The sequence below is a fragment of the Kitasatospora sp. NPDC032150 genome, assembly GCF_055579945.1.
On record NZ_JBVIMH010000007.1, the window covers coordinates 1 to 113596 of the forward strand.

At 71.6% G+C, this 113596-nt stretch carries 100 protein-coding genes, 4 tRNA genes and 5 pseudogenes (1 of these 109 cut by a window edge); 51 read left to right on the top strand and 58 right to left on the bottom strand.

Features of this window, described 5'->3' with window-relative positions:
- Window positions 1–203: 203 nt before the first annotated feature.
- The 4 genes from ACZ5ON_RS10565 to ACZ5ON_RS10580 form a co-directional block, all read right to left on the bottom strand.
- A tRNA-Pro gene (locus ACZ5ON_RS10565) sits at window positions 204–277 on the bottom strand.
- A 138-nt stretch (window positions 278–415) separates the two neighbouring features.
- A tRNA-Ile gene (locus ACZ5ON_RS10570) sits at window positions 416–489 on the bottom strand.
- A 2-nt stretch (window positions 490–491) separates the two neighbouring features.
- Window positions 492–563, bottom strand: a tRNA-Asn gene (locus tag ACZ5ON_RS10575).
- Between the two features lie 11 nt (window positions 564–574).
- The gene (locus ACZ5ON_RS10580) at window positions 575–898 is read right to left on the bottom strand and encodes an HNH endonuclease (protein ID WP_465588714.1); all 324 of its coding nucleotides are present in this window, start codon (window positions 896–898) and stop codon (window positions 575–577) included.
- A 392-nt stretch (window positions 899–1290) separates the two neighbouring features.
- Between ACZ5ON_RS10580 and ACZ5ON_RS10585 the strand changes: the two genes are divergently transcribed.
- The 18 genes from ACZ5ON_RS10585 to ACZ5ON_RS10670 all read left to right on the top strand — a co-directional run bounded on the left by ACZ5ON_RS10585 (window position 1291) and on the right by ACZ5ON_RS10670 (window position 12309).
- On the top strand, window positions 1291–1797 hold the full coding sequence (locus ACZ5ON_RS10585) for a hypothetical protein (RefSeq protein WP_465588717.1): 507 nt from the start codon (window positions 1291–1293) through the stop codon (window positions 1795–1797).
- Between the two features lie 304 nt (window positions 1798–2101).
- The gene (locus ACZ5ON_RS10590; protein ID WP_465588720.1) at window positions 2102–2461 is read left to right on the top strand and encodes a hypothetical protein; all 360 of its coding nucleotides are present in this window, start codon (window positions 2102–2104) and stop codon (window positions 2459–2461) included.
- 14 nt (window positions 2462–2475) lie between these two features.
- A complete protein-coding gene (locus ACZ5ON_RS10595) occupies window positions 2476–3246 on the top strand; it encodes a RecB family exonuclease (RefSeq protein ID WP_465588723.1) in 771 nt (256 codons plus the stop codon).
- Between the two features lie 121 nt (window positions 3247–3367).
- Window positions 3368–4183: an AAA family ATPase gene (locus ACZ5ON_RS10600; RefSeq protein ID WP_465588726.1), complete on the top strand. Its 816-nt coding sequence runs from the start codon at window positions 3368–3370 to the stop codon at window positions 4181–4183.
- 78 nt (window positions 4184–4261) lie between these two features.
- Window positions 4262–4612: a hypothetical protein gene (locus ACZ5ON_RS10605; RefSeq protein WP_465588730.1), complete on the top strand. Its 351-nt coding sequence runs from the start codon at window positions 4262–4264 to the stop codon at window positions 4610–4612.
- On the top strand, window positions 4605–5027 hold the full coding sequence (locus ACZ5ON_RS10610) for an endonuclease VII domain-containing protein (protein ID WP_465588733.1): 423 nt from the start codon (window positions 4605–4607) through the stop codon (window positions 5025–5027). Before ACZ5ON_RS10605 ends, ACZ5ON_RS10610 begins: the two co-directional genes overlap by 8 nt.
- Before the next feature lie 113 nt (window positions 5028–5140).
- On the top strand, window positions 5141–5530 hold the full coding sequence (locus tag ACZ5ON_RS10615; protein ID WP_465588736.1) for a CHC2 zinc finger domain-containing protein: 390 nt from the start codon (window positions 5141–5143) through the stop codon (window positions 5528–5530).
- Window positions 5454–6047, top strand: a complete 594-nt coding sequence (locus ACZ5ON_RS10620; RefSeq protein ID WP_465588738.1) for a toprim domain-containing protein — start codon at window positions 5454–5456, stop codon at window positions 6045–6047. Before ACZ5ON_RS10615 ends, ACZ5ON_RS10620 begins: the two co-directional genes overlap by 77 nt.
- Window positions 6048–6109: 62 nt before the next feature.
- Window positions 6110–6238, top strand: coding sequence for a hypothetical protein (locus tag ACZ5ON_RS10625; protein ID WP_465588740.1), 129 nt, complete (start codon window positions 6110–6112; stop codon window positions 6236–6238).
- Complete coding sequence (locus tag ACZ5ON_RS10630) at window positions 6235–6696, top strand: DUF3310 domain-containing protein (protein ID WP_465588743.1); 462 nt, start codon at window positions 6235–6237, stop codon at window positions 6694–6696. The genes ACZ5ON_RS10625 and ACZ5ON_RS10630 overlap by 4 nt, the downstream gene beginning before the upstream one ends.
- Entirely contained in the window at window positions 6693–7502 is an 810-nt protein-coding gene (locus ACZ5ON_RS10635) for a metallophosphoesterase (protein ID WP_465588746.1), read from the top strand. Before ACZ5ON_RS10630 ends, ACZ5ON_RS10635 begins: the two co-directional genes overlap by 4 nt.
- On the top strand, window positions 7503–8054 hold the full coding sequence (locus tag ACZ5ON_RS10640) for a hypothetical protein (RefSeq protein ID WP_465588749.1): 552 nt from the start codon (window positions 7503–7505) through the stop codon (window positions 8052–8054).
- Between the two features lies 1 nt (window position 8055).
- Window positions 8056–8265 (top strand): hypothetical protein, encoded by a 210-nt coding sequence (locus tag ACZ5ON_RS10645; RefSeq protein WP_465588751.1) that lies wholly within the window; start codon window positions 8056–8058, stop codon window positions 8263–8265.
- Window positions 8266–8340: 75 nt separating this feature from the next.
- On the top strand, window positions 8341–8874 hold the full coding sequence (locus ACZ5ON_RS10650) for a hypothetical protein (protein ID WP_465588754.1): 534 nt from the start codon (window positions 8341–8343) through the stop codon (window positions 8872–8874).
- Between the two features lie 73 nt (window positions 8875–8947).
- Complete coding sequence (thyX, locus tag ACZ5ON_RS10655; RefSeq protein WP_465588757.1) at window positions 8948–9652, top strand: FAD-dependent thymidylate synthase; 705 nt, start codon at window positions 8948–8950, stop codon at window positions 9650–9652.
- A 180-nt stretch (window positions 9653–9832) separates the two neighbouring features.
- Complete coding sequence (locus tag ACZ5ON_RS10660; RefSeq protein WP_465588761.1) at window positions 9833–10015, top strand: hypothetical protein; 183 nt, start codon at window positions 9833–9835, stop codon at window positions 10013–10015.
- Window positions 10016–10113: 98 nt separating this feature from the next.
- Window positions 10114–11928, top strand: coding sequence for a DNA polymerase (locus ACZ5ON_RS10665; RefSeq protein ID WP_465588764.1), 1815 nt, complete (start codon window positions 10114–10116; stop codon window positions 11926–11928).
- 126 nt (window positions 11929–12054) lie between these two features.
- Window positions 12055–12309 carry a hypothetical protein gene (locus ACZ5ON_RS10670; RefSeq protein ID WP_465588767.1) on the top strand — a complete coding sequence of 85 codons (255 nt, stop codon included), beginning with the start codon at window positions 12055–12057 and terminating at the stop codon, window positions 12307–12309.
- A gap of 169 nt (window positions 12310–12478) precedes the next feature.
- Here ACZ5ON_RS10670 and ACZ5ON_RS10675 read toward each other — a convergent pair whose 3' ends face one another.
- Window positions 12479–14047 carry a recombinase family protein gene (locus tag ACZ5ON_RS10675; protein WP_465588770.1) on the bottom strand — a complete coding sequence of 523 codons (1569 nt, stop codon included), beginning with the start codon at window positions 14045–14047 and terminating at the stop codon, window positions 12479–12481.
- 94 nt (window positions 14048–14141) lie between these two features.
- Here ACZ5ON_RS10675 and ACZ5ON_RS10680 point away from each other — a divergent pair.
- The 3 genes and pseudogenes from ACZ5ON_RS10680 to ACZ5ON_RS10690 form a co-directional block, all read left to right on the top strand.
- Window positions 14142–14471: pseudogene (locus tag ACZ5ON_RS10680) on the top strand (MBL fold metallo-hydrolase); the annotation flags it as partial.
- A 335-nt stretch (window positions 14472–14806) separates the two neighbouring features.
- A complete protein-coding gene (locus ACZ5ON_RS10685) occupies window positions 14807–15721 on the top strand; it encodes an acyl-CoA thioesterase (protein WP_465588773.1) in 915 nt (304 codons plus the stop codon).
- A gap of 86 nt (window positions 15722–15807) precedes the next feature.
- Window positions 15808–16425, top strand: a complete 618-nt coding sequence (locus ACZ5ON_RS10690; RefSeq protein ID WP_344635928.1) for a TetR/AcrR family transcriptional regulator — start codon at window positions 15808–15810, stop codon at window positions 16423–16425.
- A gap of 174 nt (window positions 16426–16599) precedes the next feature.
- On the opposite strand, the gene ACZ5ON_RS10695 is transcribed toward ACZ5ON_RS10690, so the two are convergent.
- Together ACZ5ON_RS10695 and ACZ5ON_RS10700 are read right to left on the bottom strand one after the other, a co-directional pair.
- Window positions 16600–20640: a Pls/PosA family non-ribosomal peptide synthetase gene (locus ACZ5ON_RS10695; RefSeq protein ID WP_465588778.1), complete on the bottom strand. Its 4041-nt coding sequence runs from the start codon at window positions 20638–20640 to the stop codon at window positions 16600–16602.
- Between the two features lie 223 nt (window positions 20641–20863).
- Window positions 20864–22036 carry a sulfite oxidase gene (locus ACZ5ON_RS10700; RefSeq protein ID WP_465588781.1) on the bottom strand — a complete coding sequence of 391 codons (1173 nt, stop codon included), beginning with the start codon at window positions 22034–22036 and terminating at the stop codon, window positions 20864–20866.
- Between the two features lie 630 nt (window positions 22037–22666).
- On the opposite strand from ACZ5ON_RS10700, the pseudogene ACZ5ON_RS10705 reads away from it, so the two are divergent.
- The 4 genes and pseudogenes from ACZ5ON_RS10705 to ACZ5ON_RS10720 form a co-directional block, all read left to right on the top strand.
- Window positions 22667–22732 (top strand): annotated as a pseudogene (locus ACZ5ON_RS10705) (hypothetical protein); the annotation flags it as partial.
- Between the two features lie 62 nt (window positions 22733–22794).
- Window positions 22795–22965, top strand: coding sequence for a hypothetical protein (locus tag ACZ5ON_RS10710; protein ID WP_465588784.1), 171 nt, complete (start codon window positions 22795–22797; stop codon window positions 22963–22965).
- 346 nt (window positions 22966–23311) lie between these two features.
- Window positions 23312–24634 carry a hypothetical protein gene (locus ACZ5ON_RS10715; protein WP_465588787.1) on the top strand — a complete coding sequence of 441 codons (1323 nt, stop codon included), beginning with the start codon at window positions 23312–23314 and terminating at the stop codon, window positions 24632–24634.
- Between the two features lie 35 nt (window positions 24635–24669).
- Window positions 24670–24858, top strand: coding sequence for a hypothetical protein (locus tag ACZ5ON_RS10720; RefSeq protein ID WP_465588790.1), 189 nt, complete (start codon window positions 24670–24672; stop codon window positions 24856–24858).
- A 242-nt stretch (window positions 24859–25100) separates the two neighbouring features.
- On the opposite strand, the gene ACZ5ON_RS10725 is transcribed toward ACZ5ON_RS10720, so the two are convergent.
- Window positions 25101–26585 carry a DUF2398 family protein gene (locus tag ACZ5ON_RS10725; RefSeq protein WP_465588793.1) on the bottom strand — a complete coding sequence of 495 codons (1485 nt, stop codon included), beginning with the start codon at window positions 26583–26585 and terminating at the stop codon, window positions 25101–25103.
- A gap of 655 nt (window positions 26586–27240) precedes the next feature.
- On the opposite strand from ACZ5ON_RS10725, the gene ACZ5ON_RS10730 reads away from it, so the two are divergent.
- Window positions 27241–27987: a lysoplasmalogenase gene (locus tag ACZ5ON_RS10730; protein ID WP_465588796.1), complete on the top strand. Its 747-nt coding sequence runs from the start codon at window positions 27241–27243 to the stop codon at window positions 27985–27987.
- Between the two features lie 88 nt (window positions 27988–28075).
- Here the strand turns inward: ACZ5ON_RS10730 and ACZ5ON_RS10735 are convergent, their stop codons facing one another.
- Window positions 28076–29032, bottom strand: coding sequence for a hypothetical protein (locus tag ACZ5ON_RS10735; RefSeq protein WP_465588799.1), 957 nt, complete (start codon window positions 29030–29032; stop codon window positions 28076–28078).
- 165 nt (window positions 29033–29197) lie between these two features.
- Window positions 29198–30001: an exodeoxyribonuclease III gene (locus tag ACZ5ON_RS10740; RefSeq protein WP_465588802.1), complete on the bottom strand. Its 804-nt coding sequence runs from the start codon at window positions 29999–30001 to the stop codon at window positions 29198–29200.
- Between the two features lie 367 nt (window positions 30002–30368).
- Between ACZ5ON_RS10740 and ACZ5ON_RS10745 the strand changes: the two genes are divergently transcribed.
- Window positions 30369–31100 (top strand): hypothetical protein, encoded by a 732-nt coding sequence (locus ACZ5ON_RS10745; protein WP_465588805.1) that lies wholly within the window; start codon window positions 30369–30371, stop codon window positions 31098–31100.
- Window positions 31101–31184: 84 nt separating this feature from the next.
- Here ACZ5ON_RS10745 and ACZ5ON_RS10750 read toward each other — a convergent pair whose 3' ends face one another.
- From ACZ5ON_RS10750 to ACZ5ON_RS10765, 4 genes are read right to left on the bottom strand one after another with little or no spacing between them, the layout of a single operon-like run.
- Window positions 31185–32291 (bottom strand): ROK family glucokinase, encoded by a 1107-nt coding sequence (locus ACZ5ON_RS10750; RefSeq protein WP_465589400.1) that lies wholly within the window; start codon window positions 32289–32291, stop codon window positions 31185–31187.
- A gap of 5 nt (window positions 32292–32296) precedes the next feature.
- The gene (locus ACZ5ON_RS10755; RefSeq protein ID WP_465589403.1) at window positions 32297–33112 is read right to left on the bottom strand and encodes an ATP-binding cassette domain-containing protein; all 816 of its coding nucleotides are present in this window, start codon (window positions 33110–33112) and stop codon (window positions 32297–32299) included.
- The gene (locus ACZ5ON_RS10760; protein WP_465588808.1) at window positions 33073–34107 is read right to left on the bottom strand and encodes an ABC transporter permease; all 1035 of its coding nucleotides are present in this window, start codon (window positions 34105–34107) and stop codon (window positions 33073–33075) included. The genes ACZ5ON_RS10755 and ACZ5ON_RS10760 overlap by 40 nt, the downstream gene beginning before the upstream one ends.
- The gene (locus tag ACZ5ON_RS10765) at window positions 34104–35093 is read right to left on the bottom strand and encodes a sugar ABC transporter substrate-binding protein (protein ID WP_465588813.1); all 990 of its coding nucleotides are present in this window, start codon (window positions 35091–35093) and stop codon (window positions 34104–34106) included. Before ACZ5ON_RS10765 ends, ACZ5ON_RS10760 begins: the two co-directional genes overlap by 4 nt.
- A 350-nt stretch (window positions 35094–35443) precedes the next feature.
- Between ACZ5ON_RS10765 and ACZ5ON_RS10770 the strand changes: the two genes are divergently transcribed.
- Window positions 35444–36523, top strand: a complete 1080-nt coding sequence (locus ACZ5ON_RS10770; protein WP_465588816.1) for an alpha/beta hydrolase — start codon at window positions 35444–35446, stop codon at window positions 36521–36523.
- 110 nt (window positions 36524–36633) lie between these two features.
- On the opposite strand, the gene ACZ5ON_RS10775 is transcribed toward ACZ5ON_RS10770, so the two are convergent.
- From ACZ5ON_RS10775 to ACZ5ON_RS10785, 3 genes are all read right to left on the bottom strand, one after another.
- Window positions 36634–37902: an acyltransferase family protein gene (locus ACZ5ON_RS10775; RefSeq protein ID WP_465588819.1), complete on the bottom strand. Its 1269-nt coding sequence runs from the start codon at window positions 37900–37902 to the stop codon at window positions 36634–36636.
- Window positions 37903–37904: 2 nt separating this feature from the next.
- Window positions 37905–40061, bottom strand: coding sequence for a bifunctional polysaccharide deacetylase/glycosyltransferase family 2 protein (locus tag ACZ5ON_RS10780; protein WP_465588822.1), 2157 nt, complete (start codon window positions 40059–40061; stop codon window positions 37905–37907).
- A gap of 100 nt (window positions 40062–40161) precedes the next feature.
- The gene (locus ACZ5ON_RS10785) at window positions 40162–40677 is read right to left on the bottom strand and encodes a hypothetical protein (RefSeq protein WP_465588825.1); all 516 of its coding nucleotides are present in this window, start codon (window positions 40675–40677) and stop codon (window positions 40162–40164) included.
- A 243-nt stretch (window positions 40678–40920) separates the two neighbouring features.
- On the opposite strand from ACZ5ON_RS10785, the gene ACZ5ON_RS10790 reads away from it, so the two are divergent.
- Window positions 40921–41967, top strand: coding sequence for a glycoside hydrolase family 26 protein (locus tag ACZ5ON_RS10790; protein ID WP_465588828.1), 1047 nt, complete (start codon window positions 40921–40923; stop codon window positions 41965–41967).
- Between the two features lie 52 nt (window positions 41968–42019).
- On the opposite strand, the gene ACZ5ON_RS10795 is transcribed toward ACZ5ON_RS10790, so the two are convergent.
- Complete coding sequence (locus ACZ5ON_RS10795; protein ID WP_465588832.1) at window positions 42020–43612, bottom strand: PucR family transcriptional regulator; 1593 nt, start codon at window positions 43610–43612, stop codon at window positions 42020–42022.
- A 398-nt stretch (window positions 43613–44010) separates the two neighbouring features.
- Between ACZ5ON_RS10795 and ACZ5ON_RS10800 the strand changes: the two genes are divergently transcribed.
- From ACZ5ON_RS10800 to ACZ5ON_RS10815, 4 genes are all read left to right on the top strand, one after another.
- Entirely contained in the window at window positions 44011–44898 is an 888-nt protein-coding gene (locus tag ACZ5ON_RS10800; protein ID WP_465588835.1) for an FAD binding domain-containing protein, read from the top strand.
- Window positions 44895–45380 carry a (2Fe-2S)-binding protein gene (locus ACZ5ON_RS10805; RefSeq protein ID WP_344635951.1) on the top strand — a complete coding sequence of 162 codons (486 nt, stop codon included), beginning with the start codon at window positions 44895–44897 and terminating at the stop codon, window positions 45378–45380. Before ACZ5ON_RS10800 ends, ACZ5ON_RS10805 begins: the two co-directional genes overlap by 4 nt.
- Window positions 45377–47815, top strand: coding sequence for a xanthine dehydrogenase subunit D (pucD, locus tag ACZ5ON_RS10810; RefSeq protein WP_465588839.1), 2439 nt, complete (start codon window positions 45377–45379; stop codon window positions 47813–47815). The genes ACZ5ON_RS10805 and pucD overlap by 4 nt, the downstream gene beginning before the upstream one ends.
- 428 nt (window positions 47816–48243) lie before the next feature.
- Window positions 48244–49428, top strand: coding sequence for an XdhC family protein (locus ACZ5ON_RS10815; protein WP_465588842.1), 1185 nt, complete (start codon window positions 48244–48246; stop codon window positions 49426–49428).
- A gap of 56 nt (window positions 49429–49484) precedes the next feature.
- On the opposite strand, the gene ACZ5ON_RS10820 is transcribed toward ACZ5ON_RS10815, so the two are convergent.
- The 5 genes from ACZ5ON_RS10820 to ACZ5ON_RS10840 all read right to left on the bottom strand — a co-directional run bounded on the left by ACZ5ON_RS10820 (window position 49485) and on the right by ACZ5ON_RS10840 (window position 54808).
- Window positions 49485–50108, bottom strand: a complete 624-nt coding sequence (locus tag ACZ5ON_RS10820; RefSeq protein WP_465588845.1) for a LysE family translocator — start codon at window positions 50106–50108, stop codon at window positions 49485–49487.
- Between the two features lie 39 nt (window positions 50109–50147).
- The gene (locus ACZ5ON_RS10825) at window positions 50148–51863 is read right to left on the bottom strand and encodes an SDR family oxidoreductase (protein WP_465588848.1); all 1716 of its coding nucleotides are present in this window, start codon (window positions 51861–51863) and stop codon (window positions 50148–50150) included.
- The gene (locus ACZ5ON_RS10830; RefSeq protein WP_465588851.1) at window positions 51860–52693 is read right to left on the bottom strand and encodes a M24 family metallopeptidase; all 834 of its coding nucleotides are present in this window, start codon (window positions 52691–52693) and stop codon (window positions 51860–51862) included. The genes ACZ5ON_RS10825 and ACZ5ON_RS10830 overlap by 4 nt, the downstream gene beginning before the upstream one ends.
- A gap of 12 nt (window positions 52694–52705) precedes the next feature.
- The gene (locus tag ACZ5ON_RS10835; RefSeq protein ID WP_465588854.1) at window positions 52706–53791 is read right to left on the bottom strand and encodes a PDR/VanB family oxidoreductase; all 1086 of its coding nucleotides are present in this window, start codon (window positions 53789–53791) and stop codon (window positions 52706–52708) included.
- Between the two features lie 111 nt (window positions 53792–53902).
- A complete protein-coding gene (locus tag ACZ5ON_RS10840; protein WP_465588858.1) occupies window positions 53903–54808 on the bottom strand; it encodes a metal-dependent hydrolase in 906 nt (301 codons plus the stop codon).
- Between the two features lie 1020 nt (window positions 54809–55828).
- Here ACZ5ON_RS10840 and rox point away from each other — a divergent pair.
- Window positions 55829–57256, top strand: coding sequence for a rifampin monooxygenase (rox, locus tag ACZ5ON_RS10845; protein ID WP_465588861.1), 1428 nt, complete (start codon window positions 55829–55831; stop codon window positions 57254–57256).
- 224 nt (window positions 57257–57480) lie between these two features.
- Here rox and ACZ5ON_RS10850 read toward each other — a convergent pair whose 3' ends face one another.
- The 7 genes and pseudogenes from ACZ5ON_RS10850 to ACZ5ON_RS10880 form a co-directional block, all read right to left on the bottom strand.
- Window positions 57481–58260, bottom strand: a complete 780-nt coding sequence (locus tag ACZ5ON_RS10850; protein WP_465588864.1) for an IclR family transcriptional regulator — start codon at window positions 58258–58260, stop codon at window positions 57481–57483.
- A 276-nt stretch (window positions 58261–58536) separates the two neighbouring features.
- Complete coding sequence (alc, locus tag ACZ5ON_RS10855) at window positions 58537–59802, bottom strand: allantoicase (protein ID WP_465588867.1); 1266 nt, start codon at window positions 59800–59802, stop codon at window positions 58537–58539.
- Window positions 59803–59811: 9 nt separating this feature from the next.
- Complete coding sequence (gene allB, locus ACZ5ON_RS10860) at window positions 59812–61167, bottom strand: allantoinase AllB (protein WP_465588870.1); 1356 nt, start codon at window positions 61165–61167, stop codon at window positions 59812–59814.
- 167 nt (window positions 61168–61334) lie between these two features.
- Window positions 61335–62477 (bottom strand): glycerate kinase, encoded by a 1143-nt coding sequence (locus ACZ5ON_RS10865; protein WP_465588873.1) that lies wholly within the window; start codon window positions 62475–62477, stop codon window positions 61335–61337.
- Between the two features lie 159 nt (window positions 62478–62636).
- A pseudogene (locus tag ACZ5ON_RS10870) lies at window positions 62637–62975 on the bottom strand (NAD-binding protein); the annotation flags it as partial.
- 14 nt (window positions 62976–62989) lie between these two features.
- Window positions 62990–63067 (bottom strand): annotated as a pseudogene (locus ACZ5ON_RS10875) (NAD(P)-binding domain-containing protein); the annotation flags it as partial.
- Window positions 63068–63147: 80 nt separating this feature from the next.
- Window positions 63148–63540, bottom strand: a pseudogene (locus ACZ5ON_RS10880) (TIM barrel protein); the annotation flags it as partial.
- 94 nt (window positions 63541–63634) lie between these two features.
- On the opposite strand from ACZ5ON_RS10880, the gene ACZ5ON_RS10885 reads away from it, so the two are divergent.
- The 6 genes from ACZ5ON_RS10885 (at window position 63635) to ACZ5ON_RS10910 (ending at window position 67934) form a co-directional block, all read left to right on the top strand.
- Window positions 63635–63910 carry a thiamine-binding protein gene (locus ACZ5ON_RS10885; protein ID WP_465588875.1) on the top strand — a complete coding sequence of 92 codons (276 nt, stop codon included), beginning with the start codon at window positions 63635–63637 and terminating at the stop codon, window positions 63908–63910.
- A complete protein-coding gene (locus tag ACZ5ON_RS10890; protein ID WP_465588878.1) occupies window positions 63907–64290 on the top strand; it encodes a helix-turn-helix domain-containing protein in 384 nt (127 codons plus the stop codon). Before ACZ5ON_RS10885 ends, ACZ5ON_RS10890 begins: the two co-directional genes overlap by 4 nt.
- 196 nt (window positions 64291–64486) lie before the next feature.
- Window positions 64487–65023, top strand: a complete 537-nt coding sequence (gene uraD, locus ACZ5ON_RS10895) for a 2-oxo-4-hydroxy-4-carboxy-5-ureidoimidazoline decarboxylase (RefSeq protein WP_465588880.1) — start codon at window positions 64487–64489, stop codon at window positions 65021–65023.
- Between the two features lie 39 nt (window positions 65024–65062).
- Window positions 65063–65398 carry a hydroxyisourate hydrolase gene (uraH, locus tag ACZ5ON_RS10900; RefSeq protein WP_465588882.1) on the top strand — a complete coding sequence of 112 codons (336 nt, stop codon included), beginning with the start codon at window positions 65063–65065 and terminating at the stop codon, window positions 65396–65398.
- Window positions 65399–65423: 25 nt separating this feature from the next.
- The gene (gene pucL / locus ACZ5ON_RS10905) at window positions 65424–66338 is read left to right on the top strand and encodes a factor-independent urate hydroxylase (protein WP_465588884.1); all 915 of its coding nucleotides are present in this window, start codon (window positions 65424–65426) and stop codon (window positions 66336–66338) included.
- A 213-nt stretch (window positions 66339–66551) separates the two neighbouring features.
- Complete coding sequence (locus ACZ5ON_RS10910) at window positions 66552–67934, top strand: 8-oxoguanine deaminase (protein ID WP_465588886.1); 1383 nt, start codon at window positions 66552–66554, stop codon at window positions 67932–67934.
- Window positions 67935–68031: 97 nt separating this feature from the next.
- Here ACZ5ON_RS10910 and aceB read toward each other — a convergent pair whose 3' ends face one another.
- Window positions 68032–69636 carry a malate synthase A gene (aceB, locus tag ACZ5ON_RS10915; RefSeq protein WP_465589406.1) on the bottom strand — a complete coding sequence of 535 codons (1605 nt, stop codon included), beginning with the start codon at window positions 69634–69636 and terminating at the stop codon, window positions 68032–68034.
- A 317-nt stretch (window positions 69637–69953) separates the two neighbouring features.
- On the opposite strand from aceB, the gene ACZ5ON_RS10920 reads away from it, so the two are divergent.
- On the top strand, window positions 69954–70748 hold the full coding sequence (locus tag ACZ5ON_RS10920; protein WP_465588889.1) for an IclR family transcriptional regulator: 795 nt from the start codon (window positions 69954–69956) through the stop codon (window positions 70746–70748).
- Between the two features lie 88 nt (window positions 70749–70836).
- Here ACZ5ON_RS10920 and ACZ5ON_RS10925 read toward each other — a convergent pair whose 3' ends face one another.
- Window positions 70837–72093, bottom strand: a complete 1257-nt coding sequence (locus ACZ5ON_RS10925; protein WP_465588892.1) for a neprosin family prolyl endopeptidase — start codon at window positions 72091–72093, stop codon at window positions 70837–70839.
- A gap of 429 nt (window positions 72094–72522) precedes the next feature.
- The gene (locus ACZ5ON_RS10930; RefSeq protein WP_465588895.1) at window positions 72523–72834 is read right to left on the bottom strand and encodes a hypothetical protein; all 312 of its coding nucleotides are present in this window, start codon (window positions 72832–72834) and stop codon (window positions 72523–72525) included.
- 1000 nt (window positions 72835–73834) lie between these two features.
- On the opposite strand from ACZ5ON_RS10930, the gene ACZ5ON_RS10935 reads away from it, so the two are divergent.
- Both ACZ5ON_RS10935 and ACZ5ON_RS10940 read left to right on the top strand, forming a co-directional pair.
- A complete protein-coding gene (locus ACZ5ON_RS10935; protein ID WP_465588898.1) occupies window positions 73835–74230 on the top strand; it encodes a ribonuclease in 396 nt (131 codons plus the stop codon).
- A 185-nt stretch (window positions 74231–74415) separates the two neighbouring features.
- Window positions 74416–74745 (top strand): phenolic acid decarboxylase, encoded by a 330-nt coding sequence (locus ACZ5ON_RS10940; protein ID WP_344636968.1) that lies wholly within the window; start codon window positions 74416–74418, stop codon window positions 74743–74745.
- A 3-nt stretch (window positions 74746–74748) separates the two neighbouring features.
- Here ACZ5ON_RS10940 and ACZ5ON_RS10945 read toward each other — a convergent pair whose 3' ends face one another.
- From ACZ5ON_RS10945 to ACZ5ON_RS10970, 6 genes are all read right to left on the bottom strand, one after another.
- Window positions 74749–75903 (bottom strand): alpha/beta hydrolase, encoded by a 1155-nt coding sequence (locus ACZ5ON_RS10945; protein ID WP_465588901.1) that lies wholly within the window; start codon window positions 75901–75903, stop codon window positions 74749–74751.
- Window positions 75904–76363: 460 nt separating this feature from the next.
- Window positions 76364–77224: a universal stress protein gene (locus tag ACZ5ON_RS10950; RefSeq protein ID WP_465588904.1), complete on the bottom strand. Its 861-nt coding sequence runs from the start codon at window positions 77222–77224 to the stop codon at window positions 76364–76366.
- A gap of 229 nt (window positions 77225–77453) precedes the next feature.
- Window positions 77454–78401 (bottom strand): phosphotriesterase family protein, encoded by a 948-nt coding sequence (locus tag ACZ5ON_RS10955; RefSeq protein WP_465588907.1) that lies wholly within the window; start codon window positions 78399–78401, stop codon window positions 77454–77456.
- Window positions 78398–78853, bottom strand: a complete 456-nt coding sequence (locus tag ACZ5ON_RS10960; RefSeq protein WP_465588910.1) for a carboxymuconolactone decarboxylase family protein — start codon at window positions 78851–78853, stop codon at window positions 78398–78400. The genes ACZ5ON_RS10955 and ACZ5ON_RS10960 overlap by 4 nt, the downstream gene beginning before the upstream one ends.
- A 4-nt stretch (window positions 78854–78857) precedes the next feature.
- A complete protein-coding gene (locus ACZ5ON_RS10965; protein WP_465589409.1) occupies window positions 78858–79439 on the bottom strand; it encodes a DUF4865 family protein in 582 nt (193 codons plus the stop codon).
- 59 nt (window positions 79440–79498) lie between these two features.
- Complete coding sequence (locus ACZ5ON_RS10970; RefSeq protein ID WP_465588913.1) at window positions 79499–80056, bottom strand: TetR/AcrR family transcriptional regulator; 558 nt, start codon at window positions 80054–80056, stop codon at window positions 79499–79501.
- Window positions 80057–80237: 181 nt separating this feature from the next.
- Here ACZ5ON_RS10970 and ACZ5ON_RS10975 point away from each other — a divergent pair, with 181 nt between their 5' ends.
- Window positions 80238–81230, top strand: coding sequence for an aldo/keto reductase (locus tag ACZ5ON_RS10975; protein WP_465588917.1), 993 nt, complete (start codon window positions 80238–80240; stop codon window positions 81228–81230).
- A 136-nt stretch (window positions 81231–81366) separates the two neighbouring features.
- Here ACZ5ON_RS10975 and ACZ5ON_RS10980 read toward each other — a convergent pair whose 3' ends face one another.
- The 5 genes from ACZ5ON_RS10980 to ACZ5ON_RS11000 all read right to left on the bottom strand — a co-directional run bounded on the left by ACZ5ON_RS10980 (window position 81367) and on the right by ACZ5ON_RS11000 (window position 87926).
- Window positions 81367–82167, bottom strand: coding sequence for a winged helix-turn-helix domain-containing protein (locus ACZ5ON_RS10980; protein WP_465588923.1), 801 nt, complete (start codon window positions 82165–82167; stop codon window positions 81367–81369).
- Between the two features lie 957 nt (window positions 82168–83124).
- Complete coding sequence (locus ACZ5ON_RS10985; protein ID WP_465588926.1) at window positions 83125–83712, bottom strand: GTP-binding protein; 588 nt, start codon at window positions 83710–83712, stop codon at window positions 83125–83127.
- Entirely contained in the window at window positions 83693–84145 is a 453-nt protein-coding gene (locus tag ACZ5ON_RS10990; RefSeq protein ID WP_465588931.1) for a DUF742 domain-containing protein, read from the bottom strand. The genes ACZ5ON_RS10985 and ACZ5ON_RS10990 overlap by 20 nt, the downstream gene beginning before the upstream one ends.
- Window positions 84146–84153: 8 nt before the next feature.
- Window positions 84154–84573 (bottom strand): roadblock/LC7 domain-containing protein, encoded by a 420-nt coding sequence (locus ACZ5ON_RS10995; protein WP_465588934.1) that lies wholly within the window; start codon window positions 84571–84573, stop codon window positions 84154–84156.
- On the bottom strand, window positions 84570–87926 hold the full coding sequence (locus ACZ5ON_RS11000; RefSeq protein WP_465588937.1) for a sensor histidine kinase: 3357 nt from the start codon (window positions 87924–87926) through the stop codon (window positions 84570–84572). The genes ACZ5ON_RS10995 and ACZ5ON_RS11000 overlap by 4 nt, the downstream gene beginning before the upstream one ends.
- Before the next feature lie 465 nt (window positions 87927–88391).
- On the opposite strand from ACZ5ON_RS11000, the gene ACZ5ON_RS11005 reads away from it, so the two are divergent.
- Window positions 88392–90233: an AMP-dependent synthetase/ligase gene (locus ACZ5ON_RS11005; RefSeq protein ID WP_465588940.1), complete on the top strand. Its 1842-nt coding sequence runs from the start codon at window positions 88392–88394 to the stop codon at window positions 90231–90233.
- Between the two features lie 193 nt (window positions 90234–90426).
- Here ACZ5ON_RS11005 and ACZ5ON_RS11010 read toward each other — a convergent pair whose 3' ends face one another.
- From ACZ5ON_RS11010 to ACZ5ON_RS11030, 5 genes are all read right to left on the bottom strand, one after another.
- Complete coding sequence (locus ACZ5ON_RS11010) at window positions 90427–91224, bottom strand: SGNH/GDSL hydrolase family protein (protein ID WP_465588943.1); 798 nt, start codon at window positions 91222–91224, stop codon at window positions 90427–90429.
- Window positions 91225–91375: 151 nt separating this feature from the next.
- On the bottom strand, window positions 91376–91717 hold the full coding sequence (locus tag ACZ5ON_RS11015; RefSeq protein ID WP_465588946.1) for a VOC family protein: 342 nt from the start codon (window positions 91715–91717) through the stop codon (window positions 91376–91378).
- A gap of 44 nt (window positions 91718–91761) precedes the next feature.
- Window positions 91762–92361 carry a hypothetical protein gene (locus tag ACZ5ON_RS11020; protein WP_465588949.1) on the bottom strand — a complete coding sequence of 200 codons (600 nt, stop codon included), beginning with the start codon at window positions 92359–92361 and terminating at the stop codon, window positions 91762–91764.
- A 254-nt stretch (window positions 92362–92615) separates the two neighbouring features.
- Window positions 92616–93629: a hypothetical protein gene (locus ACZ5ON_RS11025; RefSeq protein ID WP_465588952.1), complete on the bottom strand. Its 1014-nt coding sequence runs from the start codon at window positions 93627–93629 to the stop codon at window positions 92616–92618.
- 476 nt (window positions 93630–94105) lie between these two features.
- A tRNA-Ile gene (locus ACZ5ON_RS11030) sits at window positions 94106–94179 on the bottom strand.
- A gap of 404 nt (window positions 94180–94583) precedes the next feature.
- On the opposite strand from ACZ5ON_RS11030, the gene ACZ5ON_RS11035 reads away from it, so the two are divergent.
- Both ACZ5ON_RS11035 and ACZ5ON_RS11040 read left to right on the top strand, forming a co-directional pair.
- Entirely contained in the window at window positions 94584–95750 is a 1167-nt protein-coding gene (locus ACZ5ON_RS11035) for an exonuclease SbcCD subunit D (protein ID WP_465588955.1), read from the top strand.
- The gene (locus ACZ5ON_RS11040; RefSeq protein WP_465588958.1) at window positions 95747–98902 is read left to right on the top strand and encodes an AAA family ATPase; all 3156 of its coding nucleotides are present in this window, start codon (window positions 95747–95749) and stop codon (window positions 98900–98902) included. The genes ACZ5ON_RS11035 and ACZ5ON_RS11040 overlap by 4 nt, the downstream gene beginning before the upstream one ends.
- A 132-nt stretch (window positions 98903–99034) precedes the next feature.
- Here the strand turns inward: ACZ5ON_RS11040 and ACZ5ON_RS11045 are convergent, their stop codons facing one another.
- The 4 genes from ACZ5ON_RS11045 to ACZ5ON_RS11060 all read right to left on the bottom strand — a co-directional run bounded on the left by ACZ5ON_RS11045 (window position 99035) and on the right by ACZ5ON_RS11060 (window position 101684).
- Window positions 99035–99238, bottom strand: coding sequence for a hypothetical protein (locus ACZ5ON_RS11045; protein WP_344636986.1), 204 nt, complete (start codon window positions 99236–99238; stop codon window positions 99035–99037).
- Between the two features lie 312 nt (window positions 99239–99550).
- Window positions 99551–99973 carry a YjbQ family protein gene (locus tag ACZ5ON_RS11050; protein WP_465588961.1) on the bottom strand — a complete coding sequence of 141 codons (423 nt, stop codon included), beginning with the start codon at window positions 99971–99973 and terminating at the stop codon, window positions 99551–99553.
- Between the two features lie 271 nt (window positions 99974–100244).
- Window positions 100245–100511 (bottom strand): hypothetical protein, encoded by a 267-nt coding sequence (locus tag ACZ5ON_RS11055; protein ID WP_465588964.1) that lies wholly within the window; start codon window positions 100509–100511, stop codon window positions 100245–100247.
- A 243-nt stretch (window positions 100512–100754) separates the two neighbouring features.
- Window positions 100755–101684, bottom strand: a complete 930-nt coding sequence (locus ACZ5ON_RS11060) for a hypothetical protein (RefSeq protein WP_465588967.1) — start codon at window positions 101682–101684, stop codon at window positions 100755–100757.
- Between the two features lie 652 nt (window positions 101685–102336).
- Here ACZ5ON_RS11060 and ACZ5ON_RS11065 point away from each other — a divergent pair.
- Both ACZ5ON_RS11065 and ACZ5ON_RS11070 read left to right on the top strand, forming a co-directional pair.
- Window positions 102337–104631, top strand: coding sequence for a bifunctional glycosyltransferase/CDP-glycerol:glycerophosphate glycerophosphotransferase (locus ACZ5ON_RS11065; RefSeq protein WP_465588970.1), 2295 nt, complete (start codon window positions 102337–102339; stop codon window positions 104629–104631).
- A gap of 500 nt (window positions 104632–105131) precedes the next feature.
- Entirely contained in the window at window positions 105132–105803 is a 672-nt protein-coding gene (locus tag ACZ5ON_RS11070) for a lysophospholipid acyltransferase family protein (RefSeq protein WP_465588973.1), read from the top strand.
- Here the strand turns inward: ACZ5ON_RS11070 and ACZ5ON_RS11075 are convergent.
- The 5 genes from ACZ5ON_RS11075 to ACZ5ON_RS11095 form a co-directional block, all read right to left on the bottom strand.
- On the bottom strand, window positions 105776–107755 hold the full coding sequence (locus ACZ5ON_RS11075) for an ABC transporter ATP-binding protein (protein WP_465588976.1): 1980 nt from the start codon (window positions 107753–107755) through the stop codon (window positions 105776–105778). The genes ACZ5ON_RS11070 and ACZ5ON_RS11075 overlap by 28 nt on opposite strands.
- Before the next feature lie 184 nt (window positions 107756–107939).
- Window positions 107940–108713, bottom strand: a complete 774-nt coding sequence (locus ACZ5ON_RS11080; RefSeq protein ID WP_465588979.1) for an SDR family NAD(P)-dependent oxidoreductase — start codon at window positions 108711–108713, stop codon at window positions 107940–107942.
- Between the two features lie 98 nt (window positions 108714–108811).
- The gene (locus ACZ5ON_RS11085; RefSeq protein ID WP_465588982.1) at window positions 108812–109732 is read right to left on the bottom strand and encodes an SDR family oxidoreductase; all 921 of its coding nucleotides are present in this window, start codon (window positions 109730–109732) and stop codon (window positions 108812–108814) included.
- Window positions 109729–110667 carry an alpha/beta fold hydrolase gene (locus tag ACZ5ON_RS11090; RefSeq protein ID WP_465588985.1) on the bottom strand — a complete coding sequence of 313 codons (939 nt, stop codon included), beginning with the start codon at window positions 110665–110667 and terminating at the stop codon, window positions 109729–109731. The genes ACZ5ON_RS11085 and ACZ5ON_RS11090 overlap by 4 nt, the downstream gene beginning before the upstream one ends.
- Window positions 110664–112208, bottom strand: coding sequence for a flavin-containing monooxygenase (locus ACZ5ON_RS11095; protein WP_465588988.1), 1545 nt, complete (start codon window positions 112206–112208; stop codon window positions 110664–110666). The genes ACZ5ON_RS11090 and ACZ5ON_RS11095 overlap by 4 nt, the downstream gene beginning before the upstream one ends.
- Window positions 112209–112435: 227 nt before the next feature.
- Here ACZ5ON_RS11095 and ACZ5ON_RS11100 point away from each other — a divergent pair, with 227 nt between their 5' ends.
- On the top strand, window positions 112436–113212 hold the full coding sequence (locus ACZ5ON_RS11100) for a MerR family transcriptional regulator (protein ID WP_465588991.1): 777 nt from the start codon (window positions 112436–112438) through the stop codon (window positions 113210–113212).
- A 151-nt stretch (window positions 113213–113363) separates the two neighbouring features.
- A protein-coding gene (locus ACZ5ON_RS11105) for an inositol monophosphatase family protein (protein ID WP_465589412.1) crosses the window boundary here: on the top strand, window positions 113364–113596 show its 5' portion. It continues 565 nt past the right edge of the window; 233 of the gene's 798 nt are visible here — the first part of the coding sequence; it begins with the start codon at window positions 113364–113366; its stop codon lies off the right edge, out of view.

A 113596-nucleotide genomic window follows, 5' to 3' on the forward strand; every position in this document is an offset into this window, starting at 1 on the left:
CACCTGCTAACGATCACGCCCCCGACCGGCACGAGCACCCCAGCCCCGCCCCACGCCAGCCCCGTGACCTGCAACTTCAGGATGAAAACTTCTCACTGAGCTACACCCATGAGTGACCAGCGCCGCGACTGCCTAGGACGGCGACGCTGGTCGGGGTTGTGACCGGCCTCGGTCGGGTCGAGGTCCCATGCACGGTCACGCTGTCTGGTTGGCAGGATTCGAACCCGCGGCATCCCGGCCCCAAACCGGGCACTCTGGCCACCTGAGCTACAACCAGGCGCGGGGGCCAGGAATCGAACCTGGTCAGCCGGAGTTTTCGGGCCGATGGCTAATTCGGCCGTACTAGTCCAGGATGCTCCGTACATCACACCCCTTGTCGCTATCGTTGCGCGGCCAGCGCCATTTTCGCGACCAGTTCGCCTGACCGGATTTGAACCGGCAGCCTTCGCTTTATCAGAGCGACGCTCCAACCAACTGAGCTACAGGCAAAGCTCCCCAACCTGGATTCGAACCAGGAACCCGCGGATTAACAATCCGATGCTCTGCCGTTGAGCTATCAGGGATGGTGGACCGCTCAGGTGCGGTCCTGGCCGTACGTCTTGGCTCGGTGGCAGCGCCGGCAGAGGACCCACAGGTTCTCAAGCTCCCAGGAGCCTCCTCGGCTTACGGGGACCAGGTGGTCAACCTCTAGCTCCGTCCGCGTTCCGCAGCGTTGGCACTGGAAACGGTCCCGAGCAAGGACCTTGGCCCGCCTGGAGGACCAGTCGCTCGGGCGGCTCGCATTGCGGGCCGATGTTCGCTCCCAGCTCCGGCGGATCTGGTGCTCAGCACATCGACCGTCCTGAACGGTCCGGGAGGTGCAGCCAGCCCGCAGGCAAATGCTTGCAGCTCTGGGCATGGTCCCCCTTCTACTGGTGGCGTGCGGGGCCCCGGCTGGATGCTGATCTGGCAGCCGGGGCCGTTCTCCCGGGCTTTCACCCGGAGACACAAGGTCTCAACAGGGAGTCAACAGGGAGAAAGATCAAGTTCGAGCCACTTAGTTGAAGATGAAAACTTGTACTTGAATCTATTGATTGACTAGAGGCTAGCGCTCGCTTTCACTCACTCTCTCACTAATGATGTATGTGTCTGCGAGGGGCGGTTTCGACTCTCATGGCAAGAAGTGAGATGCGGGTCACACATGCAAGTTGTCCGACTCCTTTAACTTGCTGTGAGGGGTCTAAGCCTGTAGGATCCCAGAGTGACAAGCCCCATATCGCATGGTTTGCCCCCAGTCAAGGGATTATAGTTATGTCAAAGCTTCCCAGTGACGCCGAGCTGTCCAAGCTCTACGTTCTCGGCTGGACCGATGTGGCGGTGGCCGAGAAGTATGAGGTCACGCCACAGGCCGTCAGCTGGCGTTGGAGTCGGATGGGCATCCAGCGCCGGCCGATCATCGCCCAGGTCTCGGAGCTCATTTCGTCGGCATGGGATGTCAAGTCGCATAGCGGAGCAGGGAGCCATCACGCGGCAAGCCCGATGCAGTCCCTCCGAGTCTACTTGCGACTTCGACTTGGGGATGGGGATCTCAGCGAAAGGCAGAAGGCTATGGCCCAAGCCTTCGAGCGGCGCCTTCACCGAAAGAACGAGGTTCTCGCCTACGACCGTGACGAAGGCTTCAGCTTCCTTCCACGAGTGAGTCAAGACGAGGACTTCATCATCCGTTGGCCAGTCAACAAGCCTCGCCCCGAAGGGGAAAGTGCCTTGTTCTGGCGCCTCCCTGGCGGCCTCTCGGGAGAGTCTGCCCGGAGTAAGTGAGCGTGTCGGCCCCGGGGGCGCCGGCGGGCGACAGGCTAAGTACTTTGCACGTCGTAGCAGGTTCTCACGTCAGGGGGTGGGGCCTGTTTTGTTATGTCCATGGAGACTATTTGCAATGTCCATGGAAATTTCATCGCCATCTAACGAACAGTCAGTATAGGACGCCGCGCCAGGTATGACAGTTGCCGACAGGATTGTGATCATGGTCACACTTGTTGTGAGGGGAATGTCAGTGCTCTGTGCGATAAGTTGATCACTGCCACAAACCCACCGTGAACGTGTGGCCAATGTAAGGAGGCGGTACGTGACCCCTGCTCTTCGCCCACCTCACGTGGTAGATCTGCCGCGACGAGAGCGCGTGGCGGCGGAGATTGAGGCGAGCGAAACGGTCTCTACACGGGTAGTTCGCTCTGAGTCGCTTCTGATAATTCACCACATTGCACGCCCTGTTGGGGAGTACTGGGACATTTGCTACGGCTCTGACCTCACAGAGGCGGAGATCCTGGAGTTCGAAGACCTCGAAGCCGAGGTTCTGGAGCGCATCGGTAGGCGCCTCCAGGAGATCCAGGTAGATCATCAGGAGATTGACCGGCCGCACCCGTTCTTCCCAACTAGCCAGCACCATACGTTTGTCCGACTTTGCCCCAAGGTGGTGGTCGCTTGATCAACATAGAGTCCATGCCACGTAGCGTCAGCCAAACTGAGCAGTACGAGAAGTGCGGCTGGCGCTTCTGGCTTCAGCGCGTCAAACGAGTGGCCCCGCTGCCGGCGGCCTGGAGCCACCACGGCACGGCCTTCCATGGCGCCGCCGAGGCGGTGGAACGGTCCGGCCGCACCATGGCCACCGAGGAGGCCGTGCAGCTCTTCAGTGACCAGTACAGCGCTCTCGTGAACAAGGCCCTGGACCAGGAGCCAGACACCGACCGATGGTTGTCTGCCTCCGGATCGGGAGGAGACGACATCGAGCGCCGGTATGTGCTAGGCCAGGAGCAGACGGCCCGGTACGTTGAGTGGGCCCAGGAGTACAAGCCGGTCATCTGGAAGACCGCCGAGGACGGGGCGGGCCTGGAACTGTACTTCAGAGTGGAGCTGGGCGGGGTCCAGGTGCGCGGCTACATAGACCAGCTCCTCGCTGAGCCGGACGGCTCGGTGAGGGTCCGGGACCTGAAGACCGGCACCACGAAGTCGAAGTTCCAGTTGGAGACCTACAAGGTTGCCGTCGAGCTGGCGCACGGCGTGACCGTAAACAAGGGTGACTGGTACCTGGCGAAGAACGGCGGCCTGTCCAAGCCGCTCGACCTCACCAAGGTCACCGCGGAGCAGGTGGGCGAGCGGTATGCGGCGATGGACGCCGGGGTCAAGGCCGGCAACTTCCCGGCCAGCCCTGGATTCCAGTGCCGGTTCTGCGACATGAAGCACGCGTGCTCTTTTTCATCCTCAAAAACTTGATGTGAGGGGATAGGGTGCGTAGAGTCGAAGTAGGAAGCCCTCTCGGGAGAGGGCTTGTTTTTCCCCGTAAAACTTGCTGTGAGGGGGCTCGTCTGGGCCCCCTCCTCACCAAGGGAGGCTGATGTACTCACTTCCACAGTCGGTAACGGTGAAGGGTGCGGCTGGCGAACCGCTTCCGAACCCCTTTCGGGGCCTGACTCGCCATGAGGTCGAGTTTCGTCGTGGGGAGTTCAGTCTGACGGTGGCTGGCCCAGGAACCGGCAAGAGCCTCTTCGCGGCGAACCTGGCGATGTACGGCAACCTGCCGTGCTTGTACTTCTCGGCCGACTCGAATGCGGCGACCCAGCTGTCCAGGGCTACCGCCATCATCACGGGCGACGACGTGAAGATGATCAAGCGCAAGCTGGTGGATGATGACTTCGAGGAGTACATGCCGGCCCTCGGGAAGCGGTGGTGGGTCCGGTTCAACTACTCTGCTCGGCCGGCCCTCTACGACCTCGAACTCGACCTGGCGTGCTACTTCGAGATCTTCGGTTGCTTCCCGCACCTGATCGTGGTGGACAACATCACCAACGTGGATGCCGGCGCCGTAGGTGATGCCGAGTCCTTCACGTTCAGTCTCGAAGGTCTCTGCGAGTACCTAAGCGAGATGGCCCGGGAGACTCGGGCTCACGTCCTTGGCCTGCACCACGTCACTGGCGAGTACAGCGACGGCCTCAAGCCCATCCCACTGTCCGGCGTAAAGGGCAAGATCGGGCGCGTCCCCTCGCTGATCCTGACCATCTTCAAAGAGATCGACGGAATGGACGGGCGAGTCCTGCACGTCTCGCCCGTGAAGAACCGCGAGGGCTTCGAGGACTCGTCAGGTGAGACCTATTCGTCATACGACTTCAACCGAGTCAACATGCGCCTGACGGACGTGCTCGCCGAGTTCTGACCTGCCCTCCTTTTGCCGAAATAAATATTTGTTGTGAGGGGATGTCTCACGTATGATCGAAAGCGGAGGGAGCGAGGGATGAAGTTCTTCGGCAACGGCTACATCATCGAGAAGGAAATCGTTGACGTTCTGCTCCACAAGAATGCTGCGATCTCTGAGAGCGAGGTCGAAGCGAGTGGCGGGGGGCTGATTGCGGTCGTTCTGCATGTAAAGAGCAAGCAGCGTCTGAATCTCCTCCGGCTGGCCAAAGACCTTGTTCGATTCTCGGGCACTGGGATTCGGGTCGTTGCTGTCTCGCTGCCGGCGGCGGCCGACGGTGAGCGTATCTGGCGAGTAGTCTCACTGGACTACCTCCGGGAGCTGGCCCAGGGTCTCTACGACATCAAGATGCAGATTCGCCTTGAGCGGGCCCTGAGGGGTTGTGGCTGAGCCGAGGGCCGGCTACCGAAAGTGCTCCAAGTGTGGGAAGAACCGGGCAGAGAAGTTCTACAGCCCGCGCGGGCGTGTCTGCTCCAACTGCCGCACAGCGAGCCGTAGATCGGCCTCGCGGAACGCGCGCCTACAGGCGACGTACGGCCTAACGAACGAGGACTATCAGGCCCTCTTCGAGGCCCAGGGCGGGAAGTGCGCCATCTGCCGGGAGAGCCGGCGAACCAACCTGGCAGTCGATCACTGCCACAAGACGGAGGCCATCCGCGGCCTTCTCTGCCAACGCTGCAACGGCCAGCTCCTAGCGCGAGGTGCTCGGGATCGTCCCGAAGTGCTTCGTCGAGCCGCCGATTACCTGGAGGACTATCCGGCCTGGAAGGTCCTCGGACCAAGGTACACATTCGACAAGGACTGACGAATGTCTGACTCCACCAAGCTGGACACGCGTGAATGGCGCGGAAGCCACAAGAGCTATGTGGACTCCTACCGCAAGTACAACTTTCCCCGTGACCACCCGGAGGGTCGGAAATGACCAGCAGGCCGAAACCTCCGATAAGTGAAGTGCTCAAGCACTTCTACGGGCTGGAGATCCAGGAACGGAGCGAATGGCAGAAGGTTCTCTGTCCGCTCCACCCTGAAAGCAACCCAAGCGCATCCGTCAACACGGAAAAGCAGCGCTGGTCATGTTTCGTCTGTGACGTGACAGAGGACAGCTACGACGTAATTCAGAGGGAGAAGGGCTGTGGCTTCCGAGAAGCCCAAGAATTTGCACATGAGCGGTTCGGTGGAAGCTGCGAAGGCGTACTTCCACCAGTACAGCGGGAGCCCCGCCGAGGCGTACATGAACGCCCGCGGTTTGGGGTCAGCAGCAGCGAAGTTCGGGGTGGGCTACGTAGGTTCGGCTCTCACTGGTCATGAGCGGTACGCCGGGATGCTCGCCATCCCGTACACACGGCCGGCCGGTGGCGAACACGGGGTTGCGACCGTGCGGTTCCGATGCATCGCCGACGAGTGTGTCAAGGACGAGGCTGGCACCTACCTGGCCCCGACTCAGAAGGAGCGCCACGAAGGACACGGCAAGTACCGGTCCCTTCCCGGCGACCATCCCCGGCTCTACAACACCCCAGCTCTGATTAAGCCAAGCCCGTACATCGCACTCAGCGAGGGCGAGTTCGACACCCAGGCGTCCGAGGAAGCGGGCGTGCCCTGTGTCGGCACCCAAGGTGTCTCGGCCTGGCGGAGCCACTTCAACCCCGCATTCGTCGGCTACCAGGTGGTGTTCATCATCGCCGACCCTGACGAGCCCGGAATCGAGGCGGCCGACAAGCGGGCCGCCGAGATGCCAAACGGCAAGGTCATCGTCCTCGGGCAAGACATCAATTCTTTTATCCACACCAACGGTGCGGCGGAGTACCGAAAGAGGCTGGGCCTGTGAGGAGCAAGTGGAAGCCGGGTGCCCGCGTCCGAGTCAAGGCGGACTTGTTCGCCTTCGGGGGCATGACTGGCACCATCAAGGCCGTCAACTACGCCGATGTCAGCGAGGAGACCTCTGTGCTCCTGGACGACGATGCAGACGAGATCGGGGCCTGCTTTCGGGATGGCGAGCTGGAGGAGCTGGAGGTATGAACCTTCGATTCAAGGCGGGGGATCGGGTCGTCGTCGCGAGCCCGACCGAACTCAGCCCGGCCGTCCGGCTGTACGCCGGCTGCCTTGGCACCATCCAGGAGGTGAGCGGGATCCACTACCCCTACAAGGTCCGGTTCGCAGATGGCGGTGAACTCGGCTTTGACTCTTGCGAGTTGACTCATGAGAGCGAGGCCCTGTTGGACTCGGCCGACCTTTCTTCTGACCAAAAACTTGATGTGAGGGGCGATGTGGTCAACCGCCCCGACCACTACACGTGGCTTCCCGATGGGCTCGAAGTCATCGACATCACCCAGCACTTTTCCTTTGTTCGAGGAAACGCCCTGAAGTACCTGATGCGGGCCGATCACAAGGGGCGGACCGTTGAGGACCTGAAGAAGGCCCGCTGGTACATCGACTACGAGATCAAGCAGCTTGAGAAGGAAGGAGGTGGCCAGTGAAGCGAATAGTCGTCATCAGCGATACTCAGATCCCCTACGAGGACAAGCGGGCCCTGAAGAATGTCATTTCGTTCATCGGCGAGTACCAGCCGAACGAAGTGATCCAGATCGGCGATCTCGTGGACTACCCGACGCCCTCCCGTTGGTCGGCCGGCACCAGGGCCGAGTACGAGGGCAACGTCATCCGGGACAGCGAGTACGCCAAGCGGATGTTCCTGGCGCCACTGCGGGACGTCTACCAGGGCCCAGTGAAGGTGCTGGAAGGCAACCACGATGAGAGGCCGCGGAAGTACCTGGAGAGCCGGGCGCCGGCCCTCGCAGCGGAGGACACGTTCTACCGCTTCGAGAACCTGTTGGACTTCCGGGCCTTCGAGGTTGAGAAGGCCGCGCCGTACTACCCGTTCGCTCCCGGCTGGGTGGCCATCCACGGGCACGAGTCCCCGGGCCTCAACCAGGTGCCAGGCGCGACGGCTCGCATGAAGGCCGTGAAGGCAGGCATCAGCGTGGTCATGGGCCATACGCACCGGCTCGCCATCTCGCCTCACACCACCGGCCACAACGGCAAGCTGCGGACCATCTACGGGTTCGAGGTCGGACACCTGATGGACGTCCGCCAGGCCGGCTACCTCAAGAACGGGCCGGCCAACTGGCAGAAGGGCTTTGGCCTCTTCTACGTCGGCAGGTACAACGCCACGCCGCACGCGATCCCAGTCGAAGACGACGGCTCTTTCGTGGTCGAGGGCAAGCGGTTCGGTGAAATCAAGCGCGTGGGCGGGAAGTTCGCGCCGAAGAAGGGGTCTTCCTAAGTGGCAGAACTGGACTGGGATCGAGTCAACGCGATCGCTCTGAAGGTCGCAAAGGAACTCGCTCTGAGGTGGCCCGTGGTCGAGGCTGACGACGTGCACCAGGAGATCATGGTTCACATGGTTGAGCAGGCTTCCTACATTGCCACGAAGGCCGACGATGAGGAGTTCCTTCGGCGAGTTTCCCGGCGAGCGGCCAACCAGTATGCATCGCGAGAGCAGAACCACCGCGATCTGATGGATGATCAGTACTACTACACGGCAGAGGAAGCGCGGATCACGCTGAAGTCTCTCGTCTACACGGACGAGGAGATTTCCGGCCTGATCGGCAAGAAAGATGACCTCACGCGCTGCCGGATCTCCGACAACATCATGTCCGCCCGCCTCGACGCCACGGCCGGCCTGAAGAAGCTCACTGAGCGGTACCGGGAACTACTCGTTCGGGTTCTCGTCTGCGGCATGCCTGTGAAGGATGAAGTCGAGCGTCGGACCGTGAACCGGGCCGTGGATGCTCTCGCCATCGCCATGAACTCTCATATCCGGACTGGACGGTGACGTGATCGAGACCCGGAAGACCTACAGGCGGCGTCTAAGCGAAGATCGAGCCGTCGATGTCGAAGTCATCTACGACGACACTGCCAGCAGCAAGACGTACGTCAGCATCAGCGATGGCGCGGGGAAGGTCGAATTCGTGCTTGCCCTCCCCGACCTCCGCGCGCTGGGCGACATGCTGACCCACGCCCAGGCCGACTTCCCGCCCTTCTGACAGAGAGATACTGCAAAAATAACTTGATGTGAGGGGATTTTCCCGTCACAATGAAACCAGGAGAAGGGAAGCCAGATGTCCTACCCGGACCCCTTTGACAACACCTCGCCGTGGGATGAGCCGCAGCCGGCCCCTGCCATCGAGACTCAAACCCCCGACGCCACGGAGGCGCCTGTGACCACTGCCACCACTACTGCCCCTGCCCCCTTCGTCATCGGCTTCACACTGAAGGCTGCGAATGGCTTCGATGCCGAGTGGCTCACCCCCAAGGTCTACGGCCATACCGCCGAGGAGACCGCCCAGCGAGGCGCCGAGTTGCTGAATGCGATGAAGAACGCCGGCCTCATCGAACTGGCCAGCAAGGCGGCCCAGTTCACCCGCGAGCAGTACAAGGGCGGAGCCGGTGGGGCTGCCGCCGCGGCGCCAAAGAAGTTCGAGAACGGTCGCGTCACCCCGCGATCACCCGCAGGCCCCGATGACGACTGCCCGCATGGGCGGAAGCTCACCGACAAGGGCAGCTGGGCCGCGATGTTCTGCCAGGCCCGAAACAAGTCTGACCAGTGTGAGCCCCTGTGGCGCCAGAAGGACGGCACCTTCAAGGCTGGCTAAGGCGTTTTTGTTGCTCTAAAACTTGTTGTGAGGGGCCGGGTTTCGTGCCCGGCCCCCCAGCCCCAGGAGAGTCATGAAACTGCGCTCCAAGATGCATGTCAGCCTGATAAAGCACGCGGCCGAAGATGCCGACGTGACGGCCGCCGCTCGCGTCTCCACTCTTGGCGGAGAGGCCCGATACGCGGAGGCGACCGACAGAAATGCAGGGTTGATCAACTACCTGATGCGGGACCGGCACGGCAGCCCCTTCGAGCACACCAGCCTCACCTTCTACATCGAGGCGCCCATCTTCGTCGCCCGCGAGTTCATGAGGCACCGGGCGGGCTGGTCCTACAACGAGGAGTCCGGTCGATACCGTGAGCTTCGTCCGGTGTGCTACGTGCCGGCCCGCGAGCGGGACCTCATCCAAGAGGGAAAGCCCGGGGCCTACACCTTCCACCAGGGAAGCGATGCGCACTTTGCGCGGATGGCCTCCGGAATGATGGCCGCGTACAGCGAGGCGTTCGCGTACTACGAGGACATGCTCAAGGCCGGCATCGCCCGCGAAGTTGCCCGCGCCGTACTGCCGGTGGGCCTTTACACAAGCTTCTACGCGACCTGCAACGCGCGCTCGCTGATGCACTTCCTCAGTCTTCGCACGAAGCACCAGGCGGCCAAGGTGCCCTCCTTCCCTCAATGCGAGATCGAGATGGTTGCCGAGCAGATGGAGGCCCACTTCCGGGCCCTCATGCCGGTCACCGCAGAGGCGTTCGACAAGCATGGGCGGGTGGCGCCGTGAGCCGTCTCCGGCACTTCTTTGTAGAGGGCTGGGAGAACGGCGGTCTGGAGCTGATCCACGGCCCCTGCGGAGAACCGGTGGCCTCCGGCGGATGTACCTGCTGTGAAGGCCAGGCGGTCACCCTCTTTGAGCTGATCCAAGCATCCCGAGACCACTTGTGTAACCCAGTAGAGGTGAGCAGTGCCTGAAAAGATCCGAGTCACCGTCGTCTACGAGTACACGCCGGACATGCGGCATTACGGAGAATGCAGCGACATCCACGAAGCTGCCCGGCTGGACGAGCGAGAGAACGACATCCGCCTTTACCCGGACGCCTACGAGGACGACATCGTTTCCGTCGTCTATGAGGGAATCCCCGGCTGATGCTCGAATTGCTCACTGGCGTGGTGGCAATCATGGTCGCCGTCGTCTTCCTCGTAGTCTACATCACTCTCGAACTCCGAAAATAAGGGCAGGTTCCATTGCGGGTCATCACCTACAAGATTCGACGCCAGGAAGTTCGGATCAACGTCGTTGAGACCGTGATGGACCTTTGGGGCTTCATCGACTTCGTGGAATCCAATCCGGTGATGGGGTTCGACACGGAAACCACCGGACTCGACTGGTGGAACGCCGACCGCGGCTTCCGAATCCGGCTCGCACAGTTCGGAAATGCTAATGAGAGCTGGGTCCTGCCGGCGGAGCTGAGCCTGGAGTTTCGCGAGGCTGCCGCATGGGCCCTTCGAAAGGCTCGCCGGCTCATCGCCCACAATGGAACTTACGATCAGCATGTGGCCGAGCACTGCCTAGGCGTCACACTCGAAGAACTCGCTCGCAAGAGCCTCTGCACAAAGATCACGGCCCATCTCGTTGACCCGAGGCAGGTCAAGGAAAGCGGACCTGGGCTCAAGCTCGAAGAGCTGACGAAGTTCTACATCTCCCCAGAGCTGGCCGAGGAAGTCAAGGGCTCCATGACCCGAATAGCCCAGCGCTACAAGGTCAAGAAAGAGGACATCTGGCCCGCCGTGCGGCTTTTCGATGAGGAATTCTTGCTTTACGCAGGAATGGACCCCATTCTTGCGTATCGCCTGTTTCACATCCTCTACCCACTCATTCCGGCCCGTTCCAAGCGGAAGGGCCTGTTTAGCTGGGAGCACCGCCTAGCGCACGTCACGGCCAAGATGGAGCGTCCCGGCTACCTGCTCGATGTGCCGTACGCGGAAGCGCGAATAGCGGAGTTGAAAGCCGAACAGGAACAATGGGAAGCCGTAGCCCGTCAGTACGGGGTGGAGAACGTTAACTCGAATGCCCAGCTGATCGAGGCGTTCACCGGATTCGGCATCGCGCTCACCAAGCGGACCAAGCCGAGCAAGAACCACCCCAAGGGTCAGCCGGCCATGGACGACGAGGTTCTGTCGTCCATCCAGCACCCTCTAGCCGATGCGGTGATGAAGGCCAAGAAGGCCGGAAAGTGGCGGAAGACGTGGTTTGAGAGAGCCCTCAATGGCATGGACTCCCGGAATCGGGTGCACCCCAGTATAAATTCAATCCAAGCCGTCACGGCACGGATGTCGATTACGGGCTCTGTGCCGGCCCAGACGTTCCCCGCCGGCAGCGGGTACGTTCGCTCAATGTTCCTGGCTGATGAAGGCCATGTGAGCTGTTCTATCGACTTCGGCAACATGGAACTTCGGTTCCTCGCCGCCGAGTCGAGAGATCCGGTCATGGTAGATGCATTCCTTCATGACAAGGACCTGCATCAGATCACCGCGGATGCCGCAGAAGTGCCCCGTAAGACGGGCAAAATGGCCAACTTCCTGACCGTATTCGGCGGAGGCCCAAAAGCTCTCGCCGAGCAGGCTGGTGTGCCTTACTCCGTGGCTAAACGGACGATCGACGCCTTCAGTAGCACGTACAAGATGGTCGATGAGCTGGCTAAGCGACTCATGGCTGAGGCCAAGATGACCGGTTACATCTTCACCGTCACGGGTCGACGCATTCCAGTGGAGTACGGCCGGGCGTACGCCGCCTTGAATTATTACATCCAAAGTGGCAGCCGCGACATCACTGCAAGGGCGCTGATCAACCTCGACGCGGCAGGCTACACGCCCTACATGCGGCTGGTGATTCACGATGAGATCGTTTTCAGCTTCCCAAAGGAGCAGGCGGCAGAGCTGGCCGAGAAGGCTGCCCGAATCATGGAGTTCACCGTAAAGGGCGTCTTGGTCCCGGCGGATGCCGAGATCGGTGAACAGTCGTGGGGCTCCATTCTCGACCTGGAAGAGAGCAAGCACTGACCGATGAATGCGACCTCTGCGCAAACTGCGAAAATGCAGACGCAGACGGGCTTTACCTGCTGGACGGCGTAGACCTTGGCCTCTGCCTCGACTGCGCCGACGACACCGAAGCTGAGGAGTACCCGTATGTTTGAGAACCCCCAGAACGACCCCTTCGCCGAACTGGTAGCCGACATCGAGGACCAGTTCGGAGCTGCGCTCTTCGAGAAGCGAGCTCTTGCGGCCCTGCTCGCCGCGAAGGCCACCGGCCTGGTCTACGTGCAGGCCGTTTCCAATGGCGTCCCTCACGATCTGGCACAGGCCATGGCGGCCGAGTTCTGGGACAGCGAGACCAACCGATCCACTGAGGACGAGACGAGCCCTTTCGAGGTTGGCGAGTGAGTTGCCCCCACAGAGGCGGGAGATCAAGGAAGTGCTGCTGTGAAGGTATCTGTGAAGGTGTACGTGTACAAGGTCAGCAAGTCTGGTGAGCGCAAGCTGATCACTGTGGAAGACCGTTAGAAAGCAAAACCCCCGCCGTGCCCGAAGGCACGGCGGGGGTTCCTTGTCGTTACAGCTTCTTCCGGAAGTAGTCTTCCTTCACGACAAGGCGTTGCTTCACGTCGTCTGGGATAAGAAGTTCAGCCCGGTCCTCGTGCACTACGAAGGTAATCCCGGCCCGCACCAGGTCTTCTTCCATCTGGCCCATGCCTAGCTTCTGCCAGTGCTCGCGATAGGTGACCCCCTTGGAGGCGTACGTCCACCTGTCCTGCATCGTCTCGGGGTCGATGGTGGCCAGCTCGGTGCCGAGCTGCTGAAGCGTTTCTTCAGCCTGCTTCTGGATGAAGCCACCGACGCAGAACATCCCGCCGGGCGCGAGGCCCTTCATGTAGTGCTGAATGGACGCCTGTAGCTCCGTCACCCGAGCAAGGTTCTCAGCGCCGCGTGCATACTCCCGGTGTACCACCTCATAGTCACCGATCTGGCTAAGCACGGTGTCTGAGAGCGCCGCATAGTAGTCGTCGGCCGGCTGAAACACCGGGCCGCCGCACGGGTCCTTCGTGTAGGAGGCGCAACGGAGATAGAAGTACTCGCGTGTTTCCCCGGACTGGAGTGTCTTTGTGCGGCGGGTCTTATACATGTTCTCGCTGCAGTGCCCACACTTGATGACGTTGAGGAAGCGAGACAGCTTCCCCTTGGCTCCCTTGGTGCCATGCTTGCCGTTGCGGGCGAGTATGGCTTGGATCTCGTCAAACTCTTCATTGCTGAAGATGGGCGGAGCTACCATCATCGGCTTGCCGTCGGTGCCGTAGACGATCCGGGATATCTCTGCGCGCTTGGCCTTGGGCGGCCTGATGGTCCGGACTCCCTTGAGGGCGGGGTTCGTGAGGATCGACACCAGGTTTCGTGCGTACCACTTCCCGCCGTTGGCTGAGGGGACTCCGGCCCGGTTGAGTATCTGGGTGATTCGGTACAGGGACCGGCCACGCTTGAGCATGGCGAAGATCCACCGGAGCACGCGGACCTTGAAGGGGTCCTTGACGAGCTTTCGGCCGCCTTCGGCCTCTTCGCTGGTGTAGCCGTAGACGGGCCTACCGATGACCCATCGCTCTGTGGTGCGTGCGTACTTCCACAGGGACTCCAACCGGATGCCGGTGTTGGCTGCCTCGATGCGAGCCATGCCGGCGATCATCGTGACCATCATTTCGCCATAGGCGCTGTCGAGGTCGATCGGGTCCTTATCGGCCGCAAGGATCTTGTTGTACTCCTTGCACCACTCGATCATGAGGTGCAGGTCGGAGATGCGCCGGACAAACCGGTCGAGCTTCCAGAAGAGGATCTGGTCAAACTCGGGGGCGCGGTTGTTGATCCAGTCGCCCAGCTCAGGGCGCTTCCACGGCGGAACCTTGGTGGCGCTGACGTTGAGGTCTCGGGCGACTCCGACGACGCGGCAGCCACGGTTGATGGCGAACCGCCGCAGGTCCAACTCCTGACGGACTGGTGAGGTGGTTTCCTCCGTCAGTACGGACAGGCGGATGGAGAGCAGAGCCCTCGGCGCGTCCGGGGGGAGGAGTGCTTCCCGCTGGCGCAGTTCTTCCAGTTCCCGCAGCTCAGCAGCGGACCACTCTATGTCTGGCACCGACGAATCCTATCTTTCACTCACGTTAGGGACGGGTTGGAGCACATCCACAGCACACGGCCAGCCTGGTGGTTGGTACTTGGAGTGCATGTGCCCCGAGGTGCACATGACGCCCGAGGAGGGCGTCCGGGCCCACCTCGACCTGGGCGGACGACTGATGCTCCCGATCCACTGGTGCACCTTCAACCTCGCCCCGCACCCCTGGGAGGAGCCCGCCGAACGCACGGTCGCCGCGGCCCACGCCCTCGGCGCACGGCTCGCCGTCCCCGTCCCCGGCCTCCCCTTCGAACCCGCAGAGGCCCCGCCGCTGCGGCTGTGGTGGCGGGCGGTCGCGGCGATGCCCAGGGGTGCCGAACCGCTGCTCCCCGAACCCGGCACCCCGGTCAGCGGCCGGCCCACCGAGGGCGACGAAGTCGCCGTCTGACCCCCGCTCCCCGCTACACCGCCCGGCGACCGCCGCTCCTCGCCCGCTCGCCTCCGGGCGCTCCCGATCCGGTGTCGACACTCGCCCCCAGCCCTGGCGGCTGGGAGGTGCCCCCGGCTCCGGCGCTCTCCCCCAGCCTCCGGGCCTGGGGGATGGGCACCCCCTGCGCCCGCTCGTCGCTCGTCCCTGCGGCGGAGCCGCTGATGGGCACTGTCGGCACCGGCGCGCCCTTCGGCGATCAGGCAGCATTTCTGCAACTCGTTCCACCTGATGTGGCGAGCTCCCGGTAACCCAGGTCACACCGCCGACCGGCCCCGGTCTGCCAATATGTGCGGGTGACCGACGCCATCTCACAGGACTCCCCGGACCCGAGCACGCCGGGTTCGTTCATCGAGCTGCTCCGGATCGAGCAGCTGGACAAGAACCTGTTCCGGGGCAGCTGCCACGCCGGGGCGCCCACCCGCACCTTCGGCGGCCAGGTGGCGGCGCAGGCGCTCACCGCCGCCGGGCGGACGGTGAACCCGGCTCGGACGGTGCACTCCCTGCACGGGTACTTCCTGCGGCCCGGCGACCCGCAGCGCCCGATCGAGTACGAGGTGGACCGGGTCCGCGACGGCTTCTCGTACGCCACCCGGCGGGTGACGGCGATCCAGCAGGGCGAGGCGATCTTCACGCTCTCCGCCTCCTTCAAGCTCCCCGAGGAGGCGGGCACCCGGCAGCGCACCATGCCTCCGGTGCCGGGCCCCGAGGAACTGCCGGACCCCTTCCCGCTCTGGGCCGAACAGGCCCCCGAGGACTACGCCCGCAGCGGGTTCCGCTCGCTCGACCTGCGCTTCGTCCCGGCCGACTCCCCCGGCGTGCCGCCCGAACTCCCGGGTGTGCCGCAGCAGTTCGTCTGGCTCCGGGCGGGCACCCCGCTCCCGGCCGACGATCCGCTGGTCCAGGTCTGCGCGCTCACCTACCTGTCCGACCTGACGCTCGCCCCGACCGCGGCACTGCACGTCCAGCCGCACCGGCTGCAGCGCTCCGGCCCGCCCCGGGTCATGCTCGCCTCGCTCGACCACGCGATGTGGTTCCACCGGCCGTTCCGCGCGGACGACTGGCTGCTGTTCGCGCAGCGCAGCCCGTCCGCCTCGGACGGACGCGGGCTCAGCCTCGGCGAGTTCTACAACCGGGACGGCGAACTGGTCGCCTCCGCGGTGCAGGAGGCCCTGCTCCGCGAACTGCAGCCGCAGCCCCCGCAGCCGTAGCGGCCGCCCGGGCGCACCTCCCGGACCGGTAGTGCGCTGATCAGGCGTCGTTCGCTCCCGGGTGGCCGCCCCGTATCATGGTGCGGGTGACCAAGGTTGACCTGTCACCACGGCCGATCGAAGCGATGTCGCCCCGTCAGCTCGAACGCCGCCGGAATCTGCTCTCGGCGGCCCTCGCGCTGGTGAACGAGACCGGCGTCGAACGTCTGCAGATGAAGCAGGTATCCGAACGCTCGGGGGTCGCGCTCGGCACCGCCTACCGGTACTTCTCCTCCAAGGACCACCTGCTCGCCGCCGCGATCGCCGACTGGCACCGCATGCTGCTCGCCGACCTGGTGGCCGAACTGCGCGGGCCCAGGGCCGGGCTCACCGGCACCGACCGGGTGGTCCGGTTCGTCCGGCACGGCATGCGGGCGTACCAGCGGCAGCCCCAGCTCGCCCGTCTGCGGGTGTCGGTCGCGGCCTCCACCGACCCGTTCGCGAGTGAGGCGCTGCAGAGCCTGGTCCGGGCCGACGACGCGGCGCTGAACGCGGTGATGGCCCAGGTCCCGCCCGGTGCGGGCGATGTGGTCCGGCACATCGTCGGCCACGCCTGGCAGGGCGAACTGACGGCCTGGGTGACCGGCCGCACCACCCTCGACGACGCCCGCCGCCGGCTGGAGGACGTCGTCCGCCTGGTCCTCACACCCTACGAAGCGGCCTAAGACCGACCGGCAACGGGGAGCGCGGAGCCGCCGGGCTTCCATAGCGCGGATCCGCCGGGCTTCCAGAGCTCGGGGGACCGCCCGGCCGGCCGCCTCGCCACCGTCCGCGCTCCAGGCCCGACGCAGAACGGCGGGCAGGGCCGAGGCCCCACCCGCCGTCAGCGGCCCGCGGCGTCAGACGCCGCTGCCCACCCGCCGCCGCTCGCCGTCCCGGTGCCCCCGGGACCGCGCGCGCCGCCGGTCGGACCCGCTCACCACGTGCGGACCGGCCCCGGTGGGCAGCTCCGCCGGCCAGGCGGCGACCGGGTTGCCGATCCACCGGGTACCGTCCGGCATCGCCTCACCGCTCATCACCAGCGAGGCGGCGCCGATCGAGACCCCGCTCCCCAGGCTGGAGCCGGGCAGCGTGATGGAGTGCGGGCCGGTGGTGGCCCCGGCGCCGATGTGCACGGTGTCCAGGCGCATCACCCGGTCGTGGAACAGGTGCGTCTGCAGCACCGTCCCGCGGTTGATGCTCGCGCCGTCCTCGATCGCGATCAGGTCGGTCTCCGGCAGCCAGTGCGTCTCGCACCAGACCCCGCGTCCGACCCGGGTGCCCAGCGAGCGCAGCCACACGTTGAGGAACGGCGTACCGATGATCGCCTGGCCGAGCCAGGGCATCGCCAGCTCCTCGACGAAGGTGTCGTACAGCTCGTTGCGCCACACGAAGTGCGACCAGAGCGGGTGTTCACCGGCCCTGAACCGGCCCACCAGCACCCACTTGGCCAGCGTGGTGGTGATCAGCGCCGCGATCCCGGCTCCTATCAGCACCAGTCCGCCGCACGCCGCGGCCGCCGCCCGGCCGTCCCGGTCGATCACCTCCTGGAGCGCGCCGAAGGCCAGGTCGCCGAGGAAGGCGACCAGCAGCACCGGCACCAGTCGGCACAGTTCCACCGCGCCGCGGGCGAGCATCAGCCGCCGCGGCGGGTCGTAGGTGTGCGCCAGGTCACCGGTGCGGGCCACCCGGGGCAGCGAGAAGCCGGGGCGCCCCAGCCAGGAGGAGCCGGGTTCGGCGTGCGCCGGCGTGTCGGAGAGCACGCCGACCAGCGAGTTGTCGGGCAGCGTGCGGCCCGGGCCGACGATGCCGGAGTTGCCGACGAAGCTGCGCCGGCCGACCTGCGAGGGTCCGACCCGCAGCCAGCCGCCGCGTACCTCGAACGGCGCGACCAGCGTGTCGTCGGCGAGGAAGGCCCCGTCGTCCACCCGCATCAGGCCGGGCAGTGCCAGCACCGTGGACGCCTCCACCCGCCGGCCGATCCGGGCGCCGAGCAGCCGGAGCCAGACCGGGGTGAAGAGCGAGGCGTAGAAGGGGAACAGCGACCTGCGCGCGGTGTCCATCAGACGGGTGACGACCCAGGAGGCCCACGCCACCCGGCCGAGTGACGGGTGGTGTCCCGGCTTGATCATCAGACCGCACAGCCGGACCACGCCGATCAGCAGCAGCGAGTAGCAGAGCAGCGAGATCAGCACCGCGAGCGGGGTCACCAGCATCAGCTGGATCACCGCCGCGTAGAGGGTGCGGTCCTTGTCGAGCACGGACAGCACCAGGGCCAGCGCGGGCAGCGCGGCGACCAGCGGCATCAGGCCGAAGCCGACCAGACTCCCCGCGTACACCGCGTTCCACAGCCGGGAGCGGCGGTGCACGGGCAGCGGCCAGCCGGTGCCGGCCGGGCCCGCGTCGGTCATCGGACGGGCCGGGGAGCCGTGCCACTGCTGGTTCGCGACGACCTCGCCGACGACGCAGCTGCCGGGCGCGACGTCCGCGAAGTCGCCCACCACGGCGCCGGGCATCAGCGTGCTGCGGGTGCCGACCCGGGCACCCCGGCCGATCTCGACCCCGCCCAGGTGCAGCACGTCGCCGTCCAGCCACCAGCCGGCCAGGTCGACCTCCGGCTCGACACTGGCGCCGGAACCGAACCGGGCGAGGCCGGTCACCGGCGGCATGGTGTGCAGGTGCACGTCCTCGCCGACCCGGCAGCCGAGCAGCCGCGCGTACCGGCCGGCCCACGGGGTGCCGATCACCGAGGCGACGTTGAAGGAGGCCACCACCCGTTCGGCGGTCCACAGCCGCAGGTGGACCGAGCCGCCACGGGGGTAGCTACCGGGCCGCAGCCCGGCGGTGAGCAGCCGGGCGGCACTCGCCCCGGTCACCAGCCGTCCGGCCGCGCTGTAGAGCACCACCCAGCCGGTGATGATCAGCCACCACGGGGTGTGCGGTGCCCAGGCGAGCTTGTGTCCGGCCACGCTGGTGAGCCGGGCGACGTTGTCGACCGCGGCCAGGGCCAGCACCCAGCGCAGGCCGCTGACGGTGAACAGCAGGGTGAGGACGGCCAGTTGGACCGCTCCGGCGCGGCGCGGGGTCGGCCGGACGGTGCGTTCCTCGCGCGGCGGGCCGCCGAGCTCGTCCAGCCTGGCGGCCTGGGTGAGCAGCGTGGGCTGGGCGTAGATGTCGGCGACGGACACCGCCGGGTAGCGGGTTCGCAGCGCCGAGACCAGCTTGGCGGCCGCGATGCTGGTGCCGCCGAGGGAGAAGAAGTCGCTGTCCCCCGAGACCGGCAGGCCGAGCAGGTCCTGCCACTGCTGGGCCAGCCAGCCGGCCGTGCCGGTCAGGGCGGGTCCGGTGGGCGCGGCGGTCTGGGTGACGCCGGCCAGCGGCCAGGGGAGGGCGTTGCGGTCGACCTTGCCGGAGGTCTTGGTCGGCAGGTCGTCCACCAGGGCGAGCAGCGGTACCAGTGCCTGGGGCAGCCGGTCCAGCAGGGCCACCCGGGCGGCGGCGGTGTCGAACGGGGTGCCTGGACCGCCGTCGGGGACGAGGTAGCCGACCAGCACCTGGCCGCCGGCCGGGGTGTTGCGGACGGCCGCGGCGGCGGCGCGTACGCCGGGCAGCGCCTGCAGCGCGGCGTCGACCTCGCCGAGTTCGATCCGGCGTCCGGACAGCTTGACCTGCTCGTCGGCCCGGCCGACGAAGACCAGTCCCTCGGGGTCGGCGCGGACCAGGTCACCGCTGCGGTAGACCCGGGAGCTGTACAGGTAGGGGCTGTCGACGAACTTCTCGGCGTCCTTGGCCGGATCCAGGTAGCGGGCGGTGCCGACGCCGCCGATCAGTAGTTCACCGGTCTCGTTCCAGGCGACCGGCTTGCCCTGTTCGTCCACGACCGCGAGTTCCCAGCCGTCCAGCGGGGCACCGATGCGCACCGGCTGACTGGGGGTCATCAGTGCGGCGCAGGCGACCACGGTGGTCTCGGTGGGACCGTAGGTGTTCCACAGCTCGCGGTGCGGGGCGGCCAGCCGGTGGACCAGTTCCTCCGGGCACGCCTCGCCGCCCAGGATCAGCAGCCGGACCCGCTCCAGGTACTCGGTCGGCCAGAGCGCGACCAGGGTGGGCACGGTGGAGACCACCGTGATCTGACGTTCGACCAGCCAGGGGCCGAGGTCGGCGCCGGCCCGCACCAGCGCGCGCGGGGCGGGCACCAGGCAGGCGGCATGACGCCACGCCAGCCACATCTCCTCGCAGGACGCGTCGAAGGCGACCGAGAGCCCGGCGAGCACCCGGTCGCCGGGGGCGAGCGGGCGGCCGCGCAGGAACAGCCTGGCCTCCGCGTCCACGAAGGCCGCGGCGGAGCGGTGGGTGACCGCAACGCCCTTGGGACGTCCGGTGGTTCCGGAGGTGAATATGATCCAGGCGTCGTCCTCGGGGGTCGGTCTGCCGGGGCGTCCGCCGGGGCGTCTGCGGGCGTCGGCGGTGATCGCCTGACCCTCGCCCAGCACGGCGCAGACCCCGGCGTCCGCCCAGACCATCTCGGCGCGCTCGTCCGGGTCGTCCGCGTCGACGGGTACGTAGGCCGCGCCGGTGCGCAGCGTCGCGAGGATCGCGATGTAGAGGTCGGCCGTTCCCGAGGGGACGCGCACGCCGACCCGGTCTCCTCGGCCGATGCCGAGGGACGCCAGGCGACCTGCCAGCGCGTCGACCTGCTCCAGCAGCGACCGGTAGTCGAGTATCACGGCACCCGCGTCCAACGCGGGCGCGTCCGGGTACGCCTGGGCGGCGGCCTCGATCACCTCGATCAGGGTCCGTGCGGGGGCGGCCGGGATCACCGGCCACAGCGCCCCGCCCGCCAGTCCGGGTGTGGTCCCGGACGGCGGCAGACTCAAGTCCGCTACTTCACGTGATTCCATCAGCCTGCTCTTCGGTCTCGTGGACTGCGGATCTTCCAACGGCGGCTACGGACCGTGCACGGCCAGTGCCCCGCTGCATGAGGCTAGACGCACCGTCACGCCGAACCGTTCGCCGAGGCCGTCTGTTCATCAAAGTCTCATGGAGGTTAAGGACTACTCACAGATTGCGACCAGCGAGGCGAGGCACCTTACCAGTCGTTATGAGCAGCTCACGCCATGTGGTCTAGACAATGATCACGGGATGGTGCACGACGGCGTCGAAGAGGTAGCCCTCACGGTTGGCGGCCGTCGTGCGGGGCTGACTGTTTCCCCTCCGGTCACCGGCGCGCGCCGCCAGTGTGTACCGGCCCGGGTATTCGGGCCGCCAGTCGAAGCTCCAGCGGGTCCACGCGGTGCTCTCGGGCCCGTCGAGCAGCCTGGCGCGGCGCCAGTTCAGGCCGCCGTCACAGCTCACCTCGACCCACTCGACCGGCGCTTCGCCGGACCAGGAGCGCCCGTACAGCCGGTGACGCTCCCCCAGCGCGAGCATCGCGCCCCTGGCCAGCTCGAATGCGCTCTTGACCACCTGTCCGGTGAGCGGCTCCCCGCCCTCCGGCGGATAGCCGGGACCGAACATCCGGTAGATCTCGGTGTTCCACGGCGAGTACAGCGGTTCGGCAGAGACCTCGATGGTGCCGACCCACTTGATCGAGGCGATCCCGACCCAGCCCGGCACCACCAGCCGCAGCGGGGCGCCGTGGTCGGGGGTGAGCGGCGCGCCGTTCATCTCGTACGCCAGCAGGACGTCGTCGAGTGCCTTGGTGACCGGCAGCGGCCGGCGGACCCGACCCAGGTTCCGGCCGTCGGAGGTGACGTAGTCGGAGTCGAGTCCGATCGGCATCACGTCGACCGCTCCGGGGCGCAGCCCGGCCAGCCGCAGCACCTCGGCGAGCCGCACCCCGCGCCAGCGGGCGACCCCGATGCCGCCGAGCCTCCAGGGGGTACCGGGGACGGCCTGGTGCTGCTGGGCGGCGAAGAAGCTGCGGCCGTTGCCCGCGCACTCGATCGCCGCGGTGTACGAGGTGGCCGGCAGCCGCCGGAGTGCGGCGAGGTCGAACTCGACGGCGGGCCCGTCCAGTCCGCTGCCGGTGAGGGTGAGCCGCCACCGGTCGGGGTCGATGAGCGGGGTGGCGGTGTGGTTGCGGACGAAGAACCGCTCGGTGGGGGTGTGGAAGCCGGTACCGCCCTCGCGCAGGGTGTCCCAGCGCATCTCGGCGTTGGTCTCGTGCAGGACGAACCACTCGGACGGCAGCGGCTTGACGATCCCGGGCAGTTTGGCGGCCGACTCCCGTTCGCCCTGCGGGAGTTCCTCGCCGCAGTGGCCCTGTCGCACACGATCGTTCTCGAACCGGTCCATCGGTCGCTTCCTTCCGGTCGGTTGGGAGGAGAGGAGGCGTGTCCGCAAGCGCCCGCGGGGTGTCCGGGCGCCTGTCAGCGCCGTGTCATGTTCCGGATGATAGGCGGCGCCGAACGGCCCGGACAGCGGTCGGCTTGACCTTGACGCAGGTGTCAACCTCTACCGTCCCCAGTGACGGCACCACCCACCCGCAGCCCAGGGCGCCACGCCCGACGGGCCATCAAGGAGCACTCGATGGCAGCAAACACGCTCTCCAGGATCGCCCGGGGCACCGGACCCGCACTCGTCGGGATCGCCGTGCCGACCCTGGTGATCAGCGCCACCGCGGACACCCTCTCCGTCCCGGCGCAGCACCGGAGGTCGCCGAGCGGACACCGGGCGCCCGGCTCCTCGAACTCGCCTCCGGCCACCTGGTCACCTGGTCACCGTCGAACGCGGACCCGAACTGCTGGCAGCCGTCCAGGACTTCCTCGCCGAACGACACCGGTGACCGCAGCTCCGGTGCCCCCGCCGGCCACCCGGAACAACCGGCACCCCGGGGCCGCGTTGCACCCGGCATGCGCATCGGAGAACTCTCCCACCTGACCGACGTCTCGACCCGGCCGCTGCGGTATTACAAGGCAGCAGGGGCTGCTCCACTCCGAGCGGACTCCGGGCGGGTACCGGGAGTACGGGGCCGACGCCCAGGTGCGGGTCCGTCAGATCCGGGGCCTGCTGGCGGCCGGCCTCTCCACCAAGGTCATCGCCGAGATCCTCCCGTGCGCCACCGGCCCGCTGCCCGCCCTGGAGGCCTGCCCCGGCCTGCTGGCCACCTGCACGCCGAACTCCCCGACCTGGAGGGCCGGATCGAGACCCTGACGCAGAGCCGCGAGGCCCTGGCCGCCTACCTGGCCACCGCCCGCCCAGCCGCCGTCCCGTACGCGGCCTGAGCCCGCCCGCCGAGAGGGCCCCGTCCCACCCGGGGCAGGGCCTTCGGCGCACGCCCCGGCACACCGCCCGCGGGGCGCGGCCGGCGGGCCGGACGGCCCTGACGGCGAGCCGGGCGGCTCGGGTCGGGCGCCCCAGCCGTCCGGGTGAAAGGGGAGCTCATCCGTCCGGGTGAACTCCGCGCATCCGGCACCGGACCGCCGGGCACCACAACTCCCGTACCCCGCCAGGCCGGACGGCGCCAACCAGGGCCGGTCACGCAACGCATCCCAGCATTACAGACAGTCAGATCAGTGGCATGCTGGCCGACGCGCACCACCCGTCCGAGCTGTCGAGAAGGCCCGCACGATGTCCTTGCGAGCGTCCGTACTGCCGCGCTCGACCCGCCTGCCGGGCCCCTCGCGAACAACCGAACAGTCGCCCGCCCCCACCCGCCCACCCGGCCGCGCGGCGGTCACCGCCGACCGGGCCGTCCGCGCCCACCTGGCCCTCGCCACCGTCGCGGCCTGCGCCCTCGGCCTGGCCCTGCCCGAGGCGGCCGCCGTGCTCCGGCACTGCCACCCGGTGCCCTGGGCCAACCCGCCGCTGCTGATGCTGCTGGCCGCCATGTTCATCGGCGGCTTCGAGGTCCGCGCGGAGGACGTGGCCCGCGCGCTTCTGCGCCCCGGCCTGCTGCTGGCCGGGCTCGGGGTGGCTCTGGTGCTGCGGATGCTGGTACTGCTCGGCGCCGAACACGCCGCGGGCTGCTGGCCGGACCGGCGCGAGGCGCTCTGGCTGGTGGTCGGACTCTCGCTGACCGCCACCATGCCGGTCGCCGGGGCCGCCCAGACCTGGGGCGCCAAGGCCCGCGCCGACGCGCCGCTCGGCCTCGGCCTGGTGCTGGCGACCACGCTGCTCAGCCCGTTCACCGTGCCGCTCGGACTGGTCCTCGCCGAGGAGGGCGAGACCACCGGTCCGCGCCAGGTGCTGGACACGCTGGCCAGGTCCGACTCCACCTGCAGGTTCATGGCACTGTGCGTGGCCCTGCCCTGCCTCGCCGGCCTGGCCGCCCGGCGCCTCACCCGGCGGGCGGCCGGCGGGCGGTTCCGGGCCGCGGCCCTGCCCTGGCTGCGCCTGCTCGGGCTGTTCAACGCCCTCGGGCTCACCTACTTCAACGCCGCCGGGGTGTTCCGCGAGATCGGCCGCAGACCCGAACCCGGACTGGTCGCGCTCGCCCTGCTCGCTGGTTGCGCGGTGTGCGCGGTCCCCTTCCTGGTCGGCTGGCTGGCAGCGCGCCAGGCCCACACCGAACGTGACACGACCGCCGCCCTCACCCTGGCGACCGGCCTGAACAACACCAGCGCGGCCGCCGCCCTGGCCGGCACCCAGTTCAGCGGCCACCACCCGGCCGTACTGCTGCCGATCTTCTTCTACGGCATGACCCAGCAACTGCTGGCCGCCTGCGTCCCACGGCTGCTGCGCGGCCGCCGGCGCCGCGCCCGCGTACCGTACGGTCCGGGCGGGCGGGGCGGCCACCGGCGAGTGCGCCGCCTTCACCCTCCGAACGGTCGGCACGGCTTCCACGGCCCCGGCCGGCGGCGCCGCAGCCGTCGCCCGCAGGCCGCTCGTCCGCCCGCCACCTGCGCAGATGTCCCGACGCCGAGCCCCCGCCCAGACTTCACCCGGCCGTAGTCACCGTTTAACGCCTCCCTGGAATGCTCTCCGACATGAACGCTCAGCCGACCTCGGCCTCCCAGGCCCTCTCCCCGGACCGCTTCCCGCTCCCCCAGCGGCACCGCCGGGTCCTCGCCTGCGCCGCCGTCGCCGCCTCGATCGCCCTGGGCGGCCTCGGTGTGGCCGCCACCGTCGAGACCGTCCGCCAGGACACCCTCGCCATCAGCGCCCCGGCCCGCTGAACCCGCCCTTCCCGACAACGGCCCCGAGCGGGCCCTCCACACAGCAGGCCCTTCCGACCCCGGGGCACGCCGGACGATCGGCACACCCACCCCGGCCCCGCCGCCTGCGGGCTGCTCCCGGCCTCCGGCCCGTGGGATCCCTCCCAGCGGGCGCGGGTCGGCACTCGCACGACCACGCGCCGATCCGCCGCACCGCAGATCTCGCCACGGCCCGCCACCACGTCATGTGGACGGCGCCGCCGTCAGACGGTCAGCTCCTGCTGGGCCTCCGGCACCGGCCGGGAGTGCCGCCCCGACCCCGGCCCCTGCTGGACCTCCAGGGGAGGGGCATAGCGCGCGGCCGGCGCCCGCAGCAGCCAGGCCCGCCCGGCCGGAGCGATCAGCTGCATCCGGTGCAGCAGATCGAGCGCCTCCCGCCGGAAACGCGCCAGGTCGGCCAGGTAGTCGCGATGCCACCCCGCCGCCAGGCCGTACTCGTCCGTGATGTCGCCCAGCGCACCGTCTATCAGCGCGTCGGGGATCAGCACCGCCGGGGGCGCCGACTCCTCCGGCAGCGGACGCAGGTCCTCCACCAGGCGCTCGACCAGCAGCAGGGCGGCCTGTGCCAGCGTCCCGCCGCCCGGAAGGGCGAGGTCGGTGAGCTCGTCGGCCGGATCCAGCAGGGCGACGCCCTCGGCCCTGACCTCCGCCTCCAGACCGAGGAAGTCGGCGAACAGCTCGGCCTCCGCCCACTGGTGCTCCAGCAGCCAGGCCCGCTCCTCGGCGCCGAGCTCGTCCAGCAGCACCACCGGGGTCTCGGCGAGCCGCCGCCGCACGGCGAGGGCCGGACCGTCGGCGGGCGGTGCGGCCAACGGACCGAGGGCGCAAGCCAGTTCGCGGTCGGCCAGCGGAGCATCGCCCTCACCCCAGGTCAACACCCGCCAGCCATCGAGAAGTTGGCGAACTTCGGGCTGCTCCACCTGGGCCGGCCTGCCGTCGGCGAGCGCGTCGAGCGCCCGCACCAGAGCGGCATACCCGGCCGGCCCGAAGCCCGGCAGTCCACGCCCGGGCAGCCCGGCCTTGTGCAGCCGGGCGTAGGAGTGACCGATGGTCAGGGGGTAGCCGAGCACCGTGAGGAATCGTTCCGCCAGCCAGTCCGCATGACGGCGGACCAGCGGAAATCCCGCCGCGTGCGGGCCGTTCGCCGTCACCAGCGGATGCGCCACCAACAGCCGGGCGGCGGTGCGCCGTTCGACCGCCACCTCCTGCGCGGTACTGCCCGGCGAACGCTCGGGCTTGCGGTGCCGGCCGCGCCTCGCAGGGACGGCGGGCGGCAGCGCGTCGGCGGCGATCCGCCGCGCCCGGCGCAGCCCCTGGGCCGGCCTCCCCGAACGGGACCTGAGCCCGGCCGGGAGCCGCACACTCGGCCCGTGCCACCAGCTCGTCCCCGCCCCCGCAGCCCGCCCGCTCTCCAGCACACCGCCGAAGTGCCGCGCGCCGTAAAGCCCGTAGGCCGCCGTGAACAGATCGTGCGCCGCAACCGGGTCGGCCACCGCCAACTGCGCCGCAAGCTGCTCCGCCCTGCCGCCGGCCCCGGCCGCGTCAGCCGGAGCAGCCGTCACCGCGGGTACCGGGCCGGGTATGTCAGCAGGCGCGTCGGCGATGAGCTGCCCCGCTCCCACCCCGCGCCCGCCTGCCAGACCACCGAACGCCTCTTCGGCGCCGGTCGTGTACTCGCGCTGCTTCATGTCGCACACAAGACTAGACGGTGGGTGAGGCCCCTCGTGGCACCATCCGGCCGGACCGGACGCTTCGACCCCGACACCAGGTGGCCGGGACGCGGCAATATCCTACGCGCCGGTAACAACCCCTTTCGCAGGCCGCCCGCCGTCGCCTATCGTCCAGGACGTGCCGAATCCGCCCCGTGTGCTCCCGTGGTCGAAATCGGCGTCTGCCCTGCTCACCGTCGCGCGGGACGCCTCGCCGCGACCCCGCCCGGACGGCGTCGGCCCCGCCGCGCCGAGCTGCTGCTCGCTGACGGCGCCGCTGGTCCGGCTCCGACCCCCGCCCGACGGTCCGGCCACCCGCCGCGCACGCACGCCGTCGGCCGCCACCAGGTGCGACGCGCCGCCCTGGGCAGCCGCCCGGACAGCGGACTCGACGGCAGCCGTACGCTGCGGAGCAGGACATCCGGCCCCCGCCCGCCGCGGATCCCGTCGGACCGCTCGCCGGGCTGCCGGGCAGTCCGGACGGCTCCGCCCCGCTCCGGGCAACCGTCCACCGGAGTGCCCCGATCGTCCGGAGCGCCGCCGCAACCGGCCGCCGGGGCGACCACGCCCGCCATCCCACCAAGGGTCCCGACTGGAAGCCGACCCCGACCGACCGCCTGGAGGCCACCCCCGCATGACCATCATTCGACGCCTGCGCTCCGCCCGCGGCCTGCTCGGCACCCTCGCCGCCACCTCGACCGCCCACCTCGGCGCCATCGCCACCGGCGCGAGCACGCTGCGGCTCGCCACCAAGCCCGCGCTGATGCCGCTGCTCGCCGCGCACACGCTGGCCCGGACCGAACGGACCCCGCGACTGCTCACCTCGGCGCTGGTGGCCAGCACCGGTGGCGACGTACTGCTCCAGGTCGGCGACGACACCGCCTTCCTGGCCGGAATGGGCTCCTTCGCCGCCGCCCATGTCTGCTACGTCACGATGTTCGTCAAGCAGGGCGCGCTGAACGACCGTCGGCGCACGGTGCTGATCGCCGGAGCCTACGCGGCGGCCTGGGCGGCCATGGTGAGTCAGCTCTGGCCCGGCCTGGGCGAGCTGAGAATCCCGGTCGCGGTCTACAGCCTGCTGCTGGCCTCCACCGCGGTGACCTCCGCCGGCCTCAACTGGCGGACTGGTCTGGGCGGGGCCCTGTTCCTGCTCTCGGACAGCCTGATCGCCACTCAGCTGGCGGGCTGGCGGGAGCTGCCCGGGCACGAGTTCTGGATCATGGCGACCTATATCGCAGCCCAGTACCTGCTGGCCGTCGGCACCCTGCACGCCCAGGCCGCCGACGCGCCGCAGCCCGCCGAAACGGCCGGCACCGCGGACGGCGAGCGCTACCGGGCCCGGGCGCGGCTCAGCACCCCGGTGCAGTCCCCGGGGCGCTGAGCCGAACGGTCCCGTCGGCCGGAGGCCGGCGGTGCACCTGTGCCGGGCGCGAGTCGCGCCGGTCCGGCCCAGGTTCGCCGTCGGTCCTTCAGTACCTCCCCGAGTTCCCGCCGGAGCCGCTGCGGCGGCGCAGCAGCCAGACGCCGCCGATCCCGGCCGCGACCAGGGCGGCGCCGGTGGTCAGCTGCTTCGGGTCACTGGCGATCGAACCGCCGAGGCCGGTGCCCACACCACCGTGGGGGTACCGGCCGGAGGAACCGTCGTGCCCGTTCCCGCTCTGCCCTCGGCCGTTGTCTCGGCCCGAACCGTTGTCGCGACCGGGACCGCTGTCATGTCCCGGACCATTGTCGCGGCCCGATCCGCCGTCGTGGCCGTTCCCGCTCTGCCCTCGACCGCTATCCCGACCCGAGCCGTTGTCATGACCGGAGCCGTTGTCCCGACCCCCACCGTTGTCATGGCCGGAGCCGTTGTCCCGACCCCCACCGTTGTCATGGCCGGAGCCGTTGTCCCGACCCCCACCATTGTTGTCACGACCCGAGCCATTGTCCCGGCCCTGCCCGCCCGCCTTGCCCCCGGCGTCCCCGCCACCGGGGTCAGCTGCGGGTGCGGCGTTCATCACGGCCCCCGCAGCGGCGGCCAGTGCCACTTCGACGGCCCCGGCGAAGCTCCTGCCGTCCGGGCACTTGCCGTCAACGCCCCACTTGTTGTCGTTGTTGCCGGACTTTCCGCCCGCCAGCCTGGCCAGTTCCTCCTTGGCCGCCAGCAGCACCGTGCCGCGGTACTTCCCGTCCGAGTCCGCGCTGAGCGCGGCCTTGCCAGTGGAGAATGCCTGCGAGTTGGCGGTCACACTCCGCTCCGCGTTGTTCCCGCAGGCCACGCTGACCGTGACCGACTGTCCGGGAGCCGCCGCGGCCGGGCTGACCAGGATCGGCTCAGCGGCCTTGACCGCCGTCTCGGGCGTCGCGGAACCGATTGCCGCCGGGACCGCGACCGCGACCAGAGCCGAGCCTCCTAGCAGAGCTGCGGCCGTACGCGAGATGCGCATGCCCGTACCTCCAGGTTCTCGGGCGCAGCCGGGGACTTGGTCGTCCACGTGATCGAACGACTACGCCCTGTCGCCCAAGACGCTAGGCAGCGCCGACACCGGCGGCCACTGCACGGGCCCGTTCGGGTAGACCACCGCCCGGCACGGCCCACGGGGCCATACGGGCTACAGCGCCAGGTCCACCACCACGGGCGCGTGGTCCGAGGTGCCCTTGCCCTTGCGGGCCTCGCGGTCGACGTAGCTGTCGCTGACGGCCTCGACGAAGGGCTTGTTGCCGTAGGTGAGGTCGATCCGCATGCCGCGGTTCTTGGGGAAGCAGAGGGCGCGGTAATCCCAGTAGGTGTACGGGCGGTCGTACTTCAGCGGGCGGGGCACGACGTCCTGCAGGCCGGCCGTCTGAAGGGCGGCGAGGGCGGCCCGCTCACGCTCGGTGACATGGGTGAGGCCCTCGAAGGCCGCGCGGTCGTAGACGTCCTCATCGGTCGGGGCGACGTTGAAGTCACCGAGCACGGCGAACGGACGGGCCCCGGCGGCGTCCTCCAGGACGGACCGGCGCAGCGTCTCCAACCAGTCCAGCTTGTAGCGGTAGTGGGCGTGGTCGACCTCGCGGCCGTTGGGCACGTACACCGACCAGACCCGGACCGGTCCGCAGGTGGCCGCGATGGCGCGCGGCTCGGTCTCGGGAAGCAGAGCGTCGTCGGCCAGGTAGCCGGGTTGCTCGGGCAGGCCACGGACGACGTCGGTGAGGCCGAGCTTGGAGAGGATCGCCACGCCGTTCCACCGGCCGGTGCCGTGGGCGGCCGCCTCGTACCCGAGCTCCTTGACCGCCTCGAAGGGGAAGGAGCCGGTGGCGCACTTGAGCTCCTGGAGGCAGAGCACGTCCGGCTTGGCGCCGTCGAGCCACTCCAGCAGCTTGGGGAGCCGGGCGGTCACGGAGTTGATGTTCCAGGTGGCGATTCGGACGGTCACGGGCGGCCTTCCCGGGCATGCGGAGCTGGTGCGGACAACGGACGGAAACCCTCGACAGGGATCCCACCCGAACATACCGCCCGCCGCCGACAACCCGTCGTGGCGTCGGGTCGGCCGGGCAGCGCCGGCGCCGGTCCCGGCGGTCCTACCGTCCGCCCCTTCCGAACGACGGGGCAGCACCACGACCGCCATCGGCTCCTCCGGACCGCCCGCAGCGTGGCCTACGGTTCGTCACTTCACCGAAGTGACACACGATGTAACGGTTGACTACACGAAATGCAGATAATCCGAAGAAGGCGACGATCACTTCGATAGCTTGCGGCCCGTCTCCCCGCTCCCCGCAAGCCCGAAGGACGTCGCAGCGACCGTGTACCAGCCACCACACTCCCCGCACTCGTACCCCGCACCGCCCCAACCGCCACCGCTCCGCCCCTGGTGGCAGCGGCGCCCGGTGCAGGTACTCGCGCTGATCTTCCTGCCGGTGGCGACCTTCGTGATCACCTGGAGCTGGCCGCGCGCCCTGTGGAAGCGGCTCGTCAGCACCGTCCTCGCCCTCTTCAGCTGCCTCGTGTGGCTGGGCGCCGTGGTCGGCCCGGCGCCCAGCCAGGCCACTCCTGACACGCCGTCGGCCGTGACCTCCGCGGCGGCCTCCGCGCCCAGCCCGTCGCCGTCACCGACGCCCTCGCCGGACGCGGCCGGCACGTCCCCGACCCCGCCCCCCTCACCGACTCCCACCGCAGCCGCCCCGGACCCGGCGCCGGAGGAGAGCCACGGCGACTCCGCCTCCACCGGCGGGTCATCCGCCACCGGCGGGGGCACCTCGTCCGGGGGCACCGGCTCCGGCGGCACCTCGTCCGGCGGTTCGGGCTCGGGAGGTTCGGGCTCGGGCGGTTCGGGCTCGGGCGGTTCGGGCTCGGGCGGTGGCCACTCGTCCGGAGGCACCGGCTCCGGCGGCAGCTCCACGGGCGGCGGCTCGGGCCCGGTCGTCCACCCGGGCGCGTTCTGCTCCCTCGAAGGAGCCACCGGTGTCACCTCGAAGGGCACACCCATGGTCTGCGGCCGGGCCTCCGACGGCCGGGACCGCTGGCACGCCGCCTGACGGATCGCCTGCCCGGCCGCCCCGCCCAGCCGGGACCTGCCCGGCCCCTTGCCCACCACGCCCGACGCAACCGAGGCGCCCGGCTCAGGCCAGGTGGGCCCGTTCGGAGCGCCGGCGCTTGATGGTGCGGAATCGCCGGGCGACCTGGCGGGCGAGGTCGGCGGCGCCGACCAGGCCGGCCTCGTTGCCGAGGGCCGCGTGCACGATCTGCGCCTCGGGGCGGAAGCCGCGGCCGGTGAGGGTGCGTTTGAAAGCCTCCTGGGCCGGGCCGAGCAGCAGGTCGCCCGCGTCCGAGACGCCGCCGCCGATGACGAACCGTCCGGGGTCGAGGGCGGCGGCCAGGTTGGCGATGCCGACGCCGAGCCAGTGACCGATGTCGTAGAGGAGTTCGACGGCGACCGGGTCGCCCGCCCGGGCGGCCTCGGTGACCAGCGGGCCGGTGATGCCCTCCCGAGTGCCGCCCGCGCGGGCGAGCAGCGGCTCGACCACCGGCGACTCCTCCTCGACCAGCGAGCGTGCCTCCCGGACCAGCGCGTTGCCGGAGGAGTACTGCTCCCAGCAGCCCCGGTTGCCGCAAGGGCAGCGGTGTCCGCCCGGGACGACCTGCATGTGGCCGAACTCGCCCGCCAGGCCGTACTTGCCGCGGTCCACGAAGCCGTCCCGGACCACCGCGCCGCCGATGCCCGTGCCGAGGGTGATCATGACCATGTGGTCCTCGCCCCGGCCGGCCCCGAACCGCCACTCGGCCCAGGCGGCGGCGTTGGCGTCGTTCTCCACCACCACCGGGAAGCGGAACCGCTCGCTCAGGGCCTCCTGCAGCGGTTCGTTGCGCCAGTTCAGGTGCGGCGCGAAGAGGACCCGCGAGCGGTCCGCGTCCACCCAGCCGGCCGCGCCGATGCCGACCGCGTGGACGTCGTGCCGGTCCGCCAGCTCCAGCACCAGTTCGACGATGACGTCCTCGACCACCTTGGCGCTCTTGCTCTTGTCCGGGGTCTCGGTCCGCAGCCGGTCGATCACCTTGCCCTCGCCGTCGACCACTCCGGCGACCACCTTGGTGCCGCCGATGTCCACGCCGATGGTGGGCAGCCGCAGCACGCTCGGGGGCAGTGCGCGCCGGCGCCGGTCGGCGTTGCGCGGGCCGAGGCCGAACAGGGTGGGCAGCACTGGCGGCCTGGCGGTGCCGCTCGGGATGACGGTCACGTCGGCGGATGCTCCTTCGGGTCGGTACGACCGAGCTCGTGGGAGAGTTCGGCCAGGTCGGAGCCGCCCGCCATCTCGGTGGTGAGCTGTTCCAGGTTGATCTCCGAGCGCGGATGGCTACCCGCCATCCTCCCTCGTTTGAGCAGGGTGAAGTGGTCGCCCACCAGATAGGCGTGGTGCGGGTTGTGAGTGATCAGCACCACGCCGAGCCCGGCGTCCCGGGCGGCGGCGACGTACTTGAGCACCACGCCGGACTGCTTGACACCGAGTGCGGCCGTCGGCTCGTCCAGGATCAGCGCCTTGGCGCCGAAGTGGACGGCCCGGGCGATCGCCACGCACTGGCGCTGGCCGCCGGAGAGGGTGCCGATCGGTTGGTCCACGTCCTGCAGGTCGATGCCCATCTTCTCCAGGGCTTCCTGGGTGATGCGGCGCATCCGGGGTACGTCGAGGCGGAAGCGGCCGAGTTCGGCGCCGAGGAAGAAGTTCCGCCAGACCGGCATCAGCGGGACCACGGCCAGGTCCTGGTAGACCGTGGCGATGCCGCGGTCCAGCGCCTGTCGGGGCGAGCTGAGCCGGACCTGTTCGCCGGCGATGGCGTAGCTGCCCTCGTCGTGCTGGTGCAGTCCGGCGATGATCTTGATCAGGGTGGACTTGCCCGCGCCGTTGTCGCCCAGCACGCAGCTGATCCGCCCCTGCTCGACCGTCAGCGAGACGCCCTCCAGCGCCCGGACGGCCCCGTAGTCCTTGCCGACCTCGTTGAGTTCCAGCAGTGTCACTTGCCCGGCCCCCGCTCCGCCCGTCGCTTGACCCAGTGGTTCAGCAGCGCGGCCAGCAGCAGCATCGCGCCGAGGAAGAACTTGAACCAGTCCGGATTCCACTCGGCGTAGACGATGCCCTTGCTGGTCATGCCGAAGATCAGTGCGCCGAGCGCGGAGCCGACCACCGAACCGTAGCCGCCGGTGATCAGGCAGCCGCCGATCACCGCCGCCACGATGTAGATCAGCTCGTTGCCGACGCCCTCCCCCGACTGCACGGTGTCGAAGGAGAACAGCAGGTGCTGCCCGAGCACCCAGGCGCAGAACCCGACGCCGAGGTACAGGAAGGTCTTGGTCCGGGCCACCGGGACCCCGACCGCGCGGGCGGCCGCGGCGTCGCCGCCGACCGCGAAGATCCAGTTGCCGAAGCGGGTGCGCAGCAGGATCCAGCTGCCGAGCAGCATCAGGCCGAGCCACCACCACACCGTGGCCTTCAGGGTCAGCCCGCCGATGGTGACCTCGGAGGCGAACAGCCAGTGGCAGGAGGCGAAGCCCTGCATGTCGGCGATCGACTTGGTGGAGACCGTGCCGGAGATCACCTTGGTGACGCCCAGGTTGGCGCCGGTGAGCATCAGGAAGGTGCCCAGCGTCACGATGAAGCTGGGCAGGCCGGTCCGGGCCAGCAGCCAGCCGTTCAGCGCGCCGATCCCCAGCGCGACCGCCAGCGAGACCAGCGCCCCGACCCAGGTGATCGCGGTGAACTGGTAGGAGATCATCGAGGAGGTCAGCGCGGCGGTGGTGACCGCGACCCCGGCCGAGAGGTCGAACTCGCCGCCGATCATCAGCAGCGCCACCGGCACCGCCATGATCCCGATGGTGGAGGCGGTGTAGAGCACGGTGCCGATCGAGGAGGGCCGCAGGAAGCTCTCCGCCGCCAGGGAGAAGAAGGCGAAGACCGCGACGGCGGCGAGCAGTGCGCCGAGTTCCGGGCGGGAGTGGTGGTGCCGGCGGCGCAGCGGCCGCTCCTGGGCGAGTACGTCGGTGCCGCTCATCGGGTACCCCGCGCGACGTACTGGGCGAGCGCGGGGGCGTCGTCCTTGGTGAGTACCTGGGGTCCGGTGAGCACCGGCTTGCCGCCGCCGAGGGCGTCCAGGTTGTAGCGGTGGAGCCAGAGCAGGTCCACACCCTCGTAGCCCTGGAGGTAGGGCTGCTGGTCCACGGCGAAGCCGATGGTGCCCGACTTCAGTCCGTCCACCACCTGGGTGTTGAGGTCGAAGGTGTCCACCTCGACGTTGCGCCCCGCGTCCTTGACCGCCTGCAGTCCGGTGGCGGCGAGCGTGGCGCTGAGGGTGAGGACGGTGTCCAGGTCGGGGTCGGCCTGGAGCTTGGCGGCGATCGCCGACCGGGCGTCGGGCAGGTTGACCCCGTTCACGTAGAGGGTCTCCAGCTGCCCGTTGAACGCGCCCTTGGCGCCGGAGCAGCGCTGCTCCTGGCCGATGTTGCCCTGCTCGTGGATCACGCACAGGACGTCCTTGCGGCCCCGGGTGCCCAGGGCCGTGCCGGCCGCCTGCCCGGCGGTGGTCTCGTCCTGCCCGATGTGGGTGAGCGCGCCGAAGCGGGCGGAGAACTCCTGGCCGGAGTTGATGCTGATCACCGGGATGCCGGCGGCCTTGGCCCGGGCCAGCGGGGCGGCCATCGCCTCGCCCTTGGCCAGCGTGACCAGGATCCCGTCGACCTTCTGGTCGATGGCGGCGTCGACCAGCTGGACCTGGCCCTGGGTCTGCGCGTCGTTGGAGTAGAGGAAGGTGATGTTGTCCTTGGCCGCGGCCTGTTCGGCGCCCTTGCGGACGGTGTCCCAGAAGGCGTCGCCCGCCCCGGCGTGGGTGATCATGGCGATCTTCCAGCGGGGGGTGTCGACCGCGCCGCCCGCCGTGCTCGCCGCCCGGCTGCGGGCCTGCTCGGCGCGGAGGCCGCCGGTACTGCTGCAGCCTGCCGTCAGCAGGGCAAGGGCGAGGAGCATCGTTACGGTTCGTGGCATGCCTCCTATTGTCGGTGTGCCTTCCCCCAGGTCGGCACAGGCCCCGCACCGCGCCGCCGCGCGGGTGACGGTACGGCAGGTTCGCAAAGTCCGCAGCAGGGCCTGGGCCGTTGGACGCGCCTCCCGGGGCAGGTGGCAGACTTGTCCCCGCACTTAGCCGGTTCCCAGCAACATGTGACGTTCCTCTCAGCTTTCCATCAGCTTCAAGAGCAACTGATCTCCCGTTCGAGACCGTCTGATCCCATCGGTGCGCGTGCCGGGCAAGCGGAGCCCGGGCGGCCTGCAACCCGGATACGAGAAGTTAGATGCAACTGACAGGTAAACCATTTCTGATCCTCACGATCGTCCTCGTGCCGATCTCGATCGCGGTTGCCATGCTGCTCTGGGGGCGGGTTCGCGGTCCCAAGCCGCTGCAGTTCCTGACCCGGCTGATCATGATCCTGTTCACGCAGATCACGGCCGTACTAATGGTCTTCGTACTCGTCAACAACGCCAACCTGATCTACGGGAACTGGGACGACCTGCTGGGTACCGGCAACCACATCCGGGCCGTGCCCGAGGTGCCGAAGGAGGACCCGAACGCCGCTCCCGGCAAGGGCGCCTCGGACCGGCCCAAGGTCATCCAGCAGTTCAAGTCGGTCGACGACCCCAAGGTCCCCAAGGACGTCAAGACCACCGACCTGAAGGGCCAGCTCTCCGGCGTGGACGGCGAGGTCGTGGTCTGGACTCCGCCGCAGTACGACGACCCGGCGTACAAGGACAAGAAGTTCCCGGTCGTCGAGCTGCTGCCGGGCTGGCCGGGCTCCTCCTCCACCTGGTACGGCTCGCTGCACGTCACCACCAAGCTCAAGCCGCTGATGGAGAACGGCCAGGTCGCCCCGTTCATCCTGGTCTCGCCGCGCACCCAGCTGCTGGGCACCACCACCGACACCGGCTGCGCCGACGTCCCCGGCAAGGTCAACGCGGAGACCTGGCTCACCCGTGACGTGCCGCAGATGATCACGGACAACTTCCGGGTGGACGACTCCGCCGACCGCTGGGCCGTGGCCGGGTACTCCGCCGGTGGCCACTGCGCCGAGAAGCTCGCCGTCTCGCACCCCAACCGCTACCGGGCCGGCATCAGCCTCTCCGGCTACAACGACCCGGCCGCGGAGGAGGCTTCGCTCACCGCGAAGGACCCGCACCTGAGGGAGATCTCCAACCCGCTGAACATCCTGAAGACCGCCGCCGCCCCGCCGAAGGTCGCGCTCTTCATGGCCGGCGCCAAGGCCGACGGCTACGAGGCCGGCCTCGCCGTGAAGGCCGCCGCCAAGGCGCCGACCACGGTGACCGTCCAGGAGCTCACCGGCCCGCACACCACGGACGTCTGGAGCAACGTGCTCCCCGAGGCGTTCAAGTGGCTGACGGGGATCATCCCGGTCCAGCACTGACCCGGACACAGCACGAGGGGCCCGCCGAAACGTTTCGGCGGGCCCCTCGCGTACTCCCAGGCCGCACTCGGGAACGGTTCACTCGCCGCCCAGCACTCTCCCAGCCCCGGTCAGTCGGCGACGGCGGCCCGGCGCCTGCCGAGCTGTCGGCGCGGCCACGGGAACAGCCTGAGTGAACGCTTCGCCGCCAGGTCCTCCATCCAGCCGAAGCAGAGGACGAACAGGGCGATCAGCGGGATAGCGATCATCAACGGGAACCAGTGGCTGCGCAGCAGCCACTGGCCGTGCTGGAACATGAAGTCGATGTCCCAGAGCCGGTCGATGATCGGGATGGCCAGCACCAGCGCGGTGTTGTGCCACAGGTAGACACTGACGGCCCGTGCGTTCAGCAGGCTGATCAGACCGTTCCAGCGTTCCAGTGGCCGCGGCCAGCGCTCCCAGGACGGGCTGAGGTGGAGCAGCAGCAGGACGTACCCGAAGGACCAGACCGCCTGGGCGATCGGGACGCTGTCCAGGTCGCTGGGGACGGTCGGGTCGTCCACCGGCCGGCTGAGCAGCCACCACAGGCCCGCCACCATGATCAGCGGCGCCATCGACGGGGCCAGGTACTGCGGCAGCTTGCGCAGCAGGCCCTCCTGGTGGGCCATGCCGAGGATCCAGCAGGAGCCGAAGGTGGTGAAGTCGGTGACGGTCTCCCAGATCCTCCCCTCCTGGTCGAACAGGCCGGAGTTGATCAGGATCGACAGCGCGAGCGGGGTGAACACCGTGATCCACGGCTGCCTGCGCAGCGCCTTCAGCATCAGCGGCGAGAGCAGCACGTACCAGAGGTAGGCCCGCAGGTACCACAGCGGCACCGCGATCTGCTCGGCCCAGGTCGGCTCGACGATGCCGTGGAAGCCGTGCAGGTTGTCGCCGAACGGCGGGGTGCTCACCGGCAGCACCCAGAACGCCAGCTCGCCCCACCAGACGGCCGGGTGCCCGTCGGACTCCGGGCCCCAGCCGTCCAGCACCATCACGGTGATCAGGATCGCGCCGAACAGCCACATCGGCGGCAGCAGCCGGCGCAGTCGCCCCCGGATGACGCTGAGCGCCGGGCGGCTGAGCGAACGGGCCATCAGCGATCCGGCCAGCGCGAACATCACGCCCATCGACGGGAAGACCAGCGGCAGCCAGGCCCAGCCGAAGTTGTGGTAGAGCACCACCCGGCCCAGGGCCAGGGCCCGCAGCAGGTCGAGGTAGCGGTCGCGCCCGCCCTTGCGGGGCGCGGGCGCGTCCTCGGCGGCCTGCTCGGCCGGGAGGCTCTCGGGGGCCGGCCGGGGGATCCGCAGCTGGAGGGTCTCGGAGTGCAGGTCCGGGACGAAGGCGTAGGACTCGGACATGCTCAGGCCTCCACGATCGGCGCGGCGACCTCGCCGGTGCGCCGTAGTTTCTGCCAGCGGAGCCGGCCGCCGGTCACCGCCGTGATCGAGGACTGGAGCAGCACCAGGTACATCAGCTGCCGGTAGACCACCTGCTGGACCGGCAGGGTGACCAGGTGCCAGGGCTTCTCGCCGTCCAGCCGGAAGGCGTACCAGGCGAGGCCGCCCTGGACCAGCAGCACGGCCGCCCAGGCGCCGAGGGTGGCCGGCGCGTCCACGAAGAGCACCCCGTAGAGGAGGAACAGGTCGATCAGCGGGGCGAGCAGCGGAGCCAGCACGCCGAAGAGCACCACCAGCGGCAGGCCGACCCGGCCGAAGCGGCCCGCCGGGCCCCGGTCGAGGACGGCTCGGCGGTGCTTCCACATCGCCTGCATCGTGCCGTAACTCCACCGGTAGCGCTGCGACCACAGCTGCTGCATGCTGGCCGGCGCCTCGGTCCAGGCCCTGGCCCGCTCGGCGTAGACCACCCGCCAGCCCTGGCAGAGCATGGCCATGGTGATGTCGGTGTCCTCGGCCAGGGTGTCGTCGCTCATGCCGCCGACCTGGACCAGGGCGCTGCGGCGGAACGCGCCGATCGCCCCGGGGATGGTCGGCATGATGTTGAGCGAGTCGTACATCCGGCGGTCGAGGTTGAAGCCCATCACGTACTCGATGTGCTGCCAGGCGCCGATCAGGGTGTCCCGGTTGCCGACCTTGGCGTTGCCTGCGACCGCGCCGACGCCCGGATCGGCGAACGGCTGGATCAACTCCCGTACGGTGGACGGCTCGAAGACGGTGTCGCCGTCCATCATCACCACGATGTCGTGGGAGGCGTTGGCGATGCCGTTGTTGAGGGCGGTGGACTTGCCGCCGTTGGGCTGCCGGATCAACCGGACGCCTGGCAGGGCGAGTTCCTCGACGATCTCCGAGGTGCCGTCGGTGGACCCGTCGTCGATGACGACGATCTCGATCGGATGGTCGCTGGCCGCCAGTGAGTTGAGGGTGTTGGCGATGCACTCGCGCTCGTTGTAGGCGGGGACCAGCACCGTGGCGGGCGCGGTCACCGGTGGTCCCCAGGAGAAGTCGGGGCGGCGCGAGCGGCGGGCGTGGCGGGTGGCCAGCACCAGCATCAGCGCGAACCGGGCGAAGACCAGTGCGCCGACCACCGCCAGCAGCCCAACCAGCCAGGGCAGCACCTGGACGGAGAACTGGGTGCAGAGGATGAACGCCTTCCCCGCCCAGAGCTGGTAGCCGTGCACCGGGACCATGGTGGCGGAGGTGCCGAGCGCCTCGCCGATGCTCGCGAAGCGGTAGTTCTCGGCCTGGAGCTTGTCGATGATCTGGCCGAGCGCCGCCACCGTCTGGGAGCGGTCGCCGCCGGCGTCGTGCAGCAGGATCAGTTCGCCCTTGCCGGGCACCTTTGGCATCGCGGCCTTGACGATCGCGTCCACGCCGGGGCGCTTCCAGTCGTCGGTGTCCGAGTCGATGAAGGCGGTGAGGTAGCCGCGCCTGCCGACGTCCTTGGTCACCGGCCAGGTCCAGTCGTCCAGCGCGTCCGCGGTGGAGGAGTACGGCGGGCGGAAGAGCGAGGAGTGCACGCCCGCGACCCCGGCCAGCGCCAGCTGGGTCTGGCCGAGCTCCCAGCCGAGCCTGGTCCTGGACTGCAGCGCCAGGTCGGGGTGGGTGAAGGTGTGCACCCCGATCTCGTGACCGCCGGCCACGATCTTCCGGATCAGGTCCGGATTGTGCGCGGTCATCGAGCCGGTGACGAAGAAGGTGGCATGGATGTGGCGGGCCGCCAGCAGATCGAGGATCTTCGGCGTCCACTTCGGGTCCGGGCCGTCGTCGAAGCTCAGCACCACGGTGTGGTCGGGGACGGAGTAGCTGACCGGGTGGTCGTTCTTGTCCCCGCGGGCGTCGACGATCGGCCCGCCGGTCAGCAGGTTCGGCGGCACCGTGGTCTTGTCGACCGAGACGGCGATCCGCTCGTCGTGGAAGACCTCGTTGGTGGCCATGCCGCGCAGCACCAGCATGGCGAGCAGGCAGACCAGCAGTGACACCGGCAGGAAGAAGCGCAGAGGCGGGGCGGCTAGCCGGCGCGGCCGAAGGACAGACTGCCGTCTGCGCTGATGGCGGGACATGGGGTACCTGGATCCGGGACGTGGGTGAGGTAGGTGGTGGCTGGGCCGGACCGTGGGCCGCGGCTTCGCCGGGCGGCTTCCGGCCGCCGGGCGGGGTGGGTCAGTGGTGGCTGGCCTGGGCCGTGGGCTGCGGCTTCGCCGGGTGGTTGCCGGTCGCCGGCGTGGGTGAGTGGGTGCTGTGCGCCGTCACCGCGGTCGGCTTGCCGCCCGCGGGGCTCGCCGAGCGCGAGGCGCTCGGCGAGGGCTTCGCGCTGCCCGCTGCCGCGCTGTGGGATGCCGACGGGCCGGCGGCCGGGGCCGAACCGGTGGCCGGTGGCGGGCTCCCCATCGGTGAACCGAGCGCGGTGGGCAGACCGGTGCCGCTCGGTCCGGGGCTCGCGATGGTGCTGGACGGCTGGGGCGGCACCTGCAGGGCCGGGGCCTGGGACTGCAGGCCGATCAGACTGCTGCTGAGCGCCGCCGCGACCATCGCGCTGGCCAGCCCGACCACCCAGCCGAAGCCGCGCAGCCTGCGGCCGCGGGCACCGGACTGGTCGACGAAGACCGGTGAGTGGTCCGCCGGCGGGGGGATCGGTCCGGGATCGGGGTGCTCGGACCGAAGAAGAGTGGGTGCCACCGAGGGCGGGCCTTTCCGAAGGGGTGGAGCTGCGGCGTCTGACGCAAGGGGGGACGGTAATGCACGCTCATTAGATAAATCAGCGTCAATGTTCGATTTGGGTGGATCTGTGCACCTCTTGTGATCTGATCGCAATTCCTCCTGGAACATGACACTTCACGCGCCGGTGCGATGACCTCATAGGATGCGCGGAAGCCGGCCGATGCGACCGGCCCGAACCATCCCGCTCAGGAACGGCCACCCTTGATCAGAACCGCTCCCGCCGCCCGTGGATCCCGGCTCCGGCCCCACCGCGCGGCCGCCCTGGCCGTAGCCGTGCCGCTGCTCCTCACGGCCTGCAGTTCATCCGGTGGCACCGCCGCGGCTCCGGCGAGCGGCGCGGCTTCCGCCGCCCCGACGGCCCCGCCGTCGGCCCCGCCCTACGACGTCTCCGCCCTGCGCAAGCCGGGCGGCCGGCTGTTCGGCGTGGCGTCCGACGGGGCGGTCGGCGATCTCGCGCCGGTCAACGCGTTCGGCGCCAAGGCCGGGCACCCGCCGGACATCCGCGAGTACTACCAGGAGTGGGGCGACGACTTCGATCCCGCGGGCAACGCCAAGCTGTGGGGCAACGGCCAGGTGCCGATGCTCAGCTGGGTCCCCGAGCAGGCCCCGCTCGCCAGGATCGCCTCCGGCGGCGAGGACGCCTACCTCACCAGGTTCGCCCAGCAGGTCCGCTCGTACCAGGGACCGCTGGTGATCAGCTTCGCGCCGGAGATGAACGGCGGCTGGACCGCCTGGGGACCGGGCCACGCGACGGCGGCGGACTTCGTCAGCGCCTGGCGGCACGTCCACGACGTCTTCCGGGCCCAGGCCACCACCAACGTGATCTGGGTCTGGACCCCGCACGTCAGCGACTCCGGCACACCGGCGGCTCTGCGCCCGTACTTCCCCGGCGACGACTACCTCGACTGGGTCGGCCTGATCGGCTACTACGGCCCGCAGGACGGCAGCGACTACCGCACCCTGTTCACCCCGACCATCCGTACCGTCAGGTCCTTCTCCGCCAAACCCCTGCTCATCGCCGAGACCGGCGTCGCCGAGGGCCCGCGCAAGGTGGCCCAGATCGACGACCTGTTCGCGGGCGCAGCGGCCAGCGACGGCATGGCCGGCCTGGTCTGGTACGACCTGAGCAGGCAGTGGCCGGGCAGCAAGCAGCCGACCGACTGGCGGGTGGACAGCTCACCGGCGGCGGCCGCCGAGGTCGCCAAGGCGGCCGCCGCGCAGAAGTTCGGCTTCCGGGTCGCTCCCTGACCCGGCGCGCGCTCGGCGGCGCGGGGCCCACCCGCCCGGGTACCCGCGCCGCTCAGGCCAGTTCGAGGGCCAGGTAGAAGTCGACCCGGTCCTCCAGGCGGGAGAGGTCGCGTCCGGTCAGCTCCTCGATCCGACCGATCCGGTAGCGCAGGGTGTTGACGTGGACGTGGAGCCCGGCCGCACAGCGGGTCCAGGAGCCGTCCGAGCGCAGGAAGGCCTCCAGGGTGCGGACCAGGTCGGCCTGGTGCTCGAGGTCGTAGGCGATCACCTTGTCCAGCAGGCGGCTTCGGAAGGCGCGCCTGACCTCGTCCGGGACGGCGGCCAACAGCAGGACATGCGAGGCGAGTTCCTCGGGACCAGCGACGCAGACCCGGCCGATCCTGGCGGCGGCGATCCGGCGGGCGTGCCTGGCCTCCTCCAGGGCGCCGCGCAGTCCGCCGGCCTCCGAGGCGGGAGCGGAGACACCGAGGGTGATCCGGCCCTCGGAGCCGATTCCGGCCTCCAGCGGGGCGAGCAGTTCGCGCAACGCCTCGGCAGGGACGCCGGTTTCGAAGGCGGGCAGCACCACCACGGCGCCGGTGCCGGCGCCGGCCACCAGCGCGCGGTCGGTGGCATCGGTGAGAGCTTCCTCCAGGATTGAGCGCACCACCCCCTCGGGTAGACCTGTACCTTCGGCGCTGAGCACCAGCCAACTGCCGTCCGCGGTGAGCGACTTCTGCTCCGGGCCCTCGAACCGGGCGGCCATGGCCGCGGAGGCGTACAGCGTCCTGCTGATCTCGGTCGGGTCGGCGTCGCGCTGGAGCAGCGTCAGCACCTCGTCGGCCAGCCGGCGGCGCAGCCGGCGGCCCTCGTCGCGCCGGGTGCGCTCGGCGGCGACCAGCCGGGCCAGGTTCTCGGCCAGCTGCTGGCGCTTGGTGGTCCACTCGGTGACGTCGCCGGCCACCACGAGCACCCAGTCGGCCAGCGGCGATTCACTCTCGGGGGTGGCGGAGGCGGGTAGCAGCGAGTACGAGCCGGAGGCCAGCCGGGCCCGGTGCGGGGGGCGGCGGCGCTGCCGCCGGGCGCCGAGGTGGGCGCGGACCAGCTGGTCGCGGTCCGCGGCCGGGAGCCGGTCGGCCGGTCCGGCGACCACCCGTCCGGTGGGGGCGAGCACCCAGCAGTCCAGGTCCAGGTCGCCGCCGAGCAGGTCCAGCACGGCGTCCAGCCCGCCGCCGCCCGCGGCGGAGACCAGCAGCCGGTGCCGGTCGACCAGGGCGGCGAGGTCGGCGGCCCGGTCGGCGGAGACCTGGCGGCCGATGAACTCGGTGAGGGTGGAGAAGGCGATGTCGTCGGGGACGGCGAGCAGCGGCAGCCGGTGCCGGCGGCAGGCCTCCACCAGGTCCTCGGGCACCGGGCCGACCTCGGCCTCACCGGCCGCGAGCGCGACCGCGCCGCCGGCCACGAGGGTCCGCACGAACCGTTCGGAGTCCTCGGGCCCGCCTCGCCAGAGCATCCCGGTGAGCACCAGCTCGCCGCCGTGCAGGTAGCGGCCCGGGTCCTGCAGGTCCGTGGTCATGACACCGCTGACCTGCCGGTCGAGCTCTTCCTCGGCGGCGAGCAGGCGCAGCCGAGGGGCACCGGGGGCGAGCAGGTCACGGACGCGCATCCGCAGACTCCTTCGTCTGAGTGAGGGTGAGCGGGTCACAGTGTGCCCGGGGCCGATCGGTCGGTGTCACGTACCGGTCGGCATCCGGGCCACGGGCCCGTAGCTTCGGAATCACGGCCGGATTACGGTCGTAGGTAGCGCTGGACGGTCCGCTCCACAGGGCGATTGTCCGCCTTAGAGGAACGTACAGGATGTCCGACAGGAGCAGGGCAAGGGCTTCATGCCATCGGTGACTGCCAGTGGGCCCGGTCACAGCGGTTCACTGGCCACACGCCGCCGGACGCACCCCGGTGACCGGACGCGACCACCCGGCAACGAGGCGGCAGCACGGTCCGGACACCCGGTCGCAGGGCACTGTGCCCACGGTCCGGTCGGCGACGAGTTGAGGAGACACCCGCATGGAGTTCCTTCGGCCCGCCACCTGGGACGAGGCGCTCGCGGCGAAGGCCGAGCACCCGACCGCACTGCCCATCTCGGGTGGTACGGACGTCATGGTCGAGCTGAACTTCGACGTGCACCGGCCATCCGCGATTCTCGACCTGAACCGCATCACCGAGCTCACCGAGTGGTCGATCGACGGCGACGTGGTGCGGCTCGGCGCCTCGGTCCCGTACACCCGGATCATCAACGAGCTGTCCGGTCCGCTGCCGGGCCTCGCCCTGGCGGCGCACACGGTCGGCTCCCCGCAGATCCGCAACCGCGGCGGGGTCGGCGGCAACCTCGGCGCGGCCTCGCCCGCCGGCGACTCGCACCCCGCGCTGCTGGCGGCCGGACGCGACGTGTTCGTCGAGGCGGCCACGCTGCGCGGCACCCGGATGATCCCGATCGACGACTTCTACGTCGGGGTGAAGCGCAACTGCCTGGAGGCCGACGAGCTGATCCGCGCGGTGCACATCCCGGTCGCCGACGGCCCGCAGCAGTTCTCGAAGATCGGCACCCGCAACGCGATGGTGATCGCGGTCTGCGCCTTCGGGTTCGCGCTGCACCCCAGGACCCGCACCGTCGGAACCGGCATCGGCTCGGCCGCCCCCACCCCGCGCCGCGCCGTCGAGGCCGAGGAGTACTTGCAGGGCGTGCTGGCCCGGCGGGGCCTGTGGGAGTCGGGCGAGCTGCTCGGCGCCGAGGTGATCCAGGAGTTCGGCGAGCTGGTCAAGGCCGCCGCCTCCCCGATCGACGACGTCCGGGGCACCGCCGACTACCGGCGGCACGCGCTGGCCGTGATGGCCCGCCGCACCCTCACCTGGACCTGGAACGACTACGGCAAGCAGATCAGGAGCGCGGCATGAGGGTCACTTTCACCGCCAACGGCAAGCCGGTGGAGGCGGACGACGTCTGGGAGGGCGAGAGCCTGCTGTACGTGCTGCGCGAGCGGGTCGGCCTGCCGGGCTCGAAGAACGCCTGCGAGCAGGGCGAGTGCGGTTCCTGCACGGTCTATCTTGACGGCGTCCCGGTCTGTTCGTGCCTGGTCGCAGCCGGCCAGGTTCAGGACCGCGAGGTCCGCACCGTCGAGGGCCTGACCGGTGAGAACGGCGAGCTGGGCCTGGTCCAGCAGGCCTTCGTCGACGCCGGCGCCGTGCAGTGCGGCTTCTGCACCCCGGGGCTGCTGGTGCAGACCGACGCGCTGCTGGAGCAGGACCCGCAGCCGAGCGACGCCGACATCCGCGAGGCGCTGTCGGGCAACCTGTGCCGCTGCACCGGCTACGAGAAGATCATGGACGCGGTGCGGCTCGCCTCCGCCCGCAAGTGCGCGAAGGGTTCTGGGGCATGAGCGAGCGGAGCGAGCGAACCATTCGGCACAGCGCCTGGCGGAGCCACCGCACGAGCGGAGCAAGGGCGGGTGGACCGAGCACCCGCACGATCCAGGGTCAGAAGAACCTCCAGGACATCCGCCAGGCGAGCAAGGACGGCATCGGCGGCTCGCCGCTGCGCCCGGACGGCACGCTCAAGGTCAAGGGCGAGTTCGCGTACTCCTCCGACCTGTGGCACGAGGACATGCTCTGGGGCATGGCGCTGCGCTCGCCGCACCCCCGGGCCGACATCCTGGGCGTGGACGTCTCCGAGGCCCTCAAGGTCCCCGGCGTCTACGCGGTGCTGACCCACCAGGACATCCCGGGTTCCAAGTACTACGGCCTGGAGATCCAGGACCAGCCGGCCCTGGCCATCGACAAGGTCCGCTACCACGGCGAGGCGATCGCGCTGGTCGCGGCCGACCACCCGGAGACGGCCCGCCGCGCGGTGAGGAAGATCAAGGTCGAGTACCGGGTGCACGCTCCGATCGTCACCGAGGAGCAGTGCCTCCACCCGGAGAAGTACGGGTACGTCCACGAGCCGCACGAGTACAAGTCGCACGCCTCCGGCAACCTCGTGCACTCGCAGAAGCTGGTCTCGGGGCTCGGCGTGAGTGACGAGGTCCGTGCCCTGGCGGACGTCATCGTCAGCGGTGACTACGAGGTCGGCATGCAGGACCAGGCCTTCCTCGGCCCGGAGTCCGGCCTCGCCGTCCCTGCCGAGGACGGCGGCATCGACCTCTACATCGCCACCCAGTGGCTGCACGTGGACCGTCAGCAGATGGCGCCCGTGCTGGCCCTGCCGCAGGAGAAGGTCCGCCTCACCCTGGCCGGTGTCGGCGGCGCCTTCGGCGGCCGAGAGGACCTGTCGATGCAGATCCACGCCTGTCTGCTGGCCCAGCACACCGGCAAGCCGGTCAAGATCGTCTACTCCCGGGACGAGTCCTTCTTCGGCCATGTGCACCGCCACCCGGCGAAGATGCACTACGAGCACGGTGCCACCCGGGACGGCAAGCTGGTCTTCGCCGACGCCCGGATCGTGCTGGACGGCGGCGCGTACGCCTCCACCTCCCCCGCCGTCGTCGGCAACGCCGCCTCGCTGGGCCACGGCCCGTACGTCATCCCGAACGTGCGGATGGAGGCCGTCGCCCTCTACAGCAACAACCCGAGCTGCGGCGCGATGCGCGGCTTCGGCGCGGTGCAGGCGGCTTTCGGCTACGAGTCCCAGATGGACAAGCTCGCCGCCGAACTGGGCATGGACCCGGTCGAGTTCCGGCAGCTGAACGCGGTGTCCGAGGGCGACTCCATGCCCACCGGCCAGCAGATCGACTCCCCCGCCCCGGTCGCCGAACTGCTGCGCCGGGTCAAGGACATGCCGCTGCCCCCGCCGCTGGACCTGGACGACCTGGACATCCGGCAACTGCCGGGCGCGCTGTCCAACACCTCGCACGGTGAGGGCATCGTCCGCGGCGTCGGCTACTCGGTCGGCATCAAGAACGTCGGCTTCTCCGAGGGTTTCGACGACTACTCCACCGCCCGGGTGCGGCTGGAGGTGATCGGCGGCGAGCCGGTGGCCATGGTGCACACCGCGATGGCCGAGGTCGGCCAGGGCGGCGTCACCGTGCACGCCCAGATCGTCCGCACCGAGCTCGGCGTCGAGCACGTCACCATCCACCCGGCCGACACCGAGGTCGCCTCGGCCGGCTCCACCTCCGCCTCGCGCCAGACGTACATGACCGGCGGCGCGGTGAAGCTGGCCGCCGAGGCGGTCAGGCAGGCGCTGTTCGAGAAGGGCCGGCGTCGCTACGGCTGGGCCCACAAGGACCTGACGCTGCTCGGTGGCAAGGTGGTCTCGCAGGCCCGGGGCGCGCTGATCTCCATCGTCGACCTGCTCGGCGACGACGCGATCGACCTCACCCGGGAGCACCATCACCGTCCCACCCAGCCGTTCGACAAGGAGACCGGACAGGGCTTCGGCCACGTCCAGTACTCCTTCTGCGCCAACCGCGCGGTGGTCGACGTGGACGTGGAGCTCGGCCTGGTCAAGGTGGTGGAGCTGACCGCCGTCCAGGACGTCGGCAAGGCGCTCAACCCGCTCTCGGTCATCGGCCAGATCCAGGGCGGCTGCACCCAGGCGCTCGGCCTGGCCGTCATGGAGGAAATCATCCTCAAGGACGGGAAGGTGCGGAACGCCTCCTTCACCGACTACCTGATCCCCACCATCCTGGACACCCCGCCGATCCCGGTGGAGATCCTGGAGCTCCCGGACCCGAACGCGCCGTACGGGCTGCGCGGTGTCGGCGAGGCCCCCACCGTCTCCGCCACCCCGTCCATCGTCGCCGCGATCCGCAACGCGACCGGCCTGGCGCTCAACCGGATCCCGGTCCGACCGGAGCACCTGACCGGGACGCTCTGACCGACCGCCCCGGGGCGACGGCAGGCCCTTCCCCGGGCAGGGCGAGGGGACCTCGGGCCCGGCTTGGCCGCCCCGGGGCGCGTCGCCCTGCGCCAGGAACCCCGACGCCCGCCCCACCCACCCTCCGCTGCCTCTCCCACGCCAGGGTTCTGCAGCGGTGCGCACCACCTCGCACCGCAGGCGCCGCCGAGTGCGCCTCGTGAGTCGAACAGTCCCCCTGCGCCGCACCGCCAGCCGGCGGCCAGGTCGGCTGGCCCACCCCAACCCCCTATGACACTTGGGAGTGGACATGACCCGGATCCCCCGGAGACCGGTACCACCGAAGACGACAGACCCGCCGCCGGCGCCTCCCCCACGTCGTCCGCGGTGATCCGCTTATCTGTTCCCATCCTCTGCTCTTGTCCCCGACCGCCGTGAGGAGCCCGGACATGCAGGACATCGCCGAGCAGCTGCGGAGCTGGCACGCATCCGGGCGCTCCTTCGCCGTGGCCACCGTGGTCGGTGTCTCCGGCAGCGCCCCGCGCGACCCCGGCGCCGCGCTCGCGGTGGACACCACCGGCGAGGCGATCGGCTCGGTATCCGGCGGCTGCGTCGAGGGCGCGGTGTACGAGCTCTGCCAGGAGGCCATCGCCTCCGGCCGGCCGGTCCTCGAACGCTTCGGATACGGCGACGAGGACGCCTTCGCGGTCGGCCTGACCTGCGGCGGCATCCTGGACGTCTTCGTCCAGCCGATCGTGCCGGGTACCGATCCCGGGCTGGACGCCGGTATCGAATGCATCGCGTCCGGTACGCCGGTCGCACTCGCCCGGGTGATCGACGGTCCTGCCGGACTGCACGGTGCCGCCGTCGCCGTCACCGCCGACGCCCACCACGGCTCGCTCTCCCCCGTGCCCTCCACCACCACCGCGCTGGAGCGCGCCGTGGTCGCCGAGGCCCGCGCCATGCTGGACGCCGGGCGGTCCGGGAAGCTCGTCCTCGGGCTGGACGGGCGACCCTGCGACGAGGAGCGGCACGGCGTCGCCGTCCTCTTCGTCGAGTCCTACGTGCCCGCACCCCGGATGATCGTGTTCGGGGCGATCGACTTCGCGGCGGCGGTGGTACGGATCGGCAAGTTCCTCGGGTACCACGTGACCGTCTGCGACGCCCGGCCGGTCTTCGCCACAGAGCGGCGCTTCCCGGAGGCCGACGAGGTGGTGGTCGACTGGCCGCACCGCTATCTGGACACCCAGCTGGAGAAGATCGACGGACGCACCGTGCTGTGCGTGCTCACCCATGACGCCAAGTTCGACATCCCGCTGCTGGAGCGCGCGTTGCGGCTGCCGGTCGGGTACGTGGGCGCGATGGGCTCGCGGCGCACGCACCGGGACCGCAACGCCGGGCTGCGCGAGGTCGGGCTCACCGAGGCCGAGATCGCCCGGCTGCGCTCACCGATCGGGCTGGACCTCGGTGCCCGCACGCCCGAGGAGACCGCCGTCTCGGTCGCCGCCGAGATCGTCGCCCACCGCCGGGGCGGCAGCTGCCTGCCCCTCTCCGCCGGTACCGGGCCCGTCCACCACGACCTGCCCCGCCCTGACGGCAGCCCCGAGTCCGTACCCCGGCCGCACGCGGCCTGACGGCAACCACCCGTCGAACTCCCGAGGGACGTCTTGCAGTTGCCTTGCGCCCGTGCTCAGTCGGCGGACGCGAGGCGGACGCAGAAGCCGAGGATCACCACTCCGGTGATTCGGTCCATGATCTTGCGGGCATCCGGCCGGCTCAGCCAGCCGCGGAGGGCCTGGGCGAACCCGACCAGGACCAACGACCAGAGCGTCCCCTCGACCACGTGCACGCAAGTGAGCAGCACACCGGTCGCGAAGTGCGGCGCCCCGGCCGGGATGAACTGCGGCAGCACCGCCACGTAGAACACCCCGACCTTGGGGTTGAGCAGGTTGGTCAGCATCCCGCGCCGCCACCCCGCGAGCAGCCCGCCCGCCCGGGCCCGGTCCTCCTCCTCCGGCGCGGGAGCGCCGCTCCGGCGGAGCATCTGGACACCCATCCAGAGCAGGTAGGCGACTCCCGCCCAGCGCAGCGTCTCGTACGCCGTCCGGGAGGCGGTGAGCAGCGCACTCACCCCGAGCGAGCTGAGGGTGCCCCAGATCAGCGTGCCGCTCTGGACGCCGAGCACCACACCCCAGGCCCCGCGCCGGTCGCCGAGCGCGGCGGTCCGCAGGATCAGTGCGGTGTCAAGACCGGGGGTGAGGGTGAGCAGCCCCACGACGAGGGCGAAGGACCAGAGAGCCGTCGCTGTCTCCATGGGCCTCGATACTACGGCCGTGGGGCTGTGGGTCGCGTTTCAGCCGATGTCCAGCCGGGCGGCCCGGCGGAGTAGGCCCGGGGAGAGACGGCCGAGCAGGCGGGCCGCCTTGGCCTCGAAGGTGACCGGGACGACCGGCTTGCCGGTGCGCACGGCGCGCAGGATCTCGGCGGCGACCTTCTCGGGCGGAAATCCCCGGCGGGCGTACATCCTGGTGGCGCGTTCCCGCTTCGCGGCCTGCTCGGCCGAAGTGGTACCGGAGAAGGTGGAGGTGCGGGTGATGTTGGTGCTGACGATGCCGGGGCAGATGGCGGAGACCCGGATGCGGTGCGGGGCCAGTTCGGCGCCGAGGCACTCGGAGAGCATCAGGACGGCGGCCTTGCTGGTGGCGTACGCGGCGAGCGCCTTGGCGGGCAGATAGGCGGCGGCCGACGCCAGGTTGACGATGTGGCCGCCCCGGCCGCGTTCGGTCATCAGGGTGCCGAACGCCCGGCAGCCGTGGATGACGCCCCAGAGGTTGACGTCCAGGACACGCTGCCACTCCTTCTCGGTGGTCTGCAGGAAGGTTCCCGAGTGGCCGATGCCGGCGTTGTTGACCACCACGTCCGGCACCCCGTGCTCAGCCGCGACCTGCTGGGCGAAGGCGTCGACGGCGGCGCCGTCGCTGACGTCCAGCCGGCACGCGTGGGCCCGGCCGCCGACCAACTCGCAGAGTTCGGCGGTGCGTTCGGCGGACTGCAGGTCCAGGTCGGCCAGCGCCAGGGTGGCGCCCTGTTCGGCGAAGGCGAGCGCGGTGGCCCGGCCGATGCCGCTGCCTGCGCCGGTGATCACCACCAACTTCCCGTTGTCCGAGGGACCTTGGGCCCCGCCAGCGTCGGCGCGGACGACGAAGTCGCGGACCATCCCGGCCACCACCGGGCCCTGTTCCAGCAGTGCGGACCAGTGGGTGGCGTCGACGGTACGGCGGGTGAGCCTGGGCACCCAGCGCTCCAGCCCTTCGGAGAGGAACTCGCCGACGTAGTGGTCCCGGGCCAGGGTGACCAGTTGGACGGGCACCTCGGTGGGCCGCTCGCGCGGCTCGCGCAGGGTCGGCCGCATGTTGGCCCGGTACAGCTCGATGCCGCGGACCGCGTCCTGCTTGAGCGTCGGCTGCGGGTGGCCGGGGCGCGGGGTGACCTCCTCCAGGTCGCGCAGCACCCTGGGCCAGGCGCGGGACAGCCACAGCCGCCAGGCCGCCGGGGCGAGGAGTGGCAGGTGGAAGGCGGTGATGTACCAGGAGTGGACGCCCTGGCGGAGCAGTTGCCGCAGATGGCGCGGGGTGGGCCGGCGCAGCCGGTGGCGGATCCAGTGGCCGGTGTGGTCCAGCGAGGGCCCCGACATGGTGGTGTAGGAGGCGATCCGCTGCTCGGCACCGGGCGAGGTGACGGCCTCCCAGGACTGCACCGAGCCCCAGTCGTGCGCCACCACGTGCACCGCCCGGTCGGGGCTGACGGCGTCGGCGACCGCGAACAGGTCCGCGGCCAGAAGTTCCAGCCGGTACCCCGCACGGGAGCCGGGCGCCCCGGACTCCCCCGCGCCGCGGACGTCGTAGCGCACGACGTGGTGGTCCCTCGCGAGGTCGGCGGCGATGTCGTCCCACACCACATGGGTGTCCGGGTAGCCGTGCACCAGGATCACGGTGGGGCCGGCGGGGTCGCCCTCCTCGAAGACGGCGAGGGGGAGGCCGCCGGAGCGGACGGTACGGCGGGTGGTCATTTCGCACTCTCCTTCAGGGTCCACCGGCGCACGTGCGGCAGGTCGTCGTCGAGCCAGTGGGCATCGTCCTCGGTGACCACCAGCAGCTCCTCGAACTTGATGCCCACCTCGCGGAAGCCGATGTGCGGTTCCACCGCCCACAGCCCGGGAGTCGGGGCATGACGGGAGGCGCGGCCGTCCGCCCAGAGCGGCGAACGGCCGTGCAGGCGCTCGCTGATCAGCTCCCGGCCGAGGGTCTGCAGGGTGCGTACGCCGAAGCCGAGGACGTTCACCCCGGCCGGGCCGCGCGCGGTCGTCCGGGTCACCTGGTGGCCGATCACCCGGCCCGGGTAGACCCGGTGGCGGTTGTCGTAGCCGTGCGCGGCGATCTGCGCGTCGACGGCGGCGTACACCTCGTCGAGCGGTCTGCGGGCCCGCACCTCGCGCAGGATCAGCTCCCGGTAGACCTGCAGGTCGGCGGCGAGCCGGTCCCAGATCCGGTTCTCGCCGACCTTTCCGCCGTAGCCGATGTCGGCGGTGTAGCCGTCCACGACCGGGGCGCAGTCCAGGACGTACGGCATGCCCTCGGCCAGACGGCGGTTGCCGGCGAAGAACTGCAGCGGGGTGCGGAAGTGCCGGAAGGCGGTACGGTCGCCGAACCAGGCGAACGGGATGTGGAAGAAGTCCTGGACGCCCTCGGCGACCAGGCAGCGGCGCAGCTTGGCGGCGGCCTGCCGCTCCGTCACTCCGGGTTCGATCCAGGCGGCCACCTGCTCGGCGCAGTGGTAGGCGAGTTGCTGGGTCTCCCGGAAACGTGCCAGGTCGTGGTCGTCGAAGGGGAAGCGCGGCATCGGTCGGACTCCTTACAGGTCGAGGACGAGTGTCTCGCCCTCGGCGGCTCGGGAGACGCAGGGCAGCAGGGCACCGGTGGCGCGCTCCTCCTCGCTGAGGCGGCGGTCGCGGTGATCGGGCGTACCGGAGAGCAGCTGCAGCCTGCAGGTGCCGCAGAAGCCCTGGTGGCAGGAGTACGGCAGGTCGGGGCGGGTCTCACGGAGCACGTCAAGCGCGGACCGGTCGGCGGGGACGGGAAGTTCGGGCCCGTTCCGGCCGAGCCGGAGCGCGAAGGGCCGCCCGTCCGTGATCGGCGCGGCGCCGAAGCGCTCGAAGTGCAGGGAGCGCGCGGGCGAGGCGTCGAGTGCCCGCTGGACGGCGGTGAGCATCGGGGCGGGGCCGCAGCAGTAGACGGCGGCGCGGGCCGGGGCGTGGGCGAGCAGGACCTCGGCGGTGGGGACGCCGTCGCGGTCGTCGGCGAGCAGGGTGACCCGGTGCGCGCCGAGGGCGCGCAGCTCGTCGGCGAAGGGCATGGCGTCGGCGCTGCGCCCGGTGTGGACCAGCCGCCAGTCCAGGCCCAGGCGGGCGGCCTCGCGGGCCATCGGGAGCAGCGGGGTGATGCCGATGCCGCCGGCCAGCAGGAACACGCTCGGCTCGGCGCAGAAGGCGAAACCGTTGCGCGGCCGCCGGGCCGTCAGGCGGGCGCCGACGTGCAGTTCGTCGTGGATCTCGATCGAGCCGCCGCCTCCGTCGGCGATCCGGCGGACCGCGATGCGGTAGTGGCCGGTGTCGGCGGGGTCCGAGCAGAGGGAGTAGTGGCGTTCGCGACCGGAGGGGAGGGTGAGCAGCAGGCGAGCGCCGGGCTGCCAGCGGGGCAGGGGCGAGCCGGAGGGGTCGGCGAGGTGCAGCTCCACCACGTCGGTGGCGATCGACTCGTGTCGGGTGACGGCCAGTTGGAGCGGCGGGATGGGGCGGGGCCGGGGTCGGCGGGGGCTGCGGCGGAGCAGCGGAGAGCCCAGGGCGGGGCCGTAGCGGTCACCGAAGGCGGTGATCCGCCGGATGAAGCGGTCCGGCCGCGGGCGGCCGTAGAGGTCGGGGGGTGGTGTGCCGAGGTCCATCCGGGCGGCTCCGGGTCGAGGTCTTCGAGGGGCGGGGGCGGGGATCTTCACGGGCGGCCGGGCCGAGCATGCGGCTCACCGCTCCCCGGCTGCCCGTCCGGCCGGGCGGCGTCACCGCACGGCGGCGGCGCGGGCGGCCGGGGAGGTGGCGAGGTAGGCGAGGGCCTGGCTGGAGGAGCCCTCCTGGGTGGGGTGGTAGCCGGGGCGCAGGTAGCGCAGGCCGGAGCCGATGGACCTCAGCGGGTCGGGCAGCAGCCCGCGCCTGGAGTGCCGCCGGGCCTCGCGCCACGTCGGCCGGATCCGCCCCTGGAGGGTGGGGTCGGCGGCCAGCAGGAAGCGGACTCCGCGTACCCAGAGGTGGACCAGCAGCGGCCCGGACACCGCCATGCCCCGGATCCGCCGCAGGTAGCCCGGGTCGAGGTGGACCATCAGGTCGAAGGCGACGCTGCGGTGTTCGACCTCCTCGGCGCCGTGCCAGCGCAGCAGGTCGAGCATGGTGGGGTCGGCCTTGGCCTGGTCCAGTCCGGGGGAGTTGAGCGCCCAGTCGCCGAGGAAGGCGGTGAAGTGCTCGATCGCGGCGACGAAGGCGACCCGCTCGATGGTGTTCTCGCGCCGTTGCCGCTCGGTCAGGTGGGGCTTGTCCCCCAGGATGCGCTGGAACAGCCAGCTGATCTGACGCAGGTACGGACGCGGGTCGAGCCCCTGGGCGAGCAGGTGGTCCAGGACCTCCTGGTGGGCCTCGGCGTGGATCGACTCCTGCCCGATGAAGCCGAGCACCTCCTCGCGCAGTTGCTCGTCCTTGATCATCGGGAGCGCGTCCTTGAAGACCCGGACGAACCAGCGCTCCCCCTCGGGAAGCAGCAGGTGCAGCACGTTGATGGTGTGGGTGGCCATCGGCTCGTCCGGTATCCAGTGCAGCGGCAGCTGCGCCCAGTCGAAGCGGACGCCCCTGGGTTCGAGCACCAGGCCGTCGTGGACGGCGGGCGGGGCGACGGAGGACGCGGTGGGATGGGGCACGGGAGCCTCCTGACCTGCGGGTGGCGCGGCGGTTACCGGCAACTTACCTGCGAGTAGAGCGCCCTACAAGGGTTTCGGGTACTCTTATCGACATCTAGTCTAATAAGCCTGGCGCCAGCGGCGGACCCGGATGCCGACGACCGCCGACCGGGGTGACCGGGGTGACCGGGGTGACCGGGGTGACCGGACGTCAACCGCCCGGCTCCGACCTTGGGACTGGAGAGCTCGGACGTTCAGGTGTCGCAGATTCACCCCACCGCCCAGACGCGGCCCACTTGGATTCGGCTGTCAGCGGCCACGTCTACCGTGTGAGCGGACTGCTCGATCATGGGGGTGACAAGGCATCTCGTGGCTGCGGGCTGCGGGCTGCGGGCTGACCACCGCGTCCCCGCGCTGGCCGCCGCGGCGCCTCACGGCGTGCAGATCCTCCCGGTGCGCGGCGGCCGCAGGAACTCCGACGCCTGCTCCTGGCCCGGCTTCCCCAGTCGCCGGCCGAACCCGTCGTCCGCCTCTCGGCCGCCCTGCGGGCCGCGGTCCTCGGCGCCGACACCGTCCCGGATCCGTGACGCCCGGCCGCCGGCCGGGCGGCTCGTGCGGTGTAGGGATCCGGATGGCCTCACCGAGCCGGGGCACGCCGGCCGTACCTCCACCCCAGCTGGCGGCGGCATCGCCGTACGCGGCACGCCTTGGAAGGGCGTCGGCACATCCACAGCGGGCGACAAAAGCAAAGGCAAGGAGGGTACTTACTCCTTGCCACTCTCAACATATAGCGCACCGGGGGCCTTGCGGCAAGACCCGGGTCGTGCCGCAGAATGGCCGGCCAAAGGCCAAAGACCTGCGGAACCGACAGATTCACGAAGCGCGTGCGCATTTGTCGACGCATGGACTGCGCGGAACGTCGAACCGCCGGTGGGGCTCGCGCTGCGCTTTCGGGGACTTGGCGCCAAGGTGCGGGTCTGCGTGCCACCGGACTGCGCGGAGCGGCCGGTCGAAAGCCAATCTCGTTCAACGGGGGTTTTGATGATTGACGTGATCGTGGTCGGCGGCGGACCGACCGGCTTGATGCTGGCGAGCGAGTTGCGGCTGCACGGCGTGCACGTGGTCGTGCTGGAGAAGTTGACCGAGCCGACCGAGCAGTCCCGCGGGCGCGGCCTGCACGCGCGCAGCGTCGAGCTGATGGACCAGCGCGGCCTGCTGGACCGGTTCCTCGCGGTCAGTGAGAAGTTCCAGGTCGGCGGTCTCTTCGGCGGCATCCACAAGCCGTGGCCGGAGCAGCTGGACACGGCGCACCCGTACGGCCTCACCACCCTGCAGCCGGTCACCGAGCGGCTGCTGGGCGAGCGTGCCCTCGAACTCGGCACCGAGATCCGGCGCGGGTGCGAAGTGGCAGGGCTGAGCCAGGACGAGGACGGGGCGACCGTCGAGCTGGCGGACGGCACGCACCTGCGCTCGCGCTACCTCGTCGGCTGCGACGGCGGCCGCAGCACGGTGCGCAAGCGGCTCGGCGTCGCGTTCCCCGGCGAACCCGCCAAAGTCGAGACGCTGCTGGGCGATATGGAGGTCACCGAGGATCCGGCGACACTTGCCGCCGTCGTCGAGGAGGTCCGCAGGACCCAACTGCGGTTCGGCGCCATCCCCAACGGGGACGGGGTGTACCGCCTCGTCGTGCCCGCCGACGGCGTGGCCGGGGACGGTGCGGCCGAGCCGGACCTCGAGGAGTTCAAGGAGCAGCTGCGGGCCATCGCGGGCACCGACTTCGGGGCGCACTCGCCGCGCTGGCTGTCCCGTTTCGGCGACGCCACCCGGCAGGCCGAGCGCTACCGGGTCGGCCGGGTGCTGCTGGCCGGCGACGCGGCGCACATCCACCCGCCGACCGGCGGGCAGGGGCTCAACCTCGGGGTCCAGGACGCGTTCAACCTGGGCTGGAAGCTGGCGGCCGCAGTCAACGGGTGGGCACCGGAGGGCCTGCTGGACAGCTACCACACCGAACGGCACCCGGTGGGTGCGGCCGTGCTGGACAACACCCGCGCGCAGATGACACTGCTGGGGACCGATCCGGGTGCGACCGCGCTGCGGGAACTGCTCTCGAAGCTGATGGACTTCGAGGAGGTGAACCGGTACGTCACCGAAATGATCACCGCGGTCGGAGTCCGCTACGACTTCGGCGAGGGCCACGAACTGCTCGGCCGGCGGCTGCGGGACGTGAAGCTGAAGCACGGTCGCCTCTACGAGCTGATGCACCGCGGCCGCGGGCTGCTGCTCGACCAGACCGGCCGGCTTACCGTGGCAGGTTGGGCGGATCGGGTCGACCACGTCGCCGACGTCAGCGAGGAGCTGGACGCGCCCGCGGTGCTGCTGCGGCCGGACGGCCACGTGGCGTGGGCCGGTCACGATCAGCAGGACCTGCTCGACCACCTGCCCAAGTGGTTCGGCGCTGCCGTCAGTTGAGCGCGCGGTTGCGGTTCGAGCGGCTGCGACCTGTCTCCGGACGAGTTCTGCGCGGTCCGGTGCCGTACGCCTGGCAAGCCCGGCCGGAGGGGACCTAACCGCACCTGGGCTCCCTCCGACCGCTCAGCCCGGGAGGTCCAGTACGACCTGTTGACGACGCATCAGGCGAGGTGCCGCCGCCCTGGGGCGTCGTCTTCCCCGGGTGCTGGTGACGTCCGCCGGGGTCAGACCGCCATCGCGATCATCAGCGGGGCGGCACGCTCGGCGAGGAGTTCGGCGGCGGCACGCAGGCGGTGGATGTCGGAGACCGGCAGCGAGGTGGCCAGACAGCCGACGGTGCTGCCCGCGGTGACCGGGACGGCCGCACAGACCGTGTCCATGGAGTACTCCTGGATGTCCAGCACCGGGACGGTGGCCGGCTGGCGCTCCAGTCGGTGCATCAGCTGCTCGGTGTCGGTGATGGTCCGCGAGGTCAGCCGGGCGACCGGGTACCGGGAGAGATGGTCGCGCCGGGCGTCGTGGTCGAGTTGGCTGAGCAGGCACTTGCCGAGTGCGCTGGCGTGCGCCGAGGCCCGGAAGTCCACCCACTCCTCGACCGGCGGGGCGTAGTCGGCGCAGGCCACCGCATCCACCGTCAGCTCGCCGTCGAGGTACCGGCTGAAGTAGACGGCGGCGCCCAACTCGTCGCGCAGCTCGGCCAGGGTGCGGTCGAGCCTGCTGCGCAGCAACTGCCTGCGGCTGGACTGGCCGAGCAGGGCGAAGACGCCGCCGAGCACCCAGGCGCCCTCCTGGTTGGCCAGATAGCCCTCCAACTCCAGGACTTCGGCCAGTTCCTGAACGGCGCCGAAGGGCAGCGAGAGCTCCCGGGCGAGGACGGCCGCGGTGACCCCGCCACCGTGGCGGTCCACCGCCTCCAGCAGCCGCAGAGCCCGTTGGATCGAGCCGAACGGGCTCGGGCCGCCCTGATCGAGTGTGGTCCGGTCGCCCCAACTCCGTGCCGACATGAGGGCCCCCTCTGTGCAATCCCACCCATCCGCGCGGACCTGCCGCGATCCCCCCAGCCTATCCACGCCCGGGGTGACACAGCCCGCACCGAGGCGAATTTCGCCTGTACAACACGGGTGCCCCTTGACTGGCATATGCCGCACTCCGCAGCCGTGCGCCACCCTCCGGGGTGCGGGGACCCGCGCGGTCAACCACACACCACCGTACGGGCCTTGCCGCGCGCTCCCCGTCCCGGAGGGCTCCCCCGCCCGCCGGGCGGCCCCTCCCCCCAACGGTCAGACGCCGAGCAGGCGCCAGCTGGCCGAGCGGCGGCGGGAGGACTGTTCGCCGTCGGGGCCGTCGGCCGGCCGCAGGGCGGCGACGGCGGCGGTGGCCCCGGCGGCGTCCGCGAGCGGGCGGGCGGCGGTCAGCGCGGTGGCCTCGGCCGCGGTCAGTCCGGCCCCGGTGAGCGCCGCCTCGGCCTCGGTGGTGGGCAGCGAGTCGAACCAGCGCAGCGCGAGGGCGGCGCGGCCGGCCTCGGTGAGCCTGCCGGTCAGGCGCAGCCGGGCCACGCCGCCGTCGGGGTAGACGTTGAGCCGGACGTGGGTGGGGGTGCGGCCCGGGACGAGCCGGAAGCGGTGCCTGGTGTCGGGCTGCAGGCGCGTGCGGGGCAGGATCTCGAACCAGCCGTCCGGGTCGGTGTGCGGGTCGCCGCCCCGGGAGGCGTCGTACCCGACCAGGTCGGCCCAGCCGGGGGCGTTGGCGACGAAGTGGGTGGTGTCCACCTCGGCGGCCAGCGCCTCGCCGCCTCCGGCCAGGGCGATCTGCACCCAGTCGTTGGCCTTGTCGCGCCGGCGCCGGGTCTCCCAGCCCTCGCCCATGACGGTGGCACGACCGGGAGCGTTCAGGTTGTGCGGGGAGGAGAAGTAGCGGTCCGAGGCGGCCTCGGCGACACCGCCGTACTCCTGCGCCGCGAGGTCGAAGGTGAGCCCGTCCAGGTCCCGCGGGTCGGGGCGGACCTCGCCGTACACCCGCAGGCGGGCCACCCCGCCGTCCGGCCAGATGTTCAGCCGGACGTGGGTGAAGCGCTGCTCGTTGCCGACCTCGAACTCGTGGACGGTGTCGCCCTGGAGAGGCGTACGGGGGACCAGGTCCACCCACTCGGCGGCCTCGACCTCTCGGGGCGAGGGGTGGCCGGGGACGGAGGCGCCCTGGACCGCACCGGACTCGGGGTGGTTGCCGGTGAAGTGCGCGGTGTCCACGATCACACCGCGGACCACTCCTGCCGCGCCCAGGCGGACGATCACCCAGTCGTGGTCCTCGTCGGTCGGGTGCGGCTGCCGGGCCGAGACGCCGCGACGACGGCGGCTCTCCCAGCCGTCCATGATCTGGCCCTTGTGACCGAAGGTGTGCGGACGGAACTCTGCGGGCCCCGCGACCAGCAGGTTCTCCGCGTCGGCGAAGGTGTCCTCGTTGGTGGCGACGACGCCCGCGCCCAGCCGGCGCGAAGCCAGGTCGACCAGTTCGGTGAACGGGGCGCTCGGGGGCTTCTCAATGCTCAACTGGGGCTCCTAGCTGCGAGTGATCTGGCGGCCGAACGGCTCGGCGGTCACGTCCACGACCCGGCCGCGCAGCCAGGTGGTGCGGACCACGCCGGTGAGCCTCCGGCCGGCGTACGGAGTGACGGAGTTGCGGTGGTGCAGCCGGTCGGCCTGCACGGCGAACTCCGCGTCCGGGTCGAAGGCGACCAGGTCGGCGTCGTTCCCGACCGCGATGGCGCCCTTGGTACCGGTCAGGCCGACCAGCGAGGCCGGGCCGCCGGCCATCCAGCGCACCACGTCCACCAGGCCGTGGCCGCGCCTGCGGGCCCCGGTCCAGACGGCCGGCAGGCCGAGCTGCAAGGAGGCGATGCCACCCCAGGCGGTGGCGAAGTCACCGCTGCCGCCGTAGCGCCTGAGCTCCTTCAGGTCCGGAGTGGACGGCGAGTGGTCGGAGACGACCGCGATGAACTCGCCGTCTCCCAGTGCCTCCCAGAGCAGGTCACGGTTGGACTCGTCGCGGATCGGCGGGCAGCACTTGAAAGCGGTGTCGCCGTCCGGCACCTCCTCGGCCGCGAGGGTGAGGTAGTGCGGGCAGGTCTCGGCGGTCACCTGGACGCCGTCCTCCCGGGCCCGGCGCAGCAGCGGCAGCACCGCCGCGGAGGAGACGTGCAGGATGTGCACCCGGGCGCCGGTGCGCCGCGCCGTCTCCAACAGCCTTGCCACGGCGGATGTTTCGACCTCGGCGGGCCGGGAGGCGAGGAAGTCCCGGTAGTGGACGCCCGGCCGCTGCGGGGCGGCGGCGAGGACCGCGGGGTCCTCGGCGTGGACGATGGCCAGCGCGCCGATCCTGGCCTGTTCGGCCAGCGCCCGCTCCAGGTCGGCCGGTCCGAGGTGCGGGAACTCGTCCACGCCGGAGGGCGCGAGGAAGCTCTTGAAGCCGAACACCCCGGCCCGGTACAGCGGTTCGAGCTCGGCCGTGTTGCCGGGGATCGCCCCGCCCCAGAAGCCCAGGTCGATCCAGGCCTGCCCGTCGGCCGCCTCCCGCTTGGCCGCCAGGCCGGCCACCGTGGTGGTGGGCGGCCTGGAGTTCAGCGGCATGTCGATGATGGTGGTGACCCCGCCGGCCGCAGCGGCCCTGGTGGCGGTGGCGAAGCCCTCCCACTCGGTGCGGCCGGGCTCGTTCACATGGACGTGGGTGTCGACCAGACCGGGTAGCAGAACCGTTTCTCCCAGGTCGGTCACCGCCACTTCGGTGAGCGCGCCGTGGTCGGCGATCCGGGCGATCCGGCCGTCCCGGATCAGCACGTCAGCGGGACGCTCGCCGTCCGGCAGGACCGCACGGCGGGAGCGGATCACCACCACGGGGGACGGCTCGCTGAGGGGCATCTGGACCTCCGTGCTGTCGCGTACGAGTGCGGGTCGCCGAAAGCGGGTGGGCAGTGCCGGCACGGCAGTTGACGGCCCTGCTGTCGGACCGGATGCTGCGACGGCTCGGAGCCTAGGCCCGCCTTCAACAAAACGTCAATGCGGGAAACCACGAGTCGCGGGTGGGTTCAGCGGGCCAGCAGTTCGGCCGCCAGCCGCTCTCCGGCCAGCTCCGCCAGCTCGGCGGCCCTGGTGATGCTGTCGCCGGGCCGCTGAGCCAGATCGGTGAGGGCGATCACGGAGACGAAGCCGGCCCGGCGCCACTCGTCCTCCGACAGTTCCAGCCGCCCGGCCACGGCTGCCACCCGAACCCCCGCCCGGGCGGCCGCCGCGGCGACGCCGGCAGGGGCCTTGCCGTGGAGCGTCTGCGCGTCCAGGCAGCCCTCGCCGGTCACGACGAGGCGCGCCCCACGCACCGCCTCCTCGAAACCCAGCAGTTCGAGGAGGAGTTCGATGCCGGGTCTCATGGTGGCGCCGAGCAGTGCGAGAGCGGCGAAGCCGACCCCGCCCGCGGCCCCGGCGCCCGGGGCGTCGCGAAGATCCCGCCCGGTGGCCGCACCGACCAGCTCGGCCCAGCGGGCCAGGCCCTCCTCCAGGACCACCAGGTCCTCACCCTCCGCGCCCTTCTGCGGGCCGTAGACGGCGGTCGCGCCGTGCGGGCCGAGCAGCGGGTTGTCCACGTCGCAGGCGACGGTGACCTCGACGCCGGTCAGCGAGCCGGCGAGCGGGCCGAGGTCGACGGCGGCCAGTCGGCGCAGGGCCGCGCCGCCGGGAGCGAGCTCGGCGCCGTCTGCGTCGCGCAGGCTCGCACCGAGCGCCTGGACCATGCCGGCGCCGCCGTCGGTGCAGGCGCTACCGCCCAGGCCGATCACGATCCGCCCGGCACCCAGCGCCACCGCCCGGCCGATCAGCTGGCCGACGCCGTAGGAGCTCGCCGTGAGCGGCGCGGTACGGCCGCCGGGGAGCCGGGCCAGCCCGGAAGCCTGGGCCAGTTCGATCACTGCGGTGTCGTCCCGCACCGCGATCGCCGCGTCCACCGGCAGCCCGGTCGGACCGGCGACCTTGACCGGCACCCCGGTGAACCCGGCCGCCAGCGCGGCGGCCAGGGTGCCCTCGCCCCCGTCGGCGACCGGCAGTTCGCGGACCTCCAGGGCCGGGGCGGTACGGCGGATGCCGGCCGCGATCCTGGCGGCCGCCTCGGCACCCTCCAGGGTGCCCTTGAACTTGTCGGGAGCAACGACCACATGGCCCTGGGCGGGGGTGGCGGGCATAGCGGGTGGCCTCTCTTCTCATCAACTGACTTGCGGCTGCCCGGGCAGGCCCGGCGAACCAGCACTACCCGGTACTCGGGGAATCCGCACCGGCTTCCAAACACCCGGCCGGCACCGGGTGCGCCCGGTCGGCGCACTCCCCGGCCGCGACGTGCGGTGTCACCGGACCTCGCGGCCCGACAGGCGCTCGACGCCCCGCAGCAGGGCGGAGTGGTCCAGAGAGCCGTCGCCGTTCGCCCGGGCCGGGGCGACCAGCTGGGCGACCACCGCGCCGACCGGCAGGGCGGCACCGACGGCACGGGCGGCGTCCGTCACGATGCCCATGTCCTTGTGGTGCAGGTCGATCCGGAAGCCCGGGGCGAACTCGCGCTCCAGCATGTTGGCCTTCTTGCGGCCCAGCACGGTCGAGCCGGCCAGGCCGCCGGCCAGGACGTCCAGCGCGGCCCGCAGGTCGACGCCCGCGTTCTCCAGGAAGACCACGGCCTCGGCCAGCACCTGGAACCGGTCACGGGGTGACCGGCTTTGACCAGCTTGGCAGCCATCGGGCCGCCCATGATGCCGAGGCCGATGAAGGCGATCTTGCGGCTCATCGTGTTCCGTTCCTTGAGCGCGGGTGGAGGGTGGGCTGGCGGCGGAGCACGTGGGGTGGGCCGGCGACGGGGGCGGGTGCTCAGCCGGACCGGTACTCGCGGGGCAGCCACTCGAAGCTGTCGGCGCTGACGCCGGTGGACGGGCGGTACTCCAGTCCGATCCGGCCACCTGCCGCGCCGGTGGCGCCCGGCCCGTAGCCGGCGGCGGTCAGCCGGGCGAAGAGGTCCTCGAAGTCCAGCCCGCCGGTGCCGGGCTCGTTGCGGCCCGGATTGTCGGCGATCTGCACGTGGCCGAACCGGTCGGCGTGGGCGTCGATGACGGCGGCCGGGTCCTCGCCGTTCATCGCCAGGTGGCAGACGTCGCAGAGGAACCGGGCGTTGCCCAGGCCCGTGGCGGCGTTGACCCGGTCCACCACCTCGATCGCGGCGGCCGCGGAGACCAGCGGATAGTGCGGCGACTCGGCCTGGTCGACCGGGACGTCCCGGCCACCGCGGACCCCGGCCGTCCGACCGGCCGACTCTTCGCCGGCCGGTCCGGGCCGCCGCGCCGCTCGATAGGGTGAGCGGGTGCGATTGATGGTGGAGTTCACGACGGAACCCTTCGAGCTGGACGCGTTCCCGGAGCACGCGGCGGCCGCCCGGCGGGCGGTGGACGAGGCCGGCCTGGCCGCGTCCGTCGGCCCGTTCGGCACCGGCACGGAGGGCGAGGCGGAGCAGGTGCTGTCCGCCGTCTCCGAGCTGCTGCGCAAGACCCTGGAGGCCGGAGCCACCCGGATCTCGATCCAGGTCAGCGTCCTCGACAAGGACGCGGAGCAGAGCCCGGAAGGAGTGGGTACGCAGTGAGCAACGCCCTGGAGCACCCGCTCGCCGCGGCGATAGAGCCGCTACTGGAAGCCGTCGGCGCGACCCTCGTCGAGCTCACCGAGGCCCGGCCCGACGACGTCGTCCTGGAGTGGGAGGGCGTACCGGCGGCGGCTGTCCGCCTCCCCCACCTGAGCAGTGCCCTGGACCGCCTGCTGGCCGACATGACCCGCCAGTTCGACGGCCGCCCACTGGCCGAACTGGACCGCCGGGAGAAGCAGCGGGTGGTCGCCCTACTGGAGGAGCGCGGCGCCTTCACCGTCCGCCACGGGGTGGAGACGGTGGCCTCGGCCCTCGGCGTCAGCCGGTTCACGGTGTACAACTACCTGAACCGGCAGCAGGACAGCGGCAAGGCCGGCTGAGGAACCGGAGCCGTCGCCGCCGGTCGCCGGTCTCCCCCGCCCTTGCCGGCAGGCGCACTTGGCGAATCGCACACCGCGAGCGCCGGCCGGCGGCCTCCCCGCGAAACACAACCACCAACAGTTCAACAAAGTGTTGACGCCCGGAGGTGGTGGATCTAGCTTGTGCGAGTGGCACCACTCTCCAGGAGGTCCACCCGTGACCAACCACCCCCGAGCGGCTCCTGATCCGGGCGGCGCCCTGCGGGCGCTGGCCGAGGCTCCCACCGCCGACCTGACGAAGACCCTGCTGGAGATCTGCTCCAGTCCCGGCTGGGCCGAGGCCGTCGCGGCCACCCGGCCCTGGGCCGACCGGGAGGCGCTGCTGGCCGCCAACGCGGCCACCGTGGCGGCACTCACCGCCCATGACCTGCACGACGCGATGGCCGGCCACGCCCGGATCGGCGAGCCCGAGGCGGGCGACACCGCCTCCGAGCGCGAACAGGCCGGCATCCGGGGCGCGGACTCGGCGCTCCTCGACGAACTGCACCGGGCCAACGCCGCCTACGAGGCGAAGTTCGGCCACGTGTTCCTGATCTGCGCCACCGGCCGCACCGCCACCACCACGCTCGCGGCGCTGCGCGAACGCTTCCCCCACGACGCCGCCACCGAGGCGGAGATCGTCCGGGGCGAGCTGCGGAAGATCAACGACATCCGCATCAACCGACTGCTCGACGAGCCACCGCCATTCACCTGACGGATCGTCAACTCCGCCACATTCGAGGTCGTTCCACCCATGACTGGCATCTCCACGCATGTGCTCGACACCAGCCTCGGCCGCCCGGCCGAGGGTGTCCCGGTCGAGCTGGCAACCCACACCGAGGGTGGCTGGAAGGTGCTCGGCACCTCCGCCACGGACTCCGACGGCCGGGCCAGGGACCTGCCGGCCGTGGAGGCGGGCTCGGTCGTCCGGCTCCGGTTCGACACCACGGCCTACTACGCAGGGCGGTCGGACCAGGCGCCGTTCTTCCCCGAAGTCTCGATCGTCTTCACGGTCGCGCCCGCGCAGCACCACTACCACGTGCCGCTACTGCTCAGTCCGTTCGGCTACTCGGTCTACCGCGGAAGCTAGACCGCAACCCGCTTAGGAGCCCGCCATGGCCCACGTGCTCGGCCAGAACCAGTACGGCAAGGCGGAGAACCGCATCGTCCGGGTCCACCGCGACTCCACCCGCCACGAGATCAAGGACCTGAACGTCTCGGTCGCCCTCTCCGGCGACTTCGACGACGTCCACCTCACCGGCTCGAACGCCAACTGCCTGCCCACCGACACCACCAAGAACACCGTCTACGCCTTCGCCAAGGAGTACGGCATCGACTCGGCGGAGGACTTCGGAATCACCCTGGCCCGCCACTTCGTCGACAGCACCGAGCCGGTCCGCCACGCCCGGATCCGGATCGAGGAGTACGCCTGGGACCGGATCAGGACCCCGGACAGCACCTCGCGCTCCATCGGCTCGGAGGAGGTCGGCCACTCCTTCGTCCGCAACGGCCAGGAGGTCCGCACCACCGAGGTCCACTACGACGGCGAGTACGTCCAGGTGATCTCCGGCCTCAAGGACCTGGTGGTGATGAACTCCACCGACTCGGAGTTCTGGGGCTACCTCAAGGACGGGTACACCACCCTGCAGGAGGCCTACGACCGCATCCTGGCCACCCAGGTGACGGCCCGCTGGAAGTACTCCCACCGTGGCGCGGAGGGCGAGTCCCAGCCCGACTGGAACCGCTGCTACACCCAGGTCAAGCGCCACCTGCTGGAGGCCTTCGCGGAGACCTACTCCTACTCGTTGCAGCAGACCCTGCACGCGATGGGGACCCGGGTGCTCGACAACCGCGCCGAGGTGGACGAGGTCCGCCTGGAGCTCCCGAACAAGCACCACTTCCTCGTCGACCTGTCGCCGTTCGGCCTCGAGAACGAGAACGAGGTCTACTACGCAGCCGACCGGATGTACGGCCTCATCGAGGGCACCGTGCACCGCGAGGGCGTCGTCCCGGTCATCCCGGTCGTCTGACCCCCACCCGCCGGAGACCGCGCTCGCCCAGCGGCCGGCCCGGGGCACCGGAGAAGCGACCCGAGGGACCCTCGCACCGCCGTCCCGCCCTCGGACTGCCTCCAGCGCCACGGGCGCGCCGGAGGCCCCGAGCACAGGAGGAGCTCGACGTGGCACTCCGCCGTGCACCCCTCACCCGTACGCCCCCGACCCCTCCCTCCTAGGAGTCGCACCATGGCAGTCCAGCCGCCTCCCGCAGACCAGCGGATCGTCATCGAGAACGCCGCGATCGCCACGGTCGACGCCGACGACACCGAGTACGCCCGCGGCCACGTGGTCCTCCTCGGCAACCGGATCGAGTCCGTCGGCGGTGGCCCCGCCCCGAAGTGGCTGGACAACGTGGTGCGCCGGATCAACGGCGAGGGCCACCTGCTCACCCCGGGCCTGGTCAACACCCACCACCACTTCTACCAGTGGATCACCCGGGGGCTCGCCCAGGACCACGTCCTCTTCGACTGGCTGGTCGAGCTGTACCCGACCTGGGCCCGGATCGACGACCGGCTCGTCCACGCCGCCACCCAGGGCTCCGCGGCCGCGCTGCTCAAGTCGGGCTGCACGACCGCCGGCGACCACCACTACGTCTTCCCGCGGGGCGGCGGCGACATCCTCGGCGCCTCCATCGAGGCCGTCCAGGAGCTCGGTCTGCGCTTCACCGCGCTGCGCGGCTCGATGGACCGCGGCCGGAAGGACGGCGGTCTGCCGCCGGACCACGCGGTCGAGCGGACCGAGGACATCCTGGTCGCCTCCGAGACGGCCGTTGACAAGTGGCACGACGCCTCCTTCGACTCGATGCTGCACATCGCCATCGCCCCCTGCTCACCGTTCTCGGTCTCCACCGAACTGCTGCGGCAGAGCGCCGAACTGGCCCGCCGCAAGGGGGTGCGGCTGCACACCCACGGCTCCGAGACGGCCGAGGAGGAGGAGTTCTGCAAGCAGCTGTTCGGCATGGGCCCGACCGACTACTTCGAGTCCACCGGCTGGCTGGGCGAGGACGTCTGGATGGCGCACTGCGTCCACATGAACGACTCCGACATCGCCAAGTTCGCCGAGACCGGCACCGGGGTCGCGCACTGCCCCTCCTCCAACGCCCGCCTCGCCGCCGGCATCGCCCGGGTCCCGGACATGCTCAGCGCCGGCGTCCCGGTGGGCCTCGGCGTGGACGGCAGCGCCTCCAACGAGTCAGGTGAGCTCGGCACCGAGCTTCGCAACGCGCTGCTGATCAACCGGCTGCACGGGCGTCCCGACGCGCTGACCGCCCGTCAGGCGCTGCGCCTGGGCACCATCGGCGGCGCCCGGGTGCTCGGCCGCCAGGCCGAGATCGGTTCCATCGAGGCCGGCAAGCTCGCCGACCTGGCCCTGTGGAAGATCGACGGCATCATGCACTCCTCGATCGCCGACCCGGTCGCCGCCCTGGTGCTGGGCGCGCTGCCGCCGCTGACCGCCCTCTTCGTCAACGGCAACGCCGTGGTCGAGCGGGGCAGCCTGACCACGGTGAACGAGGACCGGATCGCGCTGGCCTGCGCCCGCGCCGCCAGGGAGCTCGCCTCCCGCGGCTGATCCCACCGGACTCCGGGGCGCGCCAGGGACGCGCGCCACCCGGCCCCCCTTCGGGGCGGCGCAGTGCGGCCCCGGCGGGGGGTGGATGGACTCCGGCTCAGTCGAGCAGCCGGTATGCCGGCAGGGTGAGGAAGTCGACGAACTCCTCGGCCAGCGCGAGCTTTTCGAAGAGTCCGGCGGCCTCGGCCCAGCGCCCGGACGCGTAGGCGGCATCGCCCGACTCGGCGCGCAGGGCGGCGAGTTCCTCGACCACGAGGCGGCGGACCAGCTCCGCGGTGGCCCTCTCGCCGGTGTCGGACAGGACGACGCCGTTGTGGATCCACTGCCAGATCTGCGAGCGGGAGATCTCCGCGGTGGCGGCGTCCTCCATCATGTTGAAGATTCCGACGGCGCCGAGGCCGCGCAGCCAGGCCTCGATGTAGCGGATGCCGACCTGGACGGCGTTGTGCAGCCCGGCCCGGGTGCAGGAGCCGCCGGCACCCGCGATGTCGAGCAGCTGGGCGGCCGTGACGGGCTCCTCGGAGCCGGGGTTGTCCTTCTGGTCCGGCCGTTCGCCCAGCACGGCGTCGAAGGAGGCCAGGGCGATCGGGACCAGGTCGGGGTGGGCCACCCAGGAGCCGTCGAAGCCGCCCGCTGCCTCGCGGTCCTTGTCGGCCCTGACCTTCTCCAACGCGGCCGCATTGACCTCGGGGTCCTTGCGGGACGGGATGAAGGCGGCCATCCCGCCGATGGCGTGGGCACCGCGCCGGTGGCAGGTCCGCACCAGCAGCCGGGTGTAGGCGGCCATGAACGGCGAGGTCATGGTGACGCTGTTGCGGTCCGGCAGGATGTAGTGCTCGCCGGCGTCGCGGAAGTTCTTGACGATCGAGAACAGGTAGTCCCAGCGGCCCGCGTTGAGCCCCGCGGCGTGGTCGCGCAGCTCGTAGAGGATCTCCTCCATCTCGAAGGCGGCCGTGATGGTCTCGATCAGGACGGTGGCCCGGACGGTGCCGTACGGGATGCCGAGCTCGGCCTGCGCATGGGTGAAGACGTCGTTCCAGAGCCGGGCCTCGAGGTGGCTCTCGGTCTTGGGGAGGTAGAAGTAGGGGCCCGGGTTGGGATCGTCCGCACCCCTGGCCAGCAGCCGCTTCGCGTTGTGGAAGAAGTAGAGGCCGAAGTCGAAGAGGGCGCCGGCCACCGGGACGCCGTCGACCAGCAGGTGGTTCTCGTCGAGGTGCCAGCCGCGGGGGCGGACCACGACGGTGGCGAGTTCGGCGGCGGGCCGAAGAGCGTAGGTCTTGCCCTGCGGCGAGGTGAAGTCGATCCGGCCCTCGAAGGCGTCGATCAGGTTGAGCTGGCCGGTGACCACGTTCTCCCAGGTGGGCGCGGTGGCGTCCTCGAAGTCGGCGAGCCAGACCTTCGCGCCCGAGTTGAGCGCGTTGACGGCCATCTTGCGGTCGGTCGGTCCGGTGATCTCCACCCGGCGGTCCTGCAGCGCGCGCGGTGTCGGTGCGACCTTCCACTCACCGGCGCGGATCTCCGCGGTCTCGGGCAGGAAGTCGAGGGTGCCCGACTGGGCAATCTCGGCGCGGCGGGTCTTCCGTCGGGCCAGGAGCTCCTGGCGGCGTCCTTCGAAGGCTCGGTGGAGCCCGGCCACGAAGGCGACCGCCTCGGCGGTGAGCACCTCCTCCGCGCGGGGGACGCGCGGACCGGCGACGACGATCGGTGCGCCGGAGGCCCCTGACTGAGGGCGGACTGGGGGCTCCTCCGGCCGGAGGCTGGGACTCTGAGGGCGGACTGGGGACTCCTCCGGCCGGAGGCTGGGGGCAGGGCCCTGATCTGCGGCCATGGCAGAACAACTCCTTGGACGGTTGAGCCGGCGAAGGGAGCTCCGGTGGGAACTCCCTCGATCAACTGAACCCGCCTACCAGCGGGTTCTGTTCTGTAAAGTGGAGACTAGTTTCCGCAATACAGAATTTCAACGTTTTGTTGAGTGATTGCGGGGACTCAACGCCTCCTCCGACAGCGAAGGGAACGCCGGTGGCCAGCACCCCCGCCACAGCACCCACAGGGACCGACCGCGCGACCGGCGGCGTCCAGTCCGTCGAACGCGCCTTCCAGCTGCTGGAGGCACTCGCCGACGCCGGCGGCATCGCCACCCTGAGCGAGCTCTCCGCCGCCTCCGGCCTGCCGATGCCGACCATCCACCGGTTGATCCGCACCCTCGTCCAGCAGGGGTACGTCCGGCAGGACACCGCCCGCCGTTACACCTTGGGCCCGCGGCTGATCCGGCTCGGCGAGACCGCCGGGCGCCTGCTGGGCAGCTGGGCCCGCCCGTACCTGGCCGAGCTGATGGAGGCCACCGGTGAGACCGCCAACCTGGCCGTCCTGGAGGGCGGCGAGGTGGTCTACGTCGGCCAGGTGCAGTCGCGGCGCTCGATGCGGATGTTCACCGAGGTCGGGCGGCGGGTCCAACCGCACTGCACCGGCGTCGGCAAGGCGCTGCTCGCCCAGCTCCCGGAGGACGAGGCCCGGGCCGTCCTCGGCACCCAGCCGCTGCAGTCGCACACCCCCTTCACCGTGACCGACCCGGCGCTGCTCTTCGAGCAGTTGACGCTCTCCCGGGAACGCGGCTACGTGGTGGACGACCAGGAGCAGGAGATCGGGGTCCGCTGCATCGCGGTGGCCGTGCCGGGCGCCCCGACGCCCACCGCGCTCTCGGTCTCCGGGCCCGAGGCGCGGATCCGGGCCCTGGAGGCACAGGAGGGGGACACCGCGCTGGTGCCGGTGATGCTCCAGATCGCCGCCAGGCTCGGCCGGGTTCTCGCCCCCTGAGCAGTCGCCGGACACCGGCCCGCCACGGGACCTCCGCACACCCGGCCGAGGTCCCGCCGCACCGGCCCGGGGCCGGCGCCCGCCCTGCTCAGGTGCAGCCGCTGCCACCCGGGCCGCCGAAGAAGATGTACTCGTTCCACGGAGCGGGCGCGGAGCCGACGATCACGGTGAAGCAGTTCGGCGACGTCTGGGACGGGGTCAGTTTCGCGAACTGGGGGACCCCGCCCGAGTCGACGTAGTAGATGTCGCGCTGGTAGGCGGCCACCTGCCAGCCACCGCTCGCGAACGCGCCGCTGCCCATCGGCGGCCATGCCGTGCGGTCCACGACCTCACCGCCGAAGTCGACGTCCGTGGCACCGGTCGCGAGCGGGCCGCCTCCGTACAGCGTGGCCGGGTAGTAGCCCACCGCGTTGGCCGCACTCAGGCCGTTGACGTAGAGCCACCAGTTCCCGGCGATGAGCTCCCAGGCCACTTCCAACTCGTACTGCGCGCCGCCCGGGACGCTCACCGGACCGACCGTTCCACCGATCATCCAGGCGGGATTCGTCTGGACGAACGCGGAGCAGTCGAGGTTGTAGCACCCGGTGTTGGCGTAGCCGTCGGCCGTCCAGTAGATGAAGAACACCGGCTGCGTGGTCCCGTACTTGTCCGGGAACACCTGGAGCCCGCATTCGACGGTCTGCACCGGCGAGCCCCCGGCGATCCACAGCTGGGAGAGCGAGAAGACCTGTGAACCGACATTGGGGTCCCAGATGTTGAGGACGGTGTGCGTACCGATGGTCCCGACGTTCTGGAAGGCGTGGGCGTACTTGTGGATGTTCGCGGCGATGTCAGGCGGACTCAACCGGGGGTGGCGCCCGCTGCCCTGGGGACTCTTCTGGAAGAAGCCCCGCACCGAACCCCTCCGCCACAGCTCTTCGAGGGTGACCCGGCGCATCGCGATGGTGCCGGGCGGGCACGACATCGAATGGCCGAACTTGTCCGACCGGCCGGAATGCAGCTGCGGCTGGACCGGATTCGCCGGCGCGGCGGCCCCCGAGGACGGCAGGGACGAGGCGTCGGCCGGGATGGCCGGGCCGTCCGGCACTCCCCTGAGCGCCGGCTGGTCCCCGATCGGGATGCAGTCGAAGACCTGCCCGTTGTCGTCGACGAAGCTGTGGGTCACCTCGATGCCCGCGTAGAGCTCAGTGACATGCCGTCTCATCGCCGCGAACGCCTCCGCGTCCACGACCGCGGCCGCGGCCGCGGTGTGCGAACGGGCCGCGTAGTCCTCGTACCGGGCCGACTTGATGGCGTCGATGAACCTTGCGAAGCTGGGGAAGTTCAGGTCGTCCTGACGTGCCATGATCATTCTCCGTCCTGCGTCAGTGCGATCGGCACCGCGGCCGGGGTCAGGGCGATCGGCAGGGCGGCCGAGCCCCGGCCGACGGCACCCCGACCGGTGCAGGGCGAACAGGCCCGCCGGACAAGGCGATTGCAACCCTGCCGCGACCGGGAGACGGCTCCGCTTCCGGCCGCGGGAGCGTAGCGGGCGCAGGCCCGGTCGTCCCTTCTCGGCCCCGCACGGGCAGTGGCCCCGAGCGGACGGCACGCCGCAGCACTCCGCGGTCGACTGCCCCGTCCCGCCGCAGACCGATCTCGGCTACACGATAACCCCAGCCCCCACCAACTTCCCGTTGGAGCTAGCCGGTTGTGGAACGTGCAACCGACTCCCGGCCGGGCCGCACCGAGTGCCGGCGGGCGTCGCCAGCGGCGCCGCCGCACCCGTTCCCGCTCAGTCCAGGACCGGGGCGCCGAGCTGGGCGACGGAGACCTGGAAGACCGTCAGTTCGGGCTCGGAGCCGACCTGGACGAAGAGACGGGGCGCCGCGGCCAGCCTCGGGTTGGCACGGACCGCGTGCAGCGACTCCAGGTCCCGCCAGAGCGACTGCACCCGCCACCGCCCGCCGGGCCCCCTCAGCAGCTCGGTTCTGATCAGTCCGTCCGGCAGTGGACCGGCCACCAACTCCCGGTAGGAGTCCACCAACTCGGCCTCCCGCTCGACTGCCACCACCGCGCTGACCTCGCTCAACACCCGTCCGGACATCGCTATCACCTCCGCAGATCCAGGCTACGCCGCTACATTGGGTGGCCGGCCCGGCACTCTTCGGAGGTGGATGGCGGTGGCCCGGATCAGGACAGTCCGATGGACGATCACCGCAGCGGCGGTGGCGGTACTGGCCACCGCGACGGGCGGCCCGGCGGCGACGGCCGCACTGCCGTCGGACTCCGACCTGCTGCTGGTCCGGCCCGGCCCGGCCCCGGCGCCACAACCGGCGGCGACACCAGGCGATGCCGCCGCCGAACTCGTCCGACCAGGCCAGCGCCCTGCCGGGAACGGGCGGACCGTCCCGCGCGACCGGCGCGGCGGCGAGGGCCGAACCGGCCCTGACCGGCCCGCCGGGCGCGGGGCCGCCAGCGGCGCCGGCCTGGCCCGCGAGCGGGACGGCCGCCAGGGTGGCGGCACCGGCCGCAGCCAGCAGCAGGGAGGGGGTCGCGGTCATTCGCATGACGAACTTCCCCTGCGACGCCTGGGAGGCGGTCCACCGGACCCGGTGGGGCCGGCCGGCGGAGCCCGGCGGGCCGGAGCCGAGCCGGACGCGGCCCGCCTCGCCCTCGCACCGGTGGCGCGACCGCCAGCCGCCGGTCCTCACGCGGATGTCCGGGGACCCAGCCGGTACGGGATGCTCGGTCCGGCCGGCGGCCAGGTACCACCGGCCGTGGCGATGGCGGCGGCCTCCAGCGCCCCGGCGGTGAAGACGGTACCGCCGCCCGGCCTCCGGTTCTCGTCGAGAACGCCCGGCCCCCTCCGCCGCCCCGGGCGGACGGACGGGCCGGCGGGTGCGGACGCCGTCCGCGCGGCGATCGGATGGGCGCGGGCGGCGGGGCGCGACGCGAGCCGAAACGGCCGGTGACGCCCCATCACCAACCAGGGGCAACGGACGGTGGTACGGCGCTTGTCAAGAAGGTTTTGCGCTGGTGATCATCCGGCAAAGTCCTTTTCTTGACGCTTCCATGACGCCCTGACTGACCATCACACTCAAGGTATGACCATCACTCTACGCGCGTGGAAGACCCGCGCCGCCTCTGTTGCCACCATCGCCCTGATCACCCTGGCGCCCACCGCCTTCGCCGCCACCGAGGCACACGCCGACGTCAGCGGCACCATCTGCCAGAGCAACCTGCCGAGCCAGGCGGACGACACCCTCGCCCTGATCGACCAGGACGGCCCGTTCCCGTACTCGCAGGACGGCGTCGTCTTCGGGAACCACGAGGGCGTTCTGCCGTCCGAGCCCTACGGCTACTACCACGAGTACACCGTGATCACCCCCGGTTCCCGCACCAGAGGCACCCGGCGGATCATCACCGGCGAGGGGAACCAGGAGGACTACTACACCTCGGACCACTACTCGACGTTCCGCCTGATCGACTTCAGCTGCTGACCCGGCCGGCTCCTCGGCCGGTGGTCCGCCGGCACCGGCACCGCGCTGACCAGGCGCCACGGCACGGCCTCGACGGGGCCGTTCGGAAATTCGACGGCGGATTCCGGCGGCGCGTCGGATAGGTTGGTGGGTGCGACCGGCCCGGTCGCACCCACCGACCGACTCGCCAGAGGATCACCCAGACGATGACCGCGCCCCTGCCAGGCTTCGCCGGACACACCTACCTGTTCCAGGTCGACAACGGTGCCGCCTTCCGCAATGCCTACTCGGCCGACGGTACGCGTCTGCGCTGGGAGGGCCTCGGCGAGTCCGCCGGCCAGTGGGAGGACGTCGAACTGCACGTCGCCGAGGTCGGCCCGCAGATCTACTTCGTCAGCTGGACCGAGGCGAGCGGCCTCACCGTCAGCCATGTCATGGACCTCGCCAAGCTGACGGTCCGCGCCTTCTGGACCTACGAGGGCGAGGGCGGCCGGGTCGGCGAGCTGCACACCGGCACGCTGGAGCGGATCGCCTGACCGCTACTGGGCCGTGACCCTGAGGTGCTGGGAGAGGAACTCCAGCGCCGGGGGCAGCAGCCGGCCCCAGGTACTGAAGTTGTGGCCGCCGCTCGGCAGGTTGGCGGTCGCGACGGCCATCGGCTGCTGGACGGCGGCGGCGAAGGCGTCCGTCCGCTGCTTGTAGTCTCCGTCGCCCTCGTCGGTCCCGGCCACCATCACGGAGACCGCGGGCTTGGGCAGGTTGTTCAGCCGCCAGACCAGGTCCGCCTCGCTGCGGCGCTGCTCGCTGCCCTTGAACAGGTCACCGGTGGTGGCGTCCTCGGCGGCCTTGTAGTAGCCGGAGAGCGAGACCCCGGTCAGGAACGAACCGGGGTTGCGCATCGTCAGCTTGAGCGCGCAGTAGCCGCCGGTCGAGTCGCCCATCACGCCCCAGGCGTGCGGGTCCGCGGCCACCCGGTAGCTGGTCTCCATCACCTTGGGCACGTCCTTGGCGAAGTACGTCTCGGCCTGCGGCCCGCCCGGGACGTCCTCGCACTCGGTGTCGGTGGGCATCGCCGGGGAGGGCCGCATCAGGACCAGGACGGTCGGCTGCATCTTGCCGGACCGCATCAGGTCGAGCGCGGCGCCCGGATAGTTGAGCCTGGTGATCAGGTTCTTGGCGTCCCCGGGGTAGCCGGTCATCACGATCGCGGCCGGGAACCTGGCGTTCGCGTGGTCGGGCCGGAAGTACTGCGGCGGCAGGTAGACATAGGCGTCCGTGGCCAGCCCGGTGGCCGGTCCGGGGATGCGCACCGCGTCGATCCGTCCGACCTGCCCGGGGTCGTGGCCAGTCACCTCGTCCCCCTCGACGGTCTCCTTGCCGAGCAGCTGCACCGTGGCGGTCTTCGCCGTACCGCTCTCGCGGCTCGTACCCGAGCCGCTGCTCACCGTCACCTGGCCCTGGTTCCCGGTGCCCAGCAGGTCGTCCCAACTGCTGTAGAAGGCGAAGTAGTTGTTGGCCGCCAGGGCCAGCGCGCAGAGCACCGTGAACTGGGTCACCAGCAGCGCCCCGATCCGGCCGAGCACCGACCGCCAGCTCGTCCTGGCCAGCCTCGGCCACAGCCACACCGTCGCGGTCATCGCCAGTACCGCGGCCAGTATCGCCAGCGCCAGCACCTTGTGGCTCGTCAGCCCCATCGTCCTGCTGCTCCCGTGTGCTCCGGACGGCCCGACGGCCGGACGGCCCGTGCGTGATGGGCGGTCCGTGTGTGGCGGACGGCCCGTGCGTGATGGACGGCCCGTCGACGGGCCTATGCCCGAACTTACGCCCGGAGGGGGCTGCGCGGTTGCGGCGGGGTGGCGGTGAGGTTGCCGCGGGCCGCCCGGCCAGTGGCCAGCACCGCGCGCAGCTCCTCGCGGGTCACCACCGGAGGCACCGGTGGGGTCGACGGCCGGCACCCGGTTCCAGAGCTCCAGGGCGGTCCGTTCGGTGTGCGCGGAACGCGGGATCCCGGCCGCGTTGACCAGCGCGTCCAGACCGCCGAGCCCGTCGACCGCCTCGGCCCCCAGGGCCTTGACCGAGTCCTCCTCCGGGGCGTCCAGCACCTCGGTGATCAGCCGCTCGGCCGCGCCGGCGCGAGCCGCACTCCGGGCGGGGTCAGATCGGGACGACGGCGACCGGGCAGTGGGCGTGGTGGAGGACCGCGTGGACGGCCGTACCGAGGCGGAGGCCGAAGTGGGGGGCCGGCGGGTGGCGGGCGATGACCAGGAGCGCGGCCTGGCACGAGGCGTCCACCAGGGTGCCGGCGGTGGCACCGGCGAGGTGTTCGAGCCGGACGGGGATGTCGGGGAAGTCCTCGCAGACCGGGTCGCAGGTGCGGTGCAGCAGCTGCTCGTGCAGCTGGGACTCCTCGCCCAGTTCGTCGATCATCGGCGCCGCGTGCGCGACGTCGGCGACCACCGGCGACCAGACGTGCACGGCCCGGACCGGCAGGCCGGAGCCGGCGGCCGCGCGGAGCCCGAACCGCAGTGCCTCGCCATCCCGTTCGTCCCGGATCGCCACCAGGATGTACTCGCCCGTGGCGGGCCCGGGCCGCACCACGACGGTCGGGCAGCTGGAGTGGGCGCAGACCCGCAGGCTCACGGAGCCGAGCAGCAGGGAGGCGAAGCCACCGTGGCCCCGGGTGCCGACGACGGCGAGTTCACCGTGTTCGGCGGCGGTGAGGATGGCCATGGCCGCTTCCCGGGGGACCACGTCACCGGTCAGGTGCAGACCGGAGTGCGCGGCGGCCAGCTTGCCGAGCGCCTCGTCCAGGACGTCCTGGGCGTTCTGGAGGATGAGGTCGGTGACGGCCTCGCTCGCCCGTGGGGAGAGCGTGACGGTGCCGGTGTTGACCGCGTGCACCAGGTGCAGGGAGCAGCCGCGCCGTTCGGCCTCCTGAGCGGCCCACTCGGCGGCGGCGGCCGCCTGCGGCGAACCGTCCACCCCGGCGACGATGCCCGCAGGGGATCTGTTCATTCTCGGCTCCCGGAACCGCTCCATGCCCTGCGTCGGCCCGTGCCGCGTCATCGGTTCCGGGCCGTCCCGCAGGGCCCTGGTACCAGGATGCACCGCCGCGCCTGCCGGGGAGACCTCGTCCGCCGGGGCCCGGCCCCGGGCCTGCGGCACCAGTGGCGGTGACCCTCCGCGCTCGCCTGCCCGCCGCTCCGCGACGTGTCCGGCGGCGGCCGGTGCACGGCGCCGTGGTTCAGGCGAAGGCCAGTGCGCGGGCAGGGTTGGCGCGGAAGACCAGTTCGGGCAGCTCGGGCCCGAACTCCCGTGCCAGGCGCGGACGGAGCGCGGTCAGCAGGTACGGCATGCCGGGGTTGCCACGGGCCGCCGAGGTGGTGGTGTCACCGCCGAGCAGCAGGCGTTCGGCGTGGCCGGCCTCGGTGAGCGCGGCCAGGGTGTCGAAGAGGTGATGGTCGGTGGCGTGGTTGATGCGCGACGGCCCGTCGAGGGCGACGTACGCGCCGGACTCCGCGGCCCGGCGCTGCAGGCGCAGGTCCGGGAAGCGGTTCAGGTGGCCGAGGATCACCCGGTGCGGCGGGACGCCGAGGCGGCCGCAGAGCAGGTCGAGGACGTCGAGGGAGCCGGTGCCCAGTTCGTGGTGGACGGCGATCGGGGCGCCGGTGGCACGGTGCGCCTCGGCCGCCGCCGTCATGGTCCAGCGGGCGTGCCGGTCCAGGCCGTGGTAGCCGCCCGCCACCTTGATCAGACCGGCCCGGCCGAGGGGACCGGTGGATTCGGCCCGGTCGGCGGGATCCACAGGCTCGGCGGGCTCGATGGGATCGATGGGCTCGGTGAGCTCGGTGACGAAGAGCCGGGCCAGGTCCAGGTCGCGCAATCGCTCCGGCGCGTAGTTGGCGGCCTGGTGCAGTCCGGTGGCGGCGACCAGGTGGACCCCGGTGGCACGGGAGAGCGCGACCAGGTCCGGCACCCGCCGTCCCATGCCGTGCGGGGTCCACTGGACGACCGCCTGCCCGCCGGCGGCGGCGAAGGCGCGCAGCTCGGCCTCGGCGGCCACCGGGTCGTCCAGCTCCTGGCCGGGAAGCACCCGGCTGCGCATGAAGAGGTGGTCGTGTGCGTCGCAGACACCGAGCTCGGCGGGGTCCAGATCGCCGAGGACGGTACGGACCGCCGGCTTGCCGCTCACCGGGCTGCCTCGGCCAGGTCATCGGCCCTGGCCTCGGTCTGGTCCTCGGTCTCGGCCTCGGCCTTGGTCTCCGCCAGCGCGGCGGCGGCCACCCGGAGCCCGGCCAGTGCCTTCGGAACACCGATGTACGGCGCGAGGTGGACGAAGACCTCGACGACCTGCTCGGCGGTCAGGCCGACCCGCAGACTGCTGCGGACGTGGCCGTGCAGCTGGGGCTCGACGCCTCCGAGGGCGGCCAGCGAGGCGAGGTTGAGCAGCTGGCGGTCGCGCAGGGTGAGGCCCTCGCGCTGGTAGGTGCCGCCGAAGAGGCTGGTGACGATCCAGTCGGGGAAGCCGGGAGCGAGTTCCTCCAGGCCCGGCAGGGTGGCCGACTGGGTCGGCCCGTCCACCAGCTCGTCGAGCGTCCGGTACCCGCGCTCGCGGTCGAGGTCGGCGGGGGTGAATGCGTGCACGGGATCAGTCCTTCCGGTCGGTGGGGAGGTGCTCGAGTTCGGGGCGGGACAGGTGCAGCACCTGGTAGCTGGTGCCGTCCTGGTCGGCCGGGGCCCTGTCCTGCTCCCACAGGGCGAAGCGCACCAGCTCCCAGCGGTACGGGTCGAGGGCCACGGCCACGGAATGCAGGCCGGGCCGCTCCAGGAGGGCGGCGAGCTCACCGGCGAGGGCCTCGTCCGGGTCCGCCCCCTCGTCGAGCCGGGTGGTGCGGCGGGTGGCGGTACGGGGTGTCAGGTCACGGGCGCGGCCGAACTCCAGGCCGGTGCCGACCCAGTGGCGGACGGGCGGGCGGCCGAAGTCCGCGCTGAGGCCGGCGAAGCCGGGGCCGCGCAGGAAGCCGGCCATGGCCTCGGCGGACCGCCAGAGGTAGAACGGCGCGTACTGGTTGACGGGTGAGGCGCCCGAGCCGCGTTCCCGGACCAGGTACGCCTTGAGGCCGAGGCCGGGCAACTGGTCCAGCAGCGGCCCCTTGGTGGCGACGCGCCGGCGGATGATCCGCATGTCGTAGTCGGCGGGCAGGGTGATCTCGTACTGCATCGCGTGCACGGTCATGTCCCCCGGATGGTCGTGTGTCGGTGGTCGCGGGCGAGTGGGCGCTGCGACGGTCAGTTGGTGCGGAGCAGTGCCAGGGCGCCGCGGACCGCCTGCCGGAAGGGCTCGGGCGAATCCGCCGCGCGGGCGAGTACGTAGCCGCCCTGGACCACGGCGGCGATGGCGGTGGCGACCTCGGCCGGGTCGGGACCGGTGGCGAACTCGCCGGCGGCCTGGCCCTCGGCGACGAGTTCGGCCAGCCGTCCGCGCAGCCAGTCGAAGGTCTCCTCGACCGGCCTGCGCAGCTGCGGTTCGGCGATCACCTCCGAATCCTGGGCCATCCGGCCGATCCGGCAGCCGCGCAGCACGTCGCGGTCGCGCAGCAGGTAAGCCTCGATGCGCTGGTACGCCGTGCCGGGACCGGAGAGCTGCTGCTCGGCGAGGGCCTTGAGGTCCTCCGCGCTCCGGCTCAGAGCGGCGGCGGCGAGGTCGCTCTTACCGCTGAAGTGGTGGTACATGCTGCCCTGCCCGACGCCGGAGCGCTGCTGGATCGCCTTGGGGCTGGTGCCGGCGTAACCGCGCTCCCAGAGGAGCTCCTGGGTGGTCTCGATCAGTCGTTCGCTGGTGCCCATGGCCCTACTGTACATACCAGTAGGTACAGAACGCCAGCAGGAACGTGGCCATCCGGTTCCGACGGCCCTCCCGGGGACAGGGCAGCTCTCGGCGGACGACCGGGGCGACCTCGGCGGCGGACAGCTCGAGCCGCTCGTGCTGACGGGCTCGGCGACCCCGGTGAGCTGGCAGGATGCTGCCATGACGTACCTCGCCGCCGATGACCGCTACTCCTCGATGACCTACCGCCGAGCCGGGCGCAGCGGCGTGCAGCTGCCCGCCGTCTCGCTCGGCCTGTGGCACAACTTCGGTGACACCCAGCCGCTGGAGGTCCAGCGCGCGGTGCTGCGCCACGCCTTCGACCGCGGCGTCACCCACTTCGACCTGGCCAACAACTACGGACCGCCGTACGGCAGCGCGGAGCGCAACTTCGGCACGCTCTTCGCCCAGGACTTCCGCCCGTACCGGGACGAGCTGTTCATCGCCTCGAAGGCCGGGTTCGACATGTGGCCGGGCCCGTACGGGGACGGCGGCTCGCGCAAGTACCTGCTGGCGAGCCTGGACCAGTCGCTGGCGCGGATGGGCCTGGACTACGTGGACGTGTTCTACTCGCACCGCCACGACCCGGACACCCCGCTGGAGGAGACCATGGGGGCGCTGGACGCGGCGGTCCGCTCCGGCAGGGCGCTGTACGCGGGCATCTCCAACTACCCCGCCGAGCAGCACCGTGAGGCGGTGGCGATCCTGCGGGAGCTGGGCACGCCGGTGCTGATGAACCAGGCCTCGTACTCGATCCTCAACCGGGAGCCGGAGGTCGGCGGCCTGCTGGACGCGGTCGGCGACACCCGGACCGCACTGGTCGCGTATTCCCCGCTCGCCCAGGGCCTGCTGACGGATCGCTACCTGAGCGGTTCGGTGCCGCCCGGGTCGCGGATGTCGGTGGGCCACTTCCTCCGCGAGGAGGCACTGACCGGCGCGAAGCTGGAGCAGTTGCGCGCGCTCGCCGAGGTCGCCGAGCAGCGCGGGCAGACCCTGGCGCAGCTCGCTCTCTGCTGGGTACTGCGGGACCCCCGGGTGGTCTCGGTGATCGTCGGCGCCAGCAGTGTCGCCCAACTCGACCAGAACCTGGACGCGTTGAGCGGTGCACTGCTGTCGGACGGGGAGCTGGCGGAGATCGACCGGCTGAGCCGCTGAATCCCCGGCGGTCGATCAGGCTTCGGCGGCCGGCCTGGCTCCCGCACCCGGCTCGGCCGCGCCAGGCGTGCTGCCGCACGGGCGGGACGCCCGGTGGGCGGGTTCGAGCGCTGCCGCTGGAGGGGGCTCGGGTCCGTCAGGCGACCGGCGTGTACTTGTAGCCGACCCGGCGGACCGTCACGATGCTGTCCCGGTACGGCGCGCCGAGCTTGCGGCGCAGCCTGGCCACGTGCACGTCGACCGTCCGGCCGTCGCCGACGTGGCCGTAGCCCCAGACTGCGGAGATCAGGTGGTCCCTGGTGTGCACCCGCTGCGGGTGCTCGGCGAGGTGGGCCAGCAGCTCGAACTCCAGGTAGGTGAGGTCGAGTTGCCTGCCGTCCACATACGCACTGCGGCGCTCGATGTCCACACTGATGCCGCGCGCGGCGGGCGCGGCGGGCGCGGCGGGCCGGGCCGCGGGGGCGGTGCCCACCGCCGGCTCCGCGGCACGGGCCGGGCCGGGGGCCGGCTGCCCGGCGGGCTGCGCGTCGGCGATCGGCCGGCCCGGGAGCGGGGCGGTCGGCTCCAGCGGGACGAGCACCAGGTACCCGACCAACGGCTGCCCGGCGGCGGCCGCCGTGCCGAGCTGCGCTCCGTACTGGGCGAGCAGGCCCGCCGGGAGCGCCGACTGCGGCAGCGCCGCGACGACGGCCGCACCCTCGGGGAGCGCCTTCAGCAGCGCCTGCGGCGCGGGCACGGGCACGGCGGCGGGCGGCTGCTGCACGGTACCGGGGTGCTGCACGGTACCGGGGTGCTGGATGGGGGCGACCGGGTGCTGCGGTGCGGTGGGGCGCCGGCGCTCGGTGACCGGGGAAACCGGGCGGACCGCCCGTAGGTGCGGGATCGCGGTCGGGGCGGACGTCGGGATGGACAGGATGGCAGTGGAGGAGGAGGACATGGTGTCGCTCTTTCGCGCGTGACGGATGATGGCGGTTCGTCTGCGCGTCCACCGGGCCGTACTGCCGCAGCTGAGTCGGCTCAGCGGGCGGAGGACCGGGACACGCGGGGTGAGCCCGGACACGTCTGGTCGAAGAGGTGCGGTTGCCGGGACGGCCAGAACGGTTCCAGGTCGCGACGGCCTTCGGCGCCGCAGTCCACGGCGCGGTCCGCCCCGGCGTCGGACCGGCTCAACCGGCCGCTTCGTACGGTCCGTTGGCGCGGCGTCGGGTGGGGTGTTCGAGTACGGCTCATGTCGCCCGATCCGGGAGGGTGTCGAGGTGCGGTGCAGGTGGCCGGGTGCCACCGGGCGCCTGGTCCCGCGCGGTCTGGGTGGGTGCGCGGGCGGGCCGTCCGGTGCGGCGGGAAGCGGAGTGCGAGGTGCTGGTGCGGAGAGCAGGTGCGAGGCCGGCAGGCCGGACGTCAGCGACAGCCGGAGCCGCGACAGCACGCACCGCGGCGGCGGGCGGCACCGGGACCGCAGGCGCCGCGACAGCGGGAGCCGCAGCCGAGCGCGAGGTCGATGTGCCGGCGCACCGTCAGCGCCGGTCCGTCCGGGATGTCCGAGGCGGGGGCGGAAGCGGTGCGGAACCTGCGTACCGCGGTCACTGCACTGCCCTCCCCCGGATGGTGCGGGCGCGATGCCCGACGTGTTCCGGACGTTGCGCCCGGCGGCCTGTCGGTGAAGAGCGTTCCACGGCCGGGCCGCCCGAGGCAACCCAGACCTGACGAATCTTCCGGTATACGGACTGTGATCCCACCATTCGGGACGACGGTGCCGTGAGCACCGGTTTCGGGCCCTCTGACGGGGCCGGATCCGGCCGTCGGCGCGCCGCCTCGGCATCCTCTACGGCCACCGGCGCACCGTCAGGGACGGACCATCGGCCCGCTCAAGGGGCTTCGGGCCCCGCAAGAGGCGTCAACGGCGGGTCGCCACGTGCTCGACCAAGCGGATCAGCAGCTCCTTGCCGTCCTCGCGGCGACGGGCGTCGCAGAGCAGCACCGGCACCCCGGGGTCCAGGTCGAGCGCGTCCCGGACGTCATCGGGAGCATACGCCCCGGCGCCCTCGAAGCAGTTCACCGCGACCAGGAACGGGATGCCGCGCTGCTCGAAGAAGTCTACCGAGGGGAAGCAGTCGGCCAGCCGTCGGGTGTCGGCCAGCACCAGCGCGCCGAGCGCACCCCGCGCCAGTTCGTCCCATAGGAACCAGAAGCGGTCCTGCCCCGGGGCGCCGAACAGGTAGAGGGCGAGCCCGGGTCGCAGGTCGATCCGGCCGAAGTCCATCGCCACCGTGGTGGTCCGCTTGGCCTCGACGCCGGCCGTGTCGTCCACCGGGCGCCCCAGCTCGCTGAGCTGCTCCTCGGTGCGCAGCGGCCTGATCTCGCTGACCGCGCCGACCAGCGTGGTCTTGCCGACGCCGAAGCCGCCGGCCACCAGGACCTTCAACGCGACCGCACCCCAGGGGGATTCGCCCGGCGACGGTGCATCAGAGTGCGCGGAGGCCATCGATCACGTCTCGCAGCAGGCGCTCGTCCGGCAGCTGGGCGAGCGGAACGGGTCGGATGACGCTGATCAGCTCGGCCTCGTGCAGGTCACCGAGCAGCACCCGCACCACGCTGACCGGCAGATCGGTGTACGAGCCCAACTCCGCGACGCTCAGCGGTTCGTCGCGGCAGAGCTTTAGCAGGGCGTGGTGCTCGGGCCCCAACGCGTGCTCCAGGCTGAGCAGTTCGGCCTGGTCGACGGCCCTGATCAGCGAGATCAGGTCGAACAGCCCGTCGTCGGCGGGGCGGGCGCGGCCGCGAGTCATCGAGAACAGCCGCACCACCGGCCCCGCGTCGTCGTCGAACCAGCGGTCCTCCTCGGGCGGGCGCAGCACGGAGGAATCCACCGCGCTCAGCGCGGCGGGCGGTTCGGGTGCGGCGTCCTCGATGCTCATCGGCTCGCTCATCTCCCGGGCGGAGTGGCCTCGGTACGCGGCTCGGCCGACAGGTGATCGCCGACCCGCTTCACCAGCAGGGCCATCTCGTAGGCGATCTGGCCCACGTCGGACTCGGCGTCGCTCAGTACGGCGAGGCAGCTGCCGTCGCCGGCGGCCGTGATGAACAGGAACGCCTCGTCCAGCTCCACCATCGTCTGGCGGACCCCGCCCACCTGGAAGTGCCGCCCGGCCCCCCTGGCCAGGCTGTGGAAGCCGGCCGCGACGGCCGCCAGGTGCTCGGCGTCCTCCCGCTGGATCCCGCTGGACGTGCCGGTGGCCAACCCGTCGCTGGACAGGATGACCGCGTGCCGCAGGGCCGCGACCCGTCCCACCAGGTCGTCCAGAAGCCAGTTGAGTTCTCCGGACGGCTGTGCCGTAGCGGTCATGATTCGGTTCCTTCCGTTGGTGCAGGCTGTGCTTGTCGTGCGGGAGGTGCGGACTGCGGCGGCAGCGATGACGCTTGACTCCCGCGATTCGGTTGCACCGGTCCGGCCGGGCGCTGCGGTCCGGCGGGCTGCTGCGAGGTCTGTGCGGCGGGCCCGCCGGGCTGGGCTGGCAGTGCGGGCCGGGCACGCGGTGCGGGCAGCTCTGCCGGGCGGGGCGCTGACGGGAGCGCCGCGCGTCGGCCGCTTCGTCCCGACAGGCCGCCGGACCGCCCGTCCGGCCCTGCGGCGGTGGAGGGGCCGGTGCCGGCGGACGGGTCGACGGGCTGCCCGGTGATCGGGCCGGCAATCCTGGCGGCAGTCGGGTCGGCGGGCCTCTTCGAGGACTCGGTGTGCCCGGACGGGGACTTGGCAAGCCCGGACGGGGACTTGGCGGGCCCGGCCGGGCGGTCGGCCCCGGAGGTAGCGGTGGACGCGCCGGACACGGGCGGGTCCGGCACGACGGTCAGCGAGGCGGGCTGGCTCCGGTCGCCCCGGCCGCGCTGGTAGCCGCGCTGGAACGAGGCGAAGGCCGACCTGGCCTCCTCCGGCGAACGCTCCCGGACGGACTCGCGCTCACCCGTCCGCGGCGTCGGCCTACCCGCCGCGGCTGCTGCTGCGGCAGCCGCAGCAGCGGCCTTCAGCTGGGGTGCGAGGCTGGCCTGCCGTACGCGTCGCGGCAGCCGGCCGCCGGCCGTCAGAAGCGGAGTGCGCTGCGCGGACGGCTGGGCGTCGTCCGAGGCCGAGGGCCCGGCCTCCGGGGTGGCGGCCTCGGCGGCAGGGCGAGCCGAGGGCGCGGAGGCGAATCCGGCGGACGGAACGGCGCCCGTCCGGGGCGGCGCGGCATGCGCTGGGGCCGCGGCACGACGGACGTGCGCCTCCTCGGCGGAATCCCCCTCGACCGGGCTGCCCGGTCGGCGGTGCCGCCCGGCCCCGGAGCTCGGGTCCGCGCCCGCGTCGGTGCCGGCGTCCGTACCGGCACCGGCGTACGCACCGGTACCGGTGTCCACGAGCGCACCTGGGGCGGCATCCGCTGTCATGTCAGACCCGACCGGCTCATCCGTTCCGGCCGTGCCCGCAGCGTTCGCAGCGACCGCGCTCGACGTGTCCACCGGTACCAGGCGCGGCGCGCCCGGGTGCGCACTGGCGCGGCGGCGCGGCAGTCCGCCGGGCGTACGGGCCGGCTCGGGCACCGAGGGACGCGGGCCGCCGGACAGCCGCTCGACAGCGCACGCCGGCTGTACCGACTCGTCGCTCTCGGCGCGCGCCTCGGCGCTGCGCCGGTGCGTTTCGTCCTCTGGCAGCGCCGGTACGGCAACCAACTCGCGCTGGCCGCGCCGTACGCCGGCGGACCGCTGAGCGGTCCCGTCCGGGGTGCTCCCGGCCCCGCCCGCCGTGCCGGCTCCCGGGCCGGCCGGGGCCGGGACCTCCGCCAGGAGCTCACGCGGGATCAGCACCACCGCCGAGGTCCCGCCGTAGGGCGAGGGCCGCAGGTGGACCCGGATGCCGTGCCGCAGGGCGAGCCGGCTGACCACGAACAGGCCCAGCCGGTCGGTGTCGGCGAGGTCGAACTCCTGCTCCTCCGAGAGCCGTTGGTTGATCTCCTCCAGGGCCTGCTCGCCGAGCCCGAGGCCCCGGTCGTCGATCTCCAGGCAGAAGCCGTGGGCCACCACCTCACCCTGGACGGTGACCTGGGTGTTCGGCGGGGAGTAGACCGTGGCGTTCTCGACCAGTTCGGCGATCAGGTGGATGACGTCCGCGACCGTGCTGCCGAGCAGGCCGGTGCCGGGGAACGGCCGGACGACCACCCGCGCGTAGTCCTCCACCTCGCTGACCGCCGCCCGGACCACGTCCACCATCCGGACCGGCTTGCGCCAGGCCCGGCCCGGCGAACCGCCGGCCAGGATGATCAGGCCCTCGGCGTGCCGCCGCATCCTGGTGGTCATGTGGTCGAGGCGGAACAGGTCCTCCAGCTCGGCCGGGTCCTCCGCCCGGCGTTCCATGGTGTCCAGCAGGGTCAGCTGACGGTGCAGCAGCACCTGGCTGCGGCGGGCCAGGTTGACGAAGACCGCCGACACGCCCTCGCGCAGTTCGGCCTGCGCCACCGCGGCCTCGACGGCGGCCCGCTGCACCGCGTTGAGGGCCTGTCCGACCTGGCCGATCTCTCCCGGTCCCAGGTCCAGCGCCGGGGCCTCCGCGGCCACGTCCACCGCCTCGCCCTTGCGCAGCCGGAGCATCACCGAGGGCAGCCGGGCGCCGGCCAGCTCCTGGGCGGCGTTGCGCAGGGTGATCAGCTCGCGCACCAGGCCGCGGCCGATCCGGAAGGAGATCGCGATCGAGAGCACCACCGCGACCAGACCGATCAGACCGGCGATGCCGCCGCGCACCAGCTGGTGGATCGCGGCGGAGCGGGCGCGGTCGCCCAGGGTGGCGTCCAGCCGGGTGTTGAGACCCGCCAGCGAGGCCAGGGCGCCGTCGGCGGCGTCGCGCCAGGAGTTCTCGGAGAGCCGCTTCACCGCCTGGACGTGGTCGGGCGAGTCCTCGAAGAAGGCCTCCGCGCTGAGCAGCGCCAGCCAGTTGTTGCCGGCGCGCAGGTTGCGGTAGCCGCTCTGGTCCTGCGGATCCAGCTCGTCGATGTAGACGTCGAACAGTGCCCGCTGGTTGTGCAGGCCGTCCAGGGCCTCCTGGACCATCAGCGAGTCGGGGTGGTCGGTGAGCCGCAGGCCCTCCATCGCCGCGTCCTCGCGGGACAGGTACTCCCGGGCCCGGACCAGCTCGGTCAGGATCGTTCCCTGCCTGGGCAGTTGGCCGCTCTGCCGGCTCACGAAGGCGGACCGGAAGCTGAACACCGGATCGATCAGCGCGCTGTACTGGTCGATCACGTACGACCAGAAGTTCGCCGCGCGGGCCACCTGGCCCCGGATCGGGGCGAGCTGGTCGGCACCGCCGAGGATGTCCTGGAGCCGCTTGTTCTGGACGGCGTCGAGCTTCTCCCCCTCCGGACCGTTCGCCTTGGTACGCAGCGCCTCGAGGTCCCGGTCGGTGACATCCTGCGTCCGGCGGTACGCCTCGGTGAGGGCGGCGGAGTCGCCGGCCGCGAGCGAGAGCACGGCCGCCCGACGCTCCTCCTGGACGTCCCGGGCGTACTGGTCCACGGACTCGCCGAAGGAGCGGTAGGCGGCGGCCACGCCCAGCTGCCGCCAGACGTCGCCGGTGGTCACCAGGGTCGCGTAGACCCAGAGACCGGTGAGGGCGACGATGGGCACCATGAGCAGCGCGATGATCTTCGCGCGGATCGAGCTGCGGCGCAGACGCATGGAGTCCTCGGTCGGGATGGCTCTCGGGCCTGGACGGTGATGACGGTACTTCGGCAGCGGTCGGGGTCGGTCGGGGCGCCGGCCATGGCACCGCACCAGCCCGGACGTCAAGACACACGCCGGACCACGTACGGGCCGCACGCCGGGCCATGTGCGATCTGCGCGAGCTTACTACTCACTGAGCGTCCGTTCGAAGGCTCGAATCCATTGTCCGGAGCCGGTCGCCGCAATCCGCCCGTTTTGACTGGTTACATACATTCTGTCCGGGTGGCGAGGGCAGCACCGCGCACCTTGGCATGTGCCGGATCCGATCCGGCGCCGTCGCCCCCCTGGGCAGCGCAGCGACGATCGGGTAGCTTCGCAGACCCACCGCGCGCCGGACCCGCCGGACCGGGCCACGGGCCCGGTGCACGGCCGAGCCGGCACACCAGGACCAGGGCGACGGACGACGGGATCGGGGGCACCGTGCGCGAGTTCAGCAGCCCCCCGCTCGCCACCCCGGCCACCGGCGGGCTGGCCGACTCGGTGTACGACACGGCCGAGCGCACCCCCGACCTGGTCCAGCTCTCCCGACGGAAGCCCTCCGACGGTCGCGAATCACCGCCTGAATGGCGCGATGTGACGGTCATTCAGTTCCGCCACGAGATCCTCGCACTGGCCAAGGGCCTGCTGGCCAGGGGCGTCCGGTTCGGCGACCGGGTCGCGCTGATGTCCTCCACCCGGTACGAGTGGACGTTGTTCGACTACGCGCTGTGGTCGATCGGTGCCATCCCCGTGCCGGTGTACCCGAGCTCGGCCGCCGAACAGGTCCGCTGGATCCTGGCGGAGACCCGCGCCGTCGCCTGCGTGGTGGAGGACGAGGACCACGCCATGACCATCGGCGCGGTCTGCGACGCGCTCCCCGACCTCACCGGCATCTGGCAGCTGGACCGCGGCTGCGTGGCCGAGCTTGTCGAGGACGGCCGCGACGTACCCGAGGGCCTGGTGCACCGCGGTCGATCGGGGGTCACCCCCGACTCGGTCGCCACCGTCGTCTACACCTCGGGCACCACCGGTCGCCCCAAGGGCTGCCTGCTCACCCACGGCAACCTCGCCGCCGAGGCGGACGCCGCGCTGGCCGGCTGGCACGAGCTGTTCCAGGACACCGGCGGCCTCCCGCCCGCGACACTGATGATCCTGCCGCTGGCCCACATCTACGGCCGGATGGTGCAGATCACGGCAGTGCGCGGTGGCGTGCGGATCGGCCACCACGGCTCCCTCTCGCCCGACTCGCTGCTGCCCGCGCTCACCTCCTTCCGGCCGACCTACCTGCACGCCGTGCCGTACGTCTTCGAGCGGATCCACCAGCGGGCCAGGGAGTCCGCCGAGCAGGCCGGCCGCGGCGAACTCTTCGCCCAGGCCGCCGAGGTCGCCGTCCAGTGGGCCGCCGCCCGCGAGCGGCGCGCCTTCGGACGCGGGCCCGGCCCCGGTGCCGCGCTGCGCCTGCGCCACAGCGCCTACGACCGGCTGGTGTACCAGCGGCTGCGCGCCGTACTGGGCGGACGGGTCCGCAACGTGATCAGCGGAGGCTCCACCCTGGGCCGGGAGCTGGGGCTCTTCTTCGCGGGTGCCGGACTGACGGTGTACGAGGGGTACGGGCTGACCGAGACCAGCGCCGCGATCACCGCCAACCCTCCGCGCCGGGCCAAGGCGGGCACCGTCGGCCCGCCGATGCCCGGCGCCTCGGTGGCGATCGCCGACGACGGCGAGGTCTGGGTACGCGGCGACACGGTCTTCGCGGGCTACCTCAACCACCCGCGCTGCACCCAGCAGGTCCTCCGGAACGGCTGGTTGGCCACCGGTGACCTCGGCACCCTGGACGAGGACGGCTACCTCAGCATCACCGGCCGCAAGAAGGACCTGATCGTCACCAGCAACGGCAAGAACGTCGCCCCCGCCACCCTGGAGGAACGCGTCCGGTCCCACCCGCTCGTCTCGCACTGCCTCGTGGTCGGCGACAACCGCCCCTACCTCACCGCCCTGATCACCCTCGACCCGCCCGCCCTCGCCCACTGGCTGACGATCCACGGCCGTGAACAACTGGACATCTGGGGCGTGTTGACCGACCAGGAGCTGCACGGCGAGATCCAGCGCGTCATCGCCGCGGCCAACACCGCCGTCTCCCGCGCCGAGTCCATCCGCGCCTTCCGCCTGCTCCCGCACCAGTTCACGGTCGAACAGGGCCTGCTGACACCCTCCCTCAAGCTCCGCCGCCAGGCCATCCTCCAGCTGCACGCGGACGACATCGAGGAGCTGTACGCACCGTGAGCCGCCTTCCGGGCCGGACGATCCGACCGGATGCGCGCCTCCGACGGGACGTCCGGCCGCACCCCGTCCCTCGTCCGGGAGTGGGGCGCGGCCGGGACCGACTCGGATCGGCGGCTCGGGCTACCGGCTGCTCGGGCCGCCCCTCAGGCCGACTGCCCGAGGTTGCGGTCGGGCCAGCCGTACTGGCCGCCGGTCAGGCACCGGCGGAGAGGGCGGGCAGGTAGCCACCGGCCTGGCCGTCCGCGTTCGGGTGGTAGCTCTCGTCGATCGGGAGCGTGGTGCTGTGAAGCCACTGCGTGCCACTGCCGCAGATCTCGTGACCGCTGAACAGGCCGCGGACGTCCTCGAAGGTGAAGCCCGCGTTGGCGGCTCTTTTCGCGATGACACCGTCGAGAGTGTCGGCCGCGCCGTTGATGGCCGCGCGCTTGGTGTCACCGATGCCGAAGATGCAGGTGCCGTTGATCTGGTAGAGGTGCGGGTAACCCAGCACCACCACATGGGCGTTGGGCGCCTTGCCGTGGATCGCCGAGTAGACCTGGTCGAGCTGGGCGGGCAGGGTGTTCTTCGCGTAGGCCTCCCCCGCCGAGACGGCGCTCAGGCAGGCGCTCTCGGTGTTCAGCACGCAGGTCTCCATGGTGTTGGCGAAGCCCGCGTCGTTGCCGCCGATGGTGATGCTCACCAACGTGGTGGCCGAGTTGAGTCCGGAGAGCTGGCTGTTCAGCACGTCGCCCGTCCGCGCGCCGGAGCAGGCCGCGAAGGTGAACGAGGACGCCCCGTGGGCGTTCTTCCAGAGGTAGGGGTACGCGTTGGTGCTGCGCTCGCAGCTGCCACTCTCACTGGTGTAGCTGCCTGCGCCGACGCCGGAGGAGTAGGAGTCCCCCAGTGCGACGTAGTTGACGGTGGCTGCGCTGGCGGCGGTCGCGCCGACCAGGGTGGTGAGCGCGAGGAGACCGGCCAGAGCGGTTGCGGACACGGCACGAGCAGGGCGCATGGAGCACCTCCACAAAGGTGACGGGGGTCACATTTGTGATACCAGCCGGTAGGCAATTCGAACAGTGCTCATGCCAAGATTGTTGATGAACAATGCGCTTGTGACGTCGCCAGATGAACGAGGCGTCAACTCTCCGCGACCACCGAGACGTTCAACAGACGACTTCGAGTTCGAATCCCTGGGCGTCAATCAGGTGCACGGCCGACCCGGTGTCCACCCGCAGCCACCAGCCGGCTTCGAGCGCCACCGCCACGGCGTCCCGCGAACCGTGCACCGCAAGGTGGTTGAGCCCGGCACGCAGCCGCTGGTACCCGCCCGGCAGCAGCGCCGGCGACTGCTCCAGCACCACGTAGCTGTCACCGAGGCGCCAGCTACGCCCGTTCGCCCAGTGCTGGAACGGCTCGCAGCCGAGCGCCACCAGCACCGGCCCCCACTGCCGTTCGGCCTGGTCGAGGTCGTCGACCCACAGCTCCACGTGATGAATCAGGCCCACGCCTCACCCCTTCGACACCCACACCGCTCACCACCCCCGCGAGGTCAGCTGACGAAGAGCCAACCGGACGACGGGAGTTCCTCGATCGCTTCGTTGGCGGCGGCCGGCACACCCAGCTCGGCCACCGCGGTCGCCACCGCCGCGTGCGCCTGGCGCAGCCCCGTCTCGCCCCAGCCGAGCAGCTCGACCGCCAGCCCCGGGGCGACCAGCAGCCGCCGGTAGTGCCGGCCGGACGCCGGGTCGGGCGCGGTCGGCCCGACGGCGCGAAGAGCCGCGGCCATCCGCACCCGCGCGCACTCGTGGCCGCCGTTCGCCGACCCGACCCGGTCGTAGAGGTAGCCGAGGTAGTGCGCCGGGCCGATCACCGCCTGCGCCTCCTCGCGGGCCTCGCGGGCCAGCGCGGCCGCGGGATCGCCGTCGTCCTCGGGCTCCAGCGAACCGCCCGGCAGGCTGACCACGCCGTCCCTGGGGTTCACCAGCGTCAGCACCCGCCCGTCCGGCACGAAGAGCCAGCCCCAGGACTGCTTCACCGGCAGCCCGGCGGGCACCGCCTCCCCCGGCCGCCACGGCCAGCCCGCATTGGGACGGCGCCGCACCCGGCCGAGCAGCTCGGAGATCTCCGCGCTGTACTCGATACTGCTCACTCGCCCCCCTCCAGCGGTCGTGCCCGCGCCTCGTGCGGCGCGCGGTCGGTTCGGGTCGGGGACGACCTGGCAGGAGGCCGCCTGGTGCGCTCCGACCTGTTGATCTTCCCCGAACACGCGGTCGATGAACAGTCCTGGCCGCCGCGCGGGGCATGCCGCAGAACCCCGCGGTGCGGAACAACAGGGGACGAACCGGAGACCAACGGAGGCTGAACGGCAGATCAGCCGACGCACTCCTGGGCCATTCTGACGCCTCAGCGCCCGGCGTCACCCCCGTCCCCGGCCGCGTCGCCACCCTGTTCCCGGGTCGCCCCGCCCGACTCCCCCGCCCCACCACCCGGCCCGTCCGCATCGGGCACACCGGCCTCGCCGACCACCCCGCGTTCGCCGATCGCATCACCTTCATCGGCCGGCCGCTGCGACGGACCGCCCGCCCACCGGCCCCACCGGGAGGGCAAGGGGAACCCCGCCCGGGCCGCCAGCCGCCCCGGCGGACCCTCCGCCCCCACCGCGACCAGGGCGGCCGCGGTCTCCACCACCGACATCGGCCGCAGCCACCCGTCCACCAGCACCCAGCCCAGCACCTCGCGCCCACCGTCCGCCCTCGCCGGGCGGTACAGCAGCAACTCCCCGGCCCCGTACCCGGCGACCGCCGCCGCGAGCGTGATGCAGAACGCCTCCACCTCCCGACCGGAGGTGGTGAACGCCCCGGACTCCACCACCGGTTCGGCCCGCGCCGAAAGCTGCTCCCCGTCCAACAGGCCGACCGACCGCAGCACCAGCAGCTGCCGCCCCTCGCCCGCCCCGGCCCCGAGCGCCAGGTAGACCTCGGACACGTACTGCAGCACGGCGACCAAGCGCTCCTCCGGCTGCTCCTCCAGGCCGACGGACATCAGCAGCACCGAACTGCCGACGGAGATCCGCACCCTGGCGAGGTGGTCCGCCAGCAGCACCGGGAGCAGCTCGGCCAGCGGCTCGCCCCGGTAGACGAACGGCTCGCCCGCCAGCTCCGGATCGGCGGCGTAGGCGACCCTGGCCACCGGGTCGTCCTGGGCCAGCAGGTGCTGCTCGCAGAAGTCGGCGAAGTCGAGCGGCTCCAGGACCCTGAGGTGCACCTCCAGCCCCTCACCGCGCAGGGCGCGCAGCTGGTTCTCCGTCCGGCGCAGGTAGTACCCGTAGTCGGCGCCACCGAACAGGCCGTGCTCGCGCAGCCGCGCGAAGTCGGCCGGGTCGACGGCGACCGCGAGCGCCACCGGTTGCCGCAGCACCCCGCCCGTACCCTGCCGCGGGCGCCCGCCGCCCCCGGTGCCCCGGGATCCGTCGGCCGGCCCGGTGGCGCCGCTCCCGGCTCTCTGCCTTCGCCGCCCGGGGCCGTTCGGCTCCGCTCTCCCCGACTCCGGCCGCCGCGTTCCTCGCCTCCGCGCCTCGGACCCGCTCGGCCTCGCCACCCTCGACCCGCTCGGCCCCGACGGGCTGGACTCCGAGCGGCTGCACTTCGACCGCCCGCACTTCGACCGACTCGACATGGACGACATCGGACCCTCCCTCGGAACGACTGTCGGAGTGCCCACCGACGGCGGGCCACTGACACTCGCGACCATACAGAGCGTCACTGACAATCCACTCTCCGCAGCAGTTCCGGCCGGGCGCCCCCGCAGCGATCCCGCGCCCTTCGCCGGCCGCCACAAGCGCCGAAACGCCAGAAGGCCCGGAGTGGACATCCACTCCGGGCCTTCCGTGCCGGTGGGCCTAACAGGACTTGAACCTGTGGCCTCTTCCTTATCAGGGAAGCGCTCTAACCGTCTGAGCTATAGGCCCTTGCCGCACAGAGAGATTAGCTGACCTGCGGCCTATCTCCAAAACGCGTGCGGATCCCGACCCGCAGGTGAAAGCCGCTCTGACGTTCGGGGAAGTCCCGCCCCCAGCCAACCGGCCCCCCTGCCCCGCCGCTGTTCTCGAAGCCCCACCACCAGGCCGCGGCCGGCCACTCGGTGTACCGCAGGACCGGGCATGCGCGCGGGGCCGCCCCCGGCGCACCCCTCCAAGATCCCCGTGAACTCCTGCGGCCCCGCCCCGGTGCGGGTGGGAGCCCGATGACCACGACGGGCCGGGCATTGTCAGCGGCTCCTGTGATACTCGGAGCTGGTCGGCCGTACCCTGGGCCGGCCCCGCGCCGACTCGGAGGGAGCAGAAGTGGCGATCATGCGGGTGAGGGCCCTGCCGTGAGACTGCTGCACACCTCCGACTGGCACCTGGGCCGCTCGTTCCACCGGGAGAACCTGCACCAGGCCCAGCGCGCCTTCCTGGACCACCTGGTGGCAGTGGTCGAAGCGCGCCGGGTCGAGGCGGTGCTGGTCGCGGGCGACGTCTACGACCGGGCGCTGCCAGGGCTCGAGGCGGTGGCGCTCTTCGACGACGTGCTGCACCGGCTGGCCGACCTCGGGGTGCCGACGGTCTTCATCAGCGGCAACCACGACTCGGCACGCAGGCTCGGGGTGGGCGCCGGTCTGATCGAGCGGGCCGGCATCCATCTGCGCACCGATCCGGACGGCTGCGCCGCCCCGGTGCTGCTGGCCGACGAGCACGGCCCGGTGGCGGTCTACGGGCTGCCGTACCTGGAGCCGGCGCTCACCCGGGAGCGGTTCGGGCTGGAGGCCGGCGGGCACACCGAGGTGCTGCGCGCGGCGATGGCGCGGGTCACGGCGGACCTGGCGGAGCGCCCCGCCGGCACCAGGGCGGTGGTGCTCGCACACGCCTTCGTCACGGGCGGCGAGCCGAGCGACAGCGAGCGGGACATCACCGTCGGCGGCGTGGCGAGCGTCCCGGCCTCGGTGTTCGACGGGGCGCACTACGCCGCGCTGGGCCATCTGCACGGCTGCCAGACCCTCGCCCCTCATCTGCGCTACAGCGGCTCCCCGCTGGCCTACTCCTTCTCCGAGACGGACCACCGCAAGACCATGTGGCTGGTCGACCTCGCCGCCGACGGCTCGGTCGAGGCCGAGCGGATCGACTGCCCGCAGCCGCGTCCGCTGGCCCGGATCAGAGGGCGGCTGGCCGAACTGCTGGCCGACGAGCGGCTCGCCGTGCACGAGCGGGCCTGGATCCAGGCCACCCTCACCGACCCGGTCCGTCCGGCCAACCCGATGGAGGAGCTGCGGCGCCGCTTCCCGCACACCCTCCAGCTGCTGTTCGAGCCCGAGCCCACTCCGGGCGAGGAACGCGTCTCGTACGCGGACCGGGTCAGCGGCCGGGCGGACTTGGAGATCGCCGAGGGCTTCGTCAAGCACGTCCGCGGCAGCGGGCCGGACGAGCTGGAGCAGGGCTGGCTGCGGGAGGCCTTCGAGGCCGTCAGGCTGGCCGACGAGCGCGCGCGGGAGCTGCCCCGATGAGACTTCACCAGTTGACGGTCACCGCCTTCGGCCCGTTCGCCGGGACGGAGCAGGTGGACTTCGACCACCTCACCTCCGGCGGGCTCTTCCTGCTGCGCGGCGCCACGGGCGCCGGCAAGAGCAGCGTGCTGGACGCGGTCTGCTTCGCGCTCTACGGCGAGGTCCCCGGCGCCCGGCGGGGCAATCCGCTGCGCAGCGATCACGCCGATCCGCTGCTGCCCACCGAGGTCCGTCTGGAGCTGACCCTGGGCGGGCGCCGACTGGAGATCACCCGCAGCCCCGAGCAGAAGCGTCCCAAGCGCCGCGGCACCGGCACCACGACCGAGAAGCCGCGGACCTTGCTGCGCGAGTGGTCCGCCGACCTCGGTGACGGTTCGCCGGGCTGGCGGGCCGTCAGCAGGTCGCACCAGGAGGCCGGGGAGGAGATCCGCCGGCTGATCGGCATGAGTCGCGACCAGTTCTGCCAGGTCGTCCTGCTCCCGCAGGGAGACTTCGCCCGCTTCCTGCGTGCCGACGCCGCGGACCGGGCGGCGCTGCTGCGGCAGCTGTTCGACACCGGCCGGTTCGACCAGGTGGAGCGCTGGCTCGGCGAGCAGCGGCGCGCCCAGGAGGCCGCCGTGCAGGGCGGGCTGCAGCGGCTGCGCGACCTCGTGGGCCGCGCACAGGAGGCGGCCGGCCCCGGCGCCGAGCCGCCGGACGGCTGGGTGCCCGACGAGGACACCGGGGTCAGGGCCTCGGCCGCCGGGTCGGCGGGGCTGGCGGCCGGGGCGCTCGGCTGGGCGGCGATCCTGCGCGGCGGTGCGGCGGAGCAGTTGGCGGTGACTCGCTCGGCCGTGGCACTGGCCGAGGGCTCCCATGCGGCGGCCCAGCGGCACCGGCAGTGGGCGGGCGAGCTGGCCGACCGTCAACGTCGGCACCAAGCAGCAGCGTTGGAGGCGCAGCGACTGCGCGACTCGGCCGATCGGCTCGCCGACGACGAGCGGCGGCTGGCCGCCGCCCAGGCCGCCCTGGGCGTGGAGTCGGTGCTGCGGCTGTGCGACAGCGCGTCCGCCGCCCTGCACGCCGCTCGCCAGACCGAACACGAGCGCCGCGCCGCCCTGTCCCGCCTCATCACTCCCTCGCCCGAGGCGGGCGGCGACCACTCCGACGCCCAGCCGCCGGTCGACGTGTCCTTCTTCGCCCGCCCTGCCGTCAGCGGCTCCGCCGACCGCCACGAGGCCTTCGGGGAGTCTCTCGGGGAGGCCGAACTGGCCGAGGCCGAGCGTAGGTTGCAGGCGCAGCTCGGACTGCTGGAGGCGGCGCGAGCCGATGAGCGGCGGCAGGCCGAGCTGCACCGGGAGCATCACAAGCTCACCGCCGACCGGGAGCGTGCCGACGAGCTCGCGGAGGAGGCCCAGGACTGGCTGCGGGACTTCGAGGACCGGCTCACAGCCCTCCAGGAAGAGCGCGAGGCAGCCCGGGTCGCCGGCGCCAGGGTCGAGCAACTGGACGCCCACCGCGCCGACTTGAACCACCGCCTGGCGGCCGCCGACCGGCGGGACGAACTGCGCACCAGGATGGCCGAGGCGGAGGCTGAGGTGTCGGTGCTGCGCGACCGGGCGCAGGACGCCCGCGAGCACAGCCTGGAGCTGCGGGAGCGCCGACTCGCCGGCATGGCGGCCGAGTTGGCGGGCCAGCTGTCCGCGGGTGCGGCCTGCCGGGTCTGCGGCTCCGAGGTACATCCCGCCCCCGCGAAGCCGTCCGCAGCTCAGGTGAGCGCTGCGGACGAGGAGGCCGCCAGGGCTGTGCAGAGCCGGGCCGAACGGGCGCTGTCGGCGGCCGAGACGGCCCTGACGGCACTGCGGGTCGAGGAGGCGGAGGCGTCCGGCGCCGCCGGTGCGCAGCAGGTCGCCGAGGTGCGGGCAGCACTGGCGGAGGCCGAGCGAGAGCGGCGCTCGGCCGTCCGGGCGGCCGAGGGCCTCGGCGCGGTGGAGCAGCGGATCGACCGGCTGGCGGGCGAGCAGTCCCGGCGGCAGGCTCAGCTGCGGCAGGCCGGTGAGGACAGCGCGGCACTCGCCGGGCAGCTGAAGAAACTGGCCGAGGAGCAGCAGGAGTTGGGGCAGCGGGTGCACGCGGCCCGGGCCGGCGCCGCGTCGGTCGACACCCGGGCCACCGGGCTGGCCGCGCTGGCGGAGGCCGTGGTCGCCGCACTGGCCGCCGTCCGGGATTCGACCGCGGCCGGGTCCCGGTTGGCGGAGGCCGCACAGGAGCTGACCCGGACCAGCCTGGCGGCGGGCTTCGCCGCACCCGGGGACGCCCGCGCCGCGCTGCTGCCCGCCGCCGAGCGGACGACCCTGAAGTCTCGGCTGGAGCAGCAGCGCGCGGCCCTGGACGCGGTCGAACGGCAGCTGGCCGACCCAGAGTTGGTCGCGGCGGCGGCGCAGCCCGCGGTCGATCAGGAGGCCGCGGAGGCCCGCCTCCTGGCGGCAACGGCCCGGCTGAGGGCGGCTTCGGCGGCCGAGAGCGCGGCCGTCGAGCGCTGTGCGGCGCTGGCCCGGCTCAGCGGTGAGCTGGCGGCGCTCGCCGCCGAACTCGCCCCGGCCTTGGAGCTGCACGGGCGGGTCAGCCGGCTGGCCGGTCTCGCCGCCGGCACCTCGCCGGAGAACGCCCTGCGGATGCGGCTGGAGTCGTACGTCCTGGCGGCCCGGCTGGAGCAGGTGGCGCAGCGGGCGAGCGGGCGGCTGGTACGGATGTCCGGCGGGCGGTACACGCTCGTCCACAGCGACGACCGGATCGCGGGCAACCGGCGCTCCGGCCTGGCCCTCCGGGTGGTGGACGCCTGGACGGGCGTCGCCCGGGACACCGCCACGCTCTCTGGCGGGGAGAGCTTCTTCGCCTCGCTCGCCCTGGCGCTCGGACTGGCCGACGTGGTCACGGACGAGGCGGGCGGGATGCCGCTGGACACCCTCTTCATCGACGAGGGCTTCGGCAGCCTCGACGAGCAGACGCTGGAGGAGGTGATGGACGTGCTGGACGGGCTGCGCGAGCGGGACCGGGCGGTCGGCATCGTGAGCCATGTCGCCGATCTGCGTTCCCGGATCCCCGGTCAGCTCCTGGTCCGCAAGGGCCGGCACGGCTCGACCTTGCACCTGGCCACCCGTACGGACGGCTAGGCCGGCCCGCTCTGGACGTGGGCCGGCCCGATTGGGACGGTGGGGACGGCCGAGTCGGCCGGCCCGGCACCGCGCTCGGCCACCCGTACGGGCGACCGGGCCGGCACCGTCGGCCGGTGCCGCGCCGGCCGTTCAGCCGGAGCAGGCGATGCGCTGGGCCTCCTGCCAGGTGCAGACGGGGCAGAAGGTGATCCCGGGGTGGTCGGCGGGCAGCTCGGTGGGGTCGCCGCACCGGACGCAGTCGGCGCGCGGCCCGGTGAGTGCCGGGTCGTGGGTGAGTGCCCGGACGGCGTCGCCGTCCGGGGCGAGTGCGCACTGCTGGGTTTCGTCCGCCATGCCGTCTTCCTACCCCGCGCGCCCGTCCCCGGCCAAACACGGATCGGACAGCGGGAACAGCCGGGTGAGCGCCCGGGGCCGCGGGACCCTCCCGGTCATCCGCCCGCGCGGATGCGGGAGGCATCCGTGGCGCGCCGGAGCCCGGCCCGCAGACCACCCCCAGGCCCGGGGCCGGGTGCGGTTCCCCCACCCAGGGCATGGGGAACCGCCCGGCCGGCCCGTCACGAGGCCGTGCGGTTCCCCGCGGCCGAGGGCCCTCCCGTCAGCCGGAGAGTCAGACCCTGCCGGAGAAGCCACATCACGTCCTCACCGTCAGCCGAGGAAGGAAAGCCGGACCGTGCGGCGCGGGTTGTCTCCGTTGGTGTCGACCAGGACCACCGACTGCCAGACCCCGAGCGCGAGTTGGCCGCCGATGACCGGCAGGGTGGCGTGCGGGGCGACCAGCCCGGGAAGCACGTGGTCGCGCCCGTGTCCGGGACTGCCGTGGCGGTGGCGCCAGCGGTTGTCGGCGGGGAGCAGGTCACGCAGGGCCGCGAGCAGGTCGCCGTCGCTCCCGGCACCGGTCTCGATCACCGCGACCCCGGCGGTGGCGTGCGGGACGAAGACGTTCAGCAGACCGTCCCGTCCGGGGGCGGCCGTGTCCAGGAAGGCCGCACAGCGGTCGGTGATGTCGAGGGCGACCTCAGCGGTGCCGGTGGTGATCTCGAAGGTCATGGTGTGGAAGGTGTCCGCCATGGCGCCCATCCTTGCCCACCCCGCGCCGCCGTGGGCAACTGGGCTCGCCGTCCGCCGGGACGGAGCCACCGGCCGGCCGGGGCCGCGCACGCTCCTGGAACGGCGCCGGCCGGGCACGCCGGGCCGGGTACACCTGACCGGGACGGCGGCCAGGACCCGGCCGGAACGGCGGCCACGCAGACCTGGTCCGTGTCCGGGCAGCACAAATACCCGACAGACCTCAGGTCCATCGGGTCGGGTCGACCGGGCCCGCGCCGGGCGGGCCCGGCGCTCAGCCCCGGCTGCCGAACAGGCTCCGCTTCAGCCTGCGCAGCGGCGCCAGCAGCAGCACCCTGGTGGTGCGGCGACGGGAGGCCGGGCTGGCCACGCCACGCGGCGTCAGCTCTCTTATCAGGCCCAGCGCCTCCGCCGTGTCCACCGTGGAGAGCGCCGGAGCACCCAGCACCGACAGGTGGCGGTCGATCCGGCGGCCGGTCGCGCCGACGCCGCACTGGATCGCCGGCACCCGGGGCCGACTCCGTACTTGCATCTGTTCCATCTGTTTCCCACCCCTACGAGGCGCCAGGGCCGTGGCGAAGACTATCCGTGGGGGACGGCCTTCGCGCAACCGTCCTGGTGTTCTGCCACCGTACCGTGCGCAACTAACTGACGCTTCACCAGGATGCCGTGGCCTCGGTCACGAGTGCGCATCGACCTGACGCATCGACGGATGGGATAATCCCGGGTCAGCCCGCCGACGGCCGGCCGGACCCGCCTTCCTTGTCATCTGAGGCGAATGCGGCTACTCACGGCGCGCGGGCCGGGCGGGCCGCGCCGGGCGCACGACGGGCCCGCTGCCCGACAGCCCGGCCGGCGTGGCGAACAGGAAGGACGCCCCGACACCGGAGAGGCCCAGCCCGGTGAAGGAGACCAGGGCGAGCACCGTCAGCCAGGACCCGGGCGAGGCCCAGCGCACCAGGCCGGCATAGCGGAGCAGGCCGGCCAGCCCGAGGAGCCCGGTGCCGACCAGGGCCGCCATCCCGCTGCGCACCCGGCGCAGCTCGGCCTCCTGCCAGCCGAGCAGCAGGGCCACCCCGAAGGTGAGGCACCAGGCTCCGAGCACCCGCACGTCCAAGGCGCGCACCTGCCAGGGCCAGTCCCGGGCGAGGACGTCCGGGACCAGGTACAGCAGGAGTCCGCAGGCGGCGAAGACCAGTCCGTTGCCGATGATCGGCGCGGCGACCCACCAGGGCAGCCGGGGCGGCCGGGGTGCGGGCTGCCCGTTCCGCGCCCGCCAGCGCGTGTTGCGGCGCCACTGCGCGCCGAAGGCGATCAGCCCGAGGAGCGGTGCGGCGGCATGGCCTCCGAGCCAGACCCAGGCGGAGAGGACCGCGACGGCCCCGCCCTGCGCCAGGTGGAGCGTGCCGTGTCCGAGCAGGCAGGCGCCGAGCGTCAGCAGCACCAGCAGCGAGCTGGCCGCCACCGCCACCCGGACCCGGACCCACTGCTCGGCGCACAGGGCCATGGCGAGCATCAGGCAGCTGCCGCCGTATCCCGCGCCCAGCAGGGTCGCGGTGACGGGCGACATCCGCCAGGGGAAGAGGTCGACGGTGTGGCCGCTGAGCAGGGTGAGGTCGGCGGCGCCGTACCCGGCGACCAGCAGCAGCGGGGCCAGCACCAGCCCCTGTAGCACTGGGCTGACTGCCGGACCTGCGGTCGGCTGCGAGCGCACGGCGGCTCCTGGAGACAGCGGTGGACGGTCGGCAGTCGGGGCGACGGGGCGCGGGATCGGCGGGCATCCCTGTGAGACGTCCCGTCAATATAGGAGTCGATGCCAGGCCCGGCAATGGACCGGGCAATACTTCAGGAAATGAACACATCCGGGGGATTGACGCCCCCGCTTCCTACAAGCAGTATCTCTAGCAATGCGGGCGACCGGATCACACTCCCGGCGTCCTCCGGTCGGATGAATTCATTCCGGCCCATACGAGTTCGACAGCTGAAGAGCTTCCGGCATCAGCCGTGAGTCCCTGTCTGACCACCTCGACGCTGCGGTGGTCTGGCTACGGGTGGTGTACGGACCGGCGGCCGACCGTTGAGGGTCGGTCGGGCCGCCACCGGGCTGCCGGTGCCGCCGCTCGAACGGCGCGGCACCGGCGGTCGCCTTTCCAGCCGAACCAACAACGAGTGGCGCACGACGCCTCCCCGCCGGGCCGAGCGCCCGATCCACGAGCCGGGTTTGCGCCGGTGCGCCACCTCTCCGTTGCCTGAGCGTCACCGAAGACCCACTGTCCGTGCATCGAAGCTCACTACAGTGAAGTGAACGGTACCGATCGGTCTGCCGACTTCCCAGCGCCCAGCACCCATATCGGAGTGAATCCAGCGTGAGTCCCCTCCTGAGCATCGTGCTGCCAGTCCACGGGGTGGAGCCCTTCCTCCCCCGCTGCCTCGACTCGCTCGGAGTGGGTGCCGCCAGAGCCGACGCTGCGGGCGCGGACACCGAGGTCGAGGTGATCGCGGTGGACGACCGCTCGCCCGACGGCTGCGGTGCGATCCTGGACGACCACGCGGCCCGCGACCCGCGCCTGCGGGTGCTGCACCTGCCCGAGAACCAGGGCCTGGGCGGCGCCCGCGCCGCCGGTCTGGCCGAGGCGCGCGGCCGGTACGTCTGGTTCGTGGACAGCGACGACTGGCTGCCCGACGGCGCGCTGTCCGCCGTCCTCGCCGAGCTGCGCCGCGAGCAGGACGCCGAGCAGCCGGTGGACGTCCTGCTCACCGACTTCACCCACGTCTACCCGGACGGCTCCACCGAGCCCAACCCGTGGCGCCACGTGCTGACCGGTTCCCCGCTCGCCGAGGGCTGCACCGCCCGTGAGCACCCCGGCCTGATGCAGACGGTGATGGCGGTGTGGAACAAGATCTTCCGGCGCGCGTTCCTTCAGGACTTGGACGTCTCCTTCGGCCGCGGCTACTACGAGGACATCTCCGTCACCTATCCGGCCCTGGTCGCCGCCCGCCGACTGCGCTACCTCGACCGCCCCTGCTACACCTACCGGCGCGGCCGCCCCGGCGCGATCACCAACACCGCCTCGCCCAAGCACGCGGACGCCTTCGCCCAGTACGATGCGATCTTCGCCTTCCTCGACCGCCGGGGAATCGGCAGCGCCGGCCAGGACGCGCTGCGCGACCTGGTCTTCGACCGCACCGTGAAGCAGGCCCTGACCATCTACGACACCCCCGGACTGGTCCCGACCGGACTGCGCGGCGACTTCTTCGACCGGATCGGCCGGCACTTCGACCGCAACCGCCCGCCCGGCTACCGCTACCCCGCCGGCGTGCGCGGCATCCAGTACCGCCTGGTGGCCACCGGCTCCCGGCTCACGTACAGCGAGCTGCGGCGCACCAAGCGGATCCCGCGCTCGCTGCGCAGCCGGGCCAGGGCGATGGCGCCCACCGTCCGCAAAGGGGTGCGCAGCGGGGCCAGGTACGCGGCGTACAACACCTTCCGGCGGCTGCCGCTGGACGAGGACCTGGCCGTCTACGCCGCGTACTGGCACCGGGGTTACGCCTGCAACCCGGCCGCGATCTACGAGAAGGCGCGGGAGCTGGCCCCGCAGGTGCGGGGGGTCTGGGTGGTGGAGACCAGGGCGCAGGCGGCCACCCTGCCCGCCGGGGTGCCGTACGTCGTGGTGAACACCCCCGCGTACCTGCGGGTGATGGCGACCGCCAAGTACTTCGTCAACAACGTCAACTTCCCGCACACCATGGCCAAGCGCCCCGGCACGGTGCATGTGCAGACCCAGCACGGAACCCCGCTCAAGAGCATGGGAATGGACCTGCGCGAGTACCCGCTCGCGGCCGACGGGATGGACTTCGACCGGCTGCAGGAGGCCGTGGACCGCTGGGACTTCCTGGTCTCGCCCAACCCGCACACCAGCGAGCACTTCAGCCGCGCCTTCCCCGGCCGGTACGAGCTGCTGGAGACCGGATACCCGCGCAACGACCGGCTCGCCGGCGCGACGGCCGCCGACGTGGCGGCGGTCCGCCGGAAGCTCGGGCTGGCCGAGGGGCAGCGGGTGGTGCTGTACGCGCCGACGCACCGGGAGGCGCAGGGCGGGTACGTACCGCTGCTGGACGTCGGCGAGTTGGCGTCCCGGCTCGGTCCCGGGTACACGCTGCTGGTCCGCGCCCACTACTTCCACCGGGGCAGCGTCGGTGAGCCCGAGCTCGGCACGGCGGCGGCGCGGGTCGTCGACGTCTCGGCGTACCCGGCGGTGGAGGACCTCTGCCTGGCTGCCGACGCGCTGGTCACCGACTACTCCTCGCTGATGTTCGACTATGCCGTGCTGGACCGTCCGATGGTGGTCTTCGCACCGGACTGGGCCGAGTACCGCCGGGTGCGGGGGGTGTACTTCGACCTGCTCGCCGAGCCGCCGGGGGTGGTCGCCACCGAGACGGCCGAGGTCGCCGAGGCGCTGCGGAGCGGTGATCCGGCGCCGGGGGCGCGGGCGGCGTTCCGCGAGCGGTTCTGCCCCTGGGACGACGGGCGGGCCGCCGAGCGCGTGGTCCGCCGGATCTTCCCCGTCACGGTGGCGCCCGCCGTGGAGCAGGACGAGCCGGCGGGTGCCCGGGAAGCCGCGCGGAACGGAAGGCGGCGGGCCGCACTGGCCGGCGGGTGAACTGATCCCCGGGGTGCCGGCCGGACGGTGCGCCGCGGGCTCCGGCCGCCGCTCGCCCCGGCGGGCACCGGTCCCTGCGCCCGGCGGCCTCAGAGCTGACGAACGGCAGTATCCCGACCAGCACTCCGGCCACGACCAGCAGGGACGGCGCGGGGACGCTCCACCGCCGGGCCCCGGTGGCGACCGCTGCGGCGAGCACGACCAGCGACAGGACGGTGGTGACCCCGCTCATCGGACGCCCCTTCGGTAAACGGACCCCGACGCGGTACTGACGACTCGCTGACACACCTGAGCGGGCCTCCGGGTTCGGAGGGCCGACGCCGACGCGGCGTCACCCCCCTGATCATCGGTTTCGCGTACGACCATACGCAGCGCGTGACGAGGATCGCAGTGGTCGAACGACCTGCGTAGTGGACGGCCGACGGGGTTCATGACGTAATCTGCGGTCTGACCTCGGCCCAGTCACGAGTCCGGGGATGTCGGTCGGCCAGGGAGGGCCCATGCTCAACCTCATCACCAAGCTCGTGCTCAAGCCCGTGGCGAAGGCGATCTACCGCCCCGTCATCGAGGGGCTGGAGCACGTGCCTCGCAAGGGTGGGGTGATCCTGGCCAGCAACCACCTGTCCTTCATCGACAGCGTGGTCATCCCGCTGACCGCTCCGCGTCAGGTCCACTTCCTGGCCAAGGCCGAGTACTTCACCGGCACCGGCCTCAAGGGCGCGCTCTCCCGGGGCTTCTTCACCAGCGTCATCAACGCCGTCCCGGTCGAGCGCGGCACCTACCGCTCGGCGGCGGCCTCGCTGGAGCAGGCGCTGGGCATCCTGCAGCAGGGCAAGGCGTTCGGCATCTACCCCGAGGGCACCCGCTCGCTGGACGGCCGGCTGTACAAGGGCAAGACCGGTGTGGCCTGGCTGGCGCTGACCGCCGGCGTGCCGGTGGTGCCGGTCGCACTGGAGGGCCCGGCCGATATCCTGCCGGTCGGCAAGCGGATCCCCCGGCTGCGCAAGGTGACGGTCCGTTTCGGCGAGCCGCTGGACTTCTCCGCGCTGCACGGCCAGGCCCGCAACGCCAAGGCCCGCCGCCAGGTCACCGACGAGGTGATGGCGGCGATCCACGCGCTCTCCGGGCAGGAGTTGGCCGACACCTACAACGAGCGCCCGGCCGCGGCCTGACCGTTCGGCGCCTGCCCCGGCAACGCCTCGCCGTTCAACGTCTCGCCGTTCAGCGCCCTTCCGCCCACTGCGTGCCCGTTCACCGTCGGTACGCCCGCTGAAACGCCTTCCCCCGAAGGGCCGTTCGTCGGCGTACCGTCCGGGCGCCGGGCCGGTACCGGGTGCTCCCGCCGCAGCAGCGCCGCGTAGCGGCCGTCCAGGGCGAGCAGTTGCTCGTGGGTGCCCAGTTCGGCGATCCGGCCACCGTCGAGGACGGCGATCTGGTCGGCGTGGCGGACGGTGGAGAGCCGGTGAGCGATGGTGATGGTCGTACGGCCGACGGCGAGGGCGTCGATGGCCTGCTGGACGGCGCGTTCGGTCTGGTTGTCCAGCGCACTGGTGGCCTCGTCCAGGATCAGCACGGGCGGGTTGCGCAGGATGGTGCGGGCGATGGCCAGGCGCTGCTTCTCACCGCCGGAGAACCGGTAGCCCCGCTCGCCGACCACGGTGTCGTAGCCCTCGGGGAGGGCGGCGATCATGTGGTGGATCTGGGCCGCCTCGGCGGCGGCGACCAGTTCGGCGTCGGTGGCGTCCGGCTTGGCGAAGCGCAGGTTGTCGGCGACCGAGGCGTGGAAGAGGTACGTCTCCTGGGAGACCACGCCGACGGTCTCGGCCAGGGTCGCGAAGGAGAGTTCGCGGACGTCGGTGCCGTCGATGGCGACCCGGCCGCTGCTGACGTCGTAGAGCCTGGGCACCAGGTAGCTGAGCGAGGTCTTGCCGGATCCGGTCTCGCCGACCACCGCCAGTGAGCTGCCCGCGGGCACCTTGAGGTCGATCCCGGTCAGGGTGGGCTGCGGCTGGTCGGGGTGGTAGCGGAACTCGACGTCCTCGAGGACGACGTCGCCGCGCACCCGGTCGAGCCGGACGGGGTGTCCGGGCTCCTGGATCTCCACCGGCAGGTCCAGGTACTCGAAGATCCGCTGGAACAGGGCGAGCGAGGTCTGGACGTCCACACCGGTGGAGAGCAGGCTCACGGCCGGCCGGAGCAGGCCCTGCTGCAGCGAGACGAAGGCGACCAGGGTGCCGATCGAGACGATCGGCACACCTTCGGCACTGGCGAGGCCGGCGGCCCAGTAGATGACGGCCGGCATCGCGGCCATCACGATCCCGATGGTGGACATCCGCCAGCGCCCGGCCATGCTGGAGCGGACCTCCAGTTTGGCCAGTTCGGCGGACTGCCCGGTGAACTCCTGGGAGAGCGAGTCGGATCGGCCCATGGTGCGGCCGAGCAGCACGCCGCTCACCGAGAGGGACTCCTGGACGGCCGAGCTCATCAGGGCGAGCTGCTTCTGCCGTTCACCGGTGATCCGCTTGCGCTCGTTGCCGACCCGGCGGCTGATCCAGACGAACAGCGGGAGCAGCAGCAGCGAGACCACCGTCAGCCGCCAGTCCAGCGCCACCATCGCGACCACGGTGGCGACCACGCTGGTGAGGTTGGAGACCAGCGAGGTGGCGGTGGAGGTGACGGTGGACTGCATGCCGCCGATGTCGTTGGCGATCCGGGACTGCACCTCGCCGGTCCGGGTGCGGGTGAAGAACGCCAGCGACATCCGCTGCAGGTGGCTGTAGACCGCGGTGCGGAGGTCGTGCATCACGTGCTGGCCGACGGTGGTGGAGATCAGCGTCTGCAGCACGTTGAAGATGCTGTTGACCACGGCGGCCGTGATCATGCCGAGCACCAGCAGGCTGAGCAGGCCGGTACGGCCCTGCGGGATGGCGGTGTCGAGCACCGCGCGGAGCAGGAACGGGGTCGCCACCGAGACTACGGCGGAGGCCGCGACCAGCAGCCCGACCAGGGCCAGGCGGCCCACGTACGGGCGGAACAGGCCGAGGATCCGGCGCACCTGGGCCGGGGGCCCGGGCTCGCCCTGGGCACGTGGCGGCGGGGTCCAGTCGAGGCGGTCGGGCTTCAAGGGCGGCCTCCGCGGGGCACGGGAACGGACATGTTCCCCAGCGTATAGAGACGGACTCATAGTTAGCAAAGCTAATAATGAGGCTTGTCCTATTCCCGTGCGCCGTGACACGCCGCGAGATCCCGGGAAGCCACGCAGGTGCGCTCTCGCGACGCGCAGTCCCGCGGCTGGGACAGCCGGTGGCCTACCGCGGCCCGTACGTCCTGGCCGCCTTGGAGGAGACGCCCCCGAGCCTGCCCGCGGGCAGCACCCGGCTGAGCGCCACGGCCGCCTTGTAGCGCCGGCTCGGGACGGAGAGGCTCCGCCCGCGCGCCAGGTCGCGCAGAGCCTCGTCCACCACGCGATCGGCGGAGAGCCAGGCCCAGGAGGGGATGTTGGAGGTGCCCATCCCGGCGCGCTCGTGGAACTCGGTCCGGGTGAAGCCCGGGCAGAGGGCCAGCGGGCGGACCCCGGTGCCGCCGAGGTCGCGGGCGATGCCCTGGGTGAAGCTGACCATCCAGGCCTTGCTCGCCCCGTAGGTCCCGCGCGGCACGAAGGCCGCGACCGAGGCGACGTTGACGATCCCGCCGAAGCCGCGCTCCTTCATGCCCGGGAGGGCGGCCATGGTCAGCCGCAGCACGGCCTCGATGTGCACCTTGACCATGTCCAGCTCGGCCTGCACCGGCACTTCGAGGAAGGTGCCCTTGTTGCCGAACCCGGCGTTGTTGACCAGGATGCCGACCGGCCGCTCGGCGTCGCGCAGCCGCTCCTCGACGGCGGCGATCCCCACCTCGGTGGCCAGGTCCGCGGGCAGGGTCTCCACCTGGACGCCGTAGCGCTTGCCGAGGTCGGCGGCCGCGGCCCGCAGCCGTTCGGCGTCGCGGGCGACCAGGACCAGGTCGCGGCCGTCCTTGGCGAGGCGGCGGGCGAAGGCCGCGCCGATGCCGGCGGTGGCGCCGGTGATGAGGGCAGTCGTCATGCGCAGACCGTACTCGGTGCCAAGCGCCCTGCGACATATCGGGGCGCGGGGGTTCCGCTCCGTCATGAAGCGGGCCTCGCGCCCCGGTGGGTGCGCGCCTACTCGGCGGCTGCGCGGCCGGCGGCCGTGTCGGCGGCCGTGTCGGCGGCCGTGTCGGCGGCGCCGCCCGCGCCGACCGGGCGCAGCCGGGTGGCGGCGGTGGCCTTCAGCCGCGGGGCCAGCCGGGCGACGTCGCGGGCGCCGACGGTGGCGATCAGGCCGGGCAGCACCCCGCGGACCGACTGCACGCCGCGGAGCCAGGCCTGGGCGTAGACGTGCGGGGAGCGGCGGGCGATCCCGGCGACCAGCCGTTCCACCGCCGGGGCCAGCGGGTAGGTCTTGTTGGCCGGCCAGGGCAGGCGGGAGCGCATCTGGGCCAGCACCGTGTCCTGGTCGGCGCCGCGCACCATGTCGGTGTCGGTCCAGCTCAGGTAGCCGACGCCGACCTTGACACCCTGGTAGGCCACCTCGGCGCGCAGCGAGTGGGCGAAGGCCTCCACCCCGGCCTTGCTGGCGCAGTACGCGGCCATCAGCGGCGCCGGGGTGAGCGCGGCCAGCGAGGCGATCTGCAGCAGGTAGCCCCGGCTCTCGACCAGCGCGGGCAGGAAGGCGCGGGCGGTGGCCACACTGCCGAGCAGGTTGACCTCGATGACCCGGTCGAAGGCGCGCGGATCGCTGTCCTGGAGCGGGCCGCCGAGGGCGATGCCGGCGTTGGCGACCACGGTGTCGATCCGCCCGTAGCGGTCCTGGATCTGCCGGGCGACGGCGCTCAGCGCGTCCAGGTCGGTGACGTCGGCCTCAAAGTACTCGGCATCGGGACCGCACTGGGCGGCGACCGCCTTCAGCTCCTCGGGCTCCAGGCCGACCAGGGCCACCCTTGCGCCGCGCTGGGCCAGGGTGCGCGCCAGCTGCGCGCCGACCCCGCGGGCGGCTCCGGTGACGACCACGACCTGGGCGGCGAGCGGCACGGTGGTGCTCATGCGTTCACACTCCTGACGTCTGCGGCGGTGAAGTCGAAGGCCCGGCGGATCTCCGCGGCGACCTCGACCGGGCGTTCCACGGGCGCCATGTGGCCGACGCCCGGGAGTTCCAGCAGCCCGCGCGGGTCGGGCAGCGCGGCCACGATCCGGCGCGCGTGCACCGGCGGGGTCAGCCGGTCGCGGGTGCCGACGATCACCACGGTGGGCGCGGCCAGCTTGGCGAGCTGCGGACGGACGTCCAACTCGCCCAGCACCCGGCCCCATTGGCGGCGGACGCCGGTCGGGCAGGCGTGCACCACCCGGGCGGTCGCCTCGACCCGGCCCGGCGGGGTGGCCGGGCCCATGACGCCGTACTTGAGCAGTGCCCTGCTGACCGGGGTCACCGGCCCGAGCGGCAGCCTGGACCGCAGGATCCCGTGGTGCAGGAGGCGCCGCAGCGCAGGCGGCCGCACCCCGGACGGGATCACGTTCACCTCGGCCAGCAGGTCGCTCGGACCGGTGCTGACCAGGACGGCGGCGGCGGTCCTGGCGGCCGCCTCGCCGCGGTCGGCGGCGGCCATGACGGTCATCCCGCCCATGCTGTGCCCGGCCAGCACCGCCTGCTCCCCCGCCGGCACCAGCTCGACGAGGACCGCCTCCAGGTCGTCGGCGAGCTTGGCGGTGGAGTAGCCGGCGGCCGTCGGCGGGATGTCGCTGCGGCCGTGGCCGCGCTGGTCGTAGGCCACCACCCGGAACTCGCCGGCGAGTTGGTGGATCACCGGGGCCCAGAAGGCGGTCGAGCAGGTCCAGCCGTGGGAGAGGACCACCGTCGGCGCCCCCTCGTGGCCGTACGCCTCGGCGTGGATCCAATGGCCGTCGGCGGAGCGGATCCGGTACTCCTCGGAGGCCGCCGGGAGTGCGCAGTCGGCGGCCGTCATTCGCCGGTCGGCCCTCATGCGGCGGCCTCCCGGGCCACGGGGGCGGTGCGCTTGAGGAGTTCGTACTCGGCCAGGTCGACCCGGCGGGTGGCGCGGCGGAAGGCGCTGGTGCTGCCCGGCCAGGTGATGGTGTTGCGGCCCTGGGGGTCGAGGTACCAGCTGCGGCAGCCGCCGGTGTTCCAGACGGTGCGCTGCATCCGGTGCTGCACCTCGAGGTTCCAGTGCCGCTGGGCCCGGGCGGTGGGCTGCATCGCGGTGGCGCCGACCGCGTCCAGGGTCTGCAACGCGTCGATGACGTAGTTGAGCTGGGACTCGATCATCAGGATCATCGAGCTGTTGCCGAGGCCCGTGTTGGGCCCTATCACGAAGAAGAGGTTGGGGAAGCCGTGCACGGTGGACCCGCGCAGCGCCTCCATGCCGCCCTTCCACTCCTCGGCGAGGCTGTGCCCCTCGGTTCCGAACACCCGCTCCGCAATGGGGAGATCGGTGACGTGGAAGCCGGTGCCGAAGACGATCGCGTCCACCTCGGCCTCGGTGCCGTCCGCGGCGACCAGGGTGGAGCCGCGCACCTCGGCCAGGCCGGAGGTGACCAGCCGGGCGTTGGGGGCGGCGAGCGCCGGGTAGTAGGTGTTGCTGAGCAGGATCCGCTTGCAGCCGATCCGGTAGTCGGGGGTCAGCCTGGCCCGCAACTTGGGGTCGGTGACGCCCCGTTCGAGGTTGCGCACGGCCATCCGCTGGACCAGGCGGAGCATTTCCGGTTGGCGGACGAAGGCGCCGACCTGGAGTTCGCGCATCGCGAAGACCGAGGCCCGGCGCAGCAGGCCGGTGGCGGGGATCCTGCCGTGCAGCCACTTCTCCAGGGCCGTGATCTCCCGGTCGGCACGCGGCAGCACCCAGGCGGGCGTCCGTTGGAAGACCGTCAGCTCCCCTACCGCTGGCTGGATCTCGGGGATGATCTGGGCGGCCGAGGCGCCGGTGCCGATCACCGCGACCCGCTTGCCCGTCAGGTCGTAGTCGTGCTCCCAGCGCGAGGAGTGGAAGACCCGGCCGGGGAAGTCGGCGAGTCCCGGCAGTTGTGGCAGCTTGGGGTCGGCCAGCGGTCCGGAGGCGGAGACGACGGCGTCGGCGGTCCAGCTTCCGGCGCCGGTGGTGACCCGCCAGCGGGTGTGCTCCCGCTCCCAGCGCAGTTCGGTGACCTCGGTGTGGAACCGCAGGTGCGGGCGGAGTCCGAAGACGTCGGCGACCTTCTCCAGGTAGGCGCGGATGTCCGGCTGCCGGGAGAAGCTGCGCGGCCACTCGGGGTTGGGCGCGAAGGAGAAGGAGTACAGGTGGGAGGGCACGTCGCAGGCGCAGCCCGGGTAGCTGTTGTCGCGCCAGGTGCCGCCGACCGACCCGGCCCTTTCCAGGATGACGAAGTCGGTCATCCCGGCCCGGCGCAGACGCACCCCGGCACCGAGGCCGCCGAAGCCGGAGCCGATCACGGCGACCCGGACGTGCGGGGTCGCGAGCGGGTCGTCGGGCGTGGACGGCTGCTTGCTGCGCTTCGGGCTGGATGCCATGCGGCGGCCTCCTGGTGCTGTGGGGCGACGGGAGTGCGGAACCATGGGACGGGGGCGTCGAACCGGGCCGTTCGACCGGGCTGCCGTTGTGCTCGGGCGGGGACTCCCCGGCCCGAGCCAATCGCGCCAGCAATCACTGGCACGATTGGCAGGGTAGCCCGTACCGGCGCTTCTCGGAAGACGACGGACCGCATCGATTGCCGCACTGTCGCCCTATGCTGAGCCGCGTGGCGGAGATCGAGAGCACAGGCGGCGGCGCCCCGCGCGAGTACCGGGTCGAGGAACTCGCCGAGGCCGCCGGCATCACCACGCGCACCCTGCGCTTCTACCGCGAGCGCAAGCTGCTGCCACCGCCGCGCAAGCAGGGCCGGATCGCCTGGTACGGCGAGGAGCACCTGGCCCGACTGCGCATGATCGCCGAACTGCTGGAGCGCGGGCACACCCTCGGCGGCATCAGCGAGCTGATCGGCGCCGGCGAGAGCGGCCGGGACGTCGCCGAGCTGATCGGGCTGCAGGCCGCCATCACCGAGCCGTGGTCGGACGAGACCCCGGTCCACCTCAGCTGGGCGGACCTCGCCGGTGCCTTCGGGGACCAGCTGAGCGACGCCAACACCGCCGAGTCCATCGCCCAGGGCTACATCACCGTCCAGGAGGACGGCATCACCCACGTCAGCCGCCGCCTGATGGACGCCACCGTCTCCCTGGTCTCCGAGGGCGTCCCGCTGGCCGCCGTGCTGGCCGCCAGCCGCCGGGCGCAGGAGTACGCGGATGCCGTCGCCGAGGTCTTCACGGCCCTGATCAGGGACGAACTGCTCGGCGCGCTCAGCTGCGCGGCGGACCTGCCGCCCGGCGAGGCCGCCCGGCTGACCGAGCAGATCCGCCGGATCCGCCCGCTCGCCCGCACCGTCGCGGACGCCCAGTTCGCCCTGGCCATGGACCGGCGGGTGCACACCGAGTACGACGCGCTGCTGAGCCGGCACAGGGAGCAGCCCGGGGGAAGCTGAGCGGGCGCCCGCGCTCGACTCCGCACCTCTCCGGCCGCCGCGCTCCACGGCTCCCCGACGGCCGCCCGGGCCGCCGCCCCGGGACCGGCGCGAACCATGATCGCACGGACGTGCGAGAGTGGTAGCAGTGGAAGGGAGCACGCGGGTGCTTATGGAGAAGGTGGCGGAGATACTCGCCGAGGCGTCGGCCGAAGCGGTCGAGCCACGCTTCCGGGCACTGACCGACGGCGAGGTCATGGAGAAGGCCCCCGGAGACCTGGTGACCGTCGCCGACCGCGAGGCGGAGGTGATCATCTCCCGGCGGCTGCGCGAGTTGCTCCCCGTCCCCGTGGTCGGCGAGGAGGCGGTGGCCGCCGACCCGTCGCTGGCCCGGGCCCTGGTCGA

Coding starts and splice junctions, on each gene's coding strand:
- ACZ5ON_RS10580 (WP_465588714.1), bottom strand. CDS start 898: ATGCCCAGAGCTGCAAGCATTTGCCTGCGGGCTGGCTGCACCTCCCGG.
- ACZ5ON_RS10585 (WP_465588717.1), top strand. CDS start 1,291: ATGTCAAAGCTTCCCAGTGACGCCGAGCTGTCCAAGCTCTACGTTCTC.
- ACZ5ON_RS10595 (WP_465588723.1), top strand. CDS start 2,476: ATGCCACGTAGCGTCAGCCAAACTGAGCAGTACGAGAAGTGCGGCTGG.
- ACZ5ON_RS10600 (WP_465588726.1), top strand. CDS start 3,368: ATGTACTCACTTCCACAGTCGGTAACGGTGAAGGGTGCGGCTGGCGAA.
- ACZ5ON_RS10605 (WP_465588730.1), top strand. CDS start 4,262: ATGAAGTTCTTCGGCAACGGCTACATCATCGAGAAGGAAATCGTTGAC.
- ACZ5ON_RS10615 (WP_465588736.1), top strand. CDS start 5,141: ATGACCAGCAGGCCGAAACCTCCGATAAGTGAAGTGCTCAAGCACTTC.
- ACZ5ON_RS10620 (WP_465588738.1), top strand. CDS start 5,454: ATGAACGCCCGCGGTTTGGGGTCAGCAGCAGCGAAGTTCGGGGTGGGC.
- ACZ5ON_RS10625 (WP_465588740.1), top strand. CDS start 6,110: ATGACTGGCACCATCAAGGCCGTCAACTACGCCGATGTCAGCGAGGAG.
- ACZ5ON_RS10630 (WP_465588743.1), top strand. CDS start 6,235: ATGAACCTTCGATTCAAGGCGGGGGATCGGGTCGTCGTCGCGAGCCCG.
- ACZ5ON_RS10650 (WP_465588754.1), top strand. CDS start 8,341: ATGTCCTACCCGGACCCCTTTGACAACACCTCGCCGTGGGATGAGCCG.
- thyX (WP_465588757.1), top strand. CDS start 8,948: ATGAAACTGCGCTCCAAGATGCATGTCAGCCTGATAAAGCACGCGGCC.
- ACZ5ON_RS10670 (WP_465588767.1), top strand. CDS start 12,055: ATGTTTGAGAACCCCCAGAACGACCCCTTCGCCGAACTGGTAGCCGAC.
- ACZ5ON_RS10695 (WP_465588778.1), bottom strand. CDS start 20,640: ATGGAATCACGTGAAGTAGCGGACTTGAGTCTGCCGCCGTCCGGGACC.
- ACZ5ON_RS10700 (WP_465588781.1), bottom strand. CDS start 22,036: ATGGACCGGTTCGAGAACGATCGTGTGCGACAGGGCCACTGCGGCGAG.
- ACZ5ON_RS10715 (WP_465588787.1), top strand. CDS start 23,312: ATGTCCTTGCGAGCGTCCGTACTGCCGCGCTCGACCCGCCTGCCGGGC.
- ACZ5ON_RS10720 (WP_465588790.1), top strand. CDS start 24,670: ATGAACGCTCAGCCGACCTCGGCCTCCCAGGCCCTCTCCCCGGACCGC.
- ACZ5ON_RS10725 (WP_465588793.1), bottom strand. CDS start 26,585: ATGAAGCAGCGCGAGTACACGACCGGCGCCGAAGAGGCGTTCGGTGGT.
- ACZ5ON_RS10730 (WP_465588796.1), top strand. CDS start 27,241: ATGACCATCATTCGACGCCTGCGCTCCGCCCGCGGCCTGCTCGGCACC.
- ACZ5ON_RS10735 (WP_465588799.1), bottom strand. CDS start 29,032: ATGCGCATCTCGCGTACGGCCGCAGCTCTGCTAGGAGGCTCGGCTCTG.
- ACZ5ON_RS10760 (WP_465588808.1), bottom strand. CDS start 34,107: ATGAGCGGCACCGACGTACTCGCCCAGGAGCGGCCGCTGCGCCGCCGG.
- ACZ5ON_RS10765 (WP_465588813.1), bottom strand. CDS start 35,093: ATGCCACGAACCGTAACGATGCTCCTCGCCCTTGCCCTGCTGACGGCA.
- ACZ5ON_RS10775 (WP_465588819.1), bottom strand. CDS start 37,902: ATGTCCGAGTCCTACGCCTTCGTCCCGGACCTGCACTCCGAGACCCTC.
- ACZ5ON_RS10780 (WP_465588822.1), bottom strand. CDS start 40,061: ATGTCCCGCCATCAGCGCAGACGGCAGTCTGTCCTTCGGCCGCGCCGG.
- ACZ5ON_RS10795 (WP_465588832.1), bottom strand. CDS start 43,612: ATGCGCGTCCGTGACCTGCTCGCCCCCGGTGCCCCTCGGCTGCGCCTG.
- ACZ5ON_RS10800 (WP_465588835.1), top strand. CDS start 44,011: ATGGAGTTCCTTCGGCCCGCCACCTGGGACGAGGCGCTCGCGGCGAAG.
- ACZ5ON_RS10805 (WP_344635951.1), top strand. CDS start 44,895: ATGAGGGTCACTTTCACCGCCAACGGCAAGCCGGTGGAGGCGGACGAC.
- pucD (WP_465588839.1), top strand. CDS start 45,377: ATGAGCGAGCGGAGCGAGCGAACCATTCGGCACAGCGCCTGGCGGAGC.
- ACZ5ON_RS10815 (WP_465588842.1), top strand. CDS start 48,244: ATGCAGGACATCGCCGAGCAGCTGCGGAGCTGGCACGCATCCGGGCGC.
- ACZ5ON_RS10820 (WP_465588845.1), bottom strand. CDS start 50,108: ATGGAGACAGCGACGGCTCTCTGGTCCTTCGCCCTCGTCGTGGGGCTG.
- ACZ5ON_RS10825 (WP_465588848.1), bottom strand. CDS start 51,863: ATGACCACCCGCCGTACCGTCCGCTCCGGCGGCCTCCCCCTCGCCGTC.
- ACZ5ON_RS10830 (WP_465588851.1), bottom strand. CDS start 52,693: ATGCCGCGCTTCCCCTTCGACGACCACGACCTGGCACGTTTCCGGGAG.
- ACZ5ON_RS10835 (WP_465588854.1), bottom strand. CDS start 53,791: ATGGACCTCGGCACACCACCCCCCGACCTCTACGGCCGCCCGCGGCCG.
- rox (WP_465588861.1), top strand. CDS start 55,829: ATGATTGACGTGATCGTGGTCGGCGGCGGACCGACCGGCTTGATGCTG.
- ACZ5ON_RS10850 (WP_465588864.1), bottom strand. CDS start 58,260: ATGTCGGCACGGAGTTGGGGCGACCGGACCACACTCGATCAGGGCGGC.
- allB (WP_465588870.1), bottom strand. CDS start 61,167: ATGCCCCTCAGCGAGCCGTCCCCCGTGGTGGTGATCCGCTCCCGCCGT.
- ACZ5ON_RS10865 (WP_465588873.1), bottom strand. CDS start 62,477: ATGCCCGCCACCCCCGCCCAGGGCCATGTGGTCGTTGCTCCCGACAAG.
- uraH (WP_465588882.1), top strand. CDS start 65,063: ATGACTGGCATCTCCACGCATGTGCTCGACACCAGCCTCGGCCGCCCG.
- pucL (WP_465588884.1), top strand. CDS start 65,424: ATGGCCCACGTGCTCGGCCAGAACCAGTACGGCAAGGCGGAGAACCGC.
- ACZ5ON_RS10910 (WP_465588886.1), top strand. CDS start 66,552: ATGGCAGTCCAGCCGCCTCCCGCAGACCAGCGGATCGTCATCGAGAAC.
- ACZ5ON_RS10925 (WP_465588892.1), bottom strand. CDS start 72,093: ATGGCACGTCAGGACGACCTGAACTTCCCCAGCTTCGCAAGGTTCATC.
- ACZ5ON_RS10930 (WP_465588895.1), bottom strand. CDS start 72,834: ATGTCCGGACGGGTGTTGAGCGAGGTCAGCGCGGTGGTGGCAGTCGAG.
- ACZ5ON_RS10935 (WP_465588898.1), top strand. CDS start 73,835: ATGACCATCACTCTACGCGCGTGGAAGACCCGCGCCGCCTCTGTTGCC.
- ACZ5ON_RS10940 (WP_344636968.1), top strand. CDS start 74,416: ATGACCGCGCCCCTGCCAGGCTTCGCCGGACACACCTACCTGTTCCAG.
- ACZ5ON_RS10945 (WP_465588901.1), bottom strand. CDS start 75,903: ATGGGGCTGACGAGCCACAAGGTGCTGGCGCTGGCGATACTGGCCGCG.
- ACZ5ON_RS10950 (WP_465588904.1), bottom strand. CDS start 77,224: ATGAACAGATCCCCTGCGGGCATCGTCGCCGGGGTGGACGGTTCGCCG.
- ACZ5ON_RS10970 (WP_465588913.1), bottom strand. CDS start 80,056: ATGGGCACCAGCGAACGACTGATCGAGACCACCCAGGAGCTCCTCTGG.
- ACZ5ON_RS10975 (WP_465588917.1), top strand. CDS start 80,238: ATGACGTACCTCGCCGCCGATGACCGCTACTCCTCGATGACCTACCGC.
- ACZ5ON_RS10980 (WP_465588923.1), bottom strand. CDS start 82,167: ATGTCCTCCTCCTCCACTGCCATCCTGTCCATCCCGACGTCCGCCCCG.
- ACZ5ON_RS10985 (WP_465588926.1), bottom strand. CDS start 83,712: ATGGCCTCCGCGCACTCTGATGCACCGTCGCCGGGCGAATCCCCCTGG.
- ACZ5ON_RS10990 (WP_465588931.1), bottom strand. CDS start 84,145: ATGAGCATCGAGGACGCCGCACCCGAACCGCCCGCCGCGCTGAGCGCG.
- ACZ5ON_RS10995 (WP_465588934.1), bottom strand. CDS start 84,573: ATGACCGCTACGGCACAGCCGTCCGGAGAACTCAACTGGCTTCTGGAC.
- ACZ5ON_RS11000 (WP_465588937.1), bottom strand. CDS start 87,926: ATGCGTCTGCGCCGCAGCTCGATCCGCGCGAAGATCATCGCGCTGCTC.
- ACZ5ON_RS11010 (WP_465588943.1), bottom strand. CDS start 91,224: ATGCGCCCTGCTCGTGCCGTGTCCGCAACCGCTCTGGCCGGTCTCCTC.
- ACZ5ON_RS11040 (WP_465588958.1), top strand. CDS start 95,747: ATGAGACTTCACCAGTTGACGGTCACCGCCTTCGGCCCGTTCGCCGGG.
- ACZ5ON_RS11045 (WP_344636986.1), bottom strand. CDS start 99,238: ATGGCGGACGAAACCCAGCAGTGCGCACTCGCCCCGGACGGCGACGCC.
- ACZ5ON_RS11050 (WP_465588961.1), bottom strand. CDS start 99,973: ATGGCGGACACCTTCCACACCATGACCTTCGAGATCACCACCGGCACC.
- ACZ5ON_RS11055 (WP_465588964.1), bottom strand. CDS start 100,511: ATGGAACAGATGCAAGTACGGAGTCGGCCCCGGGTGCCGGCGATCCAG.
- ACZ5ON_RS11070 (WP_465588973.1), top strand. CDS start 105,132: ATGCTCAACCTCATCACCAAGCTCGTGCTCAAGCCCGTGGCGAAGGCG.
- ACZ5ON_RS11080 (WP_465588979.1), bottom strand. CDS start 108,713: ATGACGACTGCCCTCATCACCGGCGCCACCGCCGGCATCGGCGCGGCC.
- ACZ5ON_RS11085 (WP_465588982.1), bottom strand. CDS start 109,732: ATGAGCACCACCGTGCCGCTCGCCGCCCAGGTCGTGGTCGTCACCGGA.
- ACZ5ON_RS11090 (WP_465588985.1), bottom strand. CDS start 110,667: ATGAGGGCCGACCGGCGAATGACGGCCGCCGACTGCGCACTCCCGGCG.
- ACZ5ON_RS11095 (WP_465588988.1), bottom strand. CDS start 112,208: ATGGCATCCAGCCCGAAGCGCAGCAAGCAGCCGTCCACGCCCGACGAC.